At 69.6% G+C, this 115,343-nt stretch carries 91 protein-coding genes and 5 pseudogenes (2 of these 96 cut by a window edge); 32 read left to right on the forward strand and 64 right to left on the reverse strand.

The window, feature by feature from the left end; translation table 11 throughout:
• Positions 1–598: the 3' portion of a streptophobe family protein gene (locus tag ACFYXH_RS11740; protein WP_389561915.1), read on the forward strand. Its footprint begins 686 nt before the window's first position; 598 of the gene's 1,284 nt are visible here — the last part of the coding sequence; its start codon lies off the left edge, out of view; the stop codon is at positions 596–598.
• A gap of 13 nt (positions 599–611) precedes the next feature.
• On the opposite strand, the gene ACFYXH_RS11745 is transcribed toward ACFYXH_RS11740, so the two are convergent.
• From ACFYXH_RS11745 to ACFYXH_RS11755, 3 genes are read right to left on the reverse strand one after another with little or no spacing between them, the layout of a single operon-like run.
• On the reverse strand, positions 612–1,622 hold the full coding sequence (locus tag ACFYXH_RS11745) for a serine/threonine-protein kinase (RefSeq protein ID WP_389561916.1): 1,011 nt from the start codon (positions 1,620–1,622) through the stop codon (positions 612–614).
• Positions 1,622–2,284, reverse strand: a complete 663-nt coding sequence (locus ACFYXH_RS11750; RefSeq protein WP_389561917.1) for a hypothetical protein — start codon at positions 2,282–2,284, stop codon at positions 1,622–1,624. The genes ACFYXH_RS11745 and ACFYXH_RS11750 overlap by 1 nt, the downstream gene beginning before the upstream one ends.
• A gap of 11 nt (positions 2,285–2,295) precedes the next feature.
• Positions 2,296–4,653, reverse strand: a complete 2,358-nt coding sequence (locus ACFYXH_RS11755) for an FHA domain-containing protein (protein WP_389561918.1) — start codon at positions 4,651–4,653, stop codon at positions 2,296–2,298.
• A gap of 215 nt (positions 4,654–4,868) precedes the next feature.
• Between ACFYXH_RS11755 and ACFYXH_RS11760 the strand changes: the two genes are divergently transcribed.
• The 4 genes from ACFYXH_RS11760 to ACFYXH_RS11775 all read left to right on the forward strand — a co-directional run bounded on the left by ACFYXH_RS11760 (position 4,869) and on the right by ACFYXH_RS11775 (position 8,386).
• Positions 4,869–5,129: a type B 50S ribosomal protein L31 gene (locus tag ACFYXH_RS11760; protein WP_389561919.1), complete on the forward strand. Its 261-nt coding sequence runs from the start codon at positions 4,869–4,871 to the stop codon at positions 5,127–5,129.
• Positions 5,130–5,221: 92 nt separating this feature from the next.
• Positions 5,222–6,124 (forward strand): NAD(P)-dependent oxidoreductase, encoded by a 903-nt coding sequence (locus ACFYXH_RS11765; RefSeq protein WP_389561920.1) that lies wholly within the window; start codon positions 5,222–5,224, stop codon positions 6,122–6,124.
• Positions 6,125–6,290: 166 nt separating this feature from the next.
• Positions 6,291–7,562 carry a VWA domain-containing protein gene (locus ACFYXH_RS11770; protein WP_389561921.1) on the forward strand — a complete coding sequence of 424 codons (1,272 nt, stop codon included), beginning with the start codon at positions 6,291–6,293 and terminating at the stop codon, positions 7,560–7,562.
• A complete protein-coding gene (locus ACFYXH_RS11775) occupies positions 7,562–8,386 on the forward strand; it encodes a hypothetical protein (protein WP_389561922.1) in 825 nt (274 codons plus the stop codon). The genes ACFYXH_RS11770 and ACFYXH_RS11775 overlap by 1 nt, the downstream gene beginning before the upstream one ends.
• A 76-nt stretch (positions 8,387–8,462) precedes the next feature.
• On the opposite strand, the gene ACFYXH_RS11780 is transcribed toward ACFYXH_RS11775, so the two are convergent.
• From ACFYXH_RS11780 to ACFYXH_RS11805, 6 genes and pseudogenes are all read right to left on the reverse strand, one after another.
• Entirely contained in the window at positions 8,463–8,942 is a 480-nt protein-coding gene (locus tag ACFYXH_RS11780; RefSeq protein WP_389562265.1) for a hypothetical protein, read from the reverse strand.
• A 64-nt stretch (positions 8,943–9,006) separates the two neighbouring features.
• Positions 9,007–9,288: pseudogene (locus ACFYXH_RS11785) on the reverse strand (permease); the annotation flags it as partial.
• Between the two features lie 109 nt (positions 9,289–9,397).
• The gene (locus tag ACFYXH_RS11790; protein WP_389561923.1) at positions 9,398–10,300 is read right to left on the reverse strand and encodes a hypothetical protein; all 903 of its coding nucleotides are present in this window, start codon (positions 10,298–10,300) and stop codon (positions 9,398–9,400) included.
• 126 nt (positions 10,301–10,426) lie between these two features.
• On the reverse strand, positions 10,427–10,858 hold the full coding sequence (locus ACFYXH_RS11795; protein ID WP_389561924.1) for a hypothetical protein: 432 nt from the start codon (positions 10,856–10,858) through the stop codon (positions 10,427–10,429).
• A gap of 159 nt (positions 10,859–11,017) precedes the next feature.
• The gene (locus ACFYXH_RS11800) at positions 11,018–11,845 is read right to left on the reverse strand and encodes a hypothetical protein (RefSeq protein WP_389561925.1); all 828 of its coding nucleotides are present in this window, start codon (positions 11,843–11,845) and stop codon (positions 11,018–11,020) included.
• 161 nt (positions 11,846–12,006) lie between these two features.
• A complete protein-coding gene (locus ACFYXH_RS11805) occupies positions 12,007–12,807 on the reverse strand; it encodes a maleylpyruvate isomerase family mycothiol-dependent enzyme (protein WP_389561926.1) in 801 nt (266 codons plus the stop codon).
• Positions 12,808–13,038: 231 nt separating this feature from the next.
• On the opposite strand from ACFYXH_RS11805, the gene ACFYXH_RS11810 reads away from it, so the two are divergent.
• The 3 genes from ACFYXH_RS11810 (at position 13,039) to ACFYXH_RS11820 (ending at position 14,459) form a co-directional block, all read left to right on the forward strand.
• Positions 13,039–13,410 carry a DUF488 domain-containing protein gene (locus ACFYXH_RS11810; protein WP_389561927.1) on the forward strand — a complete coding sequence of 124 codons (372 nt, stop codon included), beginning with the start codon at positions 13,039–13,041 and terminating at the stop codon, positions 13,408–13,410.
• A gap of 285 nt (positions 13,411–13,695) precedes the next feature.
• Positions 13,696–13,887: a hypothetical protein gene (locus tag ACFYXH_RS11815; protein ID WP_389561928.1), complete on the forward strand. Its 192-nt coding sequence runs from the start codon at positions 13,696–13,698 to the stop codon at positions 13,885–13,887.
• 125 nt (positions 13,888–14,012) lie between these two features.
• A complete protein-coding gene (locus tag ACFYXH_RS11820; RefSeq protein ID WP_389561929.1) occupies positions 14,013–14,459 on the forward strand; it encodes an SRPBCC family protein in 447 nt (148 codons plus the stop codon).
• Between the two features lie 101 nt (positions 14,460–14,560).
• Here the strand turns inward: ACFYXH_RS11820 and ACFYXH_RS11825 are convergent, their stop codons facing one another.
• Genes ACFYXH_RS11825 through ACFYXH_RS11835 form a run of 3 tightly spaced genes read right to left on the reverse strand, consistent with a single transcriptional unit; the run spans position 14,561 to position 19,744 of the window.
• Positions 14,561–17,647: an alpha-mannosidase gene (locus ACFYXH_RS11825; protein ID WP_389561930.1), complete on the reverse strand. Its 3,087-nt coding sequence runs from the start codon at positions 17,645–17,647 to the stop codon at positions 14,561–14,563.
• A 10-nt stretch (positions 17,648–17,657) separates the two neighbouring features.
• Complete coding sequence (locus ACFYXH_RS11830; protein ID WP_389561931.1) at positions 17,658–18,998, reverse strand: 6-phospho-beta-glucosidase; 1,341 nt, start codon at positions 18,996–18,998, stop codon at positions 17,658–17,660.
• Positions 18,995–19,744, reverse strand: a complete 750-nt coding sequence (locus ACFYXH_RS11835; RefSeq protein ID WP_389561932.1) for a DeoR/GlpR family DNA-binding transcription regulator — start codon at positions 19,742–19,744, stop codon at positions 18,995–18,997. The genes ACFYXH_RS11830 and ACFYXH_RS11835 overlap by 4 nt, the downstream gene beginning before the upstream one ends.
• Before the next feature lie 124 nt (positions 19,745–19,868).
• Here ACFYXH_RS11835 and ACFYXH_RS11840 point away from each other — a divergent pair, with 124 nt between their 5' ends.
• The 5 genes from ACFYXH_RS11840 (at position 19,869) to ACFYXH_RS11860 (ending at position 27,029) form a co-directional block, all read left to right on the forward strand.
• Complete coding sequence (locus ACFYXH_RS11840) at positions 19,869–20,900, forward strand: PfkB family carbohydrate kinase (protein ID WP_389561933.1); 1,032 nt, start codon at positions 19,869–19,871, stop codon at positions 20,898–20,900.
• 78 nt (positions 20,901–20,978) lie between these two features.
• Entirely contained in the window at positions 20,979–22,259 is a 1,281-nt protein-coding gene (locus tag ACFYXH_RS11845; RefSeq protein WP_389561934.1) for an ABC transporter substrate-binding protein, read from the forward strand.
• A gap of 1 nt (position 22,260) precedes the next feature.
• A complete protein-coding gene (locus tag ACFYXH_RS11850) occupies positions 22,261–23,214 on the forward strand; it encodes a carbohydrate ABC transporter permease (RefSeq protein ID WP_389561935.1) in 954 nt (317 codons plus the stop codon).
• A 21-nt stretch (positions 23,215–23,235) separates the two neighbouring features.
• Entirely contained in the window at positions 23,236–24,072 is an 837-nt protein-coding gene (locus ACFYXH_RS11855) for a carbohydrate ABC transporter permease (protein ID WP_389562240.1), read from the forward strand.
• Positions 24,072–27,029 (forward strand): glycoside hydrolase family 2 TIM barrel-domain containing protein, encoded by a 2,958-nt coding sequence (locus ACFYXH_RS11860; protein WP_389561936.1) that lies wholly within the window; start codon positions 24,072–24,074, stop codon positions 27,027–27,029. The genes ACFYXH_RS11855 and ACFYXH_RS11860 overlap by 1 nt, the downstream gene beginning before the upstream one ends.
• On the opposite strand, the gene ACFYXH_RS11865 is transcribed toward ACFYXH_RS11860, so the two are convergent.
• Positions 26,996–27,808: a helix-turn-helix domain-containing protein gene (locus tag ACFYXH_RS11865; RefSeq protein ID WP_389561937.1), complete on the reverse strand. Its 813-nt coding sequence runs from the start codon at positions 27,806–27,808 to the stop codon at positions 26,996–26,998. The two genes, ACFYXH_RS11860 and ACFYXH_RS11865, sit on opposite strands and share 34 nt — an antisense overlap.
• A gap of 70 nt (positions 27,809–27,878) precedes the next feature.
• Here ACFYXH_RS11865 and ACFYXH_RS11870 point away from each other — a divergent pair, with 70 nt between their 5' ends.
• Positions 27,879–28,697, forward strand: a complete 819-nt coding sequence (locus ACFYXH_RS11870; protein ID WP_389561938.1) for a phytanoyl-CoA dioxygenase family protein — start codon at positions 27,879–27,881, stop codon at positions 28,695–28,697.
• Positions 28,694–28,963, forward strand: a complete 270-nt coding sequence (locus tag ACFYXH_RS11875; RefSeq protein WP_389561939.1) for a hypothetical protein — start codon at positions 28,694–28,696, stop codon at positions 28,961–28,963. Before ACFYXH_RS11870 ends, ACFYXH_RS11875 begins: the two co-directional genes overlap by 4 nt.
• Positions 28,964–28,992: 29 nt before the next feature.
• Here the strand turns inward: ACFYXH_RS11875 and ACFYXH_RS11880 are convergent, their stop codons facing one another.
• The 3 genes from ACFYXH_RS11880 to ACFYXH_RS11890 all read right to left on the reverse strand — a co-directional run bounded on the left by ACFYXH_RS11880 (position 28,993) and on the right by ACFYXH_RS11890 (position 32,423).
• Positions 28,993–29,580, reverse strand: coding sequence for a putative glycolipid-binding domain-containing protein (locus ACFYXH_RS11880; RefSeq protein ID WP_389561940.1), 588 nt, complete (start codon positions 29,578–29,580; stop codon positions 28,993–28,995).
• A 195-nt stretch (positions 29,581–29,775) separates the two neighbouring features.
• The gene (locus ACFYXH_RS11885; RefSeq protein WP_389561941.1) at positions 29,776–30,693 is read right to left on the reverse strand and encodes a S1 family peptidase; all 918 of its coding nucleotides are present in this window, start codon (positions 30,691–30,693) and stop codon (positions 29,776–29,778) included.
• 776 nt (positions 30,694–31,469) lie between these two features.
• Positions 31,470–32,423, reverse strand: a complete 954-nt coding sequence (locus tag ACFYXH_RS11890; protein WP_389561942.1) for a LysR family transcriptional regulator — start codon at positions 32,421–32,423, stop codon at positions 31,470–31,472.
• Positions 32,424–32,532: 109 nt separating this feature from the next.
• Between ACFYXH_RS11890 and ACFYXH_RS11895 the strand changes: the two genes are divergently transcribed.
• Both ACFYXH_RS11895 and ACFYXH_RS11900 read left to right on the forward strand, forming a co-directional pair.
• Positions 32,533–33,228, forward strand: a complete 696-nt coding sequence (locus ACFYXH_RS11895) for a type 1 glutamine amidotransferase domain-containing protein (protein ID WP_389561943.1) — start codon at positions 32,533–32,535, stop codon at positions 33,226–33,228.
• 291 nt (positions 33,229–33,519) lie between these two features.
• Positions 33,520–34,737 (forward strand): DUF2993 domain-containing protein, encoded by a 1,218-nt coding sequence (locus ACFYXH_RS11900; protein WP_389561944.1) that lies wholly within the window; start codon positions 33,520–33,522, stop codon positions 34,735–34,737.
• 186 nt (positions 34,738–34,923) lie between these two features.
• On the opposite strand, the gene meaB is transcribed toward ACFYXH_RS11900, so the two are convergent.
• The 4 genes from meaB to ACFYXH_RS11920 all read right to left on the reverse strand — a co-directional run bounded on the left by meaB (position 34,924) and on the right by ACFYXH_RS11920 (position 41,615).
• The gene (gene meaB / locus ACFYXH_RS11905; protein ID WP_389561945.1) at positions 34,924–35,907 is read right to left on the reverse strand and encodes a methylmalonyl Co-A mutase-associated GTPase MeaB; all 984 of its coding nucleotides are present in this window, start codon (positions 35,905–35,907) and stop codon (positions 34,924–34,926) included.
• Between the two features lie 13 nt (positions 35,908–35,920).
• Positions 35,921–38,128 (reverse strand): methylmalonyl-CoA mutase, encoded by a 2,208-nt coding sequence (scpA, locus tag ACFYXH_RS11910; protein WP_389561946.1) that lies wholly within the window; start codon positions 38,126–38,128, stop codon positions 35,921–35,923.
• The gene (locus ACFYXH_RS11915; RefSeq protein ID WP_389561947.1) at positions 38,128–40,011 is read right to left on the reverse strand and encodes a methylmalonyl-CoA mutase family protein; all 1,884 of its coding nucleotides are present in this window, start codon (positions 40,009–40,011) and stop codon (positions 38,128–38,130) included. Before ACFYXH_RS11915 ends, scpA begins: the two co-directional genes overlap by 1 nt.
• A gap of 383 nt (positions 40,012–40,394) precedes the next feature.
• Positions 40,395–41,615, reverse strand: coding sequence for an MFS transporter (locus ACFYXH_RS11920; protein WP_389561948.1), 1,221 nt, complete (start codon positions 41,613–41,615; stop codon positions 40,395–40,397).
• Between the two features lie 46 nt (positions 41,616–41,661).
• On the opposite strand from ACFYXH_RS11920, the gene ACFYXH_RS11925 reads away from it, so the two are divergent.
• The 3 genes and pseudogenes from ACFYXH_RS11925 to ACFYXH_RS11935 all read left to right on the forward strand — a co-directional run bounded on the left by ACFYXH_RS11925 (position 41,662) and on the right by ACFYXH_RS11935 (position 43,151).
• On the forward strand, positions 41,662–42,063 hold the full coding sequence (locus tag ACFYXH_RS11925; protein WP_389561949.1) for a MerR family transcriptional regulator: 402 nt from the start codon (positions 41,662–41,664) through the stop codon (positions 42,061–42,063).
• Between the two features lie 75 nt (positions 42,064–42,138).
• Positions 42,139–42,504: a VOC family protein gene (locus ACFYXH_RS11930; protein ID WP_327321699.1), complete on the forward strand. Its 366-nt coding sequence runs from the start codon at positions 42,139–42,141 to the stop codon at positions 42,502–42,504.
• Between the two features lie 21 nt (positions 42,505–42,525).
• A pseudogene (locus ACFYXH_RS11935) lies at positions 42,526–43,151 on the forward strand (DUF6629 family protein).
• Here ACFYXH_RS11935 and ACFYXH_RS11940 read toward each other — a convergent pair.
• Positions 43,152–43,421, reverse strand: a complete 270-nt coding sequence (locus ACFYXH_RS11940; protein ID WP_389561950.1) for a carboxypeptidase-like regulatory domain-containing protein — start codon at positions 43,419–43,421, stop codon at positions 43,152–43,154. It lies immediately after the preceding pseudogene.
• 10 nt (positions 43,422–43,431) lie between these two features.
• Positions 43,432–43,587, reverse strand: a pseudogene (locus tag ACFYXH_RS11945) (MFS transporter); the annotation flags it as partial.
• Between the two features lie 221 nt (positions 43,588–43,808).
• Here ACFYXH_RS11945 and ACFYXH_RS11950 point away from each other — a divergent pair.
• The 3 genes and pseudogenes from ACFYXH_RS11950 to ACFYXH_RS11960 all read left to right on the forward strand — a co-directional run.
• Complete coding sequence (locus tag ACFYXH_RS11950) at positions 43,809–44,069, forward strand: hypothetical protein (RefSeq protein WP_327321695.1); 261 nt, start codon at positions 43,809–43,811, stop codon at positions 44,067–44,069.
• A gap of 234 nt (positions 44,070–44,303) precedes the next feature.
• Positions 44,304–44,648, forward strand: coding sequence for a hypothetical protein (locus ACFYXH_RS11955; protein ID WP_389561951.1), 345 nt, complete (start codon positions 44,304–44,306; stop codon positions 44,646–44,648).
• Positions 44,649–44,694: 46 nt separating this feature from the next.
• Positions 44,695–44,991: pseudogene (locus ACFYXH_RS11960) on the forward strand (LysR substrate-binding domain-containing protein); the annotation flags it as partial.
• Between the two features lie 546 nt (positions 44,992–45,537).
• Here ACFYXH_RS11960 and ACFYXH_RS11965 read toward each other — a convergent pair.
• From ACFYXH_RS11965 to ACFYXH_RS11975, 3 genes and pseudogenes are all read right to left on the reverse strand, one after another.
• Positions 45,538–47,217: pseudogene (locus ACFYXH_RS11965) on the reverse strand (glycoside hydrolase N-terminal domain-containing protein).
• Positions 47,218–47,320: 103 nt separating this feature from the next.
• Entirely contained in the window at positions 47,321–49,150 is a 1,830-nt protein-coding gene (locus tag ACFYXH_RS11970; protein ID WP_389561952.1) for an alpha-galactosidase D, read from the reverse strand.
• Positions 49,151–49,159: 9 nt separating this feature from the next.
• A complete protein-coding gene (locus ACFYXH_RS11975; RefSeq protein ID WP_389561953.1) occupies positions 49,160–50,344 on the reverse strand; it encodes an ROK family protein in 1,185 nt (394 codons plus the stop codon).
• Between the two features lie 339 nt (positions 50,345–50,683).
• Here ACFYXH_RS11975 and ACFYXH_RS11980 point away from each other — a divergent pair, with 339 nt between their 5' ends.
• The 4 genes from ACFYXH_RS11980 (at position 50,684) to ACFYXH_RS11995 (ending at position 57,091) form a co-directional block, all read left to right on the forward strand.
• Positions 50,684–52,672 carry a hypothetical protein gene (locus ACFYXH_RS11980; protein WP_389561954.1) on the forward strand — a complete coding sequence of 663 codons (1,989 nt, stop codon included), beginning with the start codon at positions 50,684–50,686 and terminating at the stop codon, positions 52,670–52,672.
• The gene (locus ACFYXH_RS11985; RefSeq protein WP_389561955.1) at positions 52,669–54,222 is read left to right on the forward strand and encodes a hypothetical protein; all 1,554 of its coding nucleotides are present in this window, start codon (positions 52,669–52,671) and stop codon (positions 54,220–54,222) included. Before ACFYXH_RS11980 ends, ACFYXH_RS11985 begins: the two co-directional genes overlap by 4 nt.
• A gap of 215 nt (positions 54,223–54,437) precedes the next feature.
• Positions 54,438–54,857 (forward strand): hypothetical protein, encoded by a 420-nt coding sequence (locus tag ACFYXH_RS11990; protein WP_389561956.1) that lies wholly within the window; start codon positions 54,438–54,440, stop codon positions 54,855–54,857.
• Positions 54,854–57,091: an NACHT domain-containing protein gene (locus ACFYXH_RS11995; RefSeq protein WP_389561957.1), complete on the forward strand. Its 2,238-nt coding sequence runs from the start codon at positions 54,854–54,856 to the stop codon at positions 57,089–57,091. The genes ACFYXH_RS11990 and ACFYXH_RS11995 overlap by 4 nt, the downstream gene beginning before the upstream one ends.
• 428 nt (positions 57,092–57,519) lie before the next feature.
• On the opposite strand, the gene ACFYXH_RS12000 is transcribed toward ACFYXH_RS11995, so the two are convergent.
• The 26 genes from ACFYXH_RS12000 to ACFYXH_RS12125 form a co-directional block, all read right to left on the reverse strand.
• On the reverse strand, positions 57,520–58,452 hold the full coding sequence (locus ACFYXH_RS12000) for an ornithine cyclodeaminase family protein (protein ID WP_389561958.1): 933 nt from the start codon (positions 58,450–58,452) through the stop codon (positions 57,520–57,522).
• 112 nt (positions 58,453–58,564) lie between these two features.
• The gene (locus ACFYXH_RS12005) at positions 58,565–59,449 is read right to left on the reverse strand and encodes a peptidoglycan-binding protein (RefSeq protein ID WP_389561959.1); all 885 of its coding nucleotides are present in this window, start codon (positions 59,447–59,449) and stop codon (positions 58,565–58,567) included.
• A gap of 26 nt (positions 59,450–59,475) precedes the next feature.
• Entirely contained in the window at positions 59,476–61,059 is a 1,584-nt protein-coding gene (locus ACFYXH_RS12010) for a DUF6519 domain-containing protein (RefSeq protein ID WP_389561960.1), read from the reverse strand.
• 60 nt (positions 61,060–61,119) lie between these two features.
• A complete protein-coding gene (locus ACFYXH_RS12015; RefSeq protein WP_389561961.1) occupies positions 61,120–63,315 on the reverse strand; it encodes a hypothetical protein in 2,196 nt (731 codons plus the stop codon).
• Positions 63,312–67,103 (reverse strand): putative baseplate assembly protein, encoded by a 3,792-nt coding sequence (locus tag ACFYXH_RS12020; RefSeq protein ID WP_389561962.1) that lies wholly within the window; start codon positions 67,101–67,103, stop codon positions 63,312–63,314. Before ACFYXH_RS12020 ends, ACFYXH_RS12015 begins: the two co-directional genes overlap by 4 nt.
• Complete coding sequence (locus ACFYXH_RS12025; protein ID WP_389561963.1) at positions 67,100–70,267, reverse strand: putative baseplate assembly protein; 3,168 nt, start codon at positions 70,265–70,267, stop codon at positions 67,100–67,102. Before ACFYXH_RS12025 ends, ACFYXH_RS12020 begins: the two co-directional genes overlap by 4 nt.
• Positions 70,264–70,650, reverse strand: coding sequence for a GPW/gp25 family protein (locus ACFYXH_RS12030; protein WP_389561964.1), 387 nt, complete (start codon positions 70,648–70,650; stop codon positions 70,264–70,266). Before ACFYXH_RS12030 ends, ACFYXH_RS12025 begins: the two co-directional genes overlap by 4 nt.
• The gene (locus ACFYXH_RS12035) at positions 70,647–70,985 is read right to left on the reverse strand and encodes a hypothetical protein (RefSeq protein ID WP_389562241.1); all 339 of its coding nucleotides are present in this window, start codon (positions 70,983–70,985) and stop codon (positions 70,647–70,649) included. The genes ACFYXH_RS12030 and ACFYXH_RS12035 overlap by 4 nt, the downstream gene beginning before the upstream one ends.
• A 29-nt stretch (positions 70,986–71,014) precedes the next feature.
• Positions 71,015–71,542 (reverse strand): phage baseplate assembly protein V, encoded by a 528-nt coding sequence (locus tag ACFYXH_RS12040; RefSeq protein ID WP_389561965.1) that lies wholly within the window; start codon positions 71,540–71,542, stop codon positions 71,015–71,017.
• Between the two features lie 26 nt (positions 71,543–71,568).
• Entirely contained in the window at positions 71,569–72,708 is a 1,140-nt protein-coding gene (locus ACFYXH_RS12045) for a hypothetical protein (protein WP_389561966.1), read from the reverse strand.
• Complete coding sequence (locus ACFYXH_RS12050; RefSeq protein ID WP_389561967.1) at positions 72,701–73,051, reverse strand: hypothetical protein; 351 nt, start codon at positions 73,049–73,051, stop codon at positions 72,701–72,703. The genes ACFYXH_RS12045 and ACFYXH_RS12050 overlap by 8 nt, the downstream gene beginning before the upstream one ends.
• Before the next feature lie 3 nt (positions 73,052–73,054).
• Positions 73,055–73,720, reverse strand: coding sequence for a hypothetical protein (locus ACFYXH_RS12055; protein ID WP_389561968.1), 666 nt, complete (start codon positions 73,718–73,720; stop codon positions 73,055–73,057).
• A 22-nt stretch (positions 73,721–73,742) separates the two neighbouring features.
• A complete protein-coding gene (locus tag ACFYXH_RS12060) occupies positions 73,743–74,456 on the reverse strand; it encodes a hypothetical protein (RefSeq protein WP_389561969.1) in 714 nt (237 codons plus the stop codon).
• A 2-nt stretch (positions 74,457–74,458) separates the two neighbouring features.
• Entirely contained in the window at positions 74,459–74,869 is a 411-nt protein-coding gene (locus ACFYXH_RS12065; protein WP_389561970.1) for an SUKH-4 family immunity protein, read from the reverse strand.
• A gap of 37 nt (positions 74,870–74,906) precedes the next feature.
• A complete protein-coding gene (locus tag ACFYXH_RS12070; RefSeq protein ID WP_389561971.1) occupies positions 74,907–75,527 on the reverse strand; it encodes a HEAT repeat domain-containing protein in 621 nt (206 codons plus the stop codon).
• Positions 75,524–76,240, reverse strand: a complete 717-nt coding sequence (locus ACFYXH_RS12075; RefSeq protein WP_389561972.1) for a hypothetical protein — start codon at positions 76,238–76,240, stop codon at positions 75,524–75,526. Before ACFYXH_RS12075 ends, ACFYXH_RS12070 begins: the two co-directional genes overlap by 4 nt.
• 247 nt (positions 76,241–76,487) lie before the next feature.
• Positions 76,488–77,075 carry a hypothetical protein gene (locus ACFYXH_RS12080; RefSeq protein ID WP_389561973.1) on the reverse strand — a complete coding sequence of 196 codons (588 nt, stop codon included), beginning with the start codon at positions 77,073–77,075 and terminating at the stop codon, positions 76,488–76,490.
• A 19-nt stretch (positions 77,076–77,094) separates the two neighbouring features.
• Complete coding sequence (locus ACFYXH_RS12085) at positions 77,095–83,685, reverse strand: DUF4157 domain-containing protein (protein WP_389561974.1); 6,591 nt, start codon at positions 83,683–83,685, stop codon at positions 77,095–77,097.
• A complete protein-coding gene (locus ACFYXH_RS12090) occupies positions 83,682–83,978 on the reverse strand; it encodes a hypothetical protein (protein WP_327321668.1) in 297 nt (98 codons plus the stop codon). Before ACFYXH_RS12090 ends, ACFYXH_RS12085 begins: the two co-directional genes overlap by 4 nt.
• On the reverse strand, positions 83,969–86,113 hold the full coding sequence (locus ACFYXH_RS12095; protein WP_389561975.1) for an AAA family ATPase: 2,145 nt from the start codon (positions 86,111–86,113) through the stop codon (positions 83,969–83,971). The genes ACFYXH_RS12090 and ACFYXH_RS12095 overlap by 10 nt, the downstream gene beginning before the upstream one ends.
• Positions 86,114–86,146: 33 nt before the next feature.
• Complete coding sequence (locus tag ACFYXH_RS12100; protein WP_389561976.1) at positions 86,147–87,073, reverse strand: DUF4255 domain-containing protein; 927 nt, start codon at positions 87,071–87,073, stop codon at positions 86,147–86,149.
• Between the two features lie 4 nt (positions 87,074–87,077).
• Positions 87,078–87,803, reverse strand: coding sequence for a hypothetical protein (locus ACFYXH_RS12105; RefSeq protein WP_389561977.1), 726 nt, complete (start codon positions 87,801–87,803; stop codon positions 87,078–87,080).
• On the reverse strand, positions 87,796–88,542 hold the full coding sequence (locus tag ACFYXH_RS12110; RefSeq protein WP_389561978.1) for a hypothetical protein: 747 nt from the start codon (positions 88,540–88,542) through the stop codon (positions 87,796–87,798). Before ACFYXH_RS12110 ends, ACFYXH_RS12105 begins: the two co-directional genes overlap by 8 nt.
• A gap of 31 nt (positions 88,543–88,573) precedes the next feature.
• Positions 88,574–89,098, reverse strand: a complete 525-nt coding sequence (locus ACFYXH_RS12115; protein ID WP_030352235.1) for a phage tail protein — start codon at positions 89,096–89,098, stop codon at positions 88,574–88,576.
• Between the two features lie 29 nt (positions 89,099–89,127).
• The gene (locus tag ACFYXH_RS12120) at positions 89,128–90,978 is read right to left on the reverse strand and encodes a phage tail sheath family protein (protein WP_389561979.1); all 1,851 of its coding nucleotides are present in this window, start codon (positions 90,976–90,978) and stop codon (positions 89,128–89,130) included.
• Positions 90,979–91,447: 469 nt separating this feature from the next.
• Positions 91,448–93,010: an APC family permease gene (locus ACFYXH_RS12125; protein ID WP_389561980.1), complete on the reverse strand. Its 1,563-nt coding sequence runs from the start codon at positions 93,008–93,010 to the stop codon at positions 91,448–91,450.
• A gap of 310 nt (positions 93,011–93,320) precedes the next feature.
• Here ACFYXH_RS12125 and ACFYXH_RS12130 point away from each other — a divergent pair, with 310 nt between their 5' ends.
• Entirely contained in the window at positions 93,321–94,895 is a 1,575-nt protein-coding gene (locus tag ACFYXH_RS12130) for a discoidin domain-containing protein (RefSeq protein ID WP_389561981.1), read from the forward strand.
• A gap of 111 nt (positions 94,896–95,006) precedes the next feature.
• On the opposite strand, the gene ACFYXH_RS12135 is transcribed toward ACFYXH_RS12130, so the two are convergent.
• Together ACFYXH_RS12135 and nagB are read right to left on the reverse strand one after the other, a co-directional pair.
• A complete protein-coding gene (locus ACFYXH_RS12135; RefSeq protein ID WP_389561982.1) occupies positions 95,007–96,323 on the reverse strand; it encodes a globin domain-containing protein in 1,317 nt (438 codons plus the stop codon).
• Positions 96,324–96,525: 202 nt separating this feature from the next.
• A complete protein-coding gene (gene nagB / locus ACFYXH_RS12140; RefSeq protein WP_389561983.1) occupies positions 96,526–97,308 on the reverse strand; it encodes a glucosamine-6-phosphate deaminase in 783 nt (260 codons plus the stop codon).
• 233 nt (positions 97,309–97,541) lie between these two features.
• On the opposite strand from nagB, the gene ACFYXH_RS12145 reads away from it, so the two are divergent.
• Together ACFYXH_RS12145 and ACFYXH_RS12150 are read left to right on the forward strand one after the other, a co-directional pair.
• Entirely contained in the window at positions 97,542–98,543 is a 1,002-nt protein-coding gene (locus ACFYXH_RS12145; protein ID WP_389561984.1) for an alpha/beta fold hydrolase, read from the forward strand.
• Positions 98,544–98,589: 46 nt separating this feature from the next.
• On the forward strand, positions 98,590–101,877 hold the full coding sequence (locus tag ACFYXH_RS12150; RefSeq protein ID WP_389561985.1) for an ATP-binding protein: 3,288 nt from the start codon (positions 98,590–98,592) through the stop codon (positions 101,875–101,877).
• A gap of 6 nt (positions 101,878–101,883) precedes the next feature.
• Here ACFYXH_RS12150 and ACFYXH_RS12155 read toward each other — a convergent pair whose 3' ends face one another.
• The 6 genes from ACFYXH_RS12155 to dhaK form a co-directional block, all read right to left on the reverse strand.
• Positions 101,884–102,762: a siderophore-interacting protein gene (locus ACFYXH_RS12155; RefSeq protein WP_389561986.1), complete on the reverse strand. Its 879-nt coding sequence runs from the start codon at positions 102,760–102,762 to the stop codon at positions 101,884–101,886.
• Positions 102,763–102,887: 125 nt separating this feature from the next.
• Positions 102,888–103,520 carry a class F sortase gene (locus tag ACFYXH_RS12160; protein ID WP_389561987.1) on the reverse strand — a complete coding sequence of 211 codons (633 nt, stop codon included), beginning with the start codon at positions 103,518–103,520 and terminating at the stop codon, positions 102,888–102,890.
• Positions 103,521–103,612: 92 nt separating this feature from the next.
• Positions 103,613–104,413 carry a hypothetical protein gene (locus tag ACFYXH_RS12165; RefSeq protein ID WP_389561988.1) on the reverse strand — a complete coding sequence of 267 codons (801 nt, stop codon included), beginning with the start codon at positions 104,411–104,413 and terminating at the stop codon, positions 103,613–103,615.
• 391 nt (positions 104,414–104,804) lie between these two features.
• A complete protein-coding gene (locus ACFYXH_RS12170) occupies positions 104,805–105,215 on the reverse strand; it encodes a PTS-dependent dihydroxyacetone kinase phosphotransferase subunit DhaM (RefSeq protein ID WP_389561989.1) in 411 nt (136 codons plus the stop codon).
• Complete coding sequence (gene dhaL / locus ACFYXH_RS12175) at positions 105,212–105,817, reverse strand: dihydroxyacetone kinase subunit DhaL (protein ID WP_389561990.1); 606 nt, start codon at positions 105,815–105,817, stop codon at positions 105,212–105,214. Before dhaL ends, ACFYXH_RS12170 begins: the two co-directional genes overlap by 4 nt.
• Before the next feature lie 34 nt (positions 105,818–105,851).
• Complete coding sequence (dhaK, locus tag ACFYXH_RS12180) at positions 105,852–106,844, reverse strand: dihydroxyacetone kinase subunit DhaK (RefSeq protein WP_389561991.1); 993 nt, start codon at positions 106,842–106,844, stop codon at positions 105,852–105,854.
• 228 nt (positions 106,845–107,072) lie between these two features.
• On the opposite strand from dhaK, the gene ACFYXH_RS12185 reads away from it, so the two are divergent.
• Entirely contained in the window at positions 107,073–107,534 is a 462-nt protein-coding gene (locus ACFYXH_RS12185; RefSeq protein ID WP_389561992.1) for a cyclic nucleotide-binding domain-containing protein, read from the forward strand.
• Between the two features lie 52 nt (positions 107,535–107,586).
• Here ACFYXH_RS12185 and ppk2 read toward each other — a convergent pair whose 3' ends face one another.
• Positions 107,587–108,408, reverse strand: coding sequence for a polyphosphate kinase 2 (gene ppk2, locus ACFYXH_RS12190; RefSeq protein WP_389561993.1), 822 nt, complete (start codon positions 108,406–108,408; stop codon positions 107,587–107,589).
• A 23-nt stretch (positions 108,409–108,431) separates the two neighbouring features.
• Here ppk2 and ACFYXH_RS12195 point away from each other — a divergent pair, with 23 nt between their 5' ends.
• On the forward strand, positions 108,432–110,816 hold the full coding sequence (locus ACFYXH_RS12195) for a phosphoketolase (RefSeq protein WP_389561994.1): 2,385 nt from the start codon (positions 108,432–108,434) through the stop codon (positions 110,814–110,816).
• Positions 110,817–110,903: 87 nt separating this feature from the next.
• On the opposite strand, the gene ACFYXH_RS12200 is transcribed toward ACFYXH_RS12195, so the two are convergent.
• From ACFYXH_RS12200 to ACFYXH_RS12215, 4 genes are all read right to left on the reverse strand, one after another.
• Positions 110,904–111,704 (reverse strand): neocarzinostatin apoprotein domain-containing protein, encoded by an 801-nt coding sequence (locus ACFYXH_RS12200; protein WP_389561995.1) that lies wholly within the window; start codon positions 111,702–111,704, stop codon positions 110,904–110,906.
• Positions 111,705–111,769: 65 nt separating this feature from the next.
• Entirely contained in the window at positions 111,770–112,549 is a 780-nt protein-coding gene (locus ACFYXH_RS12205) for a hypothetical protein (RefSeq protein WP_389561996.1), read from the reverse strand.
• A 220-nt stretch (positions 112,550–112,769) separates the two neighbouring features.
• Positions 112,770–114,074, reverse strand: a complete 1,305-nt coding sequence (locus ACFYXH_RS12210; RefSeq protein WP_389561997.1) for an LCP family protein — start codon at positions 114,072–114,074, stop codon at positions 112,770–112,772.
• A 148-nt stretch (positions 114,075–114,222) separates the two neighbouring features.
• Positions 114,223–115,343, reverse strand: partial view of a phosphocholine-specific phospholipase C gene (locus ACFYXH_RS12215; protein WP_389561998.1) — the 3' portion only. 934 nt of this gene lie beyond the right edge of the window; the window shows 1,121 of its 2,055 coding nt (coding positions 935–2,055); the start codon falls outside the window, past its right edge; the stop codon is at positions 114,223–114,225.

Consider the following 115,343-nt stretch of genomic DNA (forward strand, 5'->3'; position numbering starts at 1 on the left):
GGGGCTGGTTACCGGACTCGTCGTACTGGTCACCCGTGGTCACCCGGCCGAGACGCTCGCCGTGATCCTCCTCGGACTGCCGAACCTCGTCTGGCTCGCCCTCACGCTCGGCCTCGGCGCTTCCTGGGAGGGGAAGGTGCAAGGCCCTTTCGGGCTGCCGGTGCCGCACGTTCTGGACTCGGTACTGCGCACTTCGGACGTCTCCACCCTCAACCTGAGTTCGCTCTCCGAACACGACGGACGGGCCTGGTGGCTGCTGGTCGTGGCCGCGCTCCTGCTGCCGGCCGCCGCGTTCCTCATGGCGGCCCGCTCACCCGCCCGGATGCGGCCCTGGCAGCACGCCGTGCACATGGCGGTGGCGCTCGCCCTCACGGTGCTCACCATCTGCCTCGTCGCCCGGCTCTCGGCCCACTACGGCCTGTCGCTGCTGGGTCTCGGGGACAACGGCGGCGGCCTCGACGGAGAGGTGTTCCTGCGTCCGAACCTGTGGACGGCTCTCGGTCTGGCCGTGGTCTGGGGGCTGGCCGCCGGATTCGTCGGGAGCCTGCTCGCCGCGCGGGTCCACCGTCGCGGAGAAGTGGAGGCGGCGGCGAACTGAGGTCCGGACTCGTCTACTCGGGGTAACCGGGGAACACCGGCAGCGCCCAGCGGGGCGGCTGCGGCGGCGGCCCCGGATCGGCGGCCGGCGCGCGGAGGTGCAGGTCCACCTCTGTCGGCGGATGGTCCACTTCCTCGGCGCCCGCCGCCGCCGCGCGCAGCGCGGTCACGAACTGCAGGCACGAGTCGTACCGGTCGTCGGGACTCTTGGCGAGGGCCTTCGCCAGTACGCCGTCGACGGCGGTGGGGAGTTCGTGACGCTGCGCGGTGACGGGCGGCGGCGGGTCGTACTGATGGGCCCACAACAGCGCCATATCGTCGTCGCGTTGGAAAGGCGGTGCTCCGGCCAGAGTCTCGTGGACGACGCATGCGAGGCTGTAGACATCGCACCTGCCGTCCACCGGGAGCCCCGAAATCTGCTCCGGCGCCACATAGTCGAGCGTCCCGACGAACTGGCCCACGGTGGTGAACCCGGTCAGCGACAGCGACTTCTTGGTCAGGCCGAAGTCCGTGAGGTAGACGTGCTCGGGATGGTCGCTGTCCGTGCCCGCCGCGACCAGGATGTTGCCGGGTTTGACGTCCCGGTGCACCAGGTCGTGGTCGTGGGCGGCGTCGAGAGCGGACGCCACCTGAGCGGCGATCCGTCCCGCGTCCGCCAGCGACAGTGGTCCCTTGTCGTCGAGCAGCGCGCGCAGATCCTGTCCGGCGACGTAGCGCATGGCGATGTAGAGGATGCCGTCGGTCTCGCCGGCCTCGAAGACCGGCACGATGTGCGGGTGGTCGATCGCGGCAGCCACCCTCGACTCATGGGTGAAACGCTGCCGGAAGGTGTCGTTGCGGGCGAGTTCGGGAGCGAGCAGTTTGAGCGCGACGGTGCGGTCCAGCCGTAGGTCCTTGGCGCGGTAGACGACGGCCATGCCGCCGCGGCCGATCTCGCTCTCGACCAGGTACCCGGCGATCTGCTTCCCGAGCAGGTCGGAGGGCCGTCCGACCTGCAGGCTCGAGTCGTGCGGGGCGCGGGTCATCAGGCGTCACCGGGCCGGGCGGGCCGCTGCGGGTCGGGGGAGTGGGTGTCGTCATCCGATCCGACGGGTCGCCCGGGTCCGGGGCCGCCCGCCCGTGCGGGGTTGACGACCTCTGTCGCCGGCGCCGCCTGCCGTTTCGGGTCCGGAACCTTCGCCCGGGAGTCCGTCGTCGTCCCGCCCGGGCCCGGCGAGGCCGCGTATGTGCTGAGCCGCGTCCCGTCGCAGTACACCCACCGCTCGTGCTCCGCCTCGTACAGCCACACCGACTCACCGTCGACGACCATCCCGACCCGCAGCCCCTGCGTACGGTGGCGGAAGGTCTCTCCGTCCGTCTGGCCGGACGTCAGCTCCTCCGCCGCGCGCCGGTACTGGCTCAGGGACTCCTCGACCCGCGCCAGCAGCGGTCGCGGGTCCGCAGTCCTGGCAAGCGGCTGACCGGCCGCCGGCGGCTCATGCGGTACGGCGACCAGCAGCCGGCCGTCGACCCACGCCGACCAGCCGTTCGCGCACAGGATCCGCCCCCAGTCCCCACGCCGGTCGACGAGCCGTACCGGGAGCAGCGGGTCGAGCGGTTCGGTCGGCCGGGACACGTCCGGGGCCTCCCAGGCGGGCAGCCCGCCCTGGGGGACGACATGTGTCGGGCTGAAGTCCTCGATCGTCATGAATCCCGCCTCTACTTCCGCATGATGGCGGGTTCATGTCGGCGCAGCAGTCTCGCGACTGCGTATCCGAAGACGACCGAGAGCACCGCAAGCTTCCCCATGTTCAGCAGCCACACAGACTGGGAGTGCCGGAACAGCGGATCCGCTGTCAGATCGCCCGGGACGATCCGGGTGAGCTCGATAGTCCCTGCCATCGCCCCCAGCGCCCATCTCGAGGGGACCAGCCACGCAAGCTGCTCAATCCCGGGAACTCCGTTGAGTTCCAGCAACGCGCCGCTGAAGATGACCTGGACAATGGTGAGGAGCACCAGCAGCGGCATGGTGACTTCCTCCTTGCGCACCAGCGAGGAGACGAACAGGCCGAGCATCATCGCGGTGAAGGACAGCAGGGCCACGGCCAGGGTGATCTCCAGCAGGGGCGGCATCAGCACTCCTTCGCCGCCCGGGGCGTTGAGGTCGACGCCGGCCAGACCCACGAGGGTCAGTACGACGGCCTGCAGCACCGTGACGGTGCCCAGCACCACGACCTTGGACATCAGATAGGCGGATCTGGACAGCCCGACGGCCCGCTCCCGCTGATAGATGACCCGTTCCTTGACCAGCTCCCGTACGGCATTGGCGGCGCCGATCAGCACACCGCCCACGCACAGGATGAACAGGGCGTTCAACGCCGTCTCTGCGTTCAGCCGGCTCCCGGCCAGGGCGCGGGTCATCGCGCCCATCACGAACGGCAGCGCAATCATGGTGATCATGAAGGTCCGGTCGGCGCTCAGTACGGCGGCGTACCGCCGCACCAGGGTCCCCAGCTGCGCCCCCCAGCTCCGGGTCCGCGGCGGCGGTGTGACGGCTGCGTTCGCTGCGGGGTGCGGGAGGGGTGGCTGTGCGGTCGAGTTCGCGATGTACTGCTGGTGGAACGGGGATTCGCGGTACTCTCCCGCCCACTCGCGGGAATCGTCGTTCTCGAAGGCCTCGAACGCCTCCGGCCAGTGCTCGAAGCCGAAGAAGGCGAGCGCGTCGTCGGGCGGCCCGTAATAGGCGATCTTCCCGCCCGGGGCGAGCACCAGCAGCCGGTCGCACACGTCCAGACTGAGCACGCTGTGGGTGACCACGATGACCGTACGTCCGTCGTCGGCGAGGCCACGCAGCATATGCATGACCGACCGGTCCATGCCGGGGTCGAGCCCGGAGGTCGGCTCGTCGAGGAAGAGCAGCGACGGCTTGGTCAGCAGTTCCAGAGCCACACTCACCCGTTTGCGCTGACCGCCCGACAGACTGTGGATCGGCTGCCCGGCCCGCTGCCCCAGCCCCAGCTCGTGGACGACCTCGGTGACCCTGGCCTGACGTTCGGTCTTCGCGGCGTCATGCGGAAACCGCAGCTCGGCGGCGTATCCGAGGGCCCGCTGGACCGTCAGCTGGGAGTGCAGGATGTCGTCCTGCGGTACGAGACCGATGCGCTGACGCAGCTCCGCGTAGTCGTGGTAGAGGTCGCGGCCGTCGTAGAGGACGGTGCCCTGATCGGCGGGACGGAGCCCGGTCAGGGCGTTGAGGAGCGTCGACTTGCCCGCTCCGCTGGGCCCGATGACGGCGAGCAGGCACTTCTCGCCGACCGGGAAGGAGACATGGTCGAGGAGCGTCTTGCGGCCCCGGTCCACCGTGACCGTCAGGTCCTGGACGCCGAGCGACACCTCACCGGTGTCGACGAATTCCTGCAGCTGGTCGCCGACGAGGCAGAACGCCGAGTGCCCGATACCGACGATGTCGCCGGGGGAGACCTGGGCCCGTTCAATTGGCTGGCCGTTGAGAAAGGTGCCGTTGTGACTGCCGAGATCGACGATCTCGTATGTGCCGCCCGACTGCGCCCGTAGCTCGGCATGCAGTCGCGAGACGGTGAGGTCGTTGACGACCAGGTCGTTGTCGGTGCCACGTCCGATGCGTACGGTGCGGACGGGCAGCGGCCGCACGCTGGTCGGCTGCCGGAAGGTGCTGGTGGCGGCCGGCATGGAGACGGCGGACGGATGGAGGGGCGGCTGCGCCGCCGGCGCGGTAGGCCCACGGCCGACGAGTACGGCGCGCGGGCCGTCGGCGGGGTTGCCGAACCGGATGACGCTGCCGGGGCCGACTCCCCACTCGTGGATGCGCTTGCCGTCGGCGTATGTGCCGTTCGTGCTGTGCTCGTCCTCGAGTGTCCAGTGGCCGTCCTTGGGCCGGAGCACCGCGTGGTGCCAGGAGACCCGGGCATCGTCGATGACGATGTCGCTCCTGGGGTCGCGCCCGACGTGGTAGTCCCGGCTCGGACTCATCACCGTGGAGCCCGCGTCGGTCTCGAGGACGAGCTCGGGCGCAGTCGACGCGACAGGCTGCTCTCCCATGCCCGAATTCTAGCGATTGGCACCTATATGTGCCCGGTCGGCGCGGCGCCCCCGGGGCCGGTCTGCCGGACTGGCCCCGCAGACCGCCCCGCAGATCGGTCGGGCGGACCGGCCCGGCGGGAATGCCGCTGGAGCCTGCCGGGTTACAGCACCAAGCGCCGAAGTGAATGTGACATTCACCCCCACTAGGGACCGGCACTGAGGAAGGACTACGCATGAAGCCTCGTATCCACCCCGTCTCGCGCCCGGTCGTCTTCCGCGACCGCGCCGCGGACATCGCCTTCCTGACCCGCTCGACCGCCGACTCCGCGCAGCGTGTGGAGTGGCAGGACGGCAACACCTACCCGGTGATCGACGTCGAGGTCTCCTCGGCGAGCCACCCGTTCTACACCGGAAAATCCCGGGTCCTGGACTCGGCCGGCCGTGTGGAGCGCTTCGACCGCCGCTACGGCACCGCCGCGTCGGCTCGGAGCTGACCCCCGACCTGCCCGGCGCGGCCGCCGCGTCGCGGGCGGTCGCGTCGGGTATCTCTGGGCCAGGCGCATGACAACGGCGAGAGGTGACCCGAGTGGCAACACCGGCAACGCACGATGACGCGGCCCGTCCCACGGTGGCGGTGCTCGGCACCGGTCTCATGGGTGCCGCGATGGCGCGCAACCTGCTCCGCGCGGGCCTGCCCGTCCGGGTGTGGAACCGCACGCGAGCGAAGGCCGAAGCCCTGGTGGCTGAGGGAGCGCACTGTGCCGCGTCGCCCGCCGACGCCGTCACCGGCGCGGACGTGGTGCTGACCATGCTCAACGACGGACCACGGGTGCTCGCCGCCATGCGTGAGGCAAGCCCCGGACTCGCCCCCGGAACGGTCTGGGCCCAGACGGCCACCGTCGGCGACGCCGCCACGGCGGAGCTGGCCGATGTCGCGCGGGAGCAGGGCCTCGTCTTTGTCGACGCTCCGGTTCTCGGTACGAGGCAGCCCGCCGAAGCCGGGGAGTTGCTGGTACTGGCCGCGGGCCCGGACAGTGCCCGCGCCGTTCTGACGCCCGTCTTCGAAGCCGTGGGCCGGCACACCACCTGGCTGGACGACGACGGCTCCACCGGGGCTGCCAGCAGACTCAAACTGGTACTGAACAGCTGGGTCGGCGCCCTGACGCATGCCACGGCCGAGGCGATCGCCCTGGCACAGGGGCTCGGTGTCGATCCGCAGTCCTTCCTCGACAGTGTCTACGGCGGGCCGTTGGACAACGGGTACCTCCGGGTCAAGGCCAAGGCGATCCTCACCGACGACTACACGCCCAGCTTCTCGGTCGACAACGCCCTCAAGGACACCCGGCTCATCGTTGACGCGGGCGAGCGCTCCGGCGTACGGCTGGATGTGGCGCGGGCCGGAGTGGCGCGCTTCGAAAGACTGGTGGACCGGGGCCTGGGCGAGAGCGACATGGCCGCCAGCTATCTCGCCTCCTTCGACGAAGGCTGAGAGCCTGACCGCCCCGGGTCAACTACCTGTACCGCGCACCGCACACGTACCGCCTCCGCGTATCGCCGGCAGCTTCAACCACAATCCGGGCTGTTCTCCCCACACCTACCGATGGGGAGAACAGCCGGGTTTTGGATCAGCGGGCGATCTTCAATACGATCCGGCGATGATCACAAGAAAACGGCTGGCGGCCGCGTCGTGCGGCCTGCTCGCCGCCCTGGCTGTCGCGCTCTTCCCGGTGGGCGCCGCCGCCGATGAACCGGTGGCGAAGGCTTCCCCCAAGGTCGAGTTGGTGCTCGACGTCAGCGGATCGATGCGGGCGCGCGACATCGACGGCCAGACCCGGATGGCAGCGGCGAAGCAGGCCTTCAACGAGGTACTGGACGCGGTGCCGAAAGAGGTGCAGCTCGGCATACGCACCCTCGGCGCCGATTACGCCGGTGACGACAAGAAGCTCGGCTGCAAGGACACCCGGCCGCTCTATCCGGTGGGCCCGCTCGACCGGACCGAGGCGAAGACCGCCGTGGCGACGCTCGCTCCCACGGGCTGGACGCCGATCGGGCCGGCTCTGTTGGGCGCGGCCGAGGATCTCAAGGGCGGCGACGCCACCCGGCGGATCGTGCTCATCACCGACGGCGAGGACACCTGTGCTCCGCTCGACCCGTGTGTCGTCGCGCGTGACATCGCCGCCAAGGGAATCCACCTCGTCGTCGACACGCTGGGGCTGGTCCCGGATGCCAAGACCCGTGACCAGCTGAGGTGCATCGCCGAGGCCACCGGCGGTACGTACACCTCGGTACAGCACACCGATGAACTCTCCGGCCGCGTCAGCCAATTGGTGGACCGAGCCGCAGCGCCGGTCGTCACCCCGGTGGCGACCGAGGGCGGACAGCAGTGCACGGACGCACCACAGCTCAAGGCGGGCCTCTTCACCGACCGTGAGAAGTTCGGCGAGCACCGCTGGTACCGGGTGGATGTCCTGCCCGGCCAGGAGCTGCGCGCCTCGGTGAGCGTTGCCGCCGACCGGGCGGTCAACAACGACTACGGCGTCATGCTGCGGGCGGTGACCGTACACGGCCGGGAAATCGTCCGCGGCGCGGAGGCGGGCAACGGACGCACCGACATGATCTCGGCCGGTCTGCGCTATCCGAAGGCTCCACCGGCCGACGCGGACGAGGTCAAACCCGCCGCGGAGACCGTCTGCCTGCAGGTCAGCAACTCCTTCTCGGCGCCCGCGTCGGTCAAGACCGCCCCGGGCCTGCCCGTCGAGCTGACCATCGACGTGGTCGACGCGCCCGACGACGCGTCCGACGTGGCCTCCTTCGGTCTCGGCCGGGGCTGGTGGCTCCTCGCCGTCCTGGTGCTCACCGGCCTGGTGGCCGGTCTGCTGTGGGGCTGGGTCTCACGCTGGCGCGTCGCTGTCTGGAGGACCAACTGATGCGTACCGCACACATACTGACGACAGCTCTGCTGGGCGCTGCCGCACTGTTCGGCACGGCGGGCACGGCGGGCGCGGCCGCCGCGGACGATCCGTCGGCGAGTCCGAGCGAGAGCACGGCCGGCCCGACCGAGGCCGGTACCACCTTCCGTACCGCGACCGCGGTCGAGCAGGGCCGGCGGGCCACGGCCGGCGCGTCCACCGGCGACTACCTGTACTGGGTGTTTCCCGCGGACGCGGGGGAGCGGGCCACGGTGAAGGCCAAGGTCACGCTGCCCGAGTCCACCGGTCGGCACGGAGCCTCGACATGGCAGCTCGACGTGTACGACGGTCTGCGCCGTCGCCAGGCCTGTATGTACGGCATGCAGACCCGGGCGGCGGCGAAGGACGCCGCATCGGTCGAGCTGTCCTGCACGCTGCGTACGGTCCGTTCCTGGGCGGAGCCGTGGGCCAACGATCCGCTGCCGGGCAGCTACTACGTACGCCTGACGGTCGTCGATCTTCCTGAGCAGGACCTCGGCCAGCCGGTACGGGCCGAGGTCGAGGCCCAGTCGGCGGACGCCGGAGGCGCGCACGCGGGTGACGGCTCACTCTCCACTCCGCTGGTACCCGGCGCCACGGCCCGGTCGGCGAAGGACGACGACAACGCACCGAAGCAGGCGGCGGCCTTCGCCGAGCCGGACGGCGGCTGGGCCTCCGGCTGGTGGTCCGACCGCTGGATCTGGACCATGGCGGGCGGCCTGCTCGGGGCCCTGGCGGGCATCGCCGGCTACTCCCTCACCCGGGGGTCCGGCCGTCCTGCGCGAGTGCCACCGGGCAGCTGAACAACCGAGCGGCCACGGCGCTTCGCCGTGGCCGCTCCTCCATTGTCATCACCAGCGAACTCGTCCGCCGCGCCGTTCAACGGTGGCCGTCATGCTTCTCGTGGCTCTCGCGGTGGCCCTCGTGGGCATGGCTGTTGCCGGGTGCGCCGCCCATCATGCGCAGCATCGCCATCCCTCCGGTGCGGAAGAACCGCACCAGGAGGGCGGCCGCCAGGAGGAGGAAGGCGATGTTGAGCCAGGTGGTGTAGTTCCAAGTGATGCCCTCCATGGGGACCTTGGCGTCGGCCTGGTCGGGGATGAGGCCGAGGCCACCGAAGGTGAACTCCACGATGTAGCCGGCCATGACCGTGGCGACGTAAAAGGTGCCCAGCAGGAAAAGGGCCATCTTCGCGCCGTAGTACTTCCGGTAGATGTTGAGGAGCAGGTCGGCAAAGACCTCGCGCTGCACAGACATGTCCATCGCAGCATGGCCCTCCATCGCACCCGCGAGCCCGCGTTCGGCCTGCTCGCGGGCCTGGCGCAGGAGTTTGTCGCGCAGGAACAGCCGGAAGAGCACCGCAAGGCACGATGATCATGATGGGGCCGCCGACGAACTCCGCCGCGGTGAACTGCCAGCCCATCAGCAGCGCCAGGATGATGCCGAGTTCGACGACCAAGTTGGTCGACGCGATCTCGAAGGCCATCGCGGCGGTGAAGTTCGCGCCCTTACGGAACAGCGAGCGGGCCAGCGCCACCGCGGCGTAGGAGCACGAGGACGAGTCCGCGCCGAGACCGGCGGCGATGGCCAGAGTGCGAGGGCGGTCATCGCCCAGCAGCGAGACGACGGTGGACTTGCGCACGACCGCCTGGACCACGGCGGACAGGGCGAATCCCAGGATCGGCGCCCAGGTGCCCTGAAGCATTCCTTCGGGAGTGGGACCTTGCTCCCACCGACGCGGGGCACCCTCGAGGTGTCACGCGGGGGTGGGGTTACGGGGGCGCCGCCGCGTGGGCGGCGCCCCGCGGGGACGGTCAGCCGACGCGCAGGGTCAGCGCGGCGGTGTGCAGCTTGCCGCCGGTCCGGAACTGCAGGAACAGCCGCCAGTTTCCGGACGTCGGCAGTTCCGCGTGGAAGGACAGCTCGGGGCCGCCGTGAGCGCCGTTCACCTTCGTCTCGGGGTGAAGGTGCGCGAACGCGGTGTCTCCCTCGCGGAAGGCAGTCAGATGGGCGTAGGTGTCCAGGTAGGGCTGCAGGTCGGTGACGGGCTTGCCGCCCTTGGTGATGGTGACCGTGAGCGGTTGCGCCACGCCGGCCATCAACTCGGCCTTGACGGTGACGGTGTACCCGTCGGCCTCGGTGGAGCCGGCTGCCGCCGGCAACGGGGTCTTCGTCTGAGTGCCAGGGACGGTGAGGGTGCGGCTGAGCACGAAGTCCTTGCCCTTACCGGTCCCGGTGTTCGGAGTGAACGAGGCGAACATGCGCCAGGAACCGCGAGCGAGTGGGGCCAGGTCGGCGGTCCAGGCGCCGTCGGCGGCCATGGTCGGGTGGATGTGCTGGAAGCCTGTCAGGTCCGAGCGGATGGCGTAGAAGTGCATCCGCTTGGTCTGGTCGACCTCGAAATCGGTGACTGGCTTGCCGTCCGGGCCGGTGACGCCGAACCGGTAAGCGGCCTGCTTGCCCGCCGGGAGCGTCGTGTCCCGCGAGGTGAGGCGGTAACCGTCCTTCGCGTCGGCCAGGCCGCTGCCGTCTGCCATGTGGTCCATGCCGGGCATGCCGCTCACCGACGGAGTCACGCTCGCCGAGGAGGAGCCGGACGGTTTGGCGCCGTGGTCCATACCGGGCATCGAGGAGTCGTTGGAGGAACCGCAGGCGGCCAGGGCCAGGGCGGCCAGGGCGGTTGCTGCTCCGGCCGTCGCCAGGGCAGGGCGGCGCACGGCGGAACGGGAAGAACTGAACATCACTGTGGTCTTTCCGGGTGGGCACACCACGCCGGGTGGCGCGCCAATATGAGCAGGACTCGCTGCCGGGCCCGGTCATGGCGGGGTTCCGGCGCGGTCCTGTCACGCTCGCGCGATACACACCTGGAGCAGCAGGCTCCGTCCACCGGTCGGCGGCCCACGCCGCCCCGTCCGGCCGAGGGCCGCAGGCCGACCTGTCAGGGACCACGCCGCCGCGAGGGCGATGACGGTCACCAGGCCGGCCATCGGCAGCGGGGTCCGGTCGCGTGCGGGAGTCGAGGCGCAGAGCGCCCCGTGCGTCACCGACGCGTCCGACGCCTGGGCGGCGCCGGGGTGTGCCATGGCCGTCGTGGCCGCGGACGTCATCGAAGCGACGGCATGGTCTTTATGCATCGGGGCAGGCGCGGACATCGCACCGTGGCAGCCGACTGTGGTGGTGGCCGGGGCGCCGTGCATGAGGAACAGGCCGAGCAGGACCGCGCAGACCGCCGGCAGCAGGGCGATGCCCGGCCCGCGCGGTTGTCCGCTGTCCACCACTGCCGGTTTCCTTCCGACGCTTCATCCCCGCGCGCCCCCGAGGGGCGCGGCCTGCCCCGACGATACCCCGGCCGGGTACCCGGTGAGGCGCCGGGTGCGCCCGGGACACAGCCAGGTGCTCCGTACCTGGCGGCCGTGCGGAACGGCAGCGTCAGGTCACGCCGGACGGGGTCGGGACTGGTACAGCTGCGTGTAGTAGCGGCCGTCGGCCTCCAGCCCGGCGGGGTCGTGGCCGAGGAGGAGCACCTGCTCGATGGCGTTGCGCTGCTCTGCCGGGTCGGAGAACAATCGCTGCGGGTAGGTCTGCGACGGGTCTGTCTCCGTGACCAGGCCGTAGTCGGCCAGGCTCGAGATCACCGGCTGGTACGGGACGGTACGCAGGACGAAAGCGGTTACCCAGACGGGGATGCGCGCACTCTCCAGGAGGGATTCGAAGGTGCGGCGGGAGATGTAGCCAATGCCTCCGGTGACCGTGATCAGTCCGGTGTGTGCGACGGCGCGTCGCAGTTGGGGGCCGGCCGGCCGCTCTTCCAGGTTCTCGGCGTAGGCCTCGTCGAGCAGGCCGACCGCCAGGGCGTAGTCGACGGCGCGGTCGGCCGAGTCGAGTCCGATGACCGGGCTCGCGTCCGCGCGGCGCCTTGAGGCGTAGAACTCCTTGTCGTGCTCGATGAGTTCAGCCGGGGTGAGCGCTGCTGCTTCCGCGCCGGTGTAGTGCGCGTACAGCTCGGCCAGCGTGAGGTCATGATTGAGGAGGGCGGCGTTGATGCCGTACGAGCAGCACAGATCGAGGACTGTGACAGGGTCGCCCGTGCCCGATACCGCGGCCCGGTCGGCACGAGTGCGGCGGAAAATGGCCTGGGCCTGGTGCGGAATCTCGTATTCCAGTGGGGCGAGCCGACGGAAGTAGGCACGGGGATCAGGCTCGTTGTAGATGTCGTCGAACCGGGTCTTGCCCGGTGTGGCGCTGGTCCGGTCTCCGGTCATGGGGGGCACCTCCGCGGGATGGGGACAGGACTACCGCGTATGAACCTCTATCGGACCTGCTCCCTTCGACGGTAGGTCGCACGGCGGGAACCGGCCAGCCGACCGGCCCCCGCCACGGGGGCGGCGGCCGCGCCTGGCCGCAGGCCGCAACCGCTTGCTCTTCAGAACTCGGAGTTGCTGAACCAGAGCGTCAGCAGATCCTCGTCCCCGGAACTCTCGAAGGCATCCGCGCTGCGGTCGAGGCGGCCGTACATGAGCAGCAGCAGATCCGCGGCGGCTCCCTGGACGGTGGCGTCGGCCGATGTGGCTGTCCCGGTGGCCGCGGGGTCGGGGTCGATCCCGAAGCCGTCGGGCCGCAGGCGGACCAGCCAGTCGCCGTCCCTGTCGGTGCACCGGAAGCGAATGGTCTCTCCGTTGCCACGCAGATTGGCCACCTTGGGGGCGAAGGGCGTGGCGAAGGGCAGATTGACCAAGAACTCGTCCACGCCGTCGGCCGCGAGGTCGCGGTCGATCACGGGCCGCAGGCCGACGGCGAGTTCCGCGTCGGCGCGGTGCACCAGAGTTTCGAACAGCATCCGCCGCACCCAGAACCTGGCATGGTGATCGGCGCCCCACACCCACATCGGGGCATGCGGATCGGTGACTGCGAAGGCGCTCGCGGCCTCCGCCGCACTCGCCGTCAGCCAGTCGGCATAGTCGTCCTCGTCCGCCGGCAGCCGCAGTTCCACATCACGGCTCCGCGGTGGTTCCTGGACGAGCTGACGCAGCAGGACGGAGAACCAGCGCTGCACGCTGCCGGTGTGCCTGATCAGGTCGACGAGCGTCCAGCCCGGGCAGCTGGGCACCGGGGTCGCCGACTGTGCGCCCTTGACGACCGCCACGAACCTGGCGGTCTCCGCGGCGACGGCGTTGCGGTGGGCTGCAGGGCTGGAAGCCCAGCGCGAATGATCCGGTATGCCCATGGTGCCGTGCTCTCCCGAAGTCTCCGGCCCGGCGGCCTGACTGGCCGCGGGCACCTCCACGCAGCCTGTCACAGTGCCGTGTCCAGCCTCCAACGCCGCTCTGCCGTGTGCTCCAGGTCGAGCGCTACCAGGGGCAAGGTGCGGACCCGCCCCGTACGGCGGAGCCTGAGAAGGTACGACGTCAGCGCAGCGAAGGCCGGCCGCCGGCCTTCGCGCGAGGGAGGTGAGGTGATGGTGTCCGGCCCGTTCCACGTCCGGCGTGTGTACGATCCGCCGCGCCCCGACGACGGGTGCCGGGTACTGGTGGACCGGCTCTGGCCGCGGGGCGTCTCCAAGGAGCGCGCCGCCGTCGCCGAGTGGCTGAAGGACATCGCGCCCTCGGCCGAGCTGCGGCACTGGTACCACGAAGACCGCAGCCGCTACGAGGAGTTCGCCCGGCGGTATACGCGAGAACTGGCCGACTCCGACCACGCCCCGGCCGTCGACCGGGTTCTCGCTCTGGCCGGCACGCAGGCCGTGACCGTCCTCACCTCGGTCAAGGACATCGAACGCAGCCATGTCCCGGTACCCCTCGCCCACTTGGCGCGACGGTCCGAGCAGTGAGCCCCCAGGCCGGCAGCGTCAGCCTTCGCCGCCGTACCCACAGAATGCGCATCGTCCAGCGTGGGAGCCGCCGTTGTCTCGGGAGGGAGCTCGGGTGGACGAAGCGGCGTTCGGAGCCCCGGGAGAGGGCGGCGAGTCGGGGTGGGCATCCGGGCAGTCGGACGGCCCCACCCTGCAGCGTGGGGAAGCCGCCACGGCAGAGCGCCGGCTCCGCCAGGCCGCCGAAGGAGGTGATGCCGAGGCAGCCGCCAACCTCGGGGTACTGCTGCGGGCCCCGAGAGCTGGATGAGACAAGCCGGCGATGCCGACGCGGCGAACAACCTGGGCAAGCTCCTCGCGGAGCGAGGAAGGAACCTGAGAGAAGCGGAAGCCCGGTTCGAACGAGCCTCCGACGCAGGCATCTCCGTCGCGGCCGAGAACCTCAAGCTGCGCCGCCGCCACCCGATACGTCTCGGGTGGCGCCGCCGCCGTCCGTGAAACCAGAATGGCAGGACACCAGCCTGGCGCGGGCCGCCAGTCGCGAGCATGCCGGAAGTCTCCCGGGCCGTCCGGGACGATGCCGGCACGCCGCCGCCCGGGCGCGAGCGATCAGTGGAGGAGCCATGGCCGGTCAGTTCGAGGCAACGGTCGAGATCGGCCGCCCCGTCGAGGAGGTCTTCGCCTTCCTCGCCGACGGGGAAAACGATCCCAAGTTCAGCCCCAGGGTGCAGGAGATGGCCAAGACGACGGCCGGCCCGACCACGGTGGGCACCGTCTACAGGAGCACGGTCAAGGACGCCGGCATGACGACCAAGCGGGAGTTCCGGATCAGTGAGTTCCAGGCGCCCAACAGGATCCGCTGGACCGAGCTCTCGAAGAACCTCGTGACGGCCACCGAGGGCGGCTACGACCTCGAGTCCACCCCGCAGGGCAACACCCGTCTGCGCGTCTTCAACAGGCTCGAAGGCCATGGCATCGGCAAGCTCATCGCGGGCCTCGCCCTGAGCGCGGCACGCAAGGACGCCGATGCGTTCGCAGGCCGGATCAAGGCGGCTGTCGAGGCATCCTGAGCCGGCCGTCCGCCATCCGCGGCATGCGGCGCCGCGACGACCGGGACGGCCGCCTTCCACCGCGCCACGGCGGTGGACACCTCACTCCGGCGGCACGCCCGCTATGCCCGTGAGAGCCGCAGCGTCAGGATCTGGAAGGGGCGCAGCCGCAGCGCCACCGCGTCCTTCTCGACAGTCACGGACTCGCCCGGCACCGGACGCTCCAGGAGGTCTGTGACCTTGGCGCCGGCCAGCGGGAAGCCGGTGTGCAGCGTTGCCTTCGCCCGGCCGCCGAGGGACTCGTAGAGCCGAACCACCACATCGCCGGACCGGTCGTCGGCCAATTTCACCGCCTCGATCGTCATGGCCGGGTCGTCACTGCTCACCAGCGGCTCGACATCGCGAGCCGCCCCAGCCACGCGCAGCGGCAGGTTGAGGGCGTACCCCTCCATGATCGCGTCCTCCACCGTCGCACCGGGCAGCAGGGCGTAGGTGAAGCGGTGGATGCCCTGGTCGGCCCCGGGGTCCGGGACGCGGGGGGCGCGGACCAGGCTGAGACGGACCGTGGTCGTGGTACCGCCGTCCTCGCGAGTGGTACGGGCGACGTCGTGTCCGTACGTCGAGTCGTTGATCACCGCCACGCCGTAGCCCGGCTCGGCGACATGGACCCAGCGGTGGCCGTACACCTCGAAACGGGCCGCCTCCCAGCTGGTGTTGGTGTGCGTGGGGCGGTGGACATGCCCGAACTGGATCTCCGCGGTGGACCGGTCGGCGCGCACGTCGATCGGGAACGCCGCCTTGAGGATCTTCTCGGCCTCGTGCCAGTCGATCTCCGTCTCCACGTCGATACGGCGGCTGCCGGCCCGGACCGTGATGGTCTGGACGATCCTCGAGCCCTTGCCGAAGGCGCGCTCGACACGGACGGCGCCGAGCAGCGGGCCCGATTCGGTGACGGTGACCGACTCGGCGCCGAGCAGGTCGGTGAAGCGGTTCCGGTAGTGCTTGTCGATGTCCCAGGCGTCCCAGTAGTTGGGCAGGTCGCTGTGGAGCCGGAGAACGTTGCCGGCGGCGGCGAGGACCTCGCGGTCGGCGGCCAGGTCGCGTACGGAGGCGAGGGTGCCGTCCTCGGCGAACTCCACGCGGACCAGGCCGTTGTCCAGTACGCGGCCGGTGACGCTGACGGGCGCCGGCATCGGTACCACCGCCGGGATCGGTGCGCTGCCGGAGGCCGGGACCGCGGCGTACACGGCGACCGCGCCGTCGGACAGCTGCTGACCTGCTGCCGCAGTGCCGGCGGGGACCTGCACCACCTCCGCGCGGTCACGCGGACTGGTGTTGAAGACCCTTGGGGCTCCGTCGCCGAGTGCGGCGACCGCCTCCGCGGTGATCTCCTCGAGCTCCGCCGCCACTCGCGCGTACTCCGCCTCCGCCTCCTGATGGACCCAGGCGATCGACGAACCCGGCAGGATGTCGTGGAACTGGTGCAGCAGCACTGTCTTCCAGAGACGGTCGAGCCTTTCGTACGGATAGGAGTGGCCCGGCACGTGCAGCGCGGCCGTGGCGGACCACAACTCGGCCTCACGCAGGCGGTGTTCGCTGCGCCGGTTGCCCTGCTTCGTGCGGGCCTGGGAGGTGTATGTGGCGCGGTGCAGCTCCAGGTACAGCTCGCCGGACCACACCGGAGCGTCCGGGTACTCGGCCTGCGCCGCGGCGAAGAAGATGTCCGGGTGCTCGACCTTGACCTTGGCCGAACCCTCCAGGTCGGCCAGCCGCCGCGCCCGCTCCATCATTTCGCGGGTCGGGCCGCCACCGCCGTCACCGTGGCCGAACGGAGCCAGCGAGCGCGTGCCGCGTCCCTTGTCCTGGTAGTTGCGGACCGCGTGCGCCATCTCCTGCCCGGAGAATTCCACGTTGTACGTGTCCACCGGCGGGAAGTGCGTGAAGACCCGCGTCCCGTCGATGCCCTCCCACCAGAACGTGTGATGGGGCAGCTTGTTGGTCTGGTTCCAGGAGAGCTTCTGAGTGAGGAACCACTCGTTGCCCGCCAGCTTGGCCAGCTGCGGATAGCAGGCGTTGTAGCCGAAGGAGTCCGGCAGCCACACGCCCTTGGTCTCGATGCCGAACTCGTCGAGGAAGAAGCGCTTGCCATGGACGAGTTGGCGTGCGAGCGCCTCCCCGCCGGGCAGGTTGCCGTCCGCCTCCACCCACATGCCGCCGACCGGTGCCCATTGGCCGTTCTGCACGGCCTCCTGGATACCGGCCCAGACCTGCGGATAGTTGTCGCGCACCCACGCGTACTGCTGCGCCTGCGAGCAGGCGAAGATGAACTCCGGGTACTCCTGCGCCAGCGCCGTCACATTGGAGAAGGTCCGCGAGGTCTTGCGCTTCGTCTCGCGGATCGGCCAGAGCCACGCGCTGTCGATATGGGCATGGCCGACGGCCGACATGGTGTGCGCGCTGGCGTGCGCGGGACGCTCCAGGACCGGCCTGAGCAGCTCCCGTACATCTGCCGCCGTACCGGAGATGTCGTCCAGTGCCAGGGCGTCGAGCGCATGGTCGAGGGCGTGCATGATCTCGTGTCGGCGCGGGTCGTGCTCGCCGAGCTCCAGCATCAGCTCGCGCAGTACCTGCAGGTCGAGGGAGAGGTGCCACACGTCCTCGTCGAGTACGGCGAGATCGGCGCGGGCGAAATTGTAGAGCGGCTTGCGGCCCGCCGTGGCCTTGTCGCCGAGCGGGGTCGGCCCGCGGAAGTCGTTGGCCAGGATGTCCGGGTTGGAGGCGGCCTCTATGAGGTAGTCGATCCGCTCCCCGCCGACTGCGGGGTTGGCGACCGGGACGTACTGGTTCTGCGGGTTGACGGCCTTGAGCGGGCTGCCGTCCGGCGTGTGCACGAGTGCCTCGGCCTGATTGCCGGGCCAGTCGCCGACGAAGCCGAGATCGAAGACGGCCTCGACGCGCCGGCCCGCCCACTCCGCGGGGACCTCGCCCCGCACCTTGAACCAGGTAGTGCCCCAGGGCGGCCCCCATGGCGTCCCCATCGCGAACGGCTTGTACGTCTGGGCCTCGGCCTCGGCGAAGGGCACCGGCTCGTCGGGAACCTCCCACGCCTCGACCTCGAAGGGGAGCGATACGGCGTGGACGGCGGGCTGGATGCGCTGCTGCAGGATGCGCTCGACGCGCTCCTCGATGCGGCGGCGTTCGTCGTGCATGTGCGGACTCCTACCTCAGATACGCGAGAGCGGGGTGGGCGCTGGTGTAGCCGTCGACGAGTCGGCGGGCGACGGTCACGGAGTCGACGAGGGGGTGCAGGGCGAAGGCCTTGACGGCGGTGGTGCGTGAGCCGCTGTCGGCCGCGGCGAGGATCTCGCGCTCGACGGCCTTGACGGCGGTCACCAGTCCGGTGGCGTGGAGCGGCAGGGGAGCCACGGAGACGGGATGGGCGCCGTTCGCATCCACGAAGCACGGGACCTCGATGACCGCGTCCGTATCGAGCACGGAGAGCGTGGTGCGGTTGCGCACGTTGAGGATCAGGGTGGTGCGCTGGTTGTGTGCGATGGCTCGCATCAGGGCGAGGGCGACCTTCTCGTACCCGCCGGACTCCAGGTCACAGGCGTCGCGCTCGCCGGCTCCGGCCGCCTCGCGGTTGTGTGCCATGTACGTCGCTTCGCGCTCTGCGCGGGTGCGGTCCCAGGTCGCCAGCGCTGGGGCGTCCGGCTGTTTCATCTCCTCGTAGAACCGGGCCTGTTGGTCGTGCAGGAAGGCGCCGCGGGTCTGTTTCGCCTCCTGGTAGGCGCGGACCGCCTCGCGGTTGAAGTAGTAGTAGTGCAGGTATTCGTTGGGGATCGCGCCGAGCGACTGGAGCCAGTCGGCGCCGAAGAGTTTGCCCTCCTCGAACGAGCCGAGCAGTGCGGGATCGGCAAGCAACTGGGGGAGTGCGTCCTGGCCTTCGATGTGCAGCCCGCGGAGCCAGCCGAGGTGGTTGAGGCCGATGTAGTCGATCCAGGCGGTGTCGGGATCGGCCCCCAGCGCCCGGGCGACGCGTCGGCCGAGGCCCACCGGCGAGTCGCAGATGCCGATGACCCGGTCGCCGAGGTGGCGGGACATGGCTTCGGTGACCAGGCCGGCCGGATTGGTGAAGTTGATGACCCAGGCATCGGGGGCGAGCCGGGCGATACGACGGGCGATGTCCACCGCCACCGGGACGGTACGCAGGCCGTAGGCGATGCCGCCCGCGCCGACCGTCTCCTGGCCCAGTACACCCTCGGCGAGCGCGATACGCTCATCGGCCGCACGGCCTTCCAGGCCGCCGACCCGGATCGCGGAGAACACGAAGTCGGCGCCGCGCAGCGCCTCGTCGAGGTCGGTGGTGACGGTGACCTCCGGCGCGTCCGGCACACCCGCCGCCTGGTCGGTCAGCACCCGCGCGATCGCGGCCAGCCGGCCGGCGTCCACGTCGTGCAGCGTGACCTCGGTGATCCGGCCATCGGCGTGATCGCCGAGCAGCGCGCCGTACACCAACGGCAGTCTGAAGCCGCCGCCGCCGAGGATCGTGAGCCTCATACCTCAACCACCTTCACTCCTGCCTCGTCGAACGCCGAACTGGTCGCCGGGTCCGCCGGGGCGTTGGTCACCACCGTGTCGAGGGATTCGGGGCCGCAGACCCTGGCCATGCCGGTGCCGGGGAACTTGCCCCCGTCGGCGAGCAGCACCACCGTGTCGGCGGCCGCGATCATCGCCCGCTTGACCGGGACCTCGACCACCGTGGTGTCCATGACCTGGCCGTTGGGACGGATGCCGCTCGTACCGAGGAACAGCCAGTCCGCGTGCAGCTGGCGCAGATTGTCCTCGGTGAGGAAGCCGACCAGGGAGCGGTACTCCCGCCGGAGCATCCCGCCGAGCAGGATCAGCTCGATCCCGGTGTCGTCCGCCAGCTCCTCGTACACCACCAGATTGCTGGTGATCACGGTCAGTCTGCGGCCGTGCAGCTGCCGGGCGAGGCGGTAGGCGGTGGTGCCGATGTCGAGGAGCACGGACTGCCCGTCCTCGACCATGGCGGCCGCCTGGACCGCTATGGCGTCCTTCTCCGGGACCCTGATCTCGGCGACCTCCGCGAAAGGCTGATCGCCTTCCTCGACCGCGGCTCCCCCGTGGACCCGCGTGAGCAGGCCCTCTTCCTCCAGTTTGACCAGGTCGCGCCGGACGGTCGCGGGGCTGACGCCGAGCCGTTCGGACAGGTCGGTCACGGCTGCGGGGCCGCCTGATCGCAGAGCCCGCAGGATGAGTTGATGTCGTCGCTCAGCCAGCACACCGTGAACGCTACTCGTCAATCTCAATCATTTCTATGCGCTTTCGCGCTCAAGTATTGCCAATTCTGAGCGTCGGGCGCACGATCCTGTCCACGCCTTGCAGGTCTTTGACGAGAGGACGCCCGTGGACGAGGAGACCGGAGCCGATGTCCTGCTGACCGGGCTGCTCTTCTACGACCTTGTGCTCACCGGTCTCGGCAAGCCGCCGACACCGGGCGAGGAGATCTGGACCCGCGGGATGGGCTGCGGTCCCGGCGGAATCGCCAACCTCGCCGTGGCAGCGGCCCGGTACGGTCTGGACACCTCACTGGCCACGGTTTTCGGCGACGACTACTACGGCACGCACTGCCGGGAGATCCTCGCCGGGCAGGAGGGCATCGACCTGTCCCTCTCCCGGACGGCAGCGGGCTGGGACACCCCGGTCACGGTCTCCATCGCCCATGACCACGACCGCGCGCTGGTCACCCACGGCCGGGAACCCGTCCACACCCAGGACGAGTTGCTCCACGATCCGCCGCCCGCCCGTACCGCGCTGGTACACATCGGTGCCGAGCATCAGGAGTGGCTGGGCAAAGCCGCGGCCGCCGGCACCCTGATTTTCGCCGACATCGGCTGGGACCCCACCGAGCAGTGGTCCGGCGAGGTGCTCGACCAGCTCTCCCTGTGCCATGCCTTCCTGCCCAACGACACCGAGGCGATGGGCTACACCGGCGCCGACAGTCCGGCCGCCGCACTTGCCAGGCTCGCCGAACTGACACCCGTCGCCGTGATCACACGTGGTCGCGCGGGCGCTGTCGCCGTCGACCAGACGACCGGCGAGCACGCGGAGGTCTCGGCCCACGACATGGCCGCTCTCGACATCGATGTCGTGGACGCGACCGGCGCCGGAGACGTCTTCGGCGCGAGCTTCGTCGCCGCCACGCTCGGCGGCTGGCCGCTCGCCGACCGGCTGCGCTTCTCCTGCCTCGCCGCCGGCCTCTCCGTACAGCGGCACACCGGCGCGCTCGCCGCGCCGGGCTGGTACGGCATCGACCAGTGGTGGCGTACGACGGGCTCGAACGACCCCGGACTGTCCCGCACCTACGGCTTCCTGACCGACCGTATCCCCGCCGACCCCGGCCCTGCCCCGCACCACCCACCCGTCACCCCCCGGTGAACTCCCCTCGCCGAACTCCTCCCGCTCAACCCCCCTCGCCGACCACCCGTCCGAAAACACCGAAAGGCGGTGTGAGCAGTGCACCTCTCCCGAAGAGGGCTGCTGCGCGCAGGCCTGGCCACATCGGCCGTCGCGGCACTCGGCTCCACTGCGGCAGGCTGCGCGGTTCCTCGCGGCTCCAGCGGCCGCGACATGACCCTCTGGTACTGGACCGGAGGACTGAGCGACAAGGTTGTGGCCAAGGCCGGCAGCCGCTTCACGGACGTGGCGCTCAAGCCGGTGCAGATCGGCGGCTACTTCAGGTCGAAGCTGCTGACCACCATGGCGGGCCACGCCTTCGTGCCGGACATCACCGGGCTCAAGGGCGAGGACATGGCCTCCTACCTCCCCAACGCCGATCAGTTCGTGGACCTGCGCACACTCGGCGCCGACCGGCTCAAGGACCAGTACCTGCCGTGGAAATGGGAGCAGGGCATCGCCCCCGACGGACGCATGGTCGGGTTCCCGATCGACACCGGGCCCGTCGTCCACTACTACCGTGCCGATGTCTTCGACAAGGCCGGCCTGCCGACCGAACCTGTTGAGGTCTCCGCGGCGACGGACACCTGGGAGAAGTACTTCACGGCCGGGGAGCAGCTCAAGAAGCGGGTGCCGGGTGCCTTTCTGCTCGTCGACCCCCTCACCGTCTTCTGGAACGCGGTCAACCAGGGCACCAGGCGATTCGTGGACAAGGACCGGCACTTCATCGGCGACCAGAACCATGTGACCGATGCCTGGGACCTGGCGATCGAGGCGCGCCGTCGCGGACTGATCTCGCAGGTCGTCAGCGGTACCCCGGACGGCAACGCGGCCATGGAGCAGGGCCGCCTCCCCAGCCAGCTCAACGCCTCATGGGCGGCCGGTGACCTCAAGCTGGCCGTGCCCAGGACGAAGGGGAAGTGGCGAGTGGCCGCCATGCCGGGCGGGCCCGCCAACAACGGCGGCTCCTTCCTGGCCGTCACCATGGCCTGCCGGGAGCCCGAGCAGGCCTTCGCGATCATCACCTGGCTGCTGAACGCGGACAACCAGACCCGTGGCTTTGTCGACGCCTCGCTCTTCCCGTCCACCCCGGCCTCGTACGCACAGAAGGCCATGCGCGATCCGGACCCGTTCTTCGGCGGGCAGATCACCATCGACGTCTTCGGCCCGGCCGCCGAGAGGATCCCGGTCGCCTTCAACAGCCCGTACGACGTGCCCCTGCAGCAGCCGGTCTCCGACGAGCTCACCAAGGTGCACACCCTGGGCAAGGACCCGGACCGAGCGTGGAAGGACGCCATGAGCAAGTGCCGGCGCATCGCGGAACACCTGGGGGTGAGCTGAGATGACCACCACCATCGAGAGCCGGACAGCCGTCTCCGCCCCCGCGGTCGCTGCCCCCAAGTCCCGTTCCGTACTGGGACACTGGCGGCTGTATCTCGCGATCTCGCCCTTCTACCTGCTGTTCCTCTGCTTCGGCCTGATACCGGTGGGCTTCTCGCTCTATCTGTCGTTCCACCGCTGGGACGGCCTGGGCTCGATGGAGTACGCGGGCCTCTCGCAGTACCGCTATCTCCTCGGCGACACGCAGTTCTGGCACGCCATCGGCAACACCCTGATCATCTGGGCCATAGCGACGCTCCCCATGCTCTTCATCGCGCTGGTGACCGCGGTACTGCTCAACTCCGCGGTGCGCCTCAAGAGCTTCTACCGCTTCGCGTACTTCCTCCCGAACGTCACTTCGGTCGTCGCGATCGCCATCATCTTCGGCTCGGTCTTCAGTACCAACTTCGGCCTGGTCAACGCGGTACTCCAGGGTCTCGGCCTGGACTCGGTGGCCTGGCTGAACACGCCCTGGGGCATCAAGGTCGCCATCGCCTCGCTGATGAGCTGGCAGTGGACCGGCTACAACGCCATCATCTTCCTCGCCGGTCTGCAGACCATCCCGACCGAGCTGTACGAGGCCGCTCGCGTCGACGGCGCCGGGCCCGTGCAGACCTTCTTCCGGGTCACGGTGCCGCTGATGCGTCCGGTCATCCTCTTCACCCTGGTGGTGTCGACGGTCACCGGTCTCCAGAGCTTCTCCGAGCCGCAGGTGCTGCTCCAGACCACCGCCAACACCTCGACCTTCGCGGGCGGTCCGGACAACGCCGGCCAGACGATGGTCCTCTACTTCTTCCAGCAGACCTTCGACAACAACGACTTCGGCTACGGCGCCGCGATCGCCTGGGGCATCTTCCTGATCGTCGCCGTCTTCTCGATCATCAACTGGCGCCTGGTGCAGCGCCGGGAAAAGTAGAGGGAGACTGTCATGAAAGGAATGAAGACCATCAAGGGCGCACGGCCCCGAGGACTCGCCCTGCACCTGGCGCTGATCCTCGGCGTGCTCGTCTCGCTGTTCCCGTTCTACTGGACCGTCGTCATGTCGACGCATTCGACGAGCGAGATCTTCCAGTTCCCGCCGAAGCTGCTGCCGGGCTCGCACTTCGGCGAGAACGTCGGCAATCTCTTCGACAGCGTCGACTTCTTCGGCTCGATGTTCAACTCCCTGATCGTCGCGGGGTCCGTGACGTTCCTGGTGTTGTTCTTCGACTCGCTGGCCGCCTTCGTCTTCGCCAAGTTCCGGTTTCCCGGCCGACGGACACTGTTCGTGATCATGATGGGTATCTTCATGGTGCCCGCTCAGCTCCAGGCCATCCCGCAGTTCGTGATCATGGCCCGGATCGGCTGGATCGGTTCGCTCACCGCCCTCGTCGTGCCGGCCGCTGCCAACGCCTTCGGCATCTTCTGGATGCGCCAGTACATGAGGGGCGCGATCCACGACGAGCTGATGGACGCCTCCCGTCTCGACGGCTGCGGATTTCTGCGCCAGTACTGGCACGTGGCACTGCCGGTCGTCCGCCCCGGCCTCGCCTTCCTCGGCATCTTCACCTTCATGGGCCAGTGGAACGACTACGCCTGGCCGCTGATCGCCCTGGTCAACCCCGGTCATGTGACGCTTCAGGTCGCGCTGTCGCAGCTCAACGGTGTGCACGGCACGACCGATTACGGCATGGTGATGACCGGCGCGCTGCTCGCACTGATCCCGCTGCTGATCGTCTTCGCCATCGGCGCCCGCCAGATGATCGCCGACCTGGCCAAGGGAGCCATCCGCTGATGCTGCTCGTACGCCCGTGGGAATCGCCCGAGATCACCTCCTGGCGACGGCTGCCGATGCACGCCGTGGACCGCCGCCGGGGGAGTGTCAGCCTTGACGGGGAGTGGCGTTTCCAGCTGCTGCCCGCACCTGATGCGCCGCTCTCCGACAGCTGGTCCCGGCTGGAGGTGCCCGGCGCCTGGACCATGCAGGACGCCGGCGCGCCCGACCTGCCGCACTACACCAATGTGACGATGCCGTGGGCGCACTACCCGCCCGCATCACCGGCTGACAACCCCACCGGAGTCCATGAGCGCGAGGTGGACATCCCCGCCGAATGGGCGGGCCGCCGCATTGTGCTCCAGGTCGGCGCGGCGGAGAGCGTGCTGATCGTGGAGATCGACGGGCAGGCCGTCGGCATCGGCAAGGACTCCCATCTGGCTAGCGAGTTCGACCTGACCGAGGTGGTACGGCCGGGACAGCGAAGCATCCTGCGCCTCACCGTGGTCAAGTGGTCCGACGCCACCCATGTCGAGGACCAGGACCAGTGGTGGCACGGCGGCATCACCCGCTCGGTGCTGCTGTACGCCACCGACCCGCTGCACCTCGCCGATGTGACCGTAAGGGCCGGGCAGGACGGCGCGCTGCGCGTCGACTGCCAGGTGCGCGGACCGTCCGAAGGCCCGTTGCCCGAGGGCTGGTCGATCAGCGGTCACCTGGAGGGGTTCGGCGACCTCGTCCAGGACGCCGGGTTCGACGCGGCGAACCGGGCCGCCTACCGGGTCTCGGACTTTCTCGGCGAGGCCCGGCTGAGCGCCACGCTCAGCGGCGTACGCCCGTGGTCGGCCGAGAAACCCGAGCTGTACGGCCTCACCGTGCGGCTGCACCGCGCGGACGGTACGGTCGCCGACACCTCGTACCACCGCATCGGCTTCCGCGACATCGAGATCCGCGGCCGGGACCTGCTGGTCAACGGCGAGCGCGTATTCATCCGCGGCGTCAACCGGCACGACTTCCATCCGCTCACCGGGCGCACCCTCCGCGTGGAAGAGATGCGCGCCGATCTGGAGACGGTCAAGCGCTTCGGGTTCAACGCCGTCCGCACCTCGCACTACCCGGGCGACCCGGCGCTGCTCGACCTTGCCGACGAGCTGGGGCTGTACCTCGTGGACGAGGCGGACATCGAGAGCCACGACCACGCTCATGAGATCGCCGACGACCCGCGCTATCTGTCCGCCTTCGTGGACCGGGTGTCGCGCATGGTGCTGCGCGACAAGAACCATCCCAGCGTCATCATCTGGTCGCTGGGCAACGAGAGCGACTACGGAGCCAACCACGACGCCGCGGCCGGCTGGCTGCGCCGCCACGATCCCACCCGGCCGCTGCAGTACGAGGGTGCCGCGAAGACCGACTGGTCCTCGAAGGACATCGCGAGCGACATCCTCTGCCCGATGTACGCGTCCCTCGACGAGATCGTCGCGCACGCCCGCTCGGGCACCCAGACCAAACCGCTGATCCTGTGCGAGTACTCGCACGCCATGGGCAACAGCAACGGCACGCTCGCCGACCACTGGCAGGCCATCGAGTCCACTCCAGGTCTGCAGGGCGGGTTCATCTGGGAGCTGTGGGACCACGGCATCCTGCAGCGGCGGTCCGACGGCCGGCCCGCGGGACGGGCGGGCGCGGGCGCGTACGCGAACGGTGTGGCCGCCGAGGGCTACCGCTGGGCGTACGGCGGTGACTTCGGCGACACCCCGAACGACGGAGCGTTCTGCGCGGACGGCCTGCTCTTCCCCGACCGCACACCCAAGCCCGCGATGTACGAACACCGTGAACTGGCCGCTCCGGTACGACTGTCATGGCTGTCGGCCGAAGGCTGGGCGCCGGCCGGAGGCGGGGCGCTGAAGGTCCACAACCATCAGCACTTCCGCGATCTGTCCTGGCTGACGGCCGAGTGGCAGCTCTCGGCCGAGAACGCGGGAACCGCCACCTCCCCGGCCACCCTTCCCGCCGTGGCACCCGGCGGCTCCGCCGAGCTCCCGCTGCCGCATGACCTCCTTGCCGCGCTGCCGGAGGGCAGCGGAGAGACGTGGCTGACCCTGCGGGTGACCACAAGGGACGACGAGGTCTGGGCACCGCGCGGTACCGAACTGTGCACCCCGCAGGTACGGCTGAGGGAGCGGGACCCACTCGACGCCACCCCCTCGGCCGGCCCGGTCGAGATCGACGAGGACGGGCTGCTCGTCCATCCCCTGCTCACCGCACCGCCGGTGCTGAGCCTGTGGCGCGCGCCGACCGACAACGATCTCCTGGGCGGCACCGCGGACCACTGGCGCACGCTCGGGCTCGACACCCTCGTACGCAAGCCGGTCTCGGTGACCCGCGACGGCCATCGGGTGTCCGTGCGCTCCGCGTACGACACCGGGGCCGGCACGGTTCTGCACGAGCAGGTCTTCACCCCGGTGCCGGACGGTTTCCTCGTCGAGGAGACGGCTGTCCTCCCGGAGCGACTGTCCGATGTCGCACGGGTCGGATCCGTCTTCGAGACGCTCAGCGGACTCGACCTGATCGAGTGGTACGGGCACGGTCCCTCGGAGTCGTATCCGGACCGCAGTGCGGGCGCGGCCGTTGGGCACCACCGCGCTTCCGTGGACGCGTTGTTCACGCCGTATCTGCGTCCGCAGGAGAGCGGCGGACGGCACGGCGTACGCGGCTTCTCGCTCACGGCATCCGAGGCCGGTCCGGGTCTGGTGGTAAGGCTCGACAGCCCGCGCCAGGTCAGCGTCGTACGCCACCGCGCGCACGATCTCGACGCGGCCCAGCACCATGACGAACTCACCCCGCGCGCCTGCCCGGTGGTCCATATCGACGCCGCTCACCGCGGCCTCGGTACGGCATCCTGCGGGCCGGACACCCTGCCGGCGTATCTGGTCGGGGCGGGGACCTACCGCTGGTCCTGGACGCTCCGCGTGCTGTAGGGACGCGGCGAGGGAGCAGCTGCGCGGACGGCGCGGGGCGAGCCGCCCAGTTCGCGGTGGCACGCCTTGTTGAACGCCTGGAGATCGGGAATGCCGACGGCCGCCGCCACCGCCGGGATGGCGAGCGTCGAGGCCCGCAGCAGATGGCGGGCCCGTTCCAGACGCCGGCGGCGGATATGGGCGATGACGGTGCTGCCGGTCTCGGCGCGGAAGAGCCGGGTGAGGTGGTTGTGCGACACCCCGGCCACCTGCGCGATGTCCGGCACCGTCAGCGGTTCGGCGAGGTGCGCCTCGATATGGGCCATGGCTGCGGCGACCGCGGGCGGAAGTCCGCCGGGCCGCTCGGGCGTGCTCAGCTCCACCACCTGCCAGAGCGCCGCCCACGCGGCGGCGGCCGCCTTCGCCGGTGTGCCGGGCATCGCCGCGACGCCGCGCCGCAGCAGCGTGGACAGCAACGGCGCGTCGGCGCCGGCGTCCTGCATCACCGGCACGGTGCGCGGGTCACCCGATCCGGACAGCGCGAAGTGCGCGTACAGGTGCTCGGATCTGCCGCGGTAGCGGTAGCGCACCTCGGTGTCGGGCGGGACAAGACTCACCCGGCCGGGACGGATGCGATGCACGGTGCCGCCGAGGGTGAGCTCGCCCTCGTATGCGTACAGATGCAGCTGCCACAGCCCGGGCAGCCGGAACACGTCGCACGGTCCGGTGACCCCGTGCACCCCCACCCCGATGTTCGCCACACGGGGTGGCTCGTCCAGCCGGATGGCCACATTTTCCATGGTGAGAAATTACCAGTGGTCGATGATTCCAACCCACGACAGAAGCGAGGTTGCTTCCTACGGTTGCCGTATGTCTACCAGCACCGAGCTACTGACCTCGGTCCAGATGGCGCGGTTTGTCGCGCACGGCTCTCTACGGATGGACGCGGTCGTACCGCGGGAGATGAACGACCGGGCGATCGGCGTCCTGTCGGAGGGAATCCCCGATGTGCCCTACGGCACCCCGGTGGACGAGGCCTTCTCCGAGGGATCGTTCGCGCGCCGGCTCGTCGAACTACCGCCGGTCGCCGGGGCCTTGCGGAGCCTCGTCGGCCCCGCGCCGACCGTCGACCACCACGCCGTACACATCCGCGAGCCGCGCGAGGGAAACGCGCAGCCACTGCACGGCGACGCCATCATCGACGTGCGCCCGGACGCCTTCGACGTGCAGCTCATGTACTACCCGCACGAGGTGACCACCGAGATGGGCGGCACCCTCAGCGTGCCGGGCAGTCATCTGCGCCGTACCAACGAGAGCGACACCGGCCGCTACCAGAATCTGCGCGGCCAGACCCGGCTGACCTGCCCGGCCGGCACCGTGGTGCTGCTGCACCACGGCCTGTGGCACGGCGGGCGCCGCAACGACAGCGACACCCCCCGCCATATGTTCAAGATCCGCTTCAATCCGACCGTGCCACAGGTGCGCCTCTGGGACATCCGCGACCTCGACGATCCGGGCGTCACCACCGAACTGAGCGCCTCTTTCCCGTGGTACGAACACGCCACCGGCAGGCTCGAGATCTACAACCGCGTCCGTCTCTGGCGTGCGCTGACCGGCGACGACACCTTCGACATCGAACACTGGGTGACCCGCGTGACCAACCGCCCGACGCTCGGGAGCAACGCATGAGACAGCAGGTCCTGGTTCTCTATCTCGCCACCTCGGCACTCGACTCGGAGGTGGTCGGCTGGTCCCGCTACGACGGCACCGGCCGCACCCGGCCGACCACCGGGGACGGGGACGAGCCGCCGTACGAGTCCGGGGTTGCCGCGCTGGAGGACGGCTGGCGGCTGTTCCAGGCGTCTCAGCTGATCCCGCCCCAGCCCGGCCACGAGTACGACACCTCGTTTCTCAAGCACGAGTTCTTCTTCGAAAAACTGCAGGACGCGGCCTGACCTTGCCGGGGACTGCCACCGTCCGGTCGCTATGGCTGCGGCCAGCCCGCGCCGGCTGAAAACCGGTGGGCCAGGCCCGGGTAGTCGACGACCAGCCCTTCCGCGTCGAACTCCACTTCGCTGCGGAAGTCGCCCGACGCGAACCGTACGAGCGCACCGCGTTCGGTTCGCGCGAGGTGGGTGTAGGTCTGCTGTGACGCGTGCACGGTCAGGTCCGGCACCGAGACCCAGGCCATCAGGAAATCCTGTCGGCCGGGCGCCAGGTGGAGTCCGTGCCGGAGTACCGGCATGGTGTTGGTGAGCGGGCTCAGGCTCAGGTCGCAGTCGAGCGCGCCGTCGACGTCGGGGATGTGCTTCCCGTTGGCGGTCCACCGGCCGTCATCGTCGTGTCGCAGGCGGAGTTCGTGCGAACCGGTGGCGGTCGCGGCGTGAACCCGCAACTCACGGGTGACGTAGTCGTCCCCTGTTTCGAGGTCGTACGAGATCCAGTACGGATCCGGTCTGGTTCCCACCGCGCGTCCATGGGCCCGTAGGGTCGTGCCGCGGAGTTCGATCCAGGAGGTCTCGTACCCCTGGCTCTCCGTGACTTCCCAGGTGAGGACGTGAGAAGTGACCATGTCCTCACCCTAGCCAGCCGGCGGCGGACTCGCCGGGACCGTGTCCACGACGGGCCGGTCCCTCAGTTTTCCCGGCCTGCTGGTCATCCGGGTCCGCGTACGGACCGCCCCGGGCACCGGAGTGGCGGCGGTGTCCAGGGCGGTCCTTCCGGGCCGCGCAGGCGTCGGCCTGCCCGTCGCGCTCAGGTCAGCGCATCAGAAAATGCTCACTCCGTAGGCGCTCAGCGGCTCGGTGACCGGCTGGAAGAACGTGGTGCCGCCGGAGGAGCAGTCGCCGCTGCCGCCCGAGGTCAGTCCGAGAGCGGTGCTGCCGGAGAACAGCGGGCCGCCGCTGTCGCCGGGCTCTGCGCAGACGTTGGTCTGGATCAGCCCGTAGACGATGTCTCCACCGCCGTAGTTGACGGTCGCGTTGAGGGCGGTGACCGTGCCGCTGTGCAGGCCGGAGGTGCTGCCGCTGCGCTGTACGGACTGACCGACGGAGGCATTGCCGGCAGCCGTGATGTCACGGTAGGAGCCGTTGTAGAGGTAGACCCTGCCGTCGGCGGCCGACGCACTGGAGTGCCGGATGATGCCGTAGTCGTTGGTCGGGAAGCTGGAACCGGCGGTGGAACCCAGCACCGTGGTGTTGGCGGAGTTGGTGTACCAGGTGCTGCCGATATTGGTGCAGTGGCCCGCGGTGAGGGCGTAGTACGTGCTTCCGCTGCGAACATTGAAGCCGAGCGAGCAGCGTCCGCCGCCGGTGTAGATGGCCTGGCCGCCCGCGATCAGCTTGTTGAACCTGCCGGTGGTGCGTTCGATCTCAAGGGCCCCGGCACGCGTGCCCGCAGCTTCCTTGATCTTGGCTATCTCGGCGGCGGAGACGGTGCTGTCCGCCGTGACGACGAGCTTGCCCGTGGCCTTGTCCGTGTACCAGGCGGTGCCGGGTACGTCCGCCTGGAGCACGGCGTCGCTCGCCTGGGCGAGCTGGGCGGCGGTGGCCCGTGCGCCGTCGGCCGATTCGGCAACGGCGGTCGGGGCCGCAAGCGCGGAGACGGTCAGCAGACTGGATACGACGGCGATCAGCCGCGCACGTCTCGCGACGCCGCGGAGGGGGGAGAAGCGCTTGATGTTCACTACATCCTCCGGTGGGGGAATCCAGGGCCTGCTGGGTGGGCGGGCCCGTCAACACGCCGGGCCGGGCCATGACGATTGAGTCACCGTCATGGCCCTGACAACCTGCGCCGGTTGGAATCCTCGACTCCGGATGGGCTTGCGGCAAGATCGCCTTTCGGCCGCTCTACGCGCGTCCAACGGCGGCAAGTGCGGTACGGATGGGTGTGGTTCGGATGCGATCCAAAGTGGTGCGTCCGCCAGGGCCGTACGGGTGGGCCTGCGGGTGCGCTGTGGGCGACGGAGTAAACGGCGGGAACCGTTTGCTGAAGTGCAGTCAGCTGACTCCCGAGTCAGGAGTGACGGAGTGCCGCGCCAGGGGCTTGTGGTGCCCGTACCGGAATGTGCCCCGCCGTTTTTCGCTGCTCAGATATGAAGTGAGCCGAAGGGTGCGTCAGTCGGTGCGCTGTGCCACCCCAATGCGTCCCTGCGCGCTTCGCTCCACCCGGCGCCGAATTGCAGCAGTGGCTCCCGCACACATGACACGCGGGACGCCGGACCGTCCGGTGGACGGCTTCCGCGTGCGCGAACCCGATCCGTGACGGCGAAACGCTCCAGCCGATCGCTGCCTTGCCGTCGGCACCGGCCGACGGCGGCTCGTGCCGCGCTTCGATATGCGCGGATCGCCACCGTTCGCCCGACGAGCCGGCGTGTCCGGTTCTCGTCGGGAGGGTGAGTGCGGGGATTGTGCTGCGCGTACGTGCTGCGAGTACTGGCCTGAGCGCGCGGTGCAGGACCCTTCACCAGGTGCGGGCCTCGCGCAGCAGACGGTCGCGGACCAGGGCAAGGTGCGGGTTGTCCGAGATGCCGGGGCGCTGGACCAGATAGCCGGTGTTGATCGGCGGGTCTTCGGGCGTCAGCAGCGACACCAGCGTGCCGGTGGCGAGCTCGCCCTCGCAGAGATAGCGGGGGAGCACGGTGATCCCGGCCCCGGCGGCGACCGCCGAGAGCACACCGCGCAGATCAGGGACCGTCACGGCGGCCTGACCGGTCAGACGGGTGCCGAAGACATGGCGCCAGTAGCGGCGGGCTATCGGCAGGTCCTCGGCGTATGTCACGAGAGGGACGCCGCGCAGGGCGGCAGAGCCCTCCGTCGCGACCCTGTCCGGGCCGATCCGTACCGCCCACTGCGGTGAGGCGACCAGGACGAACTCCTCGTCCATCAGCGGTACGGCGGTGAGGGAGCGGCCGCGCGGGCGGATGGTGGAGATCACCAGGTCGTAATGGCCGACGCGCAGGCCGTCGAGCAGTTCGTCGGTGAGACCGGTGCCGATCCGAAGCCGTACACCCTGCTCCACCAGGGGCGCCAGAGCGGGCAGCGCGCGTACGCAGAGGAGCTCGGCGGGGCCGGCCAGATGGACCGGACCGGCGGAGGTCTCCTCCCCGATGTGACCGCGGTCGGCAACGGCGGCGAGGGCGTCCAGCGGGGCGGCGATCTGGGCTGCGAGATCGTCGGCGACCGGGGTGGGGGCAACTCCACGCGGCAGCCGCTCGAAGAGTTCACGGCCCAGCTGCCCCTCCAGGGAGCGGATCTGGGTGGTGACGGTCGGCTGGGACAGACCGAGCAGACGAGCGGCCGCGGTGAACGAGCCGGCCCGGTGTACGGCGAGGAAGGTCCGCAGCAGTGTCAGATCGAGCGGCCCAGTGGCCGGCTCCCGTATTCCCGACAATCCATTGGATTCCCTATGGCTCATGGTGGACAGCCTATTGGATCCCAATGATCGGGCGGTCTACGTTCGAGGGCATCAGTGAGATGACGCGCTGCGCAGGGAAGGCAGGCGTCAGCGGATGGAGAGATACGAGATGGCGAAGATCCTGTTTGTGATCACCGGCGTGGACTACTGGACACTGGCCGACGGTACCCGGCACCCGACCGGCTTCTGGGCGGAGGAGGCCGTGGCTCCGTACAAGGTCTTCACCGGGGCGGGTCACGAGGTCGTCGTCGCCACGCCGGGCGGCGTCGTGCCCACCGTGGACAAGGCGAGCCTCGCGCCCGAGGTGAACGGCGGCCAGGAGAACGCCGACGCGATCGCCGCCGATCTCACGTCGATCACCGCTCTGCGGCAGCCGCTCAAGCTGGAGGACGTCGACCTGGCCGACTACGCCGTGGTCTTCTACCCCGGCGGCCACGGCCCGATGGAGGACCTGGCAGTCAACGCCGACTCCGGCAAGCTCCTCACCGCCGCCCTGGACTCCGGCAAGCCCCTCGGTGTGGTCTGCCACGCCCCGGCCGCGCTGCTCGCCGCGAAGCGCGAGGACGGCAGCTCACCGTTCGCCGGCTACCGGCTGACCGGTTTCACCAACGCGGAGGAGACCCAGGCGGGCCTCGCGGACAAGGCGAAGTGGCTGCTGCAGGACCGCCTGGTCGAGATCGGCGTGGACTTCCAGGAGGGCGAGCCGTGGGCCCCGAACCTGGCCGTGGACCGCAATCTGTTCACCGGCCAGAACCCGGCCTCCTCCGCCCCGCTCGCCGCCGAGATCCTCAAGGCGCTGGGCTGACCGCCCCATCGGGGCGTCAGTGTCGGCCGTCCACCCGTACGTCCGCAACAAGGGCCACTCCTTCCGCCGGCTCGCCGAGCGCCCCCATGCCCCGGGCGCTCGAGCGGGTCCGGGCGGGCCGCGAGCGCGGACGTCCCTCCGCGGACAGTCGGCTTTTCGGTGACGTCTGTCACGCCATCGACCGTGCGTGCGGCGGTGGGCGCCGCGGAGTCGACGGATCTTTGGCGCAAACCATTACGTACGCCCGGTAGGACTTGCGTTCGAGGGTGGCCCGCGTGGTGGGATGAGGCGATGCGACCCCCCACACGCATATCAGCGCATTCACGAAATCCGTACGAGGAACTCGCTCAACTGTCAGATCCGGAACCTGACTTCAGCGTCTACGACCCGCTCGACCCCCTTGAACTCGGGCTCACCCCGGACCCGGACGACGACGACTGGACGCCGCCCAACCACCGTGGCAAGAGCCGGCTCTCGGCTCTGCCCGCGGTGGTGAAGCTGGCCGCCGCCGTCCTCATATGCACCGTTTGTCTGCTGCTCGCCGACCGTCTTGCCGAGTTGTACGCCCAGAGCAAGGCGGCGGACAAGCTCCAGAAGTCGCTCGGGCTTGCCACCAGGCCGGACGTCGACATCCACGGCTTCCCGTTCCTCACCCAGCTTCTCGACAAGCGGATCGACCAGGTCGACGTCACCGTCCCCGACGTCTCCGCCGATCGGGTCTCACTGGCCGAAGTGCGGGCCACCGCCAAGGATGTACGCATCGTCGGCGACGCGCCGACCTCGATCAAGGGCGCCGTCATCGGCGGACTGGACGGTGAGGTGCTGCTCTCCTTCGACGACCTCAACCGCGAACTGGGTGCCTCGCAGCTCCGCTTCACCGGCAGTGGCGCCGACGGAGTGCGCGTGAACGGTGAACTCGCTGTCGCCGGGCAGGATCTGCGCGTACGGGCATACGCCCGCATCCAGCGCGACAATGAACGGGCTCTCACCACCACTCTCGACGATATGCAGCTCGACATTCCCGCTGTGGCCACCTACCGGCCGGGCAAGGACCCGGTCCACTCCGGCCTACGGCTGCACCGCGAGGCGGCCGAGCGGATCAGCCGCGAAGGAGCCCGTATGAAGGCGCTGCTGGCAGTGCCCGCGGTGGTCGACCGGCTCGGAGTCTCCAAGAAGCAGATCCGCCAGGCGCTGCGGAGCGAGGAGGAGCTCCACCGCCTCACCAACGCGCCGAAGTTCATCGAGCGTCTGATGAAGGTCAATCTCGTCGATGTCGTCCTCGACCATCCGCAGCTGCTGCGGAAGGCGGGCATCGACCCCGGACTGGTCGAGGCGCTGCTCGCACTCAAGCCCCCGGAGCTCTCCGAGCGGCTCTCCCTCTCGTTCGAACTGCCGGACTCGCTGAAGGAGTTGCGGCTGCAGAACATCACCGTGGAGCGCGATGGCATCAAGGCCCGCGTGAGGGGATCCGGTCTGCGCCTCGGGCAGGGTGCGTCCAGCGGTTCATAACACGTCGATGATGATCCGGCCCTCCGGGATGTGGGCGGGGTGTTCCGTGCAGGGGGCAGCGCAGCGCCTGGGCTGGGCACGCAGAGCCCCCAGACCCCCGTACGGCCTTCGGCCGTGTCCTCAATCGCCGGACGGGCTGAATTTCAGCCCCTCCGGCGTTTGAGGAGCGGGGTCTGGGGCGGAGCCTCAGTTCTGGAAGGCGTCGAGGATACGCTCCGCCGCCAGCGTCGCCGTCAACTCCCCGTCCCGTACCTGCTGTTCGAGGCCCGGAGCGAGCGTGCGCACCTCGGGATGGTTGCGCAACCGGTCCCGCAGTTCGTCGTGGACCATCGTCCAGGCCCAGTCGATCTGCTGGTCGCGGCGCTTGGCCGTGAGCCGGCCGGTCGAGTCCAGCAGCGCCCGGTGCTGATCCAGCCGCTCCCAGACCGTGTCGAGACCGCTGCCCTCCCGGGCACTGCAGGAAAGGACCGGGGGAGTCCATGCCGCGTCGGCGGAGTGCATCAGCCGTAGTGCACCGGCGAGTTCACGCGCGGCGGAGCGGGCATCGCGTTCGTGCGGGCCGTCCGCCTTGTTGACCGCGATCACGTCGGCCAGCTCCAGCACGCCCTTCTTGATGCCCTGGAGCTGATCTCCGGTACGGGCGAGAGAGAGCAGCAGGAACGAGTCCACCATGTTGGCCACGGCGGTCTCCGACTGGCCGACGCCGACGGTCTCCACGAGCACCACGTCGTAGCCCGCGGCCTCCATGACGATCATGGTTTCGCGCGTCGCCTTGGCCACGCCGCCCAGCGTGCCCGAGCTGGGGGAGGGTCGTACGAACGCCGCCGGATCCACCGCGAGCCGCTCCATCCGGGTCTTGTCGCCCAGGATGGAGCCGCCGGTACGCGTCGAGGACGGGTCGACGGCAAGCACCGCGACCCGGTGGCCGAGGCCCGTGAGCATCGTGCCGAGCGCGTCGATGAAGGTGGACTTGCCGACGCCGGGCACGCCGCTGATCCCCACCCGCCGTGCCGTACCGGAGAACGGCAGCAGCTCGGTCAGCAGTTGCTGGGCGAGAGCACGGTGATCGGCACGGGTGGACTCGACGAGAGTGATGGCGCGGGCGATGTACGCCCGCGACCCGTCACGTACGCCCTTGACATAGGTGTCGATGTCGATCGTGGGAGGCATCCGTGGCACAGTCTCACAACTCGTGGCCGAGTGAGGCGGCCAGTGTCTTCACCAGGTCCCTGGCAGCGTCCGGGATCACCGTGCCGGGCGGGAAGACGGCGGCCGCTCCGGCCTCGTGGAGCGTCTGGACGTCCTGGGGCGGAATCACTCCGCCCACGACGATCATGATGTCTTCCCGTCCCTCGGCGGCCAGTTGCTCCCGCAGGGCGGGTACCAGCGTGAGATGCCCGGCGGCCAGCGAGGAGACACCGACGATGTGCACATCCGCCTCGACCGCCTGACGGGCCACCTCTTCCGGCGTCTGGAACAGGGGGCCGACATCCACGTCGAAGCCGAGGTCGGCGAAGGCGGTGGCGATCACCTTCTGGCCGCGGTCGTGACCGTCCTGACCCATCTTGGCGACCAGGATGCGCGGCCGGCGTCCCTCCGCCTCCTCGAACTCCTCGACCAGGGTGCGGGTGGCGTCCACTGCCGGGGAGGTGCCGGCTTCGTTTCGGTACACACCGGAGATCGTACGGATCTGGCCCGAATGCCGTCCGTACACCTTCTCCAGAGCGTCGGAGATCTCGCCGACGGTCGCCATGGCCCGCGCCGCGTTCACCGCCAGCGCGAGCAGATTGCCCTCCAGGCCGCCGCCCTGGCTCGCGCCCGCCTCGGCAGAGGCGGTCAGCGCACGCAGCGCGTCCTGGCAGGCGGCCTCGTCGCGCTCGGCGCGCAGCCGCCGGAGCTTCTCGATCTGCTGTGTGCGCACCGAGGAGTTGTCGACCTTGAGCACGTCGATCTGCTCGTCGGTCTCGACCCGGTACTTGTTCACGCCGATGACGGGCTGCCGTCCGGAGTCGATGCGTGCCTGCGTACGGGCCGCGGCCTCCTCGACGCGCAGCTTGGGGATGCCGGCGTCGATGGCCTGCGCCATGCCGCCGGCCGCCTCGACCTCCTCGATGTGCTGCCAGGCGCGGCGGGCGAGGTCGTACGTCAGCTTCTCGATGTAGGCGCTGCCGCCCCAGGGGTCGATGACCCTGGACGTCCCGGACTCCTGCTGCAGCAGCAACTGGGTGTTGCGGGCGATACGCGCGGAGAAGTCGGTGGGCAGGGCCAGCGCCTCGTCCAGGGCGTTGGTGTGCAGCGACTGCGTGTGTCCCTGGGTGGCGGCCATGGCCTCCACGCAGGTGCGGGTGACGTTGTTGAAGACGTCCTGGGCCGTCAGCGACCAGCCCGAGGTCTGGCAATGGGTGCGCAACGAGAGCGACTTGGCGTTCTGCGGCTCGAACTTCTTCACCAGCTTGGCCCACAGCAGCCGCGCGGCCCGAAGCTTCGCGATCTCCATGAAGAAGTTCATACCGATCGCCCAGAAGAACGACAGCCGCGGCGCGAAGGCATCCACGTCGAGTCCCGCGCCGATACCCGCCCGCAGATACTCCATACCGTCGGCGAGGGTGTACGCCAGCTCCAGGTCGGCCGTGGCTCCGGCCTCCTGGATGTGATAGCCGGAGATGGAGATGGAGTTGTAGCGCGGCATCTTCTGCGAGGTGTAGGCAAAGATGTCCGAGATGATCCGCATCGAGGGCCGGGGCGGATAGATATAGGTGTTGCGGACCATGAACTCTTTGAGGATGTCGTTCTGGATGGTCCCGGCCAGCTTCTCGGGCGGTACGCCCTGTTCCTCGGCGGCCACGATGTACAGCGCGAGAACGGGCAGCACGGCGCCGTTCATCGTCATCGACACGCTCATCCGGTCCAGCGGAATGCCGTCGAAGAGCTGGCGCATGTCGTAGATCGAGTCGATGGCCACACCGGCCATGCCGACATCGCCCGTCACCCGCGGGTGGTCACTGTCGTAGCCGCGGTGGGTCGGCAGGTCGAAGGCGACCGACAGCCCCTTCTGTCCGGCGGCGAGGTTGCGCCGGTAGAAGGCGTTGGACTCCTCGGCGGTGGAGAATCCGGCGTACTGACGGATCGTCCACGGCTGGTTGACGTACATCGTCGGGTACGGGCCGCGCAGATACGGAGCGACACCGGGGTACGTGCCGAGGAAGTCAAGACCGGCCAGGTCTTCCCCGGTGTACAGCGGCTTGACCGGAATACCCTCGGGGGTGTCCCACACCAGGTCGGCGTCGCCCTTGCCGGTGCTTTCCTTGACGGCCGTACGCCACTGGTCCTCGGTGGCCCCGCGCGCGTCGCCGGGCCCGAGCTCGATTCCTGAGAAGTCAGGGATCCCCATCACGCCACTCCGATTTGGTCGAGGACGGAGGTGAGGACGGCGACCGCGTCGCCGCCCGCGACGACGAACTCGTCGACCCCGGCCCGTTCATACGTCTCACGCTGCTCACCCTGACGGCCCGCGAGATACACCCGCAGCGCACCGGCCGACTTGAGCGCTTCGGCCACCGGCCCGGCCTGCTCGGCGTAGAGGGCATCGCTGGAGCAGATGCACGCCACCGCGGCGCCACTGCGGACGAAGGCCTCGGCGGCCGAGGCCGCGTCGACGGACACCGGATCGTGGACCGCTTCGATACCGCCCGCCTGGAAGAGGTTGGCGGCGAACGACGCGCGCGCGGTGTGCGCGGCGGCCGGGCCCAGCGCCGCCAGGAAGACCCGCGGCCGGACGCCGGTGGCGGCGAGGTGCGCGTCCGAGCGGGCGCGCAGCGCTTCGTACGCCTCGTCGCGGCGCACCTTCGGCAGACCGCCGGACGGCGCGGCCGGCGCGGCGTCGCGCTCCACCGGCGCCTGGGCGAGCAGCGGGAACTCGCTGACACCGGTGACCGGTTCGCGCCGCTTGGCCAGGTTCTTCTTACGGCTCTCCCATGTGGTGCCGAGCCGCTCGGAGACCAGACCGCTGCGCAGCGCGGCCTCCTGGCCGCCGGCGCGCTCGATCTCCTGGAACCAGGCCCAGGCCGCCTGCGCGAGTTCGTCGGTGAGCTGCTCCACGTACCAGGAGCCGCCCGCCGGGTCGATGACCCGGCCCACATGCGACTCCTCGAGCAGAATCGTCGAGGTGTTGCGAGCGATCCTGCGGGCGAAGCCGTCCGGCAGTCCGAGTGCGTGGTCGAAGGGCAGTACGGTCACGGCGTCGGCGCCGCCCACGCCCGCGGCGAGCGAGGCGACCGTGGTACGCAGCATGTTCACCCACGGGTCGCGCCGGCTCATCATTACCGGAGAGGTCACCGCGTGCTGGCGCTGTGCCCCGGCGGCGGGATCGGCCCCGCAGGCCTCGGCGACGCGGGCCCACACCCGGCGGGCGGCGCGCAGTTTCGCGATCGTCAGGAACTGGTCGGCGGTGGCCGCGTACCGGAACTCCAGCTGGCCGCAGGCCGCTTCCACGGACAGTCCGGCAGTGGTGAGGTCGCGCAGCAGCGTGACGCCGGTGGCCAGCGAACAGCCCAGCTCCTGGGCGGCCGAGGCGCCGGCCTCGTGGTACGGCAGTGCGTCGACGGTCAGCGCCCGCAGTCCGGGGTACGTGCCATGGCAGAGCCGGCCGAGTTCGGTCGCGGCCGCCGTGAGTTCGGCGATGTCCTCGTACTGCCCGGTGCGCGCGGCATGCCCCAGCGGGTCCGCGCCGAGGTTGCCGAGCGCGGCCTCGGGGGCAACTCCCCGCTCCTCGTACAACCGCAGCAACTCCCGTGCGGCAGCGTCGAATTCGGCTCCGGCATCGAGTACGACGGGAGCCAGGTCGAGATAGACGCCGTCCAGAGCCGCGCCGAGCCCGGAGACCGGCACTCCGGCCGGGCCGACGGCCAGCCACACCGAGCCGACCCCGTTCTCCAGGTCCGCGAGCACGGCTTCGTTCGTACGTACTGGATCGGGCCGGTCATGACGCTGGCGTACGTCCCAGCCGGAGACCGCACCCCCCTGCGGCCTGCCGCCCCGGGTGAAGGGCGCGAAGCCCGGATATCCGGCACTGTCGGCGCCGTTGCGTGCGGTGTACAGCGGACGGGTGGTGAGCCCGTCCTCGAGTGCCGTGGACAGCACGTCCTCGGCCGCCGTGTCCGGGATGTCCTTGCCAGCCTTGCGCAGCACACCGGCCACCAGGCCCTGCCACTGCTCGTGGGTTGCATCCGGGAATTCGGCGGCCAGCGAAAACCCGTCGTCGGGGAGGACCGTCATGCTCAGATGTTAGGTCAAGCCCGCAAAGGTGCAGCAGGGGAAAAGGCTGTGACCTTGCACTCTCCGGCCCGCTCTTGATCCGTTGCGTGCGATGCCCTATCCAGGTCTCCGCCGCGCCGGGCGGTGTCACACTGCTCCAGACCGAGGCCCAAGGGAGCGCCGTATGGCCCGGATCGAGCCCGCCGTCCATCGGATCCACACCGGCAAGCCGCATCCGGGGACTGGGCCAGGTCGCCCGGTCGGCCGCTCCGGAAGGTGTGACCGAATACGTCCGGACGGATGTGCGCGAACCCGAATCGATCCGCGAACCGGCCGAAGCGGTAGAGGGCTTGAGCAGGGGCTCGAACTGATGGAGCCCGGGCTCGTGCCCCTGCGGGGCCGGTTCAGTGGGTGGGGCGACGCGTAGCGGGGAAGGCGTGGCGGCGTGCCGCGGCGACCGTGGCCAGGGCGGCGGCGACCAGGGCCAGGGCAGTCCATGGCAGGGCCCCCGCGCCGGCTCCGGAGCTCTCCAGGACGACGCCGCCCGCCAGTGAACCGGCGGCGATGCCGACGTTGTAGACGGTGGCCTGCAGCGAGGTGGCCACGTCCGCGTTCGCGGGGCCCGAGATGTCGACCAGAGCGGTCTGCAGCAGTGTGGGCGCTCCGCCGAAGGCGGCGCCCCACAGGGCGACCGCGATCAGCAGGACCGCGGGCGCGTCGGCGAACAGGCCCAGGGTGAACATCGCGGCCGCGACCAGGGCCAGGGCACCCAGCAGGGTCGACCGCGGACGGCGGTCGATGAGCATGCCGACGATCCAGATTCCGGCGACCGTGGCGATGCCGAAGACGAACAGCACCAGGCTGGTGCGACCGAACCCCGAGTGCTCGGCGAACGGCGCCATGTAGGTGTACATCACGTGGTGGCCCAGCAGCAGAAGCAGCGTGATGGCCAGCACGGTCGGGATCCCGGGCATGGCGGCTGTGCGGCGCAGCGGTACGCGCTCGGCGGCCGGTTCGCCCGGGAAGTCGGGAACCATCCAGCGCACCCAGGCGACGAGAACCACCCCAAGGCCGGCCAGGGACGCGAAGCCGGCGCGCCAGCCGAAGACGGTGGCCAGAGCGGTGCCTGCGGGGACGCCGAGGGAGAGCGCGACAGTGATACCGGCCAGGACGATCGCGATCGCGCGGCCACGGCGCTCGGCGGGCACCATACGGGCGGCGTAGCCGGCGAGCATCGCCCAGAGCGTGCCGCCCATGGCGCCCGCCAGCAGCCGGGCGGCGAAGGTCAGCCCGTACGAGGAAGAGAAGGCGGTCACCGCGTTGCAGAGCCCGAAACCGACGAGCGCGCCGACGAGCACGGGGCGGCGGGGCAGGCCGCGCAGAGCAGTGGTGAGCGGGATCGCGGAAAGGAACGAGGCGGCCGCGTAACCGGTCACCAGAAACCCGACACGTCCCTCGGACACCCGCAGGCTGCCACTCATCTGCGGCAGCAGCCCGGCCGGGAGCAACTCCGTCATCACGGCGGTGAACGCCGCGGTGAACAGGGCCAGCAGCCCCCACAGCGGCAGCTTCACCACCCGGGTGGTCGGCGATCCGGCGGTCTCTGTCATCGGCGCGGTGGACATGCGACCATGGTGAAACCTTCACATCAATGTGAAGGCAAGGAGAGCCATGAAGATCGGCGAACTGTCCCGGCGCACCGGCATCCCGACCAGGATGCTGCGGTACTACGAGGAGCAGGACCTGCTGCATCCCGAGCGGGCCGACAACGGCTACCGCACATACGACGCGGCGGCAGTCCACCGCGTCCAGCAGATCCGCGGCCTTCTCGATTCCGGGCTGACCACGGAGATCATCCGGAGGATCCTGCCCTTTCTCACCAGGCCGGACGAGATCCATGTCCATCCGGAGTGCCTGACGGCGGAGACCGCCGGGCTGCTACGGGGCGAAGTGGAACGGATTCAGCAGCGCATCGACTGTCTGGCCCGTAACCGCGACGCCATCCTCGCCTACCTGGCCGCAGTCCGGCCGGCCTCCGCGTCCGGGCCCGACAGGGAGCCCGAACGGGACTGACCGGCCGGGTGCAGCGGACCGAAGCCCGCCCTACGGTGGGACTCACAGTCTCCGCGCGGATGACGGGAGCCCTTGATGGCCGGTGAGATCTCCTTCTTCGAACTGGGTGTGGGCGATTCCGAACAGGCCCGCACCTTTTACAGCGGCCTGTTCGGCTGGACCTTCGATCCGGGCACGACCGACGGCGGCGGGTATGCGATCCGTACGCCCAATGTCCCCGGCGGAGTGCACGGCGGCGACTCCGGCGCCCGCCCGTATCTGTTCTTCAGGGTCGACGGCATGAAGGCCGCGCTGGAACGCGTCCGCGAACTGGGCGGCACGGTCGACGACTTCGACGGGGGGAGCGACGAGGAGACGGTCGCCCGGTTCGGCCGATTCAAGCTGTGCCACGACGACCAGGGCTCGCCCTTCGGACTGCACGAGCCGCCGGCCGGTGCCTAGATCTGCCGGGCGGTTGACGCCATGTGCTGGAGTGCAACTGCCGACCTCGTGGTGGGCACCGGCATCGCCGCGATCGGGGTGGCCTGCGTCGCACAGGTGCACCGGGTCCGCGATCTGCCGCTCGCCGCGCTGCCGTTGCTCCTCGGCGCCCACCAGATCATCGAGTCCGTCGTCTGGCGCTCCGGCGGTGGTACGGGCCCGGCGACCGTCACCTGGGCCGTCATCGCGCTGTCTCTGCTGCCGGTATGGGTGCCGCTCGCCGCGCTGCTCGCCGCGCCGCCGCGCGCCCGTCGCACGCTGGTGATCCCGGTTGTCGACGGGCTCGCCACCGCCGCCGTCCTCGCGTACCGTCTCGCCACCCGGCACGTGAGCGCGGACATCCGCGGGCACACCCTCGGCTACGTCCTGGACCTGCCGCACTCGCCGCTGATCATCACGGGACATCTCCTGGCCACCGTCGGATCCCTGCTGCTCGCCGGTGATCCGGTGCTGCGCCTGCTCGGCCTGCTGGCCGCGGCGGGGGCGGTGGCCTGCGCCGTGCTGTGGGGCTGGAGTTCGTCTCCACTTGGTGCGCGCTCGCAGCGGTGGCCTCTGTCGTCGTACTCCGCTGGGCACGGCGGCGTCCAGCCGGCCTGGAACCCGGCTGACTACGACAACATCGCGCCCCGGCGAGCCGGGGAGTGCGCCGTCAGGACCAGATCCGTCTCGACCGTCAGTCCGCCCCCGTCGTACGCGACCGGACAGGCGCGCGGCGTATAACCGGTCGCCGAGCCGGCCAGCACATAGCTGCCCTCCGTCGGCGCGGTCAGCGTGTAGTGACCGTCCTGGTCCGCCGCGGTCAGTCCCGCCTGCTCGCCCCGCCGGTCGATCAGCGTCACGTTCGCCCCGGGGACGGGAGCGCCTTCGGCGTCCCGCACCCGGCCCCGGCAGCGTCGGCAGGTCCTTGATGACCGGTACGAGCAGGGTCTGCATCACCGCGACGGTGATTCCCGCGAACGCGAGGACGGGAACGATGCCGTTGGTTCCGCGCTCCGGTACGTCCAGGTGTGCCCCGGCGGGGTGCTCGGCTGTGGTCTGCGGCATGCGTGCGGCCTCCGGGGCGCGAAGGTGTGGGAGCGCGTCGGAATCGAGTCCGGCGGACAGCGGCGGCCGCCAATTTGCATGCACCTTCAACGAATTCTCACGCCGGGCATACTCCGGCGCAGCTGATTGACCACGTGCCGTTCGGGTACCCGTCGCCGCAGGGGAGCGCTGATGCCCCGTACGAAGCTCCTGCCACAGGACTCCCGCCGAGGAGGACCGCCATGACCGACCGCCGACCCGAAGGTCCCGAAGAGACCGGGACGGACCCGGACACGCAGGTGCCGAAGGACCTGCCCGACCAGCAGGCGCACGACGGCGACGACCCGCTGGATCTACCCCGCCCCGACGCGCCGGACGACGGCACGCCCGATCCCGACCCGGGTCTGCCGGATGTGGACCAGACGGGTGCCGGGCCCCGCGGGTCGCCGCGGAGCGGCTCCGTACATCCCGAGCAGCCGGTCCCGGACGAACCCTCCGGGTGAGGTCCGGTCGGCCTCGCCCTGCTCGCCGGTTCTGCCTGCACGCGTTTCGGTGTCTTCGCCGCGGGCATCGCCTCCGCCGAGGATCCGCGGTACACCGTCGGACCTCGGCCGGCGGCCCAGGAGCAGCGCCCGGCGGTACCCGGCCAATGGGGTTTACGTACTTCCGGCCGGGGGACTCGAAGCGTTCGAGCGGCCAGCGTGCCGCCAGGTGGCCGGCGCGTCCACGGTGCTTCGATGCTGGCGGTCCCGGCCGTGCTGCTGTGCACCGCTCTCGCGGTCGGCCTTGTGCCGGGAGCGGCCGCCGGCGTGGGCCACGCCGTCGACGAAGCGGTGGCGGGAACGGCCACGGTTACGGTGCACTGGTCGGTGGCCGCTGCGGCGCTGGGGCTGCTGTCGTCGGCTCTGGCGGTGGGCCTCGCCGCGTACGCCGTGCGGCGGCCAGGGCACATGACGTCGCACGACTGGACGGAACCTCTGCGCCGTCTGCACTCAGGACACATCGGCGACTACATCGCCTGGCTGCTCGCAGGCATGACTCTCGTGGCGGCCCTGGCTCTCCCCGGAGTCCTCACGGGCTGAACGCCGAGGTTCTCGCGGGCCTCTTTTGGCGTGCGCGTTTCGCAGGCGGAGTCGGGCGCACCCGGCTCTGCCGTACTCCACCGACGGCGCCGAAATGGGCAAGCTGATGGTCGCGGAAGGGCTCGGCGCCACCGTGCTGCCGGACTTCAGCGTCATGGACGACCCGCTGGAACGACGCGGCGCGATCACCCACCGGCCGCTCGCGGACGACAGCCCGCAGGTGCTGCTGGTCATCCAGCGCCGACCGTCGGGCGCGGTGCCGCAGGCCGCACAGGATCTGCACGAGGCCTTTGTGGCGCGGGCCGGTGAGGTGGAGCGCTCGCTGCGGGAACTCCCTTTATGAGTACGGGGGCGTTCCTCTCCGTGTACGCGTCGGCGGTCTCCTCGGCAGCATGATCGCCGCTCGCGGTGTACGAGGTCTGGAGAGCCATGCCGTGCCCGGTCGCCGGGCCGCCGGCGCTCTGCGCGTACAGGCTGATCACCAGATTGCTCTGGGCCTTCACGCTGCCCGGCAGTGGATCGCTGTACCGGGGCTCTCCCGCGGCCAGGGTCACGGACCGTGAGCCGGAGAAGGCCAGCTTCCTGTTGCTTCCCGGAACGAGCCGGGCGCCGTTGTTCTGGACGCCGGCATACGCCGCGCCCAAGGTCAGCGGGCGGTCGCCGAACGCGTTGGAGACCCGGATGCGCAGCCCGCGCCCGCCGCCGCTTGTGTGGACGACGAGTCGGTAGCTGCGGTCGGACACGGCCTCGCCGAGCCGGTCCGCACTCGCCGCTCAGGTGACCACGGGACGCTGCCCGGCCGCTGGCGCGGCGGGGGAAGTGGCGCTTTCCGAGGCGTACAACGAGAGGGCGAGCGCCGGTGCGAGCACACATGCCGTGCGCCGGGCCATCAGCCGAAGTCCCGCAGAGTGAGGGACTTCCCGGGCTGCAGCCTGACGGTGCGCGAGGTGCCACGCCACGACACCGTCGTCGTGTGACCGCCGACGCTGCGGATACGGGCCTGCTCCACCTTGCCGTCCCGCCAGCTCACATCGACGGCGAACCCGCAGCGGGCTCCGATCCCGCTGATCGCGCCGGAGCCGGACCAGGCGGCGGGCAGCGCCGGAAGGAGCTCGATGTGTCCGGGACGCGAGTACACCAGCATTTCGATCACGGCGGACGGAGTGCCGAAGTTCGCATCGATCTGGAAGATTCCGCGCCCCTGCTCGACCTGGTAGATGTCGAAGAGGTTCATGGCGGAGCCGTTGCTGCCACCGGTGGACGGCCGAAGATTGTCGGCGACGAGCTGATAGGCGTTCTCCGCGTGCTTCAGCCGGGCCCAGCACAGGGCCCGCCAGGCGTTCGCCCAGCCGAAGCTCTCCATCCCACGGGCGGTGAGCAGGGCCGTCGTACCGGCGAGCAGCTCCTTGGACACGGAGTCCGGCCGGATACGGTCGCCGGGGAACAGGCCCATCAGCGGGGACAGATGGCGATGCGTGGTCTCGCCGAGGTTGTCGGGCGACATCCACTCCTGGAGCCAGCCGGTCTTCGGGCTGACCCCGGGCAGATACAGCTTGTCCTGCAGGGCCGCGACGGTCTCGCTGTAGCGGGCGTCCCTGCCCAGATCGGCGCACGCCTGCCGGTAGTTGGCGAAGAGTGCCCGGACCAGCTCCTGCGCATAGGTGATGCCCTTGGCGTCGAGCGGACCGTGTTCCGGCGACCAGTCGCTGTCGGCGACGAGAACCTGGCGGGTGGCGCCGGTCGCCAGGTCGGTGACGGTGGTGCTCACCAGCCTGGCCTCCCAGAACTCGCAGGCTCCCTTGAGGAGCGGGTAGATCCTCTTCAGATGGGCGGTGTCCTGGGTGTACTCGTAGTGCTCCCACAGGGAGTTGCACAGCCAGGCGTTACCGGCCGGGTGCCACCACCAGCCAAGACCCCCATGGATGTTGCTCGAGATGGCCACGGTCCAGCCGGAGTTCTTGCCGGAGGAGTTGCGGTAGCGGTTGCGGGGGTCGTTGAACAACTCGCGGGTGAGCTTTGTCCACGACGGCAACTGGGCCAGGCAGTAGTCGGTGAACGTGTCGAAGCAGTGCGAGAGCCCGGTGCGGTCGGCCATTCTGGTGTATGTGGCGCTGACGAGACCCTGGCTGAGGTCGAGGCCGCGGCGGTAGTCCGAGACGGCCGACAGGTCGTGGTCGGGTATGTCGATCGTCAGGTTCGCGAGCTGGGTGAAGCTGCCGAAGTTCTCACGGGCGTACGGGAATTGGCCGTCCTGGTCCAGGGTGCCGTTGAGCCCGCCGGTTCACAGGGTGGCGTCGGTGAGGAAGAGCAGTTCATGCGCGGGGTCGTTGCCGACGAGGGCGCCGAGCCGGCCGTTCCCGATCGGAAGGGCCTGCTCGATCATTCTCTTGTCCGAGGCCGGGGCTCGGTACCACATCTGCGTCGTCGACGCCTTCGGCAGCATCGGCGAGGTGATGGGCCGGGCGGGCGCGGCCGAGGCGGTGAAGGCCGGGAGGCCACCGAGCGCGGTGGCCGTTCCGACCGCGGCGGTCAGCGAGATGAATCCGCGGCGGCTGGGCTGCGCAGGCATACAGGCGTGCTGATCGTCCACGGGGCACTCCACGGTGGTCGGGCAGAACGGGGGAGAGGAGGGGGAGGCGGGCGGCGGCCGGAGCGTCACCGGCCGCTACCGGTCAGGACCGCTTAGGCGCGTCGATCTTGTCGATGTCCGGTGCGTAGCCCGAAGGGCCGCTGTCGAAGGTGACGGTGTTGCTGCCCGCCTTCAAGGAAACGGGGACGCTGATGGCCGCTGCGGCACCCCACCCGCCGCTGGACGGGAAGTCCCAGGTGGCGGCGGGCCTTCCATTGGCGGAGACCTGGATGGACCGGGGGTCGCCGCTGGTGTAGCCGACGTTGAAGAGGTATGTGCCGGCCTTGTCGACCACAACGTCGTTGAAGCGCAGGGCCCCGCCCAGATACAGGCCGCCCACCTTCTTCGCGCCCGAGCACTCGTCGCAGCCGCCGACGGAGGCGTTGCCGCTGAGGGTGTTGGCCGAGTCCTCCGCCTCGTACGCCGTCATGGGCTGCGTCGGCCCGTGCGGGGTGATGGTGAACAGGCGCGATCCATGGGCGGGAAGGGCCTGTGTGATGCTGCTCCTGTGCCGGCCGAGGTTCTCGCGGTTCCACAGATCGCGTACGGAGGCCTGCCCGCTGAAGCCGAAGCTGGACCAGTTCGCCGTCACCGCGGCAGGGGAGTCTGCGAGGTTGAACAGGGCGACCGTGTACGTGCCGTCCGGGTTCTTCGCCCCCCAGACCTGCTGCTCGCCCGCCGTCACCGGACGGGCCGGCGGGGACGCCTGCTGGTCGACCTTGAGCACCTCGCGGTTGGTGAGCAGGGAGATTCCGTAGTCGTCGAGACGCGTGAGGTCGTCGCCGGTGTACAAGGGGGACTTGGAGATGGCCCACAGCGTCATATAGCTCTGCCGCTCGGCCTTGGTCAGCCCGTCCATGGCGCCGTTGCCCACATCGAGGGAGTCCAGGTCGTTGAATCCGCCGGGCCCTGCGTGCCGGGTCCAGGCCGGGGTGTCGCGCCACCGGTCCTCGACTGAGTTGTCCCACGTCACCAGGGTGTTGCAGTAGCACTCGACGTCGGTGTCTATACGCCAGCCGTTGGAGTGCTTCTTCCAGTCGGCCATGTAGTTGATGTCCAGGGACCAGGAGATCTCGAGATGGATGTCCCGTCCGGTGCCGGCCAGCGCCCGCTTCCAGGCCGCGATGTCGGGGCGGTTGTCGTAGTTGTCACCGCTCTTGAAGGACCCGGGCCCGACCCCGTCGACCTTGAGGAAGTCATAACCCCAGTCGGCGAACAACCGCGCCTGTGAGTCGATGTACTGCTGGGCGCACGGCCGGGAGAAGTCGATTTTGTAGGAGCTGTCCCAGCCGTTCGTCGTGCGCAGATCGCTGTACACGATGTCGCCTGTGGTGCAGTCCGCCGCGTTCCAAACCGGGACCTTGCCCTCCCCGTACGCCTCCTTCTCCAGGCCGACGGGAAGGTAGATGCCGGCCTTCAGCCCCTTGGTGTGGATGTGGTCGGCCACCGGCTTCATCCCGCGCGGGAAGCGCTCGGGGTCGGCCTTCTGCCGTCCGTACTGGTCGAACCCGGGCTTCCAGTCCCAGGTCCGCCACCAGCCGGCATCGATGTTGACGTACTCGTAGCCGTACGCCTTGAGCTTTGCGGCCAGGGCGTCCGCCTGCTTGAGGACGTTGGCTTCGGTGAGGTAGCTGTAGCCGCCCGTGGGGTTGAGCCCGGGGTATTTGCTGGACTGCATGCTCCAGCTGCTCCAGCCCATGTACGGCTTCTGGGCAAGGCCGCCTTTCTGAACGGGAGTTGCCCGTGCGGTGGTAGTGGCCCGTGCGGTGGGAGTGGAGTGTGAGCTGGGTGTGGCCTGCGCGGAGACTTCGGTCAGGGAGGCGGCGACAGCGAGGGCAACGGCTCCTGCGGTGAGGGCTGTGGGGGACAGCATGGCGTTCTCCTAACAGGGTTCGGATCCGATGAACGTCTGAATCGCGGCGGCCGCGGCCCCGCGGGCCCATTCGTCGAACGGCAGCGGATGAGTCGTCACCTCGCACTGCGCGGCGGTGCCGAAGGCGGCGCTGGAGAACGCCTCTCGGATCTGCTCGGCGAACAGGTCGTACGCCGCCAGGCCCTCGCCGGAGATGATCACGCGCTCGGGACCGAGGAGATTGACCACGGCCCCGATGGCCCGGCCGATCGCCTCGCCGGCTCGTGCGTACGCGGCGCGGGCGACGGGATTCCCGCCGTGGGCCAACTCCAGGGCCTGTGCCGAGTCGGCCACGTCCTGGCCGGTGTCTTCGCGGATACGGCGCACGATCGCGGAGTCCGACGCGATCGCCTCCACGCAGCCGGTATTGCCGCAGTGGCACAACGGCCCCTGCGGGTCGATGGAGAGATGGCCGATCTCGCCGGCCACGCCGTGCGAGCCGGAGACCACCCGGCCGTTCACGACGAGTCCGCAGCCGATGCCGGCGCCGACGGTGACCAGCGCGAAGTTCGCGCAGCCCACGCCGCCGCCGAACCACTGCTCGGCGATGGTCAGGGCGCGGACATCGTTGTCGACAGTGACCGGAAGGCCCGTTGCCTCCATTGCCACGTCGGCGAGGGCGATGTCGTGCCAGCCGAGGAAGGGTGAGTACCTGACCACGCCGGCGGCGCGGTCCACATCGCCGGAGACGGCGATGCCCAGTCCCTGGACCTGGACTCCGTAGCCCTCGGCCTCGGTCAGCAACTCCTCCGTCAGCGAGGCGATGAGCTCGAGCACGGCGGCCGGTTCGTTTCGGGTGAGCGGCGCGTGCAGGGCGACGCGGATGCGGCAGCACAGGTCCGTCAGCACCGCGATGACCTCGTCCGCCGTCACCTTGACGCCGAGGAACAGGGCTCTGCCGCCGTCGACTCGCACCGGGTTGGCGGGGCGCCCCAGGGCCGGGCGCGCACCGCCGTCCGCCGCATCGGCCGCCTCGACGACGTAGCCCGCCTCCATGAGCGGGCGTACCGCCTTGGTCACCGCGGCCGAGGAGAGCCCGGTACGGCGAGCGAGCTCCACCCTGGTGAGCGGGCCTTGGGACAGCACGGTGGTGAACACCGAGGAGGCGGCCGGGGTGGCCGCCGGGAACGTCTCAACGCGGTACGTCGACGGCATGGCGGGAAACGTAGGTGAGTTAATTTCCTGTGTCAATAAAGGAAACCGAAACCCTGTGAAGTTGTTGGTGGCTTGCCCCTCCACCGTCAAATGGGTGATTGAGGACTGCGGTTGGCAAGGCGATCGACGGCTCCACTCACCTTCGACGCACCGGATCGCCGAGCTCCTTGCCGCGCCCGCGCAGGGGCGGCTGACGGCTGGTCATATCACGCGGCCGCAGTCGTTGCCGTCGGCATTCACAACACGCGTCTCGGCGACCCCATGTCGGGTAAGTTCCCTCTGTGCGCGGGGGGTTGATCGAATGAACCTGCATGCAATCACGGGAGGCGGGGGAGCGCCGTGGGCGGGAGACTGTACGGTCAGGGGGCGCTGCACGAGAGCTTTGTGCCCAGGCTTGTCGGCCTGCATCAGAGTGGCGGGTACCGGGTCGATTTCGCCTATCCCAGGGGTGCGCCACTCGTCCATGTCGTCGGCGGGCGCGGCAGCGGCAAGAGCGCGTTGCTGAAGGCGGTGCACGACGCCTACAACGGGCGGGTTCCGCTGGCCCACGTGGACCTCGCGGCCTCCGGATTCGGTGAGCCGGGTGTCGCCGGGCTCAGTGACGACGAGGTCCCGAACGCCTCACACATCACCCATCTGCTGTATCTGCTGGCGTACAAACTCGGCCTGGACGTACAGCATTTCGGAAAGCCGATGGCGTTCCCGGGGCTCTCACTCGGCCTACTCGTGGTGACCGCCTGGCGGCCGCTGAACAGCGACGAAGCAGATGTCCGGCCGCCCGACCTGCGGCGCGCCGAGGCGGATCTGCGGACCTTCATCATCGCTGAGGACCCGGATGTGAAGCGCCGACGCGAAAGCCTGGGCAGGTGGATCGACATCGTCTCCGAGAACCTGCCGCAGGTGCTGTCCGGCGTGCCGGGGCTCGACGCCATGGCAGGAATCGTCCTGGACACCGCGCGTACCCAGCTCCTCAAGGGCAGGCCGGACCGGGGCGCGCTCGCATGGTGGGGCGGCCGACTGCACCGGTCACAGGGATACCAGGGCGATTCACTGCAGCGGCTGTTCCAGTTCGTACGCGGCTTCCGGCGGCTGGACGACCGGAGGCGTACCGCCGAGGAACACCTTGTCGCAGCCTTCCTCGCCGACATCGACGGGAACTACGGGCGCCTGCGCCGGCTCAACAGGCAGCCCCGGCCGCTGATTCTCCTCGACAACGCGCACACCGACGTCGGCCATACGTTCGTCGGGCTGCTCGCATCCGGCGACGTGGCCGCCGAGGGGGACCCCACGAGGCCGGTCGTCATCGCGACATCCCTCGGCAGAGGGGAGCAGTTCGCGCCGCTGAGCGAGGTCGCCGGGGACGCCGCACCGCAAGGCCGGCCCCTTCTGCTCCGTATCCCCTCCGTCGAACACGGCCACATCGGCGAGATGCTCAGCTCGGTCGACTACCCCGACCATCTGCCGCGGCTCGTCGCCCGCTACAGCGGGGGCCGCGCGGCCAGCGCCCGTACGCTCGCCGACACCGCCATCCGCCGGGTGCGGGAAGCGGGCACCATACGCAGCCGTGAGCTGCTGGACGCCGCCACTCCAGAGCTCCTCGACAAGCTGCTGCCGCAGCCCGCGATGCGCGACCGTCTCGTACTGCTGTCGGCCGCGGTCGACGCCGGCACCCGACGCGGGCTGTGGACCTTCGCCCACCCGGAGGACCACTCCGACGACCTCGTCGCCGCCCGGGTCCGCGAGGCCGACGACTACCGCATCCGCGCCTGCCTGGACGGCGACCGCGCACTCGACCTGCTGCTGCGGCACCGGCTCGCGTCGACCACGTCCCACGAGACGTGGCGGGACACGCATCTGCGCCTGCGCTCGCTCTGCGATCCACGAGGCGATACGTACCTGTACCACACCCTCGCCCTGGGGCGGCTGGACGAAGTCGTGTGCGGGCTCCACCACCGGTTCACCGGCACGTCCCCGGCGCTGTGGCTCGCCGCGCTGAACCTGATCTGCTCCGCACCGCATCCGCGCGAGGGCTACGAACCACCGGACAGCGCCGGCCCGTTCTCCTGCACGGCCTGTGGCAGCGAAGGAGCAGGCCCGCAGCACGACGCGGTCAGCAGCCTCGTCCCCATTCTGTGGCAGCTGTCCGATCCGCTCACCCTGGCGCCGTGCGAGGAGGATCTGACCAGCGTCCGTATCGCGCTGGAGACGCTGTACGGCAACAAAGCCGCGAACGGCCCCTACCGCGAGGCATCCGCCGCCTGGCCGGCCCGCCTGAGGGCCGGCGTGCAAGCCCCCGACTTGCCGATCTCGGAAGGGTCCCCGTCATGACGTCCTTCATCAGGAGACTTCCCGGCGGCCCGCTCACCAAGGCAGCTGTCCTCTTGGCGGTACTGGCGATGCTCGGCGGCGCCGCCTGGACCGCTCTGGCGTTTCTCGGCCCCGACCCGGGCTGCGGGAAAGGCGTCGAGAAACGCGGATCCGAAGGCACGGAGGAGTGCACCGGAGTGACCGACGGCAGTTATGTGTTCGCCCCCAACCTCAAGGAGGTCAGCGCCCGGATCAAGGCCGAGAACGACAACATCAAGGGCGACTACGTCTCCATCGCCGTCATGCTGCCGATGGCGCCCGCCCAGGGCTTCGAGCAGGACAAGACACTCCACGAGGTGCAGGGCGCCTATCTGGCCCAGTACCGGGCCAACCACGAGTCCAACAGCAAGAAACCCGCGATCCGACTGCTGCTCGCCAACCCGGGCCGCAGCCACGCCTACTGGCGGCCCGTGGCCGAGCAGCTCGGCGCCCTCTCCCAGAGCGGAAGCGTGAATCTGCGTGCGGTGATCGGCTTCGACGTCAGCACCACCAGTACGCAGCAGGCCATCGCCTATCTCACCAACGAACGTCATATCCCCGTCGTCGGCGGCCCCATCACCGCCGACGACTCCGGCAACAGCGCGAAGACCCCCAACGCCTACCGAGGGCTGGCCCGCGTCGTCCCCACCACCAGCGATCAGGCCGCCGCGCTGTCCCACTTCAACAAAGGCATCGACCCCCGGAACACCCTGGTTGTCGAGGACATCCGCACCGGCGACAACTACGTCGACGCCCTCAAGCGCGCCTTCGCCGAGCGGACCAAGGGCTCACCGCGCGCCCCCGAGCAGTACCGGGCGCCGGAGGAGTTCCACGAGGAAGGCGCCACGGCCAACGCCTTCGACCAGATGGTCGACACCATCTGCACCTCGTCCGCCAAGGTCGTCTACTTCGCCGGACGGCCCGTACAGCTGCGGCAGTTCATCAACGAACTCGGCAATCGAGGCTGCACCGAGAAGAAGTACAAGGTCATCACCGGATCCGGTGCCTCCACGCTCTCCTCCGACAAGCGCCTCGAATGGAGCGCCTTCCGCAAGGGTGTGACCCTGCAGTACGCCGCGGTCGCCCACCCCGAGGCCTGGACCGGCCCCAGGGCGCCCGCCACAGGAGGATCCCCGGCCGCCTACCGTACGCTCGCCACGCTCTCCACCAGCGCGGCGGTCGGCAACATCGGCCCGGTGGACCTCACCGACTCCCGCACCATCACCTTCTACGACGCCGGCCTCACCGCGATCACCGCCATCCGGATGCGCGACGACGGCGACCCGGTCATCCCCACGCTGGGACGGATCAGCGACTCCTGGCTGCGGCTGCACGGCATGGGCAAGGTCGACGGCGCGAGCGGCTGGATCTGCCTCGACAACTACGGAAACCCGTTCAACAAGGCCGTCTCCGTGGTCGAGCTGGCCCCGGACGTCCCGGGTCGTATCCGCTTCGTCGGCCTCGCCTGGCCGACCGGAAAACCGACACCCAAGGACTGCACGGCACGCAACGACAGCCTCCCGAAGCCGTAGGGCGTGTTTCACGGTGCGCTGCTCGGTCCGGCCGCACGCAGCGACCAGCCGATCCACCAGACCGGGCAAAGCCGGGCGTGTTCCCACAGCATGCCCAGCAACCGTCCATAGCGGAACTGACTCGGGATCAATTCCGTGGCCGAACCGCTGATCGAAGGTGCCGGTCTGGCTACGATGAACCCCTGAATTCACGGTGCGCGACAGGAGGAACACCTGTGCCCGAGATCGATTTACTGCTCGGCCAAGTCGTGCCGGCAGTCGCAGCGGCGGTGGGTGCCTACGGCGTCTCCGTACTGACCAGGGCCGAGGATGAAGCGGCCGGGGCGACGGTGCGGCTGGGGCAGCGGCTGCTCGACCGGATCCTGCACCGCAGCGCCGACGCCGACCCTGTTCGAGCCGCCATCACCAACATGGCGGACGCGGCCCCGGACACACTGGCCTCGCGGCGCACAGAGTTCAGGGATGCGCTGCAGGAGGTACTGAGGGACACCCCGGGGCTTGCCGCTGAACTGTCGGAGCTGCTGCGGGAGCGTCCCGCCGTCCAGGCCGGCGGTGCCCACAGCGTCGCCATCGGCGGAGACAACTCCGGGATCATCTCGACCGGCGAGGGCGCGACGAACACCCTGCACCAGTGAGCGCCGGGCCCGGTCCCCAGGAGCCGGATGCCGCTGCGCATACCCCTGACCAGCCGGGCGGCGACCGGTCGATCAAGGTCGACGGTGGCAACTCTGGAATCGCGAGCACCGGCGACAACGCGGTCAACGTGCTCATCAGCGCCGAAGGGATCTCCGCCGAGGACACGCTGGCCGAGATGGTTGATCGGCTTGTGCAGGCGGTCCGCGCCAGGCGTAGCTCTGTCGAGGATGCGCTGGCCGACAAGGCCTGTCTGCTCAAGCAGAAGGTCAGCGACCGCCTGCAGCGTGAGGAGGAGCAACAGCGGCTACGGGATCCGCGCCCGCTGCCTGTGCACTGGCAACTGGCACCTCCGAAGGCGCCCGGCCGGGACAGCATCCGCAACGCCCCGGCCGAGGCGACGGATGCTCCCCCGCTGGACCTGGCCGGTCAGCTGGATGAGATCGCGGCTGTCTACGAGCGGACAGAGTTCGGCTGGCTGATGGTGCTGGGCGGGGCAGGCTCGGGGAAGAGCATCCTGATCCTCCGTTTCGCACTGGCCCGGCTGAAAGCGCCTACTCCAACCGACAAAGCACCGGTACCGGTGATCTTCAGCTTCGGATCGTGGAACCCCACCACCACCCCACTGCGGGACTGGTTGATCAGTCAGTTGGAGCGGGACCAGCCCTTTCTGGCCGGACCCAGCCCCAACGGGTCGACGTGGGCCGCCGCGCTGGTCGGTGCCGGCTACGTCCTGCCGATCCTGGACGGGTTCGACGAGATCGCCAACGGCCTGCGCGGACCCGCGCTGAGAGCACTCAATGCCGCCACCCTGCCGCTGCTGGTGACCAGTCGCCACGCCGAACTCGAAGCCGCCGTGGAGGCAACCAAGGTTGTTCCCTCCGCCGTCGGTATCGAATTGAGCGACCTCACCCTGGACGACTCCGTCAACTACCTGCTGTGCGCCACCCATACGACCCTCCCCGACGGCACGGACACCACCACCCCGACCGGGTGGCAGTACGTCCTGAGCGAGTTGCGCTGCCATCCCCACACACCAGCCAGCGCGAATCTCGCCGCCGTGCTGACAACGCCCCTGATGGTCACACTTGCCCGCACCGTCTACGAATCCGACCGCAACCCATCGGAGCTGCTGGACATCGAGCTGGGCACCCGAAAAGCCCTTGAAGACCATCTCCTGGACAACTTCATCCCCACCGCCTACGCACGCTTCCTCAGCAACCGACCCGCGGCGGAGCAGCGGCGCTGGGACCCCGAACTCGCCCGGCACTGGCTCGGCTACCTCGCCGCGCACCTGAGAAAGCTCAAGACCCATGACATGGAATGGTGGCGGCTGGGAACCAGCATGAATCTCTCCTCACAGATGCTCGTGGTCGGGGTCACCGTCGGAATTCTGTCCGGGCTCATGATCGGGATCGTGTACGGGGTCACGGTCGGGCTCGTGTACGGGCCTGCGTGGTGGCTCAGGGAGGGAGCCGTTGACATTCCTCTGAACGGGCTCGGGATCGGGCTGACCTTCGGGTTCATACAGGGATTCGCCACGAAGCTCAAGGTCGGCGGCCCGGTATTCGAGCCGTCGCGCATGCACATTCAGATCCGCGGCGGGACCAAGAAGGTGCGGGAGAGCTTCCTCCCCAGAGTTCGGGGCGGGCTCGCGGGTGGCGTCGTATTCGGAGTCGTGTTCGGCCTCGGACTCGCGACCTATTGGGTTCTTCTTGGTTATCCCGGGCTTGCGATCGCGCTGGTATTCGGGAACGGGCTCGTGATCGGGATCGCACTCGGGCTCGCGGTCGGACTTACGCTCGCGCTCATGGCCGGGCTCGAGGCTGTCATCGAGAGAAAAACCTCCGTCAGCCCGTCGGCGCTGTTGAACACCAACCGCACCACCGTGCTCACCCAACTGCTCGCGGTCGGGCTCGTGATCGGGTTCGGGTACGGGATCACGATCGGGCTCGTGAACGGATTCGTAGTCGGGCTCTCGGTCGGGCTCGCGGCCGGGCTTGCGGTCGCGCTCGGGGTCGGCACTTTGACCGCTTGGGGCCGATGGGTGCTCCTGGCCCGCATCTGGCTGCCCCTGACGGGGCGACTGCCGTGGGCAGTGAACGCTTTCCTGGACGACGCCTACCAGCGAGGCGTGCTGCGCCAGGCCGGCGCGGTCTACCAGTTCCGCCATGCGCGGCTCCGGGATCGCCTGGGCGAGGTCTATGAGGAACACCGCAACCAACACCCCGCTTGAACCGCGGTCTGCCGATGTGCAGCGTGTCGGCGCGCTGGGGGGCATGGCTCGCAGCCGCCCGAAGCGGAGTTGGTCTGCTGGCGGGCTACCGGCGCGACTGGCTCTTCGACCGGACCTGCTCATGGAGATCCTGTCCGGCGTGAAAACCCCAGTTTGGGCCGATGACCAGGTCGTTTGCATAGGCAGGTTCAGGCTGCCTGTTGGTATTCGTTGATGAGGGCCGCCGAGGAGTTGGGGGCGGCGGACGCGGGTTCCGCCCCGGGGGTAGGGGCTACCTGGCCGGCTTCCGTGGCCTGGAGGTCGGCAAGTCGGTGGCCAGGCGATAACCGTCCCGACCGGCGCCAGGGACGCCGTCCAGGTGGTAGGCGATGACCCGCACCCGCACCGGATAGCAGCGTAAGCCCGGATCCAACGCCACGGCATTGGCCCTAGCCGATGTGCGCCTCGTAGGCGACACCGGCGACGACCAGGTCCTCCCAGGCCATGCCTACGCTCTTGAAGAGCCGGGGGCGGGAGCCTTCGGTCGTGACCGTGCCGCGGGCGAGGTCCGCGAGGCCGACGAGGGAATCGGCTTCCAGCGCTCCGCAGCCGATGGCCAGAATGACGTCGCCCGCCTCGCGCAGTGCCGCGCCCCGCGCCTCGACGACCACGGTCGAACGGCGCACCGTCTCGTCGTCCACCTCGCGGGCATCAGGTTCGTGGGAGCCGACGGCGACGACGGTCGCGTGCGCGGACAGGGCCGCCCCGTCGAACAGCGGAGTGCGCGCGGTGGTGCAGCAGGCGACCAGATCCGCCTGCGCCACCGCGTCCGCCGTACCCGCCTCCACCACAGGATCCGAATCCCCGTACTGCTGAAGGAAGCCGGCGAGCCGGTCGAGGTCGCGGCCGACCACTGTGATGTGCCGGACCGGGCGGACAGCACGCAGCGCCTCGATATGACTGTGCGCCTGCGGTCCGGTGCCGAAGACGACGAGACGCTCGGCGTCCGGTACGGCGAGGAGATCGGCGGCGGCCGCCGAGACTGCCGCGGTACGGACGGCGGTCAGCGCGACACCGTCGAGAACGGCCAGCGGGCCGAGCGTCGCTGCGTCCAGCAGCAGGTAGTTGCCCTGGATACGAGGCAGCCCGATGGCGGGGTTGGTCGGCGCCACCGTGGCGATCTTGACGCCGGCGTAGCGGCGGGCGTGCGACGGCATCAGCAGCAGCTGCCCATGCTCGACCGGGACCACGGTGCGGGCGGGATCGGCCTCCGGGTCGAGCCCGTCGCGCAGTGCGTCCTGGAGCGCGGCGATCGCCGCTGCCATGGGCAGGGCCGCACGTACCTCGTCGGCTCCGATGACCACGATCGCGTCCTTGCCCATATGCCCTCCAGCCGGAAGCCGATCATCCTCTCGCGAAACGCTACAGGGCACGCAGCGGCCGGGCGGCCCTCGTCCAAGGAGAGCCGTCCGGCCGGCGTCGTACAGGGCGCGCTCAGACGTTGGGCACCTTGAGTCTGTCCCAGCTCGACTTTCCCGGAATGCCGTCGGCGTCGCTCCCCGAGAAGCCCAGCTTGCGCTGCCATGCGGCGTACGACTTGCGGTCCGCCTCCGACCAGTCCGGGCTCGGGCCCACTTCGTACCGCCCGCAGCCCTCGGCCACCAGTCTCTTTCCCATCGCCGTGATGATGGGACTGTGCCGTCCGGCCTGGAAGAACGCGGCGCCCGGGAACGGCTCGAACGTCGCCGGGGGCTTCGGCGCCGGCGGCTTGGTCGGGCCGCCCGGCTTACCGGCCAGACGCGCCTTGATCCGGCCGCGCATCGAGTCCATCGTGAACCCGCGCGGGTCGATCTTCCCCGGCTGCCACTCCTTGTGCCCGATCACCGAGCGGTACGTCCAGCCGTGCGCCCGGCAGATCGCGGCCGCCGCCTTCTCGATGGCCTCCAGCTGGGCCGCAGGCCACGGGTCCGTGCCATTGCCGAGGTTGACGCACTCAAAGCCGTAGAAGTAGCGATTGCCGTCGGTGTTGGCCTCGTTGTCGCCGGGCAGCGCCGTTTCGTTGATCACCGCGCGCAGGACGTCGTCGTCGCCGAGCCCGGCGTGGTTGGCGCGCCCGTTGCCGACCATGTGGATGGTGCCGTCCTTGGCTATCACCCCGTGGCACAGCGGCCCCGGCAGACTCGAGTGGCCGTTGTAGCAGATGTCCACGGAGTTCTGGGTGCCCGAGGTCACGGTGTGATGGATCATCACCCCGTGCATGGGCCCCCACGGACCCTTGTGGTTGCGGTTGTGTGTGCGCCAGCTCCGGTGCTCGACGACCTGAAGCCCTTCGTTGCGAAGGGCCTTGAGCAGTTTGTCGGCGGACAGAGGCGTTGCCATCGTGGTGCTCCTTCCCGGTTGGTACGTCAGTTCTCGGGCTGTCCCTCGTCGTCCTGCCCCGCCGTCTGCGCGCCCGAACCGGCCGCCGCAGCAGTCTCGGCAGCCGCGGCCTCCGCCTCGGCCGAGGCCTCCGCCGCCAGCGCCTCCTCGTCCGCGGCCGGGATCACGGCCGCCAGCGGCCCGAACGTCATCCGCAGATCCGCGACCGAACCTTCGCCCAGCACCCAGGCCAACGGCGCGTAGTGCGCCTGAATCCCGGCCGGGGCCTGCAGCAGCGGTCGGCGCGCCGCATCCGTGGGCCACTCGACATTGCCCGTCGCCGTACGTGCCGGAACGGTCCAGAAGTCACCGGGCCGATACGTCCTGCCCGGCTCGAAGTAGACGAGAACCCCGTCCTCCAGCGGCAGCCAGCCGCCCTCCTCGATCCGGACCGCGCCGTTGCGCAGCTTCGATGCGCCCTGCTTCGTACGGCCGGAGCCGCTCGTGTGCCGGGACGAACCCGACCGGTGGTCCCAGCGCCGCAGGAACGGGTGGAGTCCGGGGCGCCTGCCGACCGAAGGATCCGGCTCGCCGGAGAGCCGCACCCGGCGGCCCGGCAGGTCGACCTCCTCCACCCGCAGCAGCGGCAGCGGCTCACCGCGGCTGGTGTAGGCGGTGTCCACGAACTCGACCAGGTCGCCTACGTTCAGATCGAGCTTGTCGTCACTGCCGAGTGAGGCCAACTCCACCCATGTACCGTCGAGTTCGTCTACAGGGAAGGTCACCGAGCCGTTCTCCCGGGACCATTTGAAGGTCGCGTCCTTCGCCGCGCCGCCCTCGTGGATCTCCACCCGGTACATCTGGTTCTCCTGGCCCCGGTACCGGGCGTCCGGCCTCACCAGGCACGGGTCCTCGTCGGCGTGCTCGGGACGCTCGCTGCGCGCCGCCATCCGAGCGGTCGGCGCCTGCGCCACGGCCCACTTCGCGAACGCCGCGCGGACCTGGTCCTTGGTCGCCCCGTCCTCGAGTTCCAGCTGCGAGCCGGCCAGCGGCAGCACCTGCCAGACGACCTTGAGCCGGGCCGCCGTGTCGGGCATCGCGGAACCCAGCGCCACCTCCCGCAGCAGCGGGTCCTCGGCCGCGGTGACCGAGCGCTCCCACACCTTCAGATAGGCGAGATACGGAAACTGGGTCGGCAGCCGGTCACCGGGGCGCTCCGGGTCCCGGTGGCCGTCCGGCTGGTCCCAGTACGTCCAGGTGGCCGGCGGCTGTGCCTCGGCGGGCGCGTCCGTGTCGCCATCCTCGGCCGCGTGCCCGTCGTCGACGACCGGGACTCCGGGCTGCGGACGTGCCGCATCCAGCAGGATGCCGTCCACGTAGTAACGGCCGCCGCCGATGGACAGATCGTCAAGTTCCCGGCCGCCGCCCACGAAACCCAGCGCGAAGCCGGTGGCGCCGCGCGGGCCGCCGTGCTGCCCGATCAGGTCGGCAGCGGTCGTACGGGCCTGGACCAGCTGGATCGCGGCCTGCTCATTGGCATCCGCGTCCAGCTGTACGCGGCCCTGCTGTGCGATCACCGCCGAGTAGTGCCGGTCCGGCCGGAAGGTGATGCGGGAGATGTCTGCGTGCATGGGAAGGGGTCCCCCTCGGAAGTTCGACAGTCGTCGTTCGGCAGTCGGTGAAAAGTCGTGTCAGGTGACGGGGATGATCCCGGCGTCGGTACCGGCCGGGGTGTACTCGGCGAGCCGGGCCAGCAGGCTGTCCTCGCGCTGCGGCTGGTAGAGATCGTGGAAGGCGCCCATCTCGGAGCCGTCCTCGGCACCGCGCCCGCAGCAGCAACGGCCTGAGGGACAACCCCCAGACCTCCGGGCTTCCGCGCAACCCGCGGCCAACTGCCCGTACGCGGGGGTGCCGTACCGCTCACTGGTGAACAGCGGCCGGACCACCTGCGCGTTCTCACGGCCCACCAGATCCGGCAGGCAGCGGTGGCGGCGCGGAGTGCGCGAGAGGGGCGGCACATACGAAAACCGCATACAGCCGATGCCCCGCCGGACGACCTGCATCCGCCCGGTGAAGATGCTGTTCTCGGCGATCTCCACCGCATGGGTGTGGACCTCGCCGATGACGGTGGTGCGGTGCGCGTGCAGCACGGCGTGCGCATGGCGGCAGTCCGGGGCCGACAACGCCGGCAGCTCGTGTCCTGTGGCGTCCAGAATGCTGTCCCGGATGTGGATGGGCAGCGGATCGTGGTTGACCTCGTCGCCGATCACCTCGATGGTGCCGAGGATGCTCCGCTCGATGGACACGCACGCGGTGGTCCGGTCCAGGACCAGGCTCGGCTCTTCGGGGGAGTGCGGCTCGCACTGAGGCTCCAGCGACCAGCCCGGTACGAGCGTGCAGTGCCGCAGCACCACAGCCCCGACCGGCCCGGTGACATTGAGTCCGCGCCCGGTGATCAGCAGACCGTCCAGCACGATCCGCGGCGCGTCACCCTCGCAGTCCTCCTGCGCACGGATGTTGAGCGCGTCGGGCCGGTTGCTGTACCAGTCGAGCAGCCGGATCACCGGCCGCGTGCCCTCGGCCGCGCGCACTTCCAGACGGTCGCCGGGATCCAGATCGAAGTCCAGCTGCTCCTGGTAGGCGCCGCTGTGCGTGATCTCGATGATGCCGTCGGGTCCGCAGCGCCCCGCCCGCCGGTCGGTGCGCCAGTCGTTGTACGCGTCCATGATCCGCTGATACGTCTGCCCCGGACCGACCTGATACAGCTTCGCCGCCACCGACGTCTCACGGTCGCGCGGGTACTCGCCGCCGCCCGTGTCGTCCCCGAACGCGTAGTGGTAGGTGACCCAGACGCCCTGCCGCGGTGCCGAACGCGAGCCGAAGGCGATGCGGCCCAGCGCCGGGTCGACGGCCACCTGCCCGCGCTTGGGGCGGTAGCGCCAGTCCGTCAGATCCGCCACCACGATGTCCGACAGCGGCACCGGCTCGTCCTGCCCGTCGCGCCAGATCGTGAAGCTCTTGCCGGGCCCGTAGTAGTCCGCGAGCCGGTCGGCGAGCTGCCTGCGCCGGATGTACGCGGGGACGTTGTCGATCGTCGCCATGTGGGTCGCCGACGGCTCCGGCACCGGCTTGGTCACCAGCGGCGAGTCATTGCCCAGAATCGAGAAGGTGTAGAGGTTACGGGCCCGGTCGACGCAGTACGCGGGCGCTCCGGTCACGTGATACGGCTTCAGCCGCCATACGAACAGCCCCACCCCGGCCGGGGAGTAGCCGCCCTGCGTACGCGCCGAACCGGCCCGCCGTACATTCACCGTCTGCGCGACCGTACCGAAGGGACCGCCCGCCAGATCCAGCGCCGCCCCTTCCCGCACGTCGACGAGCCGGCCGCGCTCGAGCCGGCGCGCGTTGACGGCCTCCGTCCCCGATCCGTACAGCTTGACCGGCTGCTGGTGGGAGACGAGCCGGGAGAACTCCACGGCCCGCGAAGGCCACCCGGCGACCTCCTCGGCCAGCTCCTCCAGCAGCGCGAGAGTGCCCTTGCGCCGCCGGTTGGCGACGGTCGCGGCGACATCGCGACGTGGCGCGAGAGCCTCGGCGAGACGGCTGCGCGATTCGGCCCCGTCCTCGCCCTGAAGCCCCTTCGCCTGCACGCGTTCGTAGCCCGGCAGCGGTTTGTAGCCGACCAGATCGCCGAGATACGGCAGCACCCAGGGCGCCGCGGTCTCCACGAACCAGTCCTCGTAGTTCTGCTCGACGCCGTCCCGCACCAGGTCGGCCTGCTCGGCGATCACCGCCAGCAGTGCGCGCAGTGGCTCACCGCCACCGGCGTCCCGCAGACGGTGCCACTGCGGGAGCAACTCCGCGAGCCCGTCCGGTTCCCTGCTCATGCGGTGACCTCCGTGAGAATCAGCGTGTCCGCGACATGCGGTGACAACAGGGCGAGCTGGGCCGGCCGGATGCCTCGGAAGACGCACACCGCCCGTCCCTTCCCGAGCCGCCGGGTATCGGTGATGTCCGGGTTCAGACGCAGCAGTTCGGCGAGCGAAATGCCGTATCCGGCGGCGATCTCGGTGAGCGTCTCGCCGGCCTCGGCGGTGACCCGGTGCACGTCCTCGTCGTACTCGGCGAGCCGGGCCCCGACCGCGGTCCGCGGCTCGGCGAGGGCTTCCGCGAGCCCGGTCAGCCCGTCAGCAGTGACGGACGCCGGCACCCCGGTGAAGACGTCCACGTCGACATGGTCCACACCGGGCACCGAGTGGGCCGTCGCCAGGACGTCGGACAGCAGTGCGGGACGGCCCAACTCACGCCGCCCGCTGCCGAATTCACGCAGCAGTGCCTGCCGCAGCCTCGGCTCGACCACCGTCCAGGTGTGGTCGCGGGCGACCTTCACCTTCGCCGCGAGCAGCAGCAGCACCAGCTCGCGTACATCGACCCGGACCAGCAGCCGCGAGTCTCCGTACTCGGCGAGCGAGGAGCGCAGCGCACGCAGCACCTCGGAGTCGTCGGCAATCGCGATGTCGTCCACTCCAGCGACGGTCACATGCAGCACGCGCCGCCTTCCGTCGAATATCTCGCGTGCCGCTGCCCGGCCGATGCCCGCCCGCGAACGAGCGAAGTCCTCGTAGTCCGTGACGGACACGAGCCGGTCGAGCGCGGAGACCGCGAGCGGGATCGTGCGCCGGGTCAGGCCGGGACCGTCGGCGTCCGCACCGCCCGTGGCGGGCTGCGGATTGGTGACCGCGGTGACGCCCAGCGGCCTGGTGATCGTTTGAGTGATGCGCTCCGCCCGGACGTTGGCTGCCTTTCCGGTGCCGAAGCGGTACCGGGCCCGGACGTTCTCGTGCCCGGTGGGCAGCCGCGCGCCGTGCACACCGTCGCCGAAGACCACCGTGGTACGCCCGTCCCCGGCCGTCCCGGAGACATAGACCCGCTCACGCGGTCCGTGTCCGGCCAGGCTGTCCACCGCATGCCACAACAGCCCGTCCACGCGCACCTCCAGGGTCGGAGTCGCGCCCAGCGGGTTGTCGGCAGGCAGCCATGTCAGCGGCGACTGCCAGAGCGTGAACGTCTGATTGCTCCGGTCGGCGTCGCCGCTGCCGATCGGCTCGTCCCGGCTCTCGCCGTGCGTCGCGGGCACCACATTGCCCTGGATGCGGACCGTGTCACGGCGGTAGCGATAGGCCAGATCCGTGGTGAGCGTCAGCTTCGTATGCACATGGTCGCCGGGCAACTGCGGGTCGAGCTGCTGCTCCACCGAAGCGATCACCGCCAGTTCCGTGCCACGCAGGCCGGCCGTGTTCGGGATGTCGGTGCGCTCGCCCGACACCACCAGATGGCGTCCGGGCCGCAACCCGTCGTACAGCTCGGCCAGTTCGAGCTCATTGCCGTGCACATCCTCGCCCAGCGGCTCGTCGGCCGGGCGCAGCGCCACACCGCCCGCGTGCACGGTGGTGTCACGGATCGCCGAGAGCAGGACGTCGTGCTCGTCGAGCCACGGATCGGCGAGCGTGAGCTCGGTGCCGCGGCCCGTGATGCCGTAGTTGGTGTACGCGGCGGTGCGCACCGAGGTGACCCGGGTGGTCACGAAGGCGAGCTTCCTGTCACCCGGGATCCCGTCCGGATCATCCGCGCCCTTACGGGGGCGCTCGATCGCGACCCAGCTGCCGACGGTGATCCCGTCCTGCACGGAGTCGAGCGGCAGGACACGACGGTTCGCCTGCTCCGGCACGGTCGCAATGCCGACCTCGACATTCGCCGGCTCGGTGCCGACCGTGTACCGCACGGTCACCTCGAACCCGCCGTGGGTGACCTGCTTGTGCTCGCCGGGCGACAGCAGCCAGTTGACCGGTTCGCCGTTGTGCACGGCCACATGCACTCGCCCGTCCTCGGCGGGGCGGGACACGAAGACGGTCCGCTCGGGAAGCCCGGAGAAGAACTGGGCGGTCACACCGGGCTCCTGGGAGTCCGCAGGGCGCCTGGTCAGCCAGCTCAGATCGTGGTCCTGACCCGCACGGGTCTGCAGCGAGACCCGGCCGGGCCCGAGGCCGAACGTGATCCCGCCGGGCAGATTCTCCGACCGCTGCACCGAGTCGCCCGTCTCCGTGTGCTGGAACTCCGCGCGCACCGGCACCCGGCCCGCCGTGTCGTACACGATCCGCATGGTGGTCAGTGCGGAGCCGGTGAGCGGCCAGTCCACCTGCCGGATGACCCGGCCACGCTCGTCCTGTACGGGCTTGAGCGGCGCCGTCGCCCCGAAGGGAGCCGCGGTCACCCGCATCGACTGCAGTTCGCGCAGCAGGGCGGGCACGGCCGGAGCGGCCTGCCGCCACGCCGCGTACATCCCGTCGGCGACCCTCGGATCCAGCGCGGACAGCAGCTGCGCGCCGAGGTCGGAGCCGGGCGCGAAGTACCGGCCCGGATCGTGCGACAGCGCGCGGGCGCCGGACGGCGGCCGTACGACCCGGGTGCGCAGCGTCGGCAGGACGGCGCCGAGCGCCCGCATGGCCGGAGAGTACGCCAAAGCGGCCGATGTGGGAGTCACAGGCTGCGAGGGCTCCAGATCGGCTGCCCGCTCCCTCAGCTCACCGACCACCGCCTCCAACTGCTCGAACCAGGCGGCGACTTCCTCGTACGGAGCGGCGACGGCCTGCGCCTCAGCGAGCCGGTCATGCGGATCGGCAAGCCGCCGGGCGAACTGCGCCGGGGTCTTGATCCCGTCCAGATCGGCGCGCAGCGGCGCCAGCACCTGGGCGTCGAACTCCGCGATGATCATGCTGACTGGACGCGGGTTGGGGTTGTCGGGCGTCGCCTCGCCCTCCTCGACCTCCCGTTCGTCCTCGGTGATCCACTCACGGAGCTCCGCCACCAGCTCGGTCAGCGACGCCGGCGCGGACTGCGGCAGCCCGATGGCCGTCACCTCGTCGTCCCGGTCGATCCGGATACGCGCCACCGGCAGCAACAGCCGCTGCCCTCCCGCCTCTTGGCCCCCGCCGAAGACGAACAGCAGCTTGTCCCCGGTCTGCAGCGAGGTGTCGGTGCCGGAGACGAAGATCTCGGACCGCTTGCGCAGATCGTCGGGCGTGAGCAGGGCAGGCCGGCGCCGACGCACCGCCAGCTCGTTCCACGCCCAGCGGGCGATCAGGTCCTCACTGGTCTCGAAGGCCTGCGACTCCTCGTCGGAGGTGGTGGGCACGCTGTTGCTGCGCGCACCGCGCGGAATCAGCACCGGTACGTCCTCGGCCCGCGGATCCCGGTCCAGCGTGTACGCGAGATGCGTGTCGGCCGCGATACCGGGTCGTGGCCGGTGTCCCACCAGCCGCCCGAGCAGCGCCAGTGAGCGGTGTTCGTTGGCGGTACGCAGATAGCCCTCGTCGGCGATGCGCTCGGAGTGGAAGGTGAGCAGGTCGCCGACGACCGCCCACGAGTCCAGCAGGCCGATCGCCGGATCGTCCGGGGTGCGGACGGTCAGCCCGCGCAGCGCCGGATAGGCGGGGGAGGCGAGACGGTCGAGCATGGCCGCCAGGAACGAGCCGTACTCGCCCACCCGGTAGTTCAGGGCAGTTCGGCCTGGAGGCGTGCTGGGTTTTCCCGGGGGGCGACCCCCGGACCCCCGGTGGGCCTCGGGCGCGTGGCGTTCGTCGTGTCCGGCGCAGCCACAGCCGCAGGCGCCACTCATCGCGCACCTCCGCCGAGCTCGATGGTCAGCCGGCCGTTCTCGGGCCGGTCCGGGTCGTTGTCGCATCGCGCGATCTCCAGCGGGCCGAGCCGCAGCACGCCTGCCTCCAGTGCCGTGTGGTCGAGTGGGTCCTCGTGGAAAAGCCGGCTCAGCCGGGTCACTCGTACGCTCTCCACGCCCTGTACGCCGGCGGCAGCGGCCACCAGACGGCTGAGCCGTACCGGTCCGCCGAAGCTCAGCGCGTCGGGGTGGAAGAAGCCGATCCGTCCGCCGGGCAGCCGCCGGCTGCCCAGCAGCCGGTACAGCTCGGCGAGGATCTGGCCGTGCTGATGGCCGGGCGCGGCGCACACCGTGAGCGCGATGTCCAGCGGCACCGACCTGGCCGGTCCCACGACCAGGTCGTGCCCGATCCGGCGGTAGCTCTCCAGTGCGTACGACACCGAGTCGAGCAGTTCGGGAGAGGGATCACCGGCCCCCAGCGCGTCGACGGCGACATGCGCCTCCTGCACGCTGCCGGTCCAGCGGATCTCGGCGGCCGCGCGCTGCACGCCCGGGAGCTTCGACGCCAGCGCCGCGTAGTCCTCGGCGGTGACGGCGCGCAGCCGAGTGCGCTTCAGGTCGAGCGGCGCCAACTGGCGTACCTGCTCGACGGGTTCGGGCTCGGTGCCGCCGACTGCGGGCAGTGGATTGCGCACCCCCGCCACCGGCATCGGGTCCCCGGCGTCCGACTCCTGCGGATCGCGGCACAGCACCAGATGGTTGATGGCCTCCGCGCCGACGTTGCCCGCCGTGCCGCCGCCGAGGCGGTAGTGCAGCTCCAGCCGGGCGCCGGGGTGCGGGCGCGCGCCGTGCCGTCCGTCGCCGAAGCGCAGCGCGATCCGGCCGTCGTCCTCCAGCTCGCCGACGAAGTGCCGCTCCCGCAGACCGCTGCTCAGCAGATCCCGCTTCGGGGTCCACCGCTCGTCGTCGTCCGTCAAGGTCACCGCGGGCAGCGCGGCCCGCGGGTCCTGTACGAGCGCTGCGGCAGGACCGCGCAGCACCGGCTCGTCCGGGTGCAGCCCGGCCGCGTACTCAGGGCCCCAGGTGTGCGCGATCTCCCAGGCGATGCCCGCGTCGAGTACCGCGCCCGCGCGCGCCCGCGCCGACAGTACGTCGAGCCGCCGCAGCTTCGCGGTCAGCAGCCGCTCACTGCGGTGCAGCAACTCGCGCAGCGCGCGCACCGGGTGGCGGCGCAGCTCAAGACGCTCGAGCACCCGCAGCCCGAACAGCACCGTCAGCTCGGCGATCTCCGGCTCGGTGAGCCCGTCGCAATCGCGGGCGCTGCGCCACAGCTCCACCAGACGCTGCCGGACACGGCCCGGGACGGCCGCCAGTTGCGTGGCCTGCCCGGCCGAGACGTGGTGCGGGTCGGGGAACGGCACGGACTGGACCACGGGGGAGCGCTGCAACACCGGCCGGAAGCGCGCCGGGATGCCCGGGTAGACGACCTGCGCCAGCAGCGTCGCCAGCGCCTCGGCCTGCGCATAGGCGGTGCCGGGCACGACCTTCTCGCGCCGTCGGCCCGCGAGCTCCAGGCCGAGACCGGCGCGTTCGGTCGCGTCCTCGCCGACGACGGTGAACAGCTCCCGTATCTGATCGGCGGTCAGCAGGCGGCCCGAACGGGTCTGATGGAGCCGGGTGTTGATCAGATCGGCCGTCTCGTTTCCCTCGTCGCGGTCCCAGCAGCCGAAGCCCGACGGATCGCAGGACCCGAGGACGGCCGGCGCGGGCGGCACGGTGACCGTCTCGGGCGCAGAGCCGCAGAAGGTCAGCGACCGGCCGTGGTCGACGAGCGCGACATTGCCGCGCGCCGCGCTCACATCCTCGACCGGCTCGCAGTCCGGGCCGCCGCGGGTGGAAAGACAGACCGGGAAGGCGAGCGCATCCTCCTGCGCCCAGCTGACCTCGAGGACGGGCTGGTCCGCCAGCCGGTCCACGGCCGGGGTGACGGAGGTGAGGCGTACGGCCTGGCGGTGGGCCGGGTCGGCGTCGCCAGGCGTACCGGAACGCGCCCCCCGCACCTCCTCGATCAGCAGCAGATCACCGGCCGACAGCCCGAGCGCCCTGACCGTGCACTCCTCGTCCGCCCACTCGTCCCGCAGCGTCGCGGAGACTGCACCCTTGGGCAGCGAACACACCTCGTCGCCCCAGGTCCAGAAGCGGATCGTGTTGTGCTCGGGGCGCAGCACCAGCGGATCGTGGCCGACGACCGGCTCGAACACCTCCACCGATCCGCGCTCGTCCAGCACGGCCAGATCCCGGTCGTCGATGACGGTACCGATCTCGGGCCGGTCGCGCGGCCCCAGCGTGCGGACGTCGACGGCGGCGAAGCGGAAGGTGCCGGGCAGCAGCGTCAGCTCCCGTACCGTCTCGACCGCGACGAAGGCACGCGCGTTGACGCCGTCGTGCATCGGGTAGTCGATGAGCCGCACATGCCGGCGCACGGACACCCGGCGGCGGGCCGTGTCGAGGTACGCCTCCGTCGCGACCGCGTCCTGCTGATAGCTGATCAGATCGCCGGTGTGGGCCAGTAGTTCGACCAGTGTTGTGCCGAGGTCGGCGGCGTTGCGCTCGACCCAGTCCGGGGTGGTCAGCGCCAGCCGGTCCAGGATCAGTCGGCGGATCGACTCGTAGTCGCGCGCCGTGTAGTCGATGACCGGCGCGATCTTGGGGGCGGGCGGGCAGTCCGGCTGCTCGTCCTTGCAGTCGAAGGGGGTGGGGCAATCGGGACGGAAGTCGAACCCCGCGGAGAAGTACCGCTGGTCGAAGCCGGGGAACGGCTCGGTGCCGGGCCTTCCGTACGGATCCGTGTCGACGACCGAGAGCCGGTAGCGGGAGGTGTCCCCGGTGCGGTCGAGCGTGACGAACAGCCGGTCGTCGAGCTCCGGGTCCTCCTCGCGCTCGACGGACACCTCGACGGCCTCGAGGCCGGTGATCCGGCGGCCGCCGTCGATGCGTATGTTCTCCGGGCACAGGCCGTGGGGCGCCTTGCCGAGGAAGGTGACGGTCAGGGTCAGCCCGTCGTCACCGACCTCCACCGCGTCCACGCCACCGAGCTGTGCCGACCGTACCTTTGCGCGCCTGCCGTCGGTGCGGCAGACCAACTCCTCGCTCACCCCGCTCATGCCGGGCCGCTCCCCTCGAAGACCTCGTCGCGCCGGCTGGCGGTGGAGCGCACCACATAGCGCAGATGGACCCGGACCACGTTCTCCTCGCTCACCACGTCCAGGGCTTCCACCTCGATCAGCTCGCCCAGCCAGCGCTGCAGCGAGGCCTGTACCGAGAGCTCCAGCGCGGAGGCCAGCTCGGGGCTGTTGGGCGTGAAGACCAGATCGAGCAGCCCGCAGCCGAAGTCGGGGCGCATCACGCGCTCGCCGGGGCTGGTGAACAGCAACTGCTCGATCAGATCCCGCACATGGTCGTCGTACGCCGCGTGCGCGGTACGTCCCCGCCGGTCGATCCGGAAGGGGAAAGCGATCTCGCTCCTCGTCTGCGTCATCCGACTCATCGCGAAGACACCCCCCGCGTCGTCGCGGCGACGACCGGAGGTCCCTGCGGCTGGAGCGCGGCGCTGAAGCAGAGCGCGGACGTGCTGTCGAGCAGCACGGGCGAGCCGTCGATCAGCACGCTGTCGCGGCCCGGCGTCCAGCGGACCGTGACGCAAGGATGCGGTATGCGGTCGATCGTGTGCCGGCAGCCGCTGACGGTGAAGACATCAGCAGCGGTGGGCACGGGCATGCCGTCGATCCGTACGCCGGACGACAGGGCGGAGGCGGGCACGACCCGGCCGCCGTGCGGGCAGCTGATCGCGGACCCGCCGTTCACGAGATTCCCGGACAACACGTAACTCCCCGTTTCCTTGGTCCTTGTCCTCATCGCTTCTTCGGCACGATCAGCCGGCCCTCGTTGACGTTGACCTGGTCGCCGATCAGCACGATCGAGGCGCCCTTGCCGTTGCCGATGGTCACGCCCTTCTCGTCGATCTGGATGTACGCCCCGCCCTTGGCCTCCAGCAGAATCCCCGTACCGCCGGGCACGTCCGACATCACCAGCTTGTGATCGCCGGGAGTCTGGATCACGACCGGCTGGGAGGCGGGCAGTTCGGCGCGCGCACGGGGCGGCAGCTCGGTCTCATCGCCGTACCAACACCCCGTCCAGATCGGGAAGCTGGGGTCCCCCTGCTCGAACTCCATCCACACGCCCGCACCGATCTGCGGCACGACGTACTGACCGGCCTGGCGCCCGGTGAAGGGGAGGCAGGGCAACGCCCAGGTGGAGGCCTCGTCGCCCAGCACGTCCGGCACCTGGGCCATGATCCTGCCGATCTTGAGCGGATCCCTGTTGTCGATCACCCGCCCCCGGAACTTGCCGAGAAACCGGTTGTTCGGTCCTGCAGCCATGCGAAGTTCTCCTGGTCCTTACGTCTTCACGGACGCACTGTGTCGCTGCGAGCGATCAGGCCCTCGCGGGAGAGCGTGAAGTTCTGCTGGTACGAGCCGGGGCGGAGGTTGTGGGTGACGGACTTGACGTAGTAGTCGCCGTCGTACGTCACGCCGGAACCCCGAACCCCCACCAACTCCCGCGGCCGCAGCACATATCCATGCCGATTGACGTCCAGCGAGCCGGACCCGGAAATCGCATCCGCGGAGGTCGCCGCCCGGGCCAGGGTCTCGGCCTCTGCCTGCCCGAGTTCCTTCTTCGCCGTACCGGAAAGAGTCTTGCGTTTGAGGGCGGGCGAGGCGCGGCGGCCGAGGGGTGGCCGCAGCGGGCTGATATCGGGCTGCGCCAGCAACCGGGTGTCGCGCGTCCTCGGGTCCTGCACTCGCGCCTGCGGCTCTTCGCGGGCGGTCCCGTCGTAGGAGAAGGTCAGCTGGTCGACGGTGGAGTTGTTGTCCATGTTGACGTTGAGCGCATGCTGGCGCTGCCCCAGCCGCCGCTCGGGCCCCCAGAAGGCGGTGGACCGGCCCGGCCGGGGGCCGGGGTCGAGGTAGAAGGTGTAACCGTTCGCCCTGGCCAGCTCATTGAGATATTGCAGATCGGTGCCGGTCTGGTAGTCGACGCGGAGCTGTTCGCGGGGTGGCTGATGGATCTGCTCACGGATGATCCAGGGATCGATGCCGTAGTCGGCGTACCTCCGCAGAATCCGGTCAACTCGCTGGGCCGGGGCCAGATTCGGATAGCGGTCGGTCCGCTCTTCGAGATCCATCAGCAGGGTCAGATCCTCCCCGGTGACGGTCAGCGTGGTCTGCCCCGGCAGATTGCTGGCACCGACCTCCTGCCGCACGATCAGCCCGTCCAGGATCACGGTCGGCGTTCCCTTGACCGAGGTCGTGACGATCACCCGGGTCTTCGGATCGAAAAACCCCTCGGGCAGCAGCCGCTGTGTGATCAGCCCTCTCTTGGTCAGGTCGAAGGCGAGCTGGAACCCGCTCCGTTCCCCGGCGGTCATGGTGATCTGCGCGGACAGCAACGCCTCGGTCACTTCGGCCGGCACGGGACGGGTGAGCTTGGGCCCCATCCGGAGGTTGAGATATACGGGCCCGCTCCCGATGGGCTCATCAGCCATGGAAACCACCCGGCAGTGGAATGTCGGTCTGCTGTCCCGGCTCGTCGGTCAGCTCGCGCGGATCGAGAACGGGATTCGCGTCCGCGATCTGCCACCACTGGCCGGGGTCGCCGAAATAACGCTGCCCGAGCTGGTCCGGGCGCTCGCCGCTGCTGACCGTGTGGGGCGCGGTCTCGTCGGCGTCCGCGCTGAGCGGTGGCAGCAACCGCCGCTTCGTGTAGCGCACTTCGGTGCCGTCGGGCTGCTGGTGAACCCCGATCTCCGCGTCGTGATACCGGCTGGTCCGGGGATACGGATGTGTCCCGGGGATCGCGTCCAGTGCACTCTCGTAAGGATCAATCACGTCCTACAGCCCCCGTCCCAGCCCAAGTTCCGCCAGCCGCCCGCCTCTTGCCGCTCTGGCCAGCCGCTCCTTCTGCGCCAGATGCGCCAGATACAGATCGGCACCCCGATGCCCGGCCGGCAGATCACTCACGCTGAGGACCTTCATGCCGATGCCGAGGCTTGCCCGTATGGGGTTGAGGTTGACGTCGAACGCGGACTCATTGATCGACAGTTCAGTGAGCCGCACGGGCATGACGCGCTTACTCCCCCACGTGAAGAGCGTCAGGGGCATCTCGATCGGGCTGATCTCGATGGTCCCCTTCTTGGTGAGCCGCGCGGCCTCGCGGAGCTGGGCGGTGGTGGGATGCACGAGCATCTCGAGGGTGGCCAGCTCGGGATGGATCCCCTCGGGAGCGGCGACCTCGAACTGATCGGTGGCGTCGATCTCGGCGGTGAACTTCCAGCTCTCCTCGGCGGGCCCCTTGAGCCGGAGAGCCTCGTTACGGTCCCCTCCGCTGCCGCCTCCGCCGGCATCACCACCTCCTCCGGCGGCTTGGGGGGCGAGTGAGCGCTCCAAGGTGTCCGGGTTGAACTGCAGCACGATGATGCGCTGGGGGGTGCCGCGTTCGGGGTCTACGACGACGATGCCGGAGCGGATGGGCTTGGGTATGTCTGCGTAGCGGGTCATGGAGATCCAATCCGGGAGAGCGCTACCAGGGGGCGACTGAGCTCTGCTCGTGAGGGAGATAGAGGGGAGCGAACGCGAGCTCGACGTGCTGCTTGTCGATGATGTCGAGGACGCGGCCACCAAATACGGGAATGGCCGGATGCGCAAGAACTCTGCCCTGGACCAATTTCCTTGTGGTCCAGGCAATCCCATACACGCGCAAGTGACTCAGGCCGGAGTCCGTGATGATGGACCGGCCGTCATCCAGCACCATCCACAGTCCGTTTCCGCCTTGAACAGTGGCAAACGCGTGAGGCGTGTGGATGGGATCGGGCAGCTCGCTCGCCAATGTGAGCGACCACAGGTCATCGATAGTTCCGTCGTGTCGCTGCCATTCCAGGTCGGAGGTCACTGGTTCCAGGAGATCGACCATGGTTGTGTTGGCGATCAGGGAGTCTCCCTCCGGGGCCTTGGCGAGAATGGGGTGGGAAGAGGTGATGCGGGACGTTGTGAGTATGTCGATGCCCACGTAGGCGGCCAACTCGTCCACGTGGTCGGTCGACTCGGCCGAGAATTCGTAGCGGAGACGAAACTCGACGCCCGTCCGATGCAGTTCCTCCTTCACCGAACCCCGGGAGCCGGTTGGCACACGCCACTCGCCGAACCGTGATTCAGGTGTTGCTCCTTGACTGGCAAGGAACGAATGGAGCTGGGGGTCGGCTTCCTCGTCCAGGGTCACCAGATAGCTGGTCTTCATCATCACCTCCCAATGATCTCTTGATAGTCGCCCTGGGCATTTGCCTCCTGCTGGTGCAGGCGGTCCAGGATCGAGGACCACCAGTTGTCGGATGCCTCAAAGGCGAATGAGTCCCGCTCCCTGAGGTAGGCAGCAACATTACTCGTGTACTCACGCAGCTCATCGGCCGAGACCTCACTTCGCATCTTGGCGCGCATTCCGAAGAGGCGGAGGAACTCGATGAAGTCGTCGAGGGTGCTGTTGACGATGTCAGCCTCGGGGCCGTTATTGAAAAATTTGAACAGGCCGACGTATCCATCGTCTGCGTCCCCGACCTGGGACAGGCTCTGAACGTCCGTAGGGGACACTCCGACACGGCTCAGTTCATCGGCCTTGACGGTGATGACATTCTCTTCGCCTTCGAAAGCGTCCACCAGGTCCCGGTGCGCAGGCAATATGATGCTCCCTCGGTCAGTTCGCGTCGCCATGGAGATTGAAACCCTCAAGCAGCACTTGGGCGTTGTGCCGTACGTGGTCCACGGGGTCCGTCTCGGCAAGGTGTTGGACTAGTTCAACCAGCGCCGGCCACGGAAGATAACCGGTCGCCACCACCACTGACTGCCGAACTCCTGGATCAGGGTCGGTTGCAAGCGAGCGAAACGTCTCGACCAATGAATCCACCTCGCGCTCGGGCGCAGTAAGTGTCGCTGCATAGATTGCCGTCAGTCGGTCATCACGGTTCTGCGCACTGTCGATCGTGTCCAGCGCCTCTTGGAAAGCCCATAGATGGCATGACTCTCCTACCAGTTGCGCAGCATCGTCGGATCCTTCGCCCCGGAAGGTGACAAACGGAAGTCCAGTCATTGGGTCCTCGACGTAGTGAATTTCCGCCCGGCCGTCGGAAGTGATCCACTTGTCCACGTACACCTCAGCCTTGCGATTTCCCATGATCCGCAGATCCCAGTCATTCATCTCGGCGATTCTGATGACGCAGGGTTCCGCCTTCGCATGCTTGAGGATCAGCCGGATGTCGAAGTCCGCCTTGGCTCTCCGCCCCCGCTCGTGGTGCTGGAGCACGATGCAATCACTCACAGCCGGGCCTCCAGACGCTGGGCGAGCTCGGTGTAATCCCAGGCGGGAAAGAGAACGGGGAACACATCCAGCATGGTCGTCAGCTGTGTTCGCACAGCTTTGAAGTCCGGTTCGCCGAGAGAGACTTCATCGGTGAACAAGTACTGCCAGCCGAAGGTGCCTTTCGTGAGGGCCAGTTGCTGGATGTACTCGGTGTAGGTGAGGTCCAGACGTACGTACTGCCTGTCCCAGCCTTCGGCTCTGTTGAGGTCCATGTCGTAGTACCAGATCTCCAGCGGGTCGACATGGGGCTGGATCCGGATGGCCGCGAATTGCCCGGTGGCGGCGACCGGGGTGTCGTCGATGACGCGCAGCTGGGCGAACAACTGACGTTCCACATCGGTCGACCCCGACCAGGAGAGATCCGGCGGATGCTTGAGAACTGCCGTGAAGAGATCCGTCACACGGAACTCCCCATGGAATTCGGGAAGTCCGGAGGCAGAGTTGGTGCGCCACCGGTTGCCAATCTCGGTGATCCGGGGGCTGTGGATGCATAGCTCACGGCTCAGGACGACTCCTTGCCAGTCGGGGAGATAGCGGAAGAGAGCCGGCGATTCCTCATAGCAGTCGCCGAGCTCGCCGGTCGCGGACCGGTCCACGCTGAAGTGAGGGCATTCCTCGATCTCCCGCTGCGTCTTGAAGAGTTGCTGCTCGATGTCCGTTGGGCTGCGCATCGCTCCCAGTCTCCACTCGGTGTTGCTGTTCCCCTGTCCATGGCTTACGCGGACTGCCTCTCGCCCCCGACGAGTTGATTACCAGTCATCTGGGCGGTCCCCCTGGGCAGACAACCGATCCAAGATCGCGGGCCACCACGTGTCGGAGTCTCCTCGAAAGCGAATGAGTCGCATGATGTGCTGGGGTCGACGACGATGCCGGAGCGGATGGGCTTGGGTATGTCTGCGTAGCGGGCCATGGGGGTTCCTACTCTGCGTAGTGATCGAGGATGATCCGCGCATCTCGCCGCAGCGATTCGACGGGATCCTGTTGGGAGACATCCGTGAGCAGGGGGACGAACTCCGGCCACCGGGAATACGCGGTGGCCCAGATACCGGCCGAACGAATGCGGGCGTCGCTGTCGAGGATGGATTTCTTGATGCGTTTGAAGAACTTCCTGTCGAATTCCCTCGGCGCCCCCACGCCGGCCCGCAGGACGGCTCGGTACAGATCTTCCCTGCCTTCTGCTCGGTCTACTGCTGTATTGAGTTCCTTGAGTGTCCACGGCTGCAAATTACGTTCGATCGACTCCTGAAGCCGTTGCACGGAATCCTCAGGCGAACCGATGATGACGAAAACGGAGCACCGTGAGCGGCTGTCGACCGCATACTGCAGGACGATACCGGGGGCAACACGCCACATCACATTGCGAACGATCCCTTCGGGAATGTCGAACGAGTCGTCCTCCAGTACCTCCCAATTTCCCTCGGCGCCGAATTGCATGACTTCCTCCTCGCTGCCCCAGTCCTTCAGGATCAGGCGGCGAGAAGTGTATGATTCGGGATTCTCCGGCATTCCGCTTTCCTTGCTTCGGTCACCACTTGAGGCCGTAGACATTGAACAGCCACTCCCGGTCGCCGAACAGCTTGTCCACGCCTTCCACGAGCTCTGCCACTCGCTTGTTCTTGTACTGCTCGGTGGTCAGAACGCCCTCGGCCAGCAGTAGGTCGACGATGGTGTCCCGCATTTTCCGCAGTTCACCCTCCGAGGAGCCACCCTTCTGCCTCTGCTCCGCGATCTCATCATCGGTGATGTCGCTCTTCTTTACATCCCAGTTCTTCTTTCCGTTGTCGTCGACCCCGGTGACCTTCGGCTTCCTGGCCAACCATGCCCTGTTCCTGTGCTCGCTGTTATTGGCCGTCTTGAGCTTTGCCGCCTCCTTGTTCAGGTCGGCGATCAGATCCTGCGGCGTCAGTGGCTTCTTGTTGCGCTTGACCGTCTGGCCGTTTCGAATCTTGGCCATTTTCCGTATCGCGTTTCCGGTGCGTGACAGGAAGCCACGAATCGGGCTGGTGAGTCGGTTCGCGCCGGACTGGGTCAAGGATCCATTGCGGAGTACATCATCGGGCGAGCGCTGCCCCAGCTCGACGAGACGCAGCTCGGCCGGAGCGACGGCCAGCATGTAACCATCCGTACGGAGTCCCTCGGCCAGCGACCTCGTGAGGGCCACCTGGGCCGGGAGCTGGCGTCGCCCGCCGAAGCTCTCCAAGGAATCCTCGTTGTTGAGGATCTTCATGCCTTGGCTGCCGAGGGCGTTACCCATCTCCTGGTCATTAGCCGCCCGGGCCATATTGGAATACGGACCGAAATCTCCCAGGCTGGGCTCATCGGGGTGCCGGTCAACGGTGATCAGTCCCGATTTGTCGCTCTGCGGTCCCTTCGTTCGTGTGAAGTCAAGGGACTGGTTGGCGCCCACGGTGTAGTTGGTCTCGGTCCCCTCCGGGGTGCTCCTCTTCTTGAACTCGACGTCACCTTCCATCTTTTGATAGACGTCAAGCAGGTTGTTCCCGCCCTTGCCCTCCTTCAAGGCCTGCCTGACGTAGTCCATGACGCGCGCGTCAAGGTCCGAGTCCTGCAATTCACGACCTTCTTCGACGGCCGGAAGTCGAGGGTTCAGGACGGCGTCTACGTCGAACGATGTTCCGCCGGCACGGGAGAGCCCGCTGAGTCGGTACCACATCCGCATTCCGGTCAGCAGGCCCCGGAACATTCCATCGCGTACACCCTTGCCGAGTAGTGACGTGAGACGGGGCTTGATCCTCGCCACGATCTTGCGGAGGCGTGCCTCCTTGGACTCTTTGGACTTCTCGTCCTTCTTCTGCTTGTCCTGGTTCTGCTTCTTCTGGTCCTGCTGGTTCCTCTTGTTGGTGCGCAGCTGGTCGCGCTTCTTCTTGAAGACGTTGCGCAGCTTTGACGCGCTGTTCTTCAGCGCCTTGCCCGGCTTGCTCTTCTTTAGCTTCTTGCCCAGCGTCTTCGCCGCGTTGCGGACCTTCGTCAAGGCCGACTTGACGGCCTTCTTCGCCTTGCCCAGGGCGTTGCCCAGCGGAGACTTCGGCTTCTTGGGCTTGGTGGGCTTCGGGCCCTCGATTTCCTTCTTCTTCTTGGGGGTCTGGGGCGTGCTGTCCTTATCCTTCGCCGGACCCTCGCTCTTGTCGGATGTCCTGTCCTTCGACGGACCCGGCGTCGTGTCCTTCGGTTTCGCCGGCGTTGGCGTCGGCTGGGGCTTCGCGGGTGACTTCGGTGTCGCCGTGTCCTTCGGCTTGGGCGGGGCCTTTGGGTTCGGGGAAGGCTTCGTCTTCGGTTTCGGGGCCACCGGCGGCTTGCGCAGGGTCTGGTTCGCGCTGCGCACCGCACCCCGCGCCTTGTTGACCGCGTCGCCCGCCGCCTTCTTCGCCCCCTTGCCCGTCTTCTTCAGGCCCTTCATGATCTTCTCGGCCATCGTCTTGAGACGTCTGCCCACGCCCTTCGTCGCGCCGGCGAGGCGGATCATCAAGAAGTTGGCGATGAAGTCCAGCAGCGCCACGACGCCCGCCGCGACCGCCTCCGCGAACAGGCACGCCGCCGGACCCGCCTTGACCGCCTTCAAGTAGGCCCAGAACTTGCTGAAGGCCGAGAGGATCGAGCTGATGCTCTGCCAGGCCGCCATCAGGCCCTGGACGATCGTGAGGATGGCGCCCGCCGCGGGGACGATCATCGAGACGACCTTTTCGATGACGAGCGACGCGATCATCATCGGCAGCGACGCGATGATCGCGTCCCACGCCATCTTCCCGATCTGCTTGATCGAGACGCAGCCCTTCACCAGAACGTTGATCACGGCCTTGCCCAGGCCGAGGATGCCCTCCACCTTGGTGTCGAACCACCGCTTCACGCCCGTCTTGATGGCGCCCCAGAGGTGATCGCTGATGCCCGCCTTCGCCGAGCTGCCGGCCTTGCTGATCCAGCCGCCCGGGTCCGGCGCGATGTCCGCGATCAGCGCCGCGAACTTGCCCAGCGCCTCGATCGCCGCCTGTGCGAACTTGATCGCGCCGAGAATGACCGCCTGGTAGATCTTGATGACGGCCTTGATGCCCGCCTCAAGCACATCGAGCAGCGCATTAAGTCCCGCCGCAAGCGCGTCGAGCAGCGCGTTCACGGCCTTCTTCAGGCCGTCCGCCAGCGCGTTGACCGCTGCGATCGCCTTGTCGCGCAAACCCTCGATCGCCTTGCGGAACTTGTCCCGCAGTTCGGGGAACGCCGCCAGCAGCACGTCCCCGATCGCGATCAGCGCGTCCGCCAGCACGTTGATCGCCTTGATGGCGAGGTCACGTACGAAGTCGATGGCCTTGTTGGCCCACTCCTTGAACGTGTCGATGATGCCGTTGACGACCTTGCGCGCGGCGTCGAAGACTGCGGTGACCGCGTCGAGGATCGCGTTGAACGCGCTCTTCACCGCGTCGGCGACCCAGCCGAAGAAGCCCCCGGAGGGCTTCTCCTCCTCCTTCTTCTTCTCGGCCTCCTTCTCGGCGTTCTCCCGCTCCGTGTCGATCTGCTGGTTGTCCTTGTCCTTCCTGTCGCCGACCTCCTTGTCCTTGTCGTCGCGGGCCTTGACGATCTCCTTGTTCTTGGACGTGTGTTCCTTCTCGGACTCCTTGTCCGCGTCCTCGATCTTCTGGTCCTGCTCGTTGCGCCAGCCCTCGCGCTCGCGCTGCGCCTCATCGGCGGCCCGGCCGCGCTCGGCCGTCTGCTTCTCCGCGTTCTGGGTGACCTCGCGGTCGATCTCGGTCTGCTTCTCCTGCTTGGCCTGCTGCTCGCCCTGCTGCTGTTCCTTCTCCTTGGCGACCAGATCGCCCTGCGCCTGGCCCGCCGCACCCTGAATCTCCGAGCCGCGCTCCTGCTTGGCGACCGCGCCGACGCCGGGCTTGGGCATGGGCGAGGCAGCCAGATTGCCGCCCTTGCCGCCGGCGCGGCCCACGGCCTTGCCGACCAGCTGCTCCTGGGGCGCGTCGGGGAAGATCCGGTCCTCACCCATCGGCTTGGCCGCGTCCTCACGGCCCGTGCTCTGGATGTCGGTCTGCTTCTCCTTGAGCGCCTTGGCCTGGTCGTCCGTGCGCTTCGGGTCGCTCTCGCCCTCAAGCCTGATCTTGGGGGCGGGGCCCACCGTCTTGTTCTGGAGTTCCGGGTCGACGGTCGGGACCGCGTCGGCCGCGGCGTCGACGTTCTTCGCCTCCTCCGCGGTCAGCTTGTCCGCCACGGGCGCCGGCGGCGGGGGAGTGTTGTCGGTGGGCTTCGCGCCCTCCGCCTTCTCACTGCCCTTGGCCTTCTGCTTCTCGATGCGGTCCTCGGGCCCGAGCTTCTCGACCTTGCCCGTCACCTCGGCGGCAGGCGCGGCCGCCTCCGGGGGGCCCGACTGAGTCTGCGGCGCGCCCGAAGGACGTTCCCGTTTCGGCGGGTTGGCGTCCAGGCGCTGCTGCTCCTCGCCGACCTTCTTGTCCGCGGCGGCGTCCACACCGGGCATTGCGGCCGCCGCCTGGTCCGGCGCCAGCTTGCTGACCGTACTGATCGCGGCCTTCGGATCCTGGCCCGAGACGTCCGGAGGCTCCTCCTGCTTCTCCTCGGGAGCCGCCCCGCCGCCGCCTCCGCCGCAGCTGCCGCCGCCCTCCTCCTTCTCCGCCGCGGGCTCCAGCGGGGCGCAGCCGCCGCCGTCCTTCTCCAGCGACGCCTCCGGAGCAGCCTGGGCACCTTCCGGTGCGGGCGCGCCCATCCTGCCGGGGCTGTCGGTCTGTTCGCCTGCAGGGCTGACCGCCGCCTGTGCCGCGGACGGGGCCGCGCCAGGTCCCGCGGCGGCCGTCGGACCGGCCTGCTCGCCGGCGCCGACCGAGCCACGGGGTGCCGCACCGGGGCCGGTCTCCTTGGGGATCCGGCTCTTGGGCCCGGCCGCTTCCCGCTCGGACTTGGGCGGCTCGGCGTCGCGCCGCGCGGCGGGGGAGGGGTTACGGTCCTCGGCGGTCGCCTTCTGCGTCTGCGCACCAGCAGGCCGCAACGCCGCCGGGCCGGGTGACGTATCCGGCGCCGAAGACGCGGCGGCAGCGCCCTGCGGCTGCCCCTGCTCGCCCCGCTGCTCCTGATGTCCGCGCTCCTTCAGTTCCCGCTGTTCGTCCTGCGTATCCTTGGCGTCCGGCCTCTCCTCGCCGTCACCGGAGTCCTCGTCCTTCGCGGCCCCGTCTTCCTGCTGTTGCGCGGGGTCCTTCTTCTCGGCCTCGGGCTCCTGCTGGTCCTTCTCGGTGGTCTCCGGGTCGGGGCCGACCTCCTGGTCGGTCGGCTTGTCCGGCTGGAGGTCCTTGGTGCTGCGGTCCTGGGCCTGGGCCGCGGGTCCGCCCTCGGGCTGCGGCGCCTCGCCCTCGACCGAACCCACGTCCTCGCCCGGCGCCTTCGCCTCGGGCTCGGCGGACTCCTCGTCCTCCTCGTTGGCTTCGTTCTCCCGCTGCTGCTCGACCCGCTCTGCCTTGGTCGGCGGCGGCGAAGGGAAGGACGGGACGGACGGTTCCGCGGCGCCGGGGGTCATCCGGTCGGCGGTCGGTACGGAGGAAAGGTCCAGGTCGGCGTCGGGCAGATAGTCCTCGGGTTTCAGCTCCGGCCCGCCCTTGGCGGCACCGCCCTTGTCCCGGTTGCCGTCCTGCTCACCGCCGATTTCACTGTCCGCGCCCGCCTCAAGCCCGAGCGGCTTCTCCTCCTCGCGCAGTTCGTCCTCGTCCTCGTCCTTCTCGTGGAGGCCGTGCTCGGACAGCGCGCTGTCCCGCTGCTCCGCCCGCTCGTCCACCTTCTCCGGGCGTACGGGACCGGGCTGCCCCTTCGCCTTCGGGTCGAGGTTCTCCTGCTTCGACCCGTCCGCCGGCTTCTTCGCGTCGTCCTTGCGCTTGCGCTTGTCGGCGCCGGGGGCGTTCGCCTGCTCCGGGTCCTGCTCCTCCCGGTCGCGCTGCTCCTTGCGCTCCTCCTTGGTCTGCTCGGCGCCGTCCGCCTGGCCCTGCGCACGCTCGTCGGCGGCCTCGTCGACCCGCTGACGGTCCTGGCCCTGCTGCTCCTCTTCCTGCCGCTGCTCCTGCGCGGCCTGCTGCCGGGACTGGGCCCGCTCGTCCTCCTGCTCCTTGCGCTGGGCAGCCTCCTGGTCCTCGGCCGCCGCGTCGGAGCGCGCCCTACTCCGGTCGCCGCTGCGCTTCTCGTCCCGTGCCGCGGCGTCCTTCTGCTCCTCGCGCGAGTCCTCGGCCTGCTTGTCCCTCGAACTCCGCCCGCCCTCTTCCTTGCGCTTCCACTGCGTGCGCTCGACACCCAGCAGCTCGAAGAGGTCCGCCTCCGGCTCGGGCACCTCGGCCGGCTGGAGGTCCACGGGCAGGACCTCGGCCTGCTCGGTGAGGTCCAGCAGCCTGTCGTACTCGTTCGAGAGGAGGCGCCCCTCCAGCCGGTCCAGCACCGAGTCCTGCAAGTCCGGTGACATCCGGGCAAGTTGGAGGCGTACGCGGTGGGAGAGGTCCGCCGGGTCGCCGCGCAGCGAACGCAGCACGCCGTTCGCGAGCCGGTCCACCAGCGTCGCCGGATCCAGCTTCTCCATCCGATTGCGGTCGGCGTCGACCGTTGCGTAGCGCAGCCAGCCGGGCGTGGACTGCTCCGGCTCCACCTCGGGGGCCTGCTCACCGTCCCGTACGAGGGCCTGCGCCGCCGACTCCGCCTCACGCTCCATCGCCTGCTGCGGCAGGCTCACCGCACCCAGATCGCGGCCCGCCCGCAGTGCGCCCAGACCGTCCGGGTTCTGCACGGTGTGCAGCAACTCATGGGCCAGCAGCCGCTGTCCGTCCGCCGTGCCCGGCCGGTACGTTCCCTCGCGGAAGAAGATGTCCTGGCCGACCGCGACCGCGTCCGCGCCCAGCAGCTCCGTGAGCGTGCCCGCGTCCCGGTCGGTGTGCAGCCGCACTCGGCTGAAGTCGTGCCCGAGCTGCTCCTCCAGCTCCCGCCGTACACTCAGGTCCAGCGGCTGTCCGGCTCCGCTGACGATGTTCTTCGGCTCCGGCGTGCGGGACTTGGCCCGCTCCTTGCGCTTGCGCCGCCGTTCGGCCTGCGCCGCCTGCGCGTCCTGGGCGTGTGACGTAGTCATTGCGCCTCACCCCGCCCCGAAAGACCCGCGTGCACCGCACGCGCCAGCGCCTCGCCGAGCCGCCCCGGCGATGTGGTGGCCGGCAGCGGCGGCAGCCCGGACAAGGAGTCGAGGGCCTGGCCGCCGTCAGCAGCCAGCGGCACACCCCTCTCCCGTACGAGACGGGCCAGCTCAGCCTCGAAGGCGGCCGACACCCGGTCGGGGTCGAGCCGCTCGAACCCGTCGAGCACCAGCTCGCCGATGTCCACGCGGATCGTGCGCTCCGCAGGGCGCGGTGCCTCGTTCAGACCCATCCGTGGACCTCCGAAGGCGTCAAGGAGCGGTCCAGCTTGAGGTATTCGGTACGCGCCGCCTCCAGCATGTGACGCATCTGGAGCCGGTCGCCCTCCTCCGCGGCGAGGAAGGCGCCCGACAGCGCGATATTGCGGATCGAGCCGCCCGCCACGGTCAGCCGGGCGAGCAGCTCCGGATCGACGCCCTTCATCGGCGCCCGCGCGGGCAGCACCCGCCGCCAGATCTCGGCGCGTTCGCTCTCCCCGGGGAAGGGGAAGTCGACGACGAAGCGGATACGGCGCATAAAGGCTGTGTCCAGGGCCTGCTTCATGTTCGTCGTGAGGATCGCCAGTCCGCGATACGCCTCCATACGCATCAGCAGATAGCTGACCTCGAGGTTGGCGTACCGGTCATGGCTGTCCTTGACCTCGCTGCGCTTGCCGAAGAGGGCGTCCGCCTCGTCGAAGAGCAGCAGCGCGCCGCCGCGCTCGGCCGCGTCGAAGACCTTGCGCAGGTTCTTCTCGGTCTCACCGATGTACTTACTGACCACCTGGGACAGATCGATGATGAACAGATCCAGGCCCAGCTCCTTCGCCATCACCTCGGCGGCGAGCGTCTTGCCGGTACCGGAGCCGCCCGCGAACAGCGCGGTGACGCCGAGGCCGCGGCGCAGCGTCGCGGCGAAGCCCCACTCCTGGTAGACGGTCGCCCGCTGACGCACATGCGCGACGACCTCACGCAGGATCCTCAACTGCCGTTCCGCCAGCACCAGATCGCCCCACGTCGCACGCGGCTCGATCCGCCGGCCGAGCTCGTCCATGCCCATCCGCGCCTCGGTGAGCCCGGCCTTCCAGGCCAGCCCGGTGGCGTCCAGTTCGTCCTCACCGGGCAGATCCCGTACGACGGTCGCGCCGGCGGACCTGATCAGATGCGGCGGCAGCGAGAACTGCTCGACGAGATCCTTCAGGTCCTCCTCGGACACCTCGGGCACGTCCTCGAAGGCGTCCGCCCACACGCCGAGTTGCTCCTCGGTGTCGAGAGCCGGGACGGTGACCCGTTCGCCGCGCGGCCGGGCGGTCTGCCGCGGGTCCGGGCTGGAGACGACGAGCGGTACGGCCGCGCTCTCGATGAACGCGTCCGTGGCCGCGGCCTGTTCGCGTTCCAGGTCGCCGACCTCGACAAGCAACGCGGCGGGCAGCAGGATCGCCTCGCGCTGCCAGAGGCGTGCCAGCCGGTCACGTTCGGCCGGGTCGGTCGGCATGTCGTCGGCGGCCATCGCGTACAGGCCGAGACCGGAACGGCGGGCGGCCGCGGCGGCGATGTCGGTGCGGCTGCGCAGATCGCCGCCGACGAGCTCGACGCGGAGTGGTGCGTAGGGGCCCGCTCCCGCCCAGCCCGCGGCGACCCGGCTCGCCGCGAGATCGTACGAAGCCGGCAGGGACTCCGGCACAGTCGTACGGCGCAACAGCCCGTGCAGCCGGGAGTCCAGATACGGTGAGCCGACCAGGAAGTGCAGAATGCGCTCGTCGAGGCGGAGCCGCGAGGTGGTCAGCCGGGTCTCGTCGTCCAGCTCGACGAGCCGCCAGCGGCGCAGTGGAGCGACGGGCGTCAGGGCGCTCCAGTGCGGGTCGGCGAGCGCGGCAAGGGCGAGCGAGAAGGTGGGATGCGCCCGGTCCGGATCGCCGCTCGCGGCGGCGCAACGGCCGCCGGTGGTGGGGTCCAGCTCCGCGGCGGCGGCGAGCAGGACGATGTCGCGCTCGAAGGGGCTGAGCCCGAAGCAGGCGACGAGCGCGTCCAGGGTGGCGGGGCCGGAGGCGGCGAGTGCGGAGGTGCGGGGTGCGGTGAGCTCGGGCGCGGCGGCGGGCCGCGACTGGTCGGGCGTGGCAGGGGTGGTGTGCGCGCGCCGGTCGTTCCCCGGCGGGACGTCGGTTTCGCGTACGGGTACGGGTACGGGTACGGCCGCGTCCGCTGCGGGGCCCCCGGCCGCTGCACCGGATCCGGCAGATGCGCCGCCCTCCGCCGTCCGGGTCCGGTGCTGCGCGCGCTGTGCATGGGCGTCGATGCGCGCGAGGACGGACCGCACGGCCGCAGCCAGCGCGCGGCCGTCCGCACCGGCGTCCGCCGTGCCCGGACCGGTTCCCTCGTACGTACCCATGCCTTCACCCGCCCCCGTGTCCCGCACCGTGTCTCAGCTCTCCTTGCCGTCTGTACTCGCGCCGGAGTCCTTGCCGGTACGGGAGGCGGGCGCGGCCCGCTTGGCCGCCGGCCTGGAGACGGTGGACTTGGACGCCGCGGCCTTGCTCGCACCGGCCTTGCTCTGGACGTTCTTGGACGGCGCAGTCCTGGAGGGTGCTGTCTTCGACGGTGCCGTCCTGGTCGCGGCCCGCTTCTTCCCGGCGCCCGGTTCAGCGGTTGCCGTCTCCGCCCCGGCGGCCTCGGTCTCGTCCTCGGCACGCGCCGGCTCCTCGGCCGGCGGCGTGGTTCCCGGCGGCACCGGCGCTCCCGGTGCCCCGAACGGCAGCACCCGTACCGTCCGCTGCTCCACCGGCTTCGCCGGGACCGGCTTCTCGCGGCCCTCGATCAGGACCAGCGACGCCTGATACGCCACCGACAGCGTGTACGGAGTCTGGTGGAGCATCCCCCACAGCTTGGACGTCTCGTCGATGTCCATCACCGTCGGCGTGAAGCGCACCTTCTGCACAGACGCCGCAAGGTCGCTGCCCGCCAGGTACGGGCGTTCCGCGGCGAGCTCGATCAACTCCTTTGGCAGGACCGGGATTTCGTGCAGGGTCCGGATCACGCAGCCGATCAGCCGCTGCCCGACCAGCTCCGCCTCCTCCCCGTATGCGCTGATCAGATAGTGCAGATCCAGCGGCGCGGCAGGGCGTTTGAGCAGCGTCCCGTCCGAGGCGCGCGTCGGCAGGTCGGTGTGGCGCATCGAGGGGTTCGGGGTGACCTGGTACAGGAAGACATTGATCGTCGGCTCGGTCGGCGGCTCGGCCGGCGGTTTGCGGGTCTCCACCTTGACCGCGATGTCCATCTCGGGCCCCAGATTGCTCTCGATCAGCAGTGCCAGGGCCTGGGTGACCGTCGCGAGGGCAAGTCCATTGCTCATGACGTCAGTCCCTCTTCTCGCCGCGCGACAGATAGTCGTCCAAGGTCAGTGCGGGCGCGCGCCGTCCGGTGTGGTCGGGGCGGCCGGTGTCGGGGCGGTTCGCGCCGGGTGGCGGTGCCGCGCTCACTTCCAGCCGGCCGATCTGTATGTGTACGACGCGCTCGGCCGGCCGGGGCGCGCGCCGTCCCACTCCGTTCAGCGCGGCGCCACGGGCGGTGGCGGTGTCGGCGCCGCGGGGCCGGGCCGGTGCCGCAACCACCGGAAGAGCGGGGTCCGCGGCGCGCGCCACGGGCCCGGGCAGGTGGCGCGGTGCGTCGGACTCCGCGGGCGCCGCCGCCCGCCGGCCCGAGCGCGGGATGTCGGCAGCGGACGGACGCGTTGCCGGCGACGCGGGCACCGCCGGCCGCAGCAGCGGTTCCGTACGCGGTACGGCCTGGACCGCGGGCCGCTCGGGCTCACCGGGCCGGGCCGCCTCGGTCCGTACGACCGTGTGCCTGTCGGTCCGCACCTCCCGCTCCTGACGGACCGACTCGGCCGGTCCGAAAGCGGGCCCCGGCGCGGACGGGATCAGGGCGGCCGGCGCGTCGGGCTCCGGCGGACCGCTCCGCAGCGCCTCGACCCGCTCGAACGGGCCGGGCAGCCGCGGCCGGACCCGCGCCGTGCCGGCGCCACCACCGGCCACCGGCACCGGCGTGTACCGGGCGAGCAGCCGGTCGAAATAGTCAGGCATCTGCGCACAGCTCCAGGTAGTAACGACGCCGCAGCGGGCTGAGCGCCAGAATCTCCGGCTCGTTCCACCCGTAGGCGGTGGCGAGCAGATGGACATCGAGCATCAAGTCCCGTGCCCAGGTGTCCAGTTCGGTCCACAGATAGGAGGTGATGTCCAGCTCGGCCGGGGTGGCCTCACCGCACTCGGGGCAGACGACGTTCAGCGTCACATCGGCCGCCGGGTCGGCTTCCGCCGCCGTCTCGGCGAGCCGCTGCTGTACGCGCTCCGGCAGGAGAGAGGCCAGCCGCTCCGAAGGGACGGCCTCCCCGCCCCGTACGGCTGAAACCGTGCAGCGCGCCACGAGCAGCCGACGGGCCGCCGCCGGATCCGGCACCGCACCGGCCGCCGCGAGGTCGGCGACGGTGGGCAGTCGGAACTCCACCACCCATTCGTCCTCCTCCACTCGCAGCGGCCCGTCCGGTGTCCGCGTCCGGGCGCCCGGCAATGTCGCGTCGAGGCCGAACTCCATGGCCTCGCCGCACGACGCACACTCGACACGCACCTGCATGCGCTCGCCGAACAGCGCCCGGCGCAACGCGAACAGGTCCGCTTCCCGCTCGCCGACCGGCATCGACAGCAACTCGTCGGTGCCTGCCCCCGGGCGGGCCGCCCGGTGCAGCAGCAGGGACCTCCCGGATTCGTGCTGTGCCAGCCCGGCCTCCCAGGTGGCGAGCAGCTCGGCCGGCCCCGTCGGCGTCATCCCTCACTCCTCCGGTGCATTCCGCCGGGGCTCAGGCCGGATGGGTGAAGGAGGGCTCGACCGGCTCCTCCACCTCGTAGTCCCGCTCCCAGCCTTCGCACTCGAGCTTGACGCTCTGGATGGCGACCGCGTTGGCGTTGGCGTCCAGCTCACCGAGCACCTGGTACTCGCTGACCCAGGCCCGGTAGAGCTTGTGCGAGACGGCGACCTGTCCGGCCTCGTTGAGGACCTGGATGATGATGTCCTTGCGGAAGTCCCGCAGCGAGACCTCCGAGCCGAGCCCGGCGCCGACCTGCCACACCTTGTTGGCCCAGCGGTCGAACTCCGGGTCGTGGGTGACGCCGCGCTCGAGCGTGACGCCCTCGAACTCGGAGCGGCCCGGCGACTTGCGCGGTGAGCTGGGGTCACCGCCGTGGCGGTGCTTGACCACCTCGGTGGTGCGCTTCAGAGGACTGATCTTGCTGATGCCCGCGACCGTTCGACCGTCCCAGAGGACCAGGAACTTGAAATTCTTGTACGGGTCGAAGCGATGGGCGTTTATCTGGAACTCAGCCATCGGTTTCCTTCGTGTTCCTTTTCCTAGGGTTACGAGAGGTCGAACTGCCCGGCGACCTGCTGGATCTTGACGATCACGAACTCCGCGGGCTTGACCGGCGCGATGCCGATCACGACATTGACCACTCCGGCGTCGATATCGGCGTCGGTGGTGGTGTCCTTGTCGCATTTGACGAAGTACGCCTCACGCGGCGTGCCCCCCTTGAACGCCCCCTGCCGGAACAGGTCGTTGAGGTACGCCGAGGCCTTCAGCCGGATCTGCTGCCAGAGCTGCTCGTTGTTGGGCTCGAAGACGACCCACTGCAGACCGCGGTAGAGGCTCTCCTCGACATGCAGCGCGAGCCGGCGCACCGGCACGTACTTCCACTCGCTGTCGAGCGCGTCCGCGCCCTCGAGCGTGCGCGCGCCCCACACCAGCGGACCCACCACGGGGAAGGTGCGCAGGCAGTTCACGCCCAGCGGGTTGAGCAGCCCGTTCTCCCGGTCGGTCAGCTTGACGGTCAGCGACCGGACACCGGCCAGCCGCGCCTCGGTTCCGGCCGGCGCCTTCCACACGCCGCGCTCGCCGTCGATGCGGGCGACGACGCCGGCGATGGCACCCGACGGCGGGAAGGAGCGAAGCCGTCCGGTGAGCGGGTCGGTGAGCTGCAGATGCGGGAAGTACAGGGCCGCGTGGTTGCTGCGTACGGGTTCGAAAGCGCCGATCCCGGCCCGTGCGGCATCCACGCTGCCCCAGGTCGAGGGCGAGTCGACGAGCAGGAAGATCCGCCGCTCCCGGCAGAGCTGCTCGGCCGCCGACAGTACGGTGACCATGTCCTCGGTGGACTCGTACGCCGAAAGCTCGGGCAGAGCCAGCAGGTTGACGTCGTCCACGTCGCGCAGCGCCTGGACGCCAGTCTTGCGGGCCTCGCTGCCGATGAGGTCGCGCGGACCGGGCGGGTCGCCGTCCTTGCCGCCCTCCAGCGGGAAGACGGGCGGGTTGACCGAGGCCTCGAGGCCCAGGTCGTTGGCGCATTCGCCGACGAAGCGGACCACGTCGTCGGGGTCGACGGATCCGGCGACGACCTGGATGCGCCGGCCGAAGGCGGTGACCTCGGCGCCGGCGAAGGCGTGCTTGCCGGGAGCGTCCGGCAGCGCGCGCAGCTTGCGCTCCAGCAGGAGGGCGAGTTCGGTGACATCGCTCGGCGGCTCGTCGTCGTGGTCGGGGTCGTGGAGCGTGAACTCACGTTCCACATCGCCGATCTTGACCTTCAACTCGACGTTCAGATTGGGAAGTTCGGCCGCGAAGGGCTTGGAGACAGTGCCGGAGGGGTCGGGCCGGTCCTCGTCCAGAGCCTTCACGCGGACGAGCGAGGAGCCCGCGTTGACGACGGTCTCCACGAAGCGGCCGTGGCCGGAGTTCATCGACAGACCGGTGAAGGACTCGCGGGCCCCGCCGCGCGCGTCGAGGATCTGGAGATTGAACGTCCTGTCCGGAGTCGGGGTGTCGTGGTCGACGGCCACCCGCAGGCCCGAGCCCCAGACGCCGGGCTCCTTGGCGTGCACCTCCAGCACCGGGCACTCGCTGTGCCCCTCGGTGGAGTTGAGCGTGACACAGGCTTCCTCGCCGGTGCCGGCCTTGGCCACGCGGACGATCACCGCGACCGTGCCGCCGTTGCCGAAGAACTGGTGCACTGCGTAGCTGACAGCGCTCTGTGAGGTGAGTCCGCCGAAGCGACGCTCGAAGTCCGCGAAGCTGGTGATCCGCACGGGTTGGTTGAGCGGACCCCGGCGGGTGTGCCCCACGAACGCGGTCACCGAGGTGGTGACCGAGGCGATGGTACGGATGCTGCTGGGAAGTTCCTCGATGTAAACGCCGGGATAGCCCATGTGCGTCGGCATTCCCCCTCCATTCCCTTCGCGCACCAAGAGATGAGGAGGGGATGTGAAGGACGCGCGTATGTACTGAGCACGCATACGCGCTCTCCACTGCATTCCCCCGTCGCACACCCCGTGCGATATCGGTCTCGCAGGGCCATCGGCATGTGCCTGCGCTTGTGGCTCCTGATGCATGAGTGCCTCTGGGGAGTCTGGTTTGCATCTCAACGGTGGGTCAAGAGACCGATTCGGTCATCCGGCCATCACCGGCTCCGGGGGCAATGAGGGGTGATTTGACGTGCTGAGAGTGATATCGCTGATCGAATATGAAGGGGAATTCACGAGCGCTTCACAGGAAAACTCGATCCACGGTGGGAAACAAGCCGAATGGGCGTGGCATCGGCGCGCCGCCTTGTGTCCTGTTGATGATGAATGGCCGCTTTGTTCCACGGCGGGCCGGGCTGCGACGCGGGCGTCACCGGAAGGAAGTGGCCTACTGGGGCGAGGACTTGGACGCGACGCTGACGGGCACGTCGGGGTTACGGAACCATGTGCCCTGCACTGCCCGCTGAATGAGCATCAGGACAACGCCCAGTGCCAGGGCGCCTATGCCGATGACGGACACGCCGCCGGTCCTGCCGAGCAACGGCAGGTCGATGACGGTGGTTCCGTACGCCGGGTCGGAGTAGACGTGGAAGGCCGCGTAACAGAACAGGCCAAGCAGCATCAGGGCGCCCAGTGCGGGGAGGAGGCCCTTCATGAAGAAGTCGGCGGCGCTGCGGGTGAGGACCTTGCGGAAGTACCACACACAGGCGAAGCCGGTAAGTCCGTAGTAGAACGCGATACCCAGGCCGACCGAGGCGATGGAGTCCTCCAGGACGTTGCCACTGATGGCCGTCAGCCCGGCGTAGAAGGCGATCGACGCTATGCCCATGACGACGGTCGACCAAGTGGGTGTCAGGAAGCGGGGGTGGACGCGGGCGAAGACCGCCGGCAGCGCCTTGTGTGTGGCCATCGAGAAGCTGGTGCGGGCGGTCGGCAGGATCGTGGTCTGCGTGGAGGCGGCGGCCGACGTCAGCACCATCAGGACCAGCATCTTCGCCAGGAACCCGCCGAATCCTTCCGTGCCGAACACTTCGTCGCCGAAGCTGCCCAGAACGTCGCCCGCGTTGTCGGGGTTGGCCAGGCCGATGCCCTTGTCGCCGATCCCGGCGAAGGCCTGCGCCGAGGTGGTCACCAGGATGTAGATGAGGAGCAGCAGAACGGTGGAGATGACGGCGGCGCGGCCGGGGGTGCGTTCGCGGTCGGCGGTCTCCTCGTTGACGGAGACGGCGGTGTCCCAGCCCCAGTAGATGAAGACGGCCAGCAGGACGCCCTGCGTCAGGGAGCTGGCGGAGCCGATCTCGAAGGGGTTGAACCAGGCCGCGTCCACGTGCAGCGATTCCGGCGGCGCGTTGCCGCCGTACACCTTCACCAGTGCCATGACGGAGAGGATGGCGAGAAGCAGGAGCTCGATGCTGAGCAGCCATTTCTGCAGGGCCGCGGAGATCTCGATGCCGATATAGCAGATGGCCGTCATCACGATGATCCAGATGACGCCCGCGAGAGCAGTCCAGCCGCGGCTGTCGGCCAGGCCATCTGCTCCGACCAGCTGGAATCCGTACTGGCCCGCGATCTGCGCCAGGTTCGCCATCACGATGATGTCGGCGATGATGATGCCCCAGCCGCCCATCCACGCGGTATGCGGTCCGAAGGCCCGCGCGGACCAGGTGAAAGTGGTGCCGCAGTCGGGGTCCACGGCGTTCATCGCCTTGTAGGCGTAGGCGATGAAGTACATCGGGATGAATCCCAGGATCACCACGACCGGTGACTGGAGCCCGACGGCGAGGACGACGAAGCCGAGCGTGGCGGCCAGGCTGTACGCGGGGGCGGTGGAGGCGAGGCCGATGGCCACGGAGGAGACGAGACCCAGCGCGCTGCCCTTGAGTCCCTTCTCGCCGACCGCGGACGACTGCGGAAGCGGAGGCCTGGGGGTTCCGCCGGGCGCTGTTTGCATGAGGCGGCCTTTCGCCGTCGGCCACGAGCAGCCCGATGCCGGAGCGTGTACGAGCATGCACCGCTATGTATCCGGGATACACCCATTTGTTCCTGATCGAAAGCCGAAAAGTGTTTCCCTGTGGGGGTTCGGGGACCCGGGAACTCCGCCGGTGTTGACGGCGGACGACGCAACCCGTTGACAGGTGTGCGGCGCAGCGGTATCACGTCCCCAGCCTGATTGAGAGCGCTCTCAAGAATCCTCGCGGCCGATCCCGAAGCATCCGGAATCCCCGCGCTCCCTTCCCGTGGTCCGACAGGACGAGGCAGCCATGAGGTTCTTCCCGCACGCCCATTCCGCTCTGCCGCCACCGCTGAGAGTCCGGTTACGCACCAGAATTCTGGCTGCGCTGGCCGGCATCCTCGCAGTGGTCGCGGCCTCCACGGTCAGCGCAACCGGCTCTCACGCCGCCGTCGCCGCGGCCCCGCCGCCACCCGCCGGCTGGACCGAGGTGTTCCTCGACGACTTCAACGGCTCCGGTGGCCTCGGCGGCAACTGGATCTACCGCACCGGCCATTCCATCCCGGGCGGCCCCGGCAACTGGGGCACCGGCGAGGTCGAGAACAACACCTCCAGCACGGCGAACGTCTTCCAGTCCGGCGGGAATCTGAACATCAGGGCCCTCCGCGACGGCGCCGGCAACTGGACCAGCGGCCGCATCGAGACCGCCCGCGACGACTTCCAGGCACCGGCCGGCGGCGTACTCGCCTTCGAGGGTCGTATGCAGCTGCCCAATGTCACCGGCGGCGCGGCCCTCGGCTACTGGCCCGCGTTCTGGGTGCTCGGCCAGCCGTACCGCGGCAATCTGTGGAACTGGCCGAGCGTCGGCGAGATGGACATCATGGAGAACGTGCAGGGCCTCAACACCGAATGGGGCACCATGCACTGCGGCACCAGCCCCGGCGGCGAGTGCAACGAGAAGGACGGCCGGAGCGCCAACACGCCCGGTGGAAGCCCCAGTCTGCAGACCGGCATGCACACCTACCGCGTCGAGTGGGACAAGAGTAAATCGCCCAACGAGATCCGCTGGTACCTCGACGGCCGGCAGTTCCACGCGGTAAACCAGTCCCAGATTTCCGCCGGTACCTGGGCCGCCGCGTTCAACCACGGCTTCTATACGATCCTCAACCTCGCCATCGGCGGCGAGTTCCCGGCGAAGATGGGCGGCGGCCCCACCGGCTCGACGGCCTCCGGAGGCACTCTGGTCGTCGACTACGTCCGGGTGCTCTCCAAGACCGGCGGCGGCAGCGATCCCGGCGATCCGGCTCCGCCCACCTGCGGTCCGCTGCTCTCCAAGAACAAGCCCGCCACCTCCTCCAGCATCGAGAACGCAAGCCTCGGCCCGCAGTACGCCGTGGACGGCAACACCGGCACCCGCTGGTCGAGCGCCCATGTCGACACCGGATGGCTACAGGTGGACCTCGGCTCCGCACAGCCCGTCTCGAGGGTGCGGCTGAACTGGGAGGCGGCGTACTCCTCGCACTACCAGATCCAGCTGTCCACCAACGGATCGAACTGGACCACACCGGTCGACAGATTCGGTGGCGGCGGAATCGACGACCTTGCCGTGACCGGAACGGCGCGCTACGTCCGTATGAACGGGCTTGCCCGCGGCACGCCTTACGGCCATTCGCTCTGGGAGATGGAGATCTTCGGTGCCTGCCCCGGCGGGGGCGACCCCGGTGACCCGGATCCGCCGGGCACCACCACCTGGGCGCCCGGCGTCGCGTATGGCGTGGGCCAGCAGGTGCTCTACAACGGCATCACATACGCCTGCCGCCAGGCCCACACCTCGATCGTCACATGGGAGCCGCCGAACGTTCCGGCGCTCTGGCTCGCCTCCTGACCCGACTCCTCCGCGCAGCGGGACGGCAGCGGCACCACCCTCCCCGGTGGTGCCGCTGCTCCGTGTTCCGTACGGAGTTCCGCGACGGGGGAGTGAGGGCGGAGCGGGCGGTCAGACCCGTCCGACCGCGCCGTGCGGCTGGAACCAGCCGCCGCTGCTGTCCGGTGGCGCGGGCCGGTGCAGGGGCTGAGGTTCGGGATGGGCCTGCGGCGCCGGGAGGTCGAGCGGGCGCGTACGGGCGTCCGGATCGATCCAGGTCACGGGCGGTGGATCGAGGAACTGCTCCGCGTGGGAGACGTATCCGCGCGGTTGCACCGACGCGGGCAGCGGATCGCGGATAAGCGATTCTGCAGGCAGACCGCAGTCGTGGAGCAGTTCGGCCGTCTCCTGCACGAACATCACGGGACCGCAGAGGTAGACGGTTTCGCCGGGCCACCCGCGGCGCGCGCTCAGATTGCTGTGCAGACGTTCCGCGGCCCTCATCCGGCCCTTGCCGCGCTCCTCGTACCACCAGTACGCGCTCAGATAGGGGTGGGCGCGCAGGATGTCGACGAGAGAGCCGCCGTCGTAGAAGTCGGCCTCGCCGCGGGCGACGACGTCGATACGGATACGAGGCGCCGGCCTGCGGGCGAGTAACTCGTCCAGGACCGCCTTGACCGGGGCCCAGCCCGTGCCGGCGGCGATCAGTGTGACGGCCGGGGTGCCGGACGGCGGGGTCAGCGCGGATCCGGAGGCGGCGCCCAGCCGCAGTGTGTGGCCGGACGTCGTGCCGTCGCACAGGACATTGCTGAGCAGGCCTTCGGCGACCCGGCCGATATGGAACTCGAGCACACCGCCGCGGCCGGGGCGGCCGGCCAGGGAGTAGGGCCGCCACACGCCCGGCAGATCCGGGTGCTCGATCGTGGCGTACTGGCCGGGCAGCCACGGGTAGTGGGCGGAAGGGGCGACGCGGATGACGGCCGTGTGACCGCCGTGCAGGCGGTGAGAGACGACAGTGCCGTCCCACCACGCCGGCTCGTTCGCGCCGAGCGAGCTGTGCGCTCCGCCGGTCATGGCCGCGGCGACGAATCCGTACACCCGCAGCCATGCCTTCTCGGTCCGGTCGTCCCAGGTGTGTGTGCTGTGGTAGCGGATGGCGGCGACGAGGCTCTCGCCCACGGCGGTGTAGTCCTCGTCGGATATCCCGAACTTGCGGTGATCCCGGCCGAGTCGGTGCAGGTGTGCGGGGAGCGCGGGGTGGCCGAGATGCTCCACGACCTGTACCAGCGCGGCGAAAAGCCGCTCGTACTGGTCGTCCATCGCGGCGGGGAACAGGGGGCGCAGCCGCGGATGGTGGGTGAAGAGATGCGCGTAGAAGTAGCGCACCACATGGCCGGCCCGGAGTCTGACTCGTTCCAGGCTTGCTGTGACCACATCGATGTCGTCCATGAAATCCCCCGCGCTCCTGCGATGCACTGGCCTGGCCGCGCAGGGTCCGGGGGCGGCAGGGCGGCGCGTCAGCTGAACGCGCGTGAAAGTGCTGAGCGAGCGCACCGTATCAACTCATGGGCGGTGTCGAGCCGTTGTGGCGCGAATTATGTCTCGACTGGAACATTCCTCTTCCAGCCGGGACGGCGACGGCGGCCGCGTCCTATATGCCCTGCCAGTCGGGCTTGGCGGCATAGGTGGCGCGGAAGTAGTCGGCGAGCTTGAGGCTGGAGGCCGCCGCCTCGTCGACCACGACGGTGGCGTGCGGATGGAGCTGCAGGGCCGAGGCGGGCACCAGTGCCGACAGCGGGCCTTCGACGGCGAGCGCCACGGCCTCGGCCTTCGCCTCACCGGTCGCCAGCAGGACCAGATGACGGGCTTCCAGGATGGTGCCGATGCCCTGGGTGATGACGTGGTGCGGGACCTCGTCGAGGCCACTGAAGAACCGGGCGTTGTCCTGCCGGGTCTGCTGGGTCAGCGTCTTGATCCGGGTGCGGGAGGCGAGTGAGGAGCAGGGCTCGTTGAAGCCGATGTGTCCGTCGGTGCCGATGCCGAGCAACTGGAGGTCGACGCCGCCGGCTTCGGCCAGCGCACGGTCGTAGGCGAGGCAGGCGGCCGCGACGTCCTCGGCGGTCCCGTCGGGGCCCATGAAGGAGGCGTCGGTCAGGCCGAGCGGCTCGACGACCTCACGGAGGACCACCGAGCGGTACGACTCGGGGTGGCCGGAAGGCAGTCCTACGTACTCGTCGAGCTGGCAGATCCGGCCGCGGGAAGCGTCCACCTGCGCGGCGCGCACCTTGGCTGCGAGGGCTTCGTAGATCGGCAGCGGAGTCGAGCCGGTGGCCACGCCCAGGAGCGCGTCGGGTTTGCGTCGCAGCAGTTCGGCCATGGCTTCGGCGATGAGCTCGCCGGCGGCGGCGGAGTCCGGAACGATGACAACTTCCACGGAGATCCCTGTCTCTGAAGGCGCAAGTGGTGTAGACCAATCTACCTGGTGGGCGGCGGTTCTGTCGCGCGCCCGTGCCCATGACGCGCCCGCCCCTGGCGACTGCACACGGCGCGTATGAGCGCGCGGCCTCGAAAGCCGTACCCGGAGTGAAACCTGGCGGAAATCCCCGGTGCGGCGGCGGTTCTACGCTCGGATGAGGAACCGCAGGGGACAGGGGAGGGGTGAGTGCGATGGCCGCTGGTCTCGGACCGCAAGCACCGGACCGGAGCAGGCTGCGCTCCGTGAGCGAAGGCGACGCGCAGCTGCGCCACCATGTGGTGCACGGCTACCGCCGCGCGTACCGGATCGCCGGAGAGGGCCCGGCCGTCCTGCTCATTCACGGCATCGGCGACTCCTCCGCCACCTGGGTCGACCTCATACCGGGACTGGCCCGCAGATACACGGTGATCGCACCCGATCTGCTGGGGCACGGAGCGTCGGACAAACCCCGTGCCGACTACTCGGTGGCGGCCTACGCGAACGGCATGCGCGATCTGCTCGGCGTGCTCGGCATCGACCGGGCCACGCTCGTCGGCCATTCGCTCGGCGGCGGAGTGGCCATGCAGTTCGCGTACCAGTTCCCCGAGCGCACCGAACGACTGGTCCTGGTGAGCGCCGGCGGTGTGGGCGGGGAGGTCAATCCCGTCCTGCGGGCCGTCTCGCTGCCCGGGGTCAACCTCCTCCTCTCCATACTCACCCTGCCCGGTATGCGGCGGGGAACCGGCCTCTTCACGGAACTGATCAGGCGGCTGGACACCGACCTCGGACAGGACGCGCCGGAGCTGCTCAACCTTGTGGACGCGCTGCCCGACGCGACCTCGCGCAGCGCCTTCATCCGCACACTGCGGGCGGTCGTCGACTGGCGAGGCCAGGTGGTGACCATGCTCGACCGCTGCTATCTGACGCAGGGGATGCCGACCATGCTGCTGTGGGGATCGCGCGACGGCGTGGTGCCGATGGAGCACGCGTACGGGGCGCACGACGCGATGCCGGGGAGCCGCCTGGAGATCTTCGAGGGAGCGGGCCACTTTCCCTTCCATGCCGACCCGGCGCGCTTTCTGGCGCTCGTCGAGGACTTCATCGAGACCACGCGGCCGGCCGACTGGAGTACGGAGCGCTGGCGGGAGCTGCTGCGGTCCGGGCGCGAGATCGAGGACGTCCTGCAGTTGGCGAGCGAGCGCAGCGCGACCTGATCGGCACGGACAATGGGCCGGGACAGTCGGCAGGGACAATGGGCCGGTGATCTACCGATACCGCGTACTCGGCACCACTCAGGCGCTCCGCCCGGACGGTACCGAGGCACCGCTCAGCGGGGCCCGACTGCGGGCGCTGCTGGCCGCGCTGGCCGCGGGCGGCGGCCGGACGGTGGCCGCCCAGGAGCTGGTCGCCCAGGTCTGGGGCGAGGGCGAGGAGTGGCCCGCCGACGAGACGGCTGCCCTGCAGGCGCTGGTGGGACGCCTGCGGCGAACCCTCGGCAGGACGGCGGTGGAGTCCGTGCCGGGCGGCTACGGGCTGGCGGCGGATCGGGACGACATCGATCTCTTCCGCTTCGAGCGGCTGGCGTCGCAAGGAACCGCCGCACTCGATGCCGGGGACGCAGCAGCGGCGGCCGGTCTGCTGGACGAGGCGCTTGCGCTCTGGCACGGCCGGGCGCTCACCGATCTGCCCGGCAGGGACAGCGATCCACTGGCCGTGCGCGTGGAGCAGCGCCACACCGAGGCGCGCCGCACCCGGCTCGCGGCCGAGGTGGAGCTGGGCCGGGCGCAAGGAGTGCTCGCCGAGATCACGGCGCTCGCCGCCGCGGCTCCACTGGACGAACCGCTCCAGGCGCTCCGGATCCGGGCCCTGCGTACGGCGGGACGGCAGGCCGAGGCGCTGCAGGCGTACGAGGACATACGGGTGCGCCTCGCCGAGCAGCTCGGAACGGACCCCGGCGTCGAACTGCGCGCTCTGCACACGGAGTTGCTGGCACATGACCCGGAAAAGCCCGTCGCGCGAGGCAACCTGCGCGTCAGGCTCACCTCCTTTGTGGGCCGCGAGGCCGAACTGGCCGACCTCGCGGGGCAGTTGCGCTCCCACCGGCTGGTGACCCTGCTCGGCCCCGGCGGCGCGGGCAAGACCCGGCTGGCCATGGAGGCCGCCGAAGCCGCGGCCGGGACATGGCCCGACGGAGTCTGGATGGCCGAACTCGCACCCGTACGCGACGAAGAGACGGTTCCCGAAGCGGTCCTGACCGCGCTCGGGGCCCGGGAGACCCAAGCGCGCGGACCGGCCGCCGCGGAGGCCGCTACGCGCGACCCGCTGGCCCAGCTGGTCGAGTACTGCGGACGGCGGCGGATGCTGCTCGTCCTGGACAACTGCGAGCATGTGATCGACGCGGCGGCCCGGCTGACGGAGGCGGTGCTCACCGGCTGCCCGGGTGTGCGGGTGCTGGCCACCAGCCGCGAGCCGCTCGGCGTCCCGGGCGAATCCGTACGTGGCGTCGGACCCCTGCCGCAGGACGTGGCGCTGCGGCTGCTCGCCGAGCGCGGCGCGGCCGCCCGGCCCGGATTCCGTACGGACGACGACACGGAGGCGTGCGCCGAGATCTGCCGCAGACTCGACGGACTGCCGCTCGCCGTCGAACTGGCCGCCGCCCGGCTGCGCGCCCTTACGCCGCGTCAGATCGCGGACCGGTTGGACGACCGTTTCCGGCTGCTCAGCAGCGGCAGCCGGACCGTACTGCCCAGGCAGCGGACGCTGCGGGCGGTGGTCGACTGGTCCTGGGGCCTGCTCGATGAGGACGAGCGGATCGTACTGCGCCGTCTTGCCGTCTTCTCCGGCGGCTGTGCACTGGCCCAGGCGGAGGCCGTGTGCGGGGCGGGCGTCCTCGATCCCCTCGACCCCCTCGCCTCTCTTGTCGACAAGTCGCTGGTCGTCGCCGTCCCGGACGGTCCCGGCCGTCCGGACGGCATGCGCTACCGGCTGCTGGAAACCGTCGCCGAGTACGCGGCGGAGCGGCTCGACGAGGCCGGTGAGCGGGCCGAGGCCGAACGACGGCATATGAGCGCCTACCGAGAGCTGGTACGCACCGGCGATCCGCAGCTGCGCGGCCCGCGCCGGGCCGAGTGGCTGGAGCGGCTCGAGACGGAGCACGACAATGTACGGACCGCGCTGCGCACCGCCGTCCGCCAGGCGGAGGAGCAGGAGGCGCTCTGTCTGGTGCTGTCCATGAACTGGTTCTGGCAGCAGCGCGGTCACCAGGCGGACGCCCGCACCTGGTCGTCGGCGGCCGCCGGGCTCGGCGTCGACCCCTTCCGGTCGCCGGTACGGATCGCGGTGCCGCTGCCCGCACGCTGCACCGACACTCCGCCGCCCTGGTCCGAGGAACAGCTGTGGGAGGCGCGGCGCGGGGTGCGGCTGATGGTGCTTGCGAGCACCGCGGACGAGGGCACGGCGCTGAGCGAGCCGCAGACGCAGGCGTATCTGCGCGGAATCGTCGCCGCCTACCGCACGGGACTGCCGCAGATCTGCCGGCAGCCGGGCTCCATGTGGTTCTTCGCCCGGCTGATGACGGGCGAGTTCGACGGGCTTGCCGAGACCATGGACGCCATTGTCGCGAGCTGCGAAGAGCCGGATCGGGCGAGCGACCTGAGCCAGGGCTGGGATCTCGGGTTCGCGCTGCTGCTGCGCGCCAAGCTGCTCGGCTACCGCACCGGCGGACTCGAACAGTGCACGAGCGATGCCGACCGGGCGCTCGCGCTGTTCGAGACCGCGGGCGATCTGTGGGGTATTGCCGAGTCGCTGTCCGCCCGCGGGGAGGCGTTCGAGCGGCGCGGTCTGTACGAGGAGGCCGCCGCGGACTTCGAGCGGGCCATGCGGAGCTCCGCCCGCGTCGGCACGCACGCCCAAGTTCCTGTCTTCAAAGCCCAGTTGGCATCGGTGCGACTACGTACGGCCAAGACCCCGGCGGACAGGGAGCGCGCCGAGCGGCAGCTGCTCGAGGCGGTGGCCGAGTCCGGCGATTTCGTGACGGAGGCACTCAGTACGGCCCGGATGCTGCTGACCCAGTACTACGGCCGCACCGGCCGCACCGGTGCTGCCCGGGAACAACTCGTAGAGGTGGAAGGCAAGTTGACTGCCGACTCGCCGGGACTCTTCGGTGGCATCGTGGCGGGGGTGTACGGCTGGCTGGACTGTATCGACGGAGAGTACGGACGGGCCCGCGGCCGGATCGAGGAGGCGGTGCGGCGGCTGGAAAGCCTGGCGTATCTGTTGGACCCGCAGATGATTGTCGATCAATTCCTGTGTGCCGCTTGGGCGATGGCGCATCTGGGGGCGGCGCGGGACGGGGCACGGCTGCTCGGGGCGTACGACCGGGGCAGTCGGCAGCCCGGCGGTCTCGGGTTCCGGCCGTTCGCCGAGGAGAAGGAGCTCCGGCAGCGGGCCGAGTCCGACCTGCGTGCGGTGCTGCCGGGGGAGACGTACGAGCGCGCGTACGCCGAGGGCGGCGGCCTGTCCGCACGGGAAGCCGCCGCCCTGATCTGACCGACCTCAGCCGTCCGCCCGCGCCTGCGCGTCGGCCAGCCGCTCCTGCGCCTCCGCGAGGTCCTCCTCGGTCGGCGCGTCGTCCTGGGTCAGTCGCAGCCGCCAGTACCCGGCGAAGTCGATGTCGCGCTTGCCGATACCGCGTTCCTCGATCAGATGGCGGCGCAGTGTACGTACCGCGCCGGCCTCGCCGCCGAGCCAGGCGAACACCGACCCCGGCGGGAACCGCCCCGCGCGCACGGCCTCGATGAGCAGCTCGCCGTGACCGGCCCGTGCCGCGGCCCGGTACAGCCAGTGCACGGTCACCTCGCCCTCCGTCTCGAAGCGCTGCTCCTCGGCCGCGTCGGCGACCTCGATGTACGCCACGGCCCTCGCCCCCTGGGGCAGCGCCTCCAACACCGTGCCGATCGCCGGCAGCGCCTCCTCGTCCCCGGCCAGCAGCATCCAGTCGGTGGTGCCGAGCGGTACGGCCTTGGCGAAGTACGCCGACGGGCCGTACATGCCGAGCGTGTCTCCGGGCCCGGCCGACAGCGCCCAGCGTGTCGCGGGCCCTGCGTCGTCGTGCAGGACGAAGTCGATGTCGATCGTGGTGTGCCCCGGGTGGTGGGCGCGGATCGTGTAGCTGCGCATCCAGGGCCGCTCGTCCTCGGGGATCGCGTGGTACGCCTCGTACCACCGCATCACATCGCCGTCGCCGTCCTCCGGCCCCGGCAGGCGCGGGCCGCTCTGGCCCGGCCGGGGGAAGTACAGCTTCACCTGCTGGTCGGGGGCGTCGAGAGAGAAGCCTTCGAGATCGGGGCCGCCGAAGGTGATACGCGCCATGTGCGGGGTCAGCCGGGTGACCTCGGTGACCTGGATGAACCGGACCGGCAGCCGCTGCTCCATTGAATCTCCTGACGGTGTGGGTGGGAGGGGTGTGCTGATCACCGTCACAGAGGGCACCTACATGCGACCGACAGGCCGCCTGCACGGGGCCGCGGGCTCGCCTGCTCGGGGCCGCTGGCGAGCCGTCAGCGGAGCTCGACCAGGCGGGCGAAGACCACGACGTTCCCGTCGTACCCGGTCTTCCTCGCATAGTCGCCGCCGCAGGTGATGACCCGCAGCTCCGGCTCCGGGCCGTCCGCGTACACGCGTGCCGCGGGGAACTCCTTCTTGGCGAACACCTCGACGTCGTACACAGCGAACACCGCCCTACGCCCGTCCTCGCGCGGGATCTCGATACGGCTGCCCCGCTCGAGGGCGCCGAGCTCATAGAAGACGGCCGGTCCCGCCGTGTTGTCGACATGGCCGACGATGACGGACGTACCCCGTTCGCCGGGGCTGACCGACCCCCGGTACCACCCGGCGAGGTTGGTGTTCTCCAGCGGCGGAGGCTCCACCCAGCCGTCTGCGTCGAGGCCGACCTCGGTCAGCGGGGCGTCCACCTTGACGGACGGGACGGTGATCCGTTGCGGCGCGGAGTGGGGCACTGGAGCGGGTGCGGGTGGCAGTGGATCGGCCGTGCCGTGCGGGGCCGCGACGGCGGAGCCGGGTTGGGGCGGGCCGTCGGCGACCTGCGTGGATCCGTTACGCAGGAGGAACAGTGCGAGCAGCAGGACACAGACGACCGTGAACCAGGCGCCGCGCCTGTTGTACGTAGGCATAACCCTTCCCTTGTGCTTTCTCAGGCCATCCGTTGGCGCTCCGCCGCGCCCGACCGTCGGGGGCCCGGCGCGGCGGAGCCGCTCTGTGCCCGTCAGACGCTGTCAGCGGCGCGGTGGCGCAGCAGAAAGACGCCGGCGCCGAGCGCGCCCGCGAGGAGCGCGGAACCGACGGCGATCTGCGCGGGGCTCAGATCGGAGACGCTGCCGCCGGCGCCGCCTTTGACGCCTCCGTCGGGCTTCGCCATCCCGGTACCTCGGTCGGGCTTGGTCGTGTCGTTACCTCGGTCGGGCTTGGCCATCCCGGCACCTGCGTCGCTCCCGGTGCTCAGCTCGGTACTCGCATCGCCGCCCGTTTCCGTCCCGGTACCTGTGTCGTTGCCGGTGCTCAGCTCGGTACTCGCATCGCCGCCCGTTTCCGTCCCGGTACCTGTGTCGTTGCCGGTGCTCAGCTCGGTGCCGGCGTCGGCTCCTGTTTCCGTCCCGGCCCCCGCTTCCGTACCGGTACCAACGTCAGCGCCTGTTCCCGTGCCCGTGCGCGAGCCGGAGGTGATAGTGAGGGGGGCGGTGCCCTTTTCGCCCTTGCAGTCGAAGGTGACGTCGTACTTGGCATCGGGCTTGGCGTCCGCGGCGATCTTCGTCGTGGCGGATTGACCTTCGTTGAGGGTGACGGTCTCGAAGACGCCCGAGGAGGCCGTCACGGTCGGCGCCTCGCACTCGGTGGCGTTGAGCGTCACGGTGTCGCCGGGCGCGACGGTCGCAGGGGTGGCGGTGAAGCCGAACGACGTGGCGCTGTTCCCGTCGTCGTCGTCGTCGGCGGCGACGGCGGCCGGGGCGCCGAGGGCCAGCGCGGCGGTGCCGATCAGTGCGAGGGAGGCGACACGTATCGCACGCATGGTGAATTCTCCGAATTCCCGAGGCGCAGCCACGGATGTATTCCGCGAAACGTAAGAAATGCACCTCGATGGAGAAGACGCTATGAGGGCCCATGGGGGCGCCGCATGTGGCACGGGCTGCCCGGCCCCGGTGTGTCACCACCGTCTGCCGCCGTGGTCGTGTTGGTCGTGCCAGGTCACGCGGTATGGCCGGGCGTCCGGCCGATCTGCCGGGTACGCGACCCCAACGCAACTCCAAAAGAGTGACGGGGTCACTCCGGCGGCCTCTACGGTCGAGAGCCCGCCGGAGCGGCACCCGGTACACCGAGCCGTCGATCGTGACGGGCACGAGCTGCGGCGTGGTGGGTCACCTGTCGGCTTCCGCGGGCGTCACACCTTCCGGTCGCGGGCGTCACACCTTCCGGTAGTCGTACGCCTCCGAGGCCGCCGCTTGGACCGCGTCCAGGTCGCCGCCCGCCGACGCGGTCACCACCGCGGCCACCGCGCCCTCCAGGAACGGCGCGTCCACCAGCCGTGTTCCTTCCGGGAGTTCGTCGCCCTCGGCCAGCAGCGCCTTCACCGTCAGCACGGCGCTGCCCAGGTCGACGAGCACGGCCACCCCCGTACCCTGGTCGACCGAGGCGGCCGCCGCCGCGATCAGCTCCGAGCTGGTGCCCAGGCCGCCTTCCGTAGTGCCGCCCGCCGACGCCACGGGCGCCGTCGTGCCGCCGCCCGCGAGCCCCGTCGCCAGCTCGGCGACAGCCGCGGCCACCTCCCTGCTGTGCGAGACCAGCACGATCCCGACCGGCTTGGCATCACTCATCCCGCCACCTCCGCCAGCGCGGCGATCAGCAGGGCCGAGGAGGTCGCCCCCGGATCCTGGTGCCCGATGCTGCGCTCACCCAGATAGCTGGCCCTGCCCTTGCGCGCCTGCAGTGGCACGGTCGCGAGCGCGCCCTGCTCGGCCGCTTCGCGCGCCGCCGCGAACGACGCGGTGGTGTCGCCGAGGGCCGCGACCGCCGGCTCGAGCGCGTCCAGCATCGTCTTGTCCCCGGCCTTGGCGCCGCCGAGCTGCGCCACCGCCGCCACACCCACGCCCAGCGCCTCGGCGAACTGCCCGGGCGTGACCTCGGCGTCCTCGCCGAGCGCCTTGCCCGTACGCCGCAGCAGCGTCCCGTACAGCGGACCCGATGCGCCGCCCACCGTAGAGATCAACTGCCGTCCCGCCAGGGTGAGTACGGCCCCGGGTGTCTGCGGCGCCTCCTTCTCCAGGACCGCCGTCACCGCCGTGAACCCGCGCTGGAGATTGCTGCCGTGGTCGGCGTCACCGATCGCCGAGTCCAGCTCGGTGAGACGGTCCGCCTCGCGGTCCACGGAGACTGCCGCGGCCGTCAGCCAGCGGCGGAAGAAATCGGCGTCGAGCACATGAACTCCCTGTGGTGAGTCGGGCCTGGACGGGTCAGCGACCCCAGCGGAGCGCGGGGGTCTGCACCGGCGCGTCCCACAGCCGCAGCAGCTCCTCGTCGACCTGGCACAGCGTCACCGAGCAGCCGGCCATGTCGAGCGAGGTCACATAGTTCCCGACGAGGGTACGGGCCACGACCACGCGACGCTCGGTGAGCACGCGCTGCACCTCGGCATTGAAGCCGTACAGCTCGAGCAGCGGCGTCGCCCCCATGCCGTTGACGAGCACCAGCACCGGGCTTGTCGGCGGCAGATCCTCCAGCACCGCATTGACCGCGAAGTCCGCGATCTCCCGCGACGTCATCATGGCGCGCCGCTCACGCCCCGGCTCACCATGAATGCCGATGCCCAACTCCAGCTCGCCCGACGGCAGATCGAAGGTCGGACTGCCCTTGGCGGGTGTGGTGCTGGCGCTCAGCGCGACACCGAAGCTCCGGGAGCTCTCGTTCACCTGGCGGGCGATCGCCTCGACCCGCTCCAGCGGCGCGCCCTCCTCGGCGGCCGCGCCCGCGATCTTCTCGACGAACAGGGTCGCGCCGGTGCCGCGGCGGCCCGCCGTGTAGAGGCTGTCGGTCACCGCCACATCGTCATTGACCAGAACCTTGGCGACACGGACCCCTTCGTCCTCGGCGAGCTCGGCCGCCATGTCGAAATTGAGCACGTCGCCCGTGTAGTTCTTGACGATGAACAGCACCCCCTCGCCGCTGTTCACGGCGGCGGCCGCCCGCGCCATCTGATCGGGAACGGGAGAGGTGAAGACCTCTCCGGGGCAGGCGGCGGCGAGCATTCCGGGCCCGACGAACCCACCATGCAGCGGCTCGTGCCCCGAGCCGCCCCCGGACACCAGCCCCACCTTCCCGGCGACGGGCGCATCGCCCCGTACGATCACCCGGTTCTCCACGTCCACGGACAACTCGGGATGCGCGGCCGCCATGCCACGGAGCGCGTCCGCGACAACGGTCTCCGGCACATTGATGAGCATCCTCATGACTACCTCCAGGTGAGATTGGCAGGTCGGCCGCGGCCAGTGGCTTCGCTGTCGTACTGGGGAACTGTCGGCTCATACCCAGTATCGAGGGAATTCCGTCCCGGGGCACGGACGACGACGCCGGGTCCGCTCGCCGCCGCGCAGTCCGGGGAGAAGCCGCGCAGTCTGGGGAGAGGGAGAGGCACCATCCCGGGCCCCCGCTGCGGCCCCCGAGGGACGGAGACAGCGATGACCACGGTGGCCCCACTGCTGAACGTCCTGCCGCCCGAAGGCCGCGACAGGATGATGGAACTCGCCACGGAATCAGCCTTCCCGGCCGGCGCCCGCATCTTCGAGGAGGGCTCGCGCGCGGATCGCTTCTGGATCATCCGCTCCGGAGCCGTCGAGCTCGACCTGCACGTTCCGGGACGGCGCGCCGTCGTCGTCGAGCAGCTCGGCCCCGGAGATCTGCTGGGCTGGTCCTGGCTCTTCCCTCCGCGCAGCTGGCATCTGGGCGCCGCGGCGGCCACCCCCGTCCGAGCGCTCGAATTCGACGCCGCGAAGGTGCGCGCCCTGTTCGATGAGGAGCCGGAGCTCAGCCAGGCGCTCACGCTCCGTATTGCCGAGGTGATCGCACACCGGCTCCAGTCCGCCCGCAGCCGCCTGCTCGATCTGTACGGACCCGCCGGCGGCGGAAGCCTGCGTCGCTGACATCGGCCGCACCGCGCCGGCCGATGTCAGCTTCAGCTGCGGCCTCCGGGCATCAGTCCAGGAGGCCCGCCGCATGGTCCGGTACGTACGACTGCAGATCCCGCGGTGGTCGCTGGTAGCCCGTGGCGGGCGGACGCGGCGGGAGCTCCAGTTCCGGTGGCGGCACATCGCGGTACGGCACGGTCGACAGCAGGTGCGCGATCATGTTGAGCCGCGCTCTGCGCTTGTCGTCGCTCTCGACGACATTCCACGGCGCCTCCGCGATGTCGGTATGGACGAACATCTCGTCCTTCGCCCGGGAGTACGCCTCCCAGTGGGTGATCGACTCCAGGTCCATGGGTGAAAGCTTCCAGCGCCGCGTGGGGTCTTCCAGCCGACGCCGGAACCGCTGCTCCTGTACGGCGTCGCTCACCGAGAACCAGTACTTGCGCAGCAGGACCCCTTCCTCGACCAGCATCCGCTCGAAGATCGGGCACTGGTGGAGAAAGCGCTGGTGCTCCTCCTTGGTGCAGAAGCCCATGACGTGCTCGACGCCTGCCCGGTTGTACCAACTTCGGTCGAAGAGGACTATTTCCCCCGCGGCGGGAAGGTGCTCGGTGTAGCGCTGGAAGTACCACTGGGTGCGCTCGCGCTCGGTGGGCTTGGGGAGCGCGACGATACGCGCGACCCGAGGATTGAGATGTTCCGTCACCCGCTTGATCGTGCTGCCCTTGCCGGCCGCGTCCCGTCCTTCGAAGACGATGACAAGGCGGGCGCCCTCGGCGCGAACCCACTCCTGAAGTTTCACCAGCTCCGTCTGCAGCCGGTACAGCTCACGTTCGTACAGCGCACGCGGCATTTTCGCGGGCTGCTTCGGCCCCTTCTTGACTGCCATGCAATGACGTTATGGAGGAAACCATGCGCAAGGTCAAGCGTCAGGACCGCACCGTGCTGGACGCCGAGGAACTGAGGGCCCTCGACGCGCACTGGCGGGCCGCGAACTACCTCGCGGTCGGGCAGATCTACCTGATGGGCAATCCGCTGCTGACCGAGGAGCTGCGGCCGGAGCACATCAAGCCACGGCTGCTGGGCCACTGGGGCACCTCACCCGGCCTCAACCTGGTCCACACCCATCTCAACCGGGTCATCAAGGCCCGCGACCTGTCCGCAGTGTGCATCTGGGGTCCGGGCCACGGAGGTCCCGCCGTGCTCGCCAACTCCTGGCTGGAGGGCAGCTACTCGCAGACGTACCCGGACGTGAGCCGGGACAGGGCCGGCATGGAGCGGCTCTTCCGGCAGTTCTCGTTCCCCGGCGGAGTGCCGAGCCATGTCGCACCGGAGACTCCCGGCTCCATCCACGAAGGAGGAGAGCTGGGCTACTCCCTCGCGCACGCCTATGGCGCCGCGCTCGACAATCCCGGCCTGCTGGTCGCCTGCGTGATCGGCGACGGCGAGGCCGAAACCGGACCGCTCGCGGCCTCCTGGCACTCCAACAAGTTCCTCGACCCCGTGGGCGACGGCGCGGTGCTGCCCATCCTCCACCTCAACGGTTACAAGATCGCCAATCCGACGATCCTCGCGCGGCTGCCCGAGGCAGATCTCGCCGAATTGCTGCGCGGATACGGCCATGAGCCACTCCACGTCACCGGCGACGAACCGGACCAGGTGCACCGGGCGATGGCCGCGGCGATGGACGAGGCGCTGGACCGGATCGCCCGTATCCAGCACGACGCCCGCAGCGGTGGAGAGGCCGAACTGCCGCGCTGGCCGGTGATCGTGCTCCGTACGCCGAAGGGGTGGACCGGGCCCGCCGAGGTCGACGGCGTCCCGGTCGAAGGGACCTGGCGCTCCCACCAGGTCCCTCTCGCCGGTGTACGGGAAAACCCCGCGCACCTCGCCCAACTGCAGGCATGGCTGCGTTCGTACCGCCCCGAGGAGCTCTTCGACGAGTCCGGCAGCCCCCGCCCCGAGGTGCTGGCCTGCGTTCCCGAAGGCCATCGTCGGCTGGGCGCCACACCGCACGCCAACGGCGGGCTCCTCGTCAGGGACCTGCCTGTACCACCGCTGGAACACTTCGCCGTCCCCGTCGACAAGCCGGGTGTCACCCTGCACGAACCCACCGGTGTGCTGGGTGGCCTCCTCGCGCAGCTCATGGCGGACACGGCCGAGCGCCGGGACTTCCGCGTCGTGGGACCGGACGAGACTGCCTCCAACCGGCTGCAGGCCCTCTTCGATGTCACCGGCAAGGCCTGGCAGGCACAGACCACCGCCACCGACGAGCACCTTTCGCGGCAGGGCCGGGTGATGGAGGTGCTCTCCGAGCATCTGTGCCAGGGCTGGCTGGAGGGCTATCTCCTCACCGGCCGGCACGGACTGTTCTCCTGCTACGAGGCGTTCGTCCATATCGTCGACTCGATGGTCAACCAGCACATCAAGTGGCTCAAGACCTCCCGGTCCCTGCCCTGGCGTGCCCCTGTCGCCTCTCTCAACTACCTGCTCACGTCGCATGTCTGGCGGCAGGACCACAACGGCTTCTCGCACCAGGACCCCGGCTTCGTCGACCACGTCCTGAACAAGAGCCCCGAAGTCGTACGGGTCTATCTGCCGCCGGACGCCAACACCCTGCTCTCCGTCGCCGACCACGCACTGCGCAGCCGCGACTATGTCAATGTGATCGTCGCCGGGAAGCAGCCGACCTTCGACTGGCTCTCCCTCGACGAGGCCCGCGCCCATTGCGCGCGCGGCGCGGGTGTGTGGGAGTGGGCCGGAACGGAGAACGGAGAAGGCGAACCGGATGTCGTCCTCGGCTGCGCCGGCGACGTACCCACTCAAGAGGTCCTCGCCGCGGCCGGACTGCTGCGCCGCCATCTGCCGCAGCTTGTGGTGCGCGTCGTCAACGTCGTCGACATGGCCAGGCTGATGCCCCAGGGAGAACACCCGCACGGGATGGCGGACTTCGAGTACGACGCCCTGTTCACCCGAAACAAGCCGGTCGTCTTCGCCTATCACGGCTACCCGTGGCTCATCCACCGCCTGGCCTATCGACGGGCCGGCCACCCGAACCTGCACGTCCGCGGCTACAAGGAGATGGGCACGACGACGACGCCCTTCGACATGGTCGTACGCAACGATCTCGACCGGTACCGGCTCGTCATGGATGTCATCGACCGGGTTCCCGGGCTCGGCGTGCGGGCCGTGGCCGTACGGCAGGCAATGGCCGATGTACGCACCCGCCACCACGCCTGGATCCGCAAGCACGGCGTCGACCTGCCGGAGGTCGCCGACTGGACCTGGGCCGGCTGATCAAAGACGCGGCGAGCGTCCCGCAGCCTGCCCGCTGCGGGACGCAGGGCCGCGGCACCGTGCGACCGGCGCACGGTGCGCAGCGCACTAGGGAAGCGGCTGAGCCGGGTCGAAGTGCAGCCTGGCCCGTACCGTCTCGGGCCCCCGGACCCGCGAGGCGAAGGCGACCAGCTCACAGCTGTTCCTGGGGCGGCAGTCGACCGTACGGCCGTCGATGCTCGTGAACGACACCGACACCGCGATTTCCCGGTCCATACGGCCCTGGTCGGTGGTGCCCGGCGGCCGGCTGCCGGGGCGGCAGCCGAAGGTACTGGTCGAGCCGGTGACGCACTCCAGCACGGAGACGTGGTACTGCGGCTCGTATCCTCGACCGGTCACATGCACCACCTGCCCGTGGAGCAAGTCCCGGTTGGGGTCGGCCCACAGGGTGGGCGCCGCCTCAAGAGGACCGTGCGGCCGGAAACTCAGTGGCACCGTCGTCAGCAGCGCGCCCGCGTTGTCGGTCAGCGCCAGCGAGCACGGGTTGGTCCGAGCCACGGTGCGGCAGTCCACGTCGCCGGACTCGGTGCTCAACCGGGCGTAGAGCTTCTTCGGCGAGACGTCGTACGTCCCGTCGGGCAGCACCCGGAACTGCCGTCGGGTGTCGTCGTCGCATGTGGTCACGCTCGCGGAGGGACCGCATTCCTTGACCCACACGTACTGTTTCGGCGGCCCGCCGGTGATGCGGAAGTTGACGATGTCGCCATCGAGCAGTCCCGTCGTCCGGTCCACCGTCAGCGCGGGTCCCACAGGCGCGGACTCGGCCCATCCCGGCTGGGCGCCCATCAGCGAGAGCAACAGTGCGCCGCAGCCCAGGCCTGCGCCCAGGGCCGCCGCGCGTGCTTTCACCGTCCGTCCTATTGCTGTCATTGCCATCATTGCTGTCGGCCTCCCAGCCTCTGCGAGAACAGTGATCACGCGCACCGCGGAGTGACACACGGCTGCCAGGGGCCCCAGGCTCCGTGCGGAGCCAGTTGAGTGACCTGCCAGAACCGGGTGTCGCGGTTCCACTCATGGACCGTCACATGCAGTCGGCCGCCGGGGAGTTCGGTGACCGTGCTCGGCTGGCTGAGCCCGATATTCGCCTCGGGCACCTTGCCCATCGACTGCACGGGTCCCCAGACGTCCCCCGGGCTCTGCTGGGCACGGACCTCCATCGAGCGGCCGGTCGTCGTGGTCGACGCCAAGGCGTCGAGGCTGCCGTCCCGCTCCTTGAAGAGGACGACCCCTCCCATGTACGGGCCGGGGGCCAGGCCGAAGGGCTCCGGCGCGGTCCACTCCAGGTCGTTGACGTCCTGCACGGAGTGGCAGAACTGGCCGTAGGCGGAGAACAGCAGCTCCACCCGGCCGTCGGCGTTCTCGGCCGCGGTGACGTAGTAGCTCTTCGGCCCGACGGTGGCGGCGCTCACCCGCTCCCAGGAGCCGTACGCGGCCCCGGGGCCGGCCTGCTCCCGATGCCAGACGAACGGCAGGCCCCCCGTCGCGGTGGCGTCATGGAACAGCTGGAACTGGTCGACCCGGCCGTCCGCCCGGGAGACCGGGACCAGGCTGCCCGCCACCGGGCTGCTCGCCAGCCCCCGGGCCGCGTCGTCCGTCCTGCACAACGAGGTGGAGACGGAGGCGGCCTGGGCGCCGGATGGTGCCGGCAAACCGCCCGTACACGCGAGGACCAGCGCGATCACACGGGGTACCACGGGCCTTAACGGTCTTCGTTTCATGAGTAACTTCCCCCCACTTCCTCTGCTCGGCCACATGGATCAACACGGGGCAATCCGTGAGGACTGCCCCGTGCATCCTCCGTGGTCGGCAGGCCGACCGGCCAGGGCGCGATTCGGTCACCGAGCGGACCGGAACCCCCGGCGGCGGCCCAGCTCTTGGGGGCGAGCACCTCAGTCGGACCGGGGGACAAGCACCTCAGTCGGACGTCCCGCACCGCAGCTGGTCGCCGGAGGCCGGCGCGCCTTCGACGCTGCTGCGGTCATGGACGACCTTGACGACCGCGGCCGCCTCGGATCCGACGGCGACGTCGAAGACCTGGCCGTGCCCGGTGAGGGGCTCGAGCCGGGCGCCGGGGAGCGCGGCGGCGAGGGTGGGCGCGAAGCGGGCCCAGTACGGGTCGTAGGTGATGACGGTCGGGCCCTGCGGCCGTGGCGCACCAGGCCGACCCGAGCTGCCCTCCACCGCGAACCCATTCGCGCGAAGCGACTGGGCGACCTCGGGATCGGTGACGCGAAGCCGAATGGTGGACGGCGGGAACTCGACCGGGACGTCCTTGGTGGGCTGGATGCGCGAGTCGTTGATGATCGACCGGTCCGCACGCAGGGCCGCCCACAGTGCGGCGGAGCGTTCCTTGTGCCACAGAAGTGTGGAGCCCCACTGCGGCACGCGGTGGTCGAAGTCCGAAATGGGCACGGTCGCGAACTCCGTCTGCTGTGCGTTCAGCCGGCCCACCACCCAGCCCAGGCCGATGAGGTCACTGAGGCCGGTGTCCGCGTCGGTGCGTACGGACTTCAGCAGCGTGCGGGCCGTGCGGGCCGCGGCAGCCGGGTCGGTAAAGGCTCCTCCGTCCCTCAGCCGGGACATCATCTCGATGAGTACGCGCTGCTGGCGGCGGACCCGGCCCAGATCACCCGGCGGGGAGACATGCCGGGCGCGTACGTAGCGCAGGGCGCGTTTGCCATTCAGCTGGTGCGTGCCCGCAGCCAGTTGCAGCCCCGAATTGAGGTCTGTCAGAGGCTGGTCCGTGCACACCCTCGCTCCGCCGAGGCGGTCCACGGTGTCGGCAAAGCCTTTGAAGCCCGTTTCCAGATAGTGATCGATCCGTAGGCCGGTCGCCTGCTCCACGGTCCGTACGGCCAGATCTCCACCGCCGTGCGCAAAGGCGCCATTGATCTTCCCGGAGTGGCGGGGGTGTGCGTGTTCGGCGAATTCCACATAGGAGTCGCGGGGGATGGAGACCACGCTCATCCGCCGTCCGTTCTCGGCAAGGTGCACGAGCATCATCACGTCTGTGCAGTTGCACTCCCGGCCGTTGACGTGCAGGCGGTTCCGGTCCGTGGCGGAAATGCCGGTACGCCGGTCGATTCCGACGACAAGGATGTTGGTGCCGTTGGCCTGCTGCGTGACCTGGGAAGGCCCGCCAGGGCTGTTCGCCGCCCAGATGGAACTACCCGAAGCGAGCGCGGCGACCACAACTGCCGAGACGGCGAAACTGCGCACAGAGGACTCCTACGACAAGGGTATCGGCCAATTCAATGACGAAATCACGAATTCTGGGCCAAGTCGTGCATTTCGCGGCGAGTCCGTATCGAGGTGTCGGACGACGGCCGCCCACGGGTTCGGCGGGCGGCCGTAGCCGGCCGGCAGGTCAGACGGTGATGATGGCCGGGTCGCTCACGCCGGGCTGACCGTTCTCGACGTGTCCGGCGAACCGGCGCAGGAATGTGCCGTCCTTGTCGGACACCACGGTCAGGTCGTACCAGCGCTTACTCGCACGCAGGTCCACCGTGTGCACCACGCGTCCGCCCTTGCGCACGGTGAACGTCTCGCGCTTTCCGCCGTACGCATTGGTGACCTTCAGGTGGCAGTCGACGGTGCCCGCATTGGTCATCGTCAGCTCGATGCAGCCGCCCGGGACATGGCGGGCCGTCACCTCGGGGCCTGCGGTTTTGCCCGGGCCCCTGAAAGTGCGCAGGAAGCCGTTCGGGCCGAACACCGAGAGGTCGTACACATCCTTCGAGTAGGCCGTGTTCCAGGTGTCGGAGATCTTCTTGCCGGCTTCGGCGGTGTAGGTCCACGGTCCGTCGGTGCGGTTCGCCGACGTGACGGAGAAGCACGCTCCCGCCGTTGCGCCGCCGCTGAAGGTGAGCGTGAAGCGCCCGGTCGCCGGCGTCGCGGCCCCGTCCACCAGCGGTGCGTACTGCAGCGGGCGCGCGGGCCTCGAACCCCGCTCCTGCTTGGGCAGGACCGGGTTGGCAGGCGGCTTCGGCACATAGCTGGGGTGCCGCTCGCGGTCCGGCGGCTCGTATCCGTCGGTGTCCGGGAGCGAGGCGGGCGTGGTGTCCTTGAGCCCGAAGTCGAAGGCCGAGGCGAGGTCGCCGCAGACGGCGCGCCGCCACGGCGAGATGTTCGGCTCGCCAACACCGAATCGGCGTTCCATGAACCGGATGATCGAGGTGTGGTCGAAGACCTCCGAGCACACGTAGCCGCCGGTGCTCCAGGGCGATACGACGAGCATGGGCACACGCTGGCCGAGGCCGTAGGGTCCGGCGGCGTAGGTGCTGTTTCCGCCGAACTGGTCGAGCTTGGCGTCCACGGTGGACAGGCCCTGGGCGGCGGAGGCCGGCGGGTAGGGCGGGGTGATGTGGTCGAAGTAGCCGTCGTTCTCGTCGTACGTGATGAACAGCGCGGTCCTGCTCCACACCTCCGGGTTGGACGTGAGCGCGTCCAGCACCTGCGAGATGTACCAGGCGCCGTAGTTGGCGGGCC

The organism is Streptomyces sp. NPDC002730 (assembly GCF_042888805.1).
In the GTDB taxonomy this organism is placed as follows: Bacteria; Actinomycetota; Actinomycetes; order Streptomycetales; family Streptomycetaceae; genus Streptomyces.

Excerpts from the sequence above, each read along its gene's own strand:
- ACFYXH_RS11890 (WP_389561942.1), bottom strand. The coding sequence starts at position 32,423 with ATGAGCCATAGGGAATCCAATGGATTGTCGGGAATACGGGAGCCGGCC.
- ACFYXH_RS11860 (WP_389561936.1), top strand. The coding sequence starts at position 24,072 with ATGCTGCTCGTACGCCCGTGGGAATCGCCCGAGATCACCTCCTGGCGA.
- ACFYXH_RS11950 (WP_327321695.1), top strand. The coding sequence starts at position 43,809 with ATGACCGACCGCCGACCCGAAGGTCCCGAAGAGACCGGGACGGACCCG.
- ACFYXH_RS11770 (WP_389561921.1), top strand. The coding sequence starts at position 6,291 with ATGATCACAAGAAAACGGCTGGCGGCCGCGTCGTGCGGCCTGCTCGCC.
- ACFYXH_RS11855 (WP_389562240.1), top strand. The coding sequence starts at position 23,236 with ATGAAGACCATCAAGGGCGCACGGCCCCGAGGACTCGCCCTGCACCTG.
- ACFYXH_RS11815 (WP_389561928.1), top strand. The coding sequence starts at position 13,696 with ATGAGACAAGCCGGCGATGCCGACGCGGCGAACAACCTGGGCAAGCTC.
- ACFYXH_RS12160 (WP_389561987.1), bottom strand. The coding sequence starts at position 103,520 with ATGCCTACGTACAACAGGCGCGGCGCCTGGTTCACGGTCGTCTGTGTC.
- scpA (WP_389561946.1), bottom strand. The coding sequence starts at position 38,128 with ATGGGGATCCCTGACTTCTCAGGAATCGAGCTCGGGCCCGGCGACGCG.
- ACFYXH_RS11930 (WP_327321699.1), top strand. The coding sequence starts at position 42,139 with ATGGCCGGTGAGATCTCCTTCTTCGAACTGGGTGTGGGCGATTCCGAA.
- ACFYXH_RS11870 (WP_389561938.1), top strand. The coding sequence starts at position 27,879 with ATGTCTACCAGCACCGAGCTACTGACCTCGGTCCAGATGGCGCGGTTT.
- ACFYXH_RS12110 (WP_389561978.1), bottom strand. The coding sequence starts at position 88,542 with ATGACGCCGACGGGGCCGGCCGAGCTGCTCGCCACCTGGGAGGCCGGG.
- ACFYXH_RS11750 (WP_389561917.1), bottom strand. The coding sequence starts at position 2,284 with ATGACGATCGAGGACTTCAGCCCGACACATGTCGTCCCCCAGGGCGGG.
- ACFYXH_RS12040 (WP_389561965.1), bottom strand. The coding sequence starts at position 71,542 with ATGGCTGCAGGACCGAACAACCGGTTTCTCGGCAAGTTCCGGGGGCGG.
- ACFYXH_RS12080 (WP_389561973.1), bottom strand. The coding sequence starts at position 77,075 with ATGCCGGAGAATCCCGAATCATACACTTCTCGCCGCCTGATCCTGAAG.
- ACFYXH_RS11810 (WP_389561927.1), top strand. The coding sequence starts at position 13,039 with ATGGTGTCCGGCCCGTTCCACGTCCGGCGTGTGTACGATCCGCCGCGC.
- ACFYXH_RS11820 (WP_389561929.1), top strand. The coding sequence starts at position 14,013 with ATGGCCGGTCAGTTCGAGGCAACGGTCGAGATCGGCCGCCCCGTCGAG.
- ACFYXH_RS12170 (WP_389561989.1), bottom strand. The coding sequence starts at position 105,215 with ATGAGTGATGCCAAGCCGGTCGGGATCGTGCTGGTCTCGCACAGCAGG.
- ACFYXH_RS11805 (WP_389561926.1), bottom strand. The coding sequence starts at position 12,807 with ATGGGCATACCGGATCATTCGCGCTGGGCTTCCAGCCCTGCAGCCCAC.
- ACFYXH_RS11745 (WP_389561916.1), bottom strand. The coding sequence starts at position 1,622 with ATGACCCGCGCCCCGCACGACTCGAGCCTGCAGGTCGGACGGCCCTCC.
- meaB (WP_389561945.1), bottom strand. The coding sequence starts at position 35,907 with ATGCCTCCCACGATCGACATCGACACCTATGTCAAGGGCGTACGTGAC.
- ACFYXH_RS12010 (WP_389561960.1), bottom strand. The coding sequence starts at position 61,059 with ATGCACGCAGACATCTCCCGCATCACCTTCCGGCCGGACCGGCACTAC.
- ACFYXH_RS11865 (WP_389561937.1), bottom strand. The coding sequence starts at position 27,808 with ATGGAAAATGTGGCCATCCGGCTGGACGAGCCACCCCGTGTGGCGAAC.
- ACFYXH_RS12145 (WP_389561984.1), top strand. The coding sequence starts at position 97,542 with ATGGCCGCTGGTCTCGGACCGCAAGCACCGGACCGGAGCAGGCTGCGC.
- ACFYXH_RS12020 (WP_389561962.1), bottom strand. The coding sequence starts at position 67,103 with ATGAGTGGCGCCTGCGGCTGTGGCTGCGCCGGACACGACGAACGCCAC.
- ACFYXH_RS12130 (WP_389561981.1), top strand. The coding sequence starts at position 93,321 with ATGAGGTTCTTCCCGCACGCCCATTCCGCTCTGCCGCCACCGCTGAGA.
- ACFYXH_RS11975 (WP_389561953.1), bottom strand. The coding sequence starts at position 50,344 with ATGCCGTCGACGTACCGCGTTGAGACGTTCCCGGCGGCCACCCCGGCC.
- ACFYXH_RS12135 (WP_389561982.1), bottom strand. The coding sequence starts at position 96,323 with ATGGACGACATCGATGTGGTCACAGCAAGCCTGGAACGAGTCAGACTC.
- ACFYXH_RS12115 (WP_030352235.1), bottom strand. The coding sequence starts at position 89,098 with ATGGCTGAGTTCCAGATAAACGCCCATCGCTTCGACCCGTACAAGAAT.
- ACFYXH_RS12030 (WP_389561964.1), bottom strand. The coding sequence starts at position 70,650 with ATGAGTCGGATGACGCAGACGAGGAGCGAGATCGCTTTCCCCTTCCGG.
- ACFYXH_RS12105 (WP_389561977.1), bottom strand. The coding sequence starts at position 87,803 with ATGCCTGACTATTTCGACCGGCTGCTCGCCCGGTACACGCCGGTGCCG.
- ACFYXH_RS12045 (WP_389561966.1), bottom strand. The coding sequence starts at position 72,708 with ATGGCTGATGAGCCCATCGGGAGCGGGCCCGTATATCTCAACCTCCGG.
- ACFYXH_RS11880 (WP_389561940.1), bottom strand. The coding sequence starts at position 29,580 with ATGGTCACTTCTCACGTCCTCACCTGGGAAGTCACGGAGAGCCAGGGG.
- ACFYXH_RS11760 (WP_389561919.1), top strand. The coding sequence starts at position 4,869 with ATGAAGCCTCGTATCCACCCCGTCTCGCGCCCGGTCGTCTTCCGCGAC.
- ACFYXH_RS12185 (WP_389561992.1), top strand. The coding sequence starts at position 107,073 with ATGACCACGGTGGCCCCACTGCTGAACGTCCTGCCGCCCGAAGGCCGC.
- ACFYXH_RS11985 (WP_389561955.1), top strand. The coding sequence starts at position 52,669 with ATGACGTCCTTCATCAGGAGACTTCCCGGCGGCCCGCTCACCAAGGCA.
- ACFYXH_RS12120 (WP_389561979.1), bottom strand. The coding sequence starts at position 90,978 with ATGCCGACGCACATGGGCTATCCCGGCGTTTACATCGAGGAACTTCCC.
- ACFYXH_RS11920 (WP_389561948.1), bottom strand. The coding sequence starts at position 41,615 with ATGTCCACCGCGCCGATGACAGAGACCGCCGGATCGCCGACCACCCGG.
- ACFYXH_RS11955 (WP_389561951.1), top strand. The coding sequence starts at position 44,304 with ATGCTGGCGGTCCCGGCCGTGCTGCTGTGCACCGCTCTCGCGGTCGGC.
- ACFYXH_RS12155 (WP_389561986.1), bottom strand. The coding sequence starts at position 102,762 with ATGGAGCAGCGGCTGCCGGTCCGGTTCATCCAGGTCACCGAGGTCACC.
- ACFYXH_RS12015 (WP_389561961.1), bottom strand. The coding sequence starts at position 63,315 with ATGAGCAGGGAACCGGACGGGCTCGCGGAGTTGCTCCCGCAGTGGCAC.
- ppk2 (WP_389561993.1), bottom strand. The coding sequence starts at position 108,408 with ATGGCAGTCAAGAAGGGGCCGAAGCAGCCCGCGAAAATGCCGCGTGCG.
- ACFYXH_RS11755 (WP_389561918.1), bottom strand. The coding sequence starts at position 4,653 with ATGGGAGAGCAGCCTGTCGCGTCGACTGCGCCCGAGCTCGTCCTCGAG.
- ACFYXH_RS11970 (WP_389561952.1), bottom strand. The coding sequence starts at position 49,150 with ATGCTGTCCCCCACAGCCCTCACCGCAGGAGCCGTTGCCCTCGCTGTC.
- ACFYXH_RS12095 (WP_389561975.1), bottom strand. The coding sequence starts at position 86,113 with ATGGGTACGTACGAGGGAACCGGTCCGGGCACGGCGGACGCCGGTGCG.
- dhaK (WP_389561991.1), bottom strand. The coding sequence starts at position 106,844 with ATGAGGATGCTCATCAATGTGCCGGAGACCGTTGTCGCGGACGCGCTC.
- ACFYXH_RS12075 (WP_389561972.1), bottom strand. The coding sequence starts at position 76,240 with ATGCGCAGCCCAACGGACATCGAGCAGCAACTCTTCAAGACGCAGCGG.
- ACFYXH_RS12000 (WP_389561958.1), bottom strand. The coding sequence starts at position 58,452 with ATGGGCAAGGACGCGATCGTGGTCATCGGAGCCGACGAGGTACGTGCG.
- ACFYXH_RS12085 (WP_389561974.1), bottom strand. The coding sequence starts at position 83,685 with ATGACTACGTCACACGCCCAGGACGCGCAGGCGGCGCAGGCCGAACGG.
- ACFYXH_RS11800 (WP_389561925.1), bottom strand. The coding sequence starts at position 11,845 with ATGACCGGAGACCGGACCAGCGCCACACCGGGCAAGACCCGGTTCGAC.
- ACFYXH_RS12060 (WP_389561969.1), bottom strand. The coding sequence starts at position 74,456 with ATGAAGACCAGCTATCTGGTGACCCTGGACGAGGAAGCCGACCCCCAG.
- ACFYXH_RS12125 (WP_389561980.1), bottom strand. The coding sequence starts at position 93,010 with ATGCAAACAGCGCCCGGCGGAACCCCCAGGCCTCCGCTTCCGCAGTCG.
- ACFYXH_RS12090 (WP_327321668.1), bottom strand. The coding sequence starts at position 83,978 with ATGGGTCTGAACGAGGCACCGCGCCCTGCGGAGCGCACGATCCGCGTG.
- ACFYXH_RS11900 (WP_389561944.1), top strand. The coding sequence starts at position 33,520 with ATGCGACCCCCCACACGCATATCAGCGCATTCACGAAATCCGTACGAG.
- ACFYXH_RS12195 (WP_389561994.1), top strand. The coding sequence starts at position 108,432 with ATGCGCAAGGTCAAGCGTCAGGACCGCACCGTGCTGGACGCCGAGGAA.
- ACFYXH_RS12165 (WP_389561988.1), bottom strand. The coding sequence starts at position 104,413 with ATGCGTGCGATACGTGTCGCCTCCCTCGCACTGATCGGCACCGCCGCG.
- ACFYXH_RS11895 (WP_389561943.1), top strand. The coding sequence starts at position 32,533 with ATGGCGAAGATCCTGTTTGTGATCACCGGCGTGGACTACTGGACACTG.
- ACFYXH_RS11915 (WP_389561947.1), bottom strand. The coding sequence starts at position 40,011 with ATGACGGTCCTCCCCGACGACGGGTTTTCGCTGGCCGCCGAATTCCCG.
- ACFYXH_RS11925 (WP_389561949.1), top strand. The coding sequence starts at position 41,662 with ATGAAGATCGGCGAACTGTCCCGGCGCACCGGCATCCCGACCAGGATG.
- ACFYXH_RS11850 (WP_389561935.1), top strand. The coding sequence starts at position 22,261 with ATGACCACCACCATCGAGAGCCGGACAGCCGTCTCCGCCCCCGCGGTC.
- ACFYXH_RS11775 (WP_389561922.1), top strand. The coding sequence starts at position 7,562 with ATGCGTACCGCACACATACTGACGACAGCTCTGCTGGGCGCTGCCGCA.
- ACFYXH_RS11830 (WP_389561931.1), bottom strand. The coding sequence starts at position 18,998 with ATGAGGCTCACGATCCTCGGCGGCGGCGGCTTCAGACTGCCGTTGGTG.
- ACFYXH_RS12005 (WP_389561959.1), bottom strand. The coding sequence starts at position 59,449 with ATGGCAACGCCTCTGTCCGCCGACAAACTGCTCAAGGCCCTTCGCAAC.
- ACFYXH_RS12055 (WP_389561968.1), bottom strand. The coding sequence starts at position 73,720 with ATGACCCGCTACGCAGACATACCCAAGCCCATCCGCTCCGGCATCGTC.
- ACFYXH_RS11825 (WP_389561930.1), bottom strand. The coding sequence starts at position 17,647 with ATGCACGACGAACGCCGCCGCATCGAGGAGCGCGTCGAGCGCATCCTG.
- ACFYXH_RS12025 (WP_389561963.1), bottom strand. The coding sequence starts at position 70,267 with ATGAGCGGGGTGAGCGAGGAGTTGGTCTGCCGCACCGACGGCAGGCGC.
- ACFYXH_RS11875 (WP_389561939.1), top strand. The coding sequence starts at position 28,694 with ATGAGACAGCAGGTCCTGGTTCTCTATCTCGCCACCTCGGCACTCGAC.
- ACFYXH_RS12100 (WP_389561976.1), bottom strand. The coding sequence starts at position 87,073 with ATGAGCAATGGACTTGCCCTCGCGACGGTCACCCAGGCCCTGGCACTG.